General features: G+C 32.8%; 101 protein-coding genes, 1 tRNA gene, 1 pseudogene and 1 riboswitch. Of the genes and pseudogenes, 54 read left to right on the forward strand and 49 right to left on the reverse strand.

Annotated elements, in window-relative coordinates; translation table 11 throughout:
- On the forward strand, positions 1 to 326 hold a 326-nt coding region (locus P6733_RS09230; RefSeq protein WP_306352572.1), incomplete at its 5' end, for a T9SS type B sorting domain-containing protein.
- Positions 327 to 454: 128 nt separating this feature from the next.
- Here P6733_RS09230 and P6733_RS09235 read toward each other — a convergent pair.
- Positions 455 to 1,645, reverse strand: coding sequence for a pyridoxal phosphate-dependent aminotransferase (locus P6733_RS09235; RefSeq protein WP_306352573.1), 1,191 nt, complete (start codon positions 1,643 to 1,645; stop codon positions 455 to 457).
- A gap of 130 nt (positions 1,646 to 1,775) precedes the next feature.
- Between P6733_RS09235 and P6733_RS09240 the strand changes: the two genes are divergently transcribed.
- On the forward strand, positions 1,776 to 3,107 hold the full coding sequence (locus tag P6733_RS09240; protein WP_306352574.1) for a PDZ domain-containing protein: 1,332 nt from the start codon (positions 1,776 to 1,778) through the stop codon (positions 3,105 to 3,107).
- A gap of 48 nt (positions 3,108 to 3,155) precedes the next feature.
- On the opposite strand, the gene P6733_RS09245 is transcribed toward P6733_RS09240, so the two are convergent.
- Complete coding sequence (locus tag P6733_RS09245) at positions 3,156 to 3,584, reverse strand: DUF1573 domain-containing protein (RefSeq protein WP_306352575.1); 429 nt, start codon at positions 3,582 to 3,584, stop codon at positions 3,156 to 3,158.
- A 161-nt stretch (positions 3,585 to 3,745) separates the two neighbouring features.
- Here P6733_RS09245 and P6733_RS09250 point away from each other — a divergent pair, with 161 nt between their 5' ends.
- Positions 3,746 to 6,382 carry a valine--tRNA ligase gene (locus tag P6733_RS09250; RefSeq protein WP_306352576.1) on the forward strand — a complete coding sequence of 879 codons (2,637 nt, stop codon included), beginning with the start codon at positions 3,746 to 3,748 and terminating at the stop codon, positions 6,380 to 6,382.
- A gap of 111 nt (positions 6,383 to 6,493) precedes the next feature.
- Here the strand turns inward: P6733_RS09250 and P6733_RS09255 are convergent, their stop codons facing one another.
- From P6733_RS09255 to rsfS, 9 genes are all read right to left on the reverse strand, one after another.
- Positions 6,494 to 7,033, reverse strand: coding sequence for a GNAT family N-acetyltransferase (locus tag P6733_RS09255; protein ID WP_306352577.1), 540 nt, complete (start codon positions 7,031 to 7,033; stop codon positions 6,494 to 6,496).
- Positions 7,034 to 7,093: 60 nt separating this feature from the next.
- Complete coding sequence (locus P6733_RS09260) at positions 7,094 to 8,143, reverse strand: hypothetical protein (RefSeq protein WP_306352578.1); 1,050 nt, start codon at positions 8,141 to 8,143, stop codon at positions 7,094 to 7,096.
- A 111-nt stretch (positions 8,144 to 8,254) separates the two neighbouring features.
- Entirely contained in the window at positions 8,255 to 9,031 is a 777-nt protein-coding gene (locus tag P6733_RS09265; RefSeq protein ID WP_306352579.1) for a superoxide dismutase, read from the reverse strand.
- Positions 9,032 to 9,043: 12 nt separating this feature from the next.
- Positions 9,044 to 9,313 (reverse strand): acyl-CoA-binding protein, encoded by a 270-nt coding sequence (locus P6733_RS09270; RefSeq protein WP_306352580.1) that lies wholly within the window; start codon positions 9,311 to 9,313, stop codon positions 9,044 to 9,046.
- Complete coding sequence (locus tag P6733_RS09275) at positions 9,314 to 9,967, reverse strand: phosphatidylserine decarboxylase family protein (RefSeq protein WP_306352581.1); 654 nt, start codon at positions 9,965 to 9,967, stop codon at positions 9,314 to 9,316.
- On the reverse strand, positions 9,957 to 10,763 hold the full coding sequence (locus P6733_RS09280) for a phosphatidate cytidylyltransferase (protein WP_306352582.1): 807 nt from the start codon (positions 10,761 to 10,763) through the stop codon (positions 9,957 to 9,959). The genes P6733_RS09275 and P6733_RS09280 overlap by 11 nt, the downstream gene beginning before the upstream one ends.
- A 1-nt stretch (position 10,764) precedes the next feature.
- Positions 10,765 to 11,367: an LUD domain-containing protein gene (locus P6733_RS09285; protein WP_306352583.1), complete on the reverse strand. Its 603-nt coding sequence runs from the start codon at positions 11,365 to 11,367 to the stop codon at positions 10,765 to 10,767.
- A 110-nt stretch (positions 11,368 to 11,477) separates the two neighbouring features.
- Positions 11,478 to 13,412 carry an ATP-dependent zinc metalloprotease FtsH gene (ftsH, locus tag P6733_RS09290; protein ID WP_306352584.1) on the reverse strand — a complete coding sequence of 645 codons (1,935 nt, stop codon included), beginning with the start codon at positions 13,410 to 13,412 and terminating at the stop codon, positions 11,478 to 11,480.
- Positions 13,413 to 13,423: 11 nt separating this feature from the next.
- The gene (gene rsfS / locus P6733_RS09295) at positions 13,424 to 13,795 is read right to left on the reverse strand and encodes a ribosome silencing factor (RefSeq protein ID WP_306352585.1); all 372 of its coding nucleotides are present in this window, start codon (positions 13,793 to 13,795) and stop codon (positions 13,424 to 13,426) included.
- Between the two features lie 94 nt (positions 13,796 to 13,889).
- Here rsfS and P6733_RS09300 point away from each other — a divergent pair, with 94 nt between their 5' ends.
- Positions 13,890 to 14,621 (forward strand): biotin--[acetyl-CoA-carboxylase] ligase, encoded by a 732-nt coding sequence (locus P6733_RS09300; RefSeq protein WP_306352586.1) that lies wholly within the window; start codon positions 13,890 to 13,892, stop codon positions 14,619 to 14,621.
- On the opposite strand, the gene P6733_RS09305 is transcribed toward P6733_RS09300, so the two are convergent.
- From P6733_RS09305 to pyrE, 3 genes are all read right to left on the reverse strand, one after another.
- Complete coding sequence (locus P6733_RS09305) at positions 14,618 to 15,037, reverse strand: hypothetical protein (RefSeq protein ID WP_306352587.1); 420 nt, start codon at positions 15,035 to 15,037, stop codon at positions 14,618 to 14,620. The two genes, P6733_RS09300 and P6733_RS09305, sit on opposite strands and share 4 nt — an antisense overlap.
- A gap of 72 nt (positions 15,038 to 15,109) precedes the next feature.
- Positions 15,110 to 15,502 carry an STK_08120 family protein gene (locus P6733_RS09310; RefSeq protein ID WP_306352588.1) on the reverse strand — a complete coding sequence of 131 codons (393 nt, stop codon included), beginning with the start codon at positions 15,500 to 15,502 and terminating at the stop codon, positions 15,110 to 15,112.
- Positions 15,503 to 15,513: 11 nt separating this feature from the next.
- Positions 15,514 to 16,161 carry an orotate phosphoribosyltransferase gene (gene pyrE / locus P6733_RS09315; RefSeq protein ID WP_306352589.1) on the reverse strand — a complete coding sequence of 216 codons (648 nt, stop codon included), beginning with the start codon at positions 16,159 to 16,161 and terminating at the stop codon, positions 15,514 to 15,516.
- Positions 16,162 to 16,168: 7 nt separating this feature from the next.
- Here pyrE and P6733_RS09320 point away from each other — a divergent pair, with 7 nt between their 5' ends.
- Positions 16,169 to 16,753 carry an NUDIX hydrolase gene (locus P6733_RS09320; protein ID WP_306352590.1) on the forward strand — a complete coding sequence of 195 codons (585 nt, stop codon included), beginning with the start codon at positions 16,169 to 16,171 and terminating at the stop codon, positions 16,751 to 16,753.
- Between the two features lie 67 nt (positions 16,754 to 16,820).
- Here the strand turns inward: P6733_RS09320 and P6733_RS09325 are convergent, their stop codons facing one another.
- Entirely contained in the window at positions 16,821 to 17,060 is a 240-nt protein-coding gene (locus P6733_RS09325; protein ID WP_306352591.1) for a hypothetical protein, read from the reverse strand.
- A gap of 344 nt (positions 17,061 to 17,404) precedes the next feature.
- On the opposite strand from P6733_RS09325, the gene P6733_RS09330 reads away from it, so the two are divergent.
- From P6733_RS09330 to P6733_RS09350, 5 genes are all read left to right on the forward strand, one after another.
- A complete protein-coding gene (locus P6733_RS09330) occupies positions 17,405 to 19,591 on the forward strand; it encodes a glutamine synthetase III family protein (RefSeq protein ID WP_306352592.1) in 2,187 nt (728 codons plus the stop codon).
- An 83-nt stretch (positions 19,592 to 19,674) separates the two neighbouring features.
- Entirely contained in the window at positions 19,675 to 20,853 is a 1,179-nt protein-coding gene (locus tag P6733_RS09335) for an AIR synthase related protein (protein WP_306352593.1), read from the forward strand.
- A gap of 138 nt (positions 20,854 to 20,991) precedes the next feature.
- A complete protein-coding gene (locus tag P6733_RS09340; protein WP_306352594.1) occupies positions 20,992 to 22,983 on the forward strand; it encodes a S9 family peptidase in 1,992 nt (663 codons plus the stop codon).
- 84 nt (positions 22,984 to 23,067) lie between these two features.
- Positions 23,068 to 23,778 carry a YqjF family protein gene (locus tag P6733_RS09345; protein WP_306352595.1) on the forward strand — a complete coding sequence of 237 codons (711 nt, stop codon included), beginning with the start codon at positions 23,068 to 23,070 and terminating at the stop codon, positions 23,776 to 23,778.
- A 36-nt stretch (positions 23,779 to 23,814) separates the two neighbouring features.
- A complete protein-coding gene (locus P6733_RS09350) occupies positions 23,815 to 24,258 on the forward strand; it encodes a hypothetical protein (protein ID WP_306352596.1) in 444 nt (147 codons plus the stop codon).
- Positions 24,259 to 24,326: 68 nt separating this feature from the next.
- Here P6733_RS09350 and P6733_RS09355 read toward each other — a convergent pair whose 3' ends face one another.
- From P6733_RS09355 to P6733_RS09370, 4 genes are all read right to left on the reverse strand, one after another.
- On the reverse strand, positions 24,327 to 25,415 hold the full coding sequence (locus P6733_RS09355) for a peptidylprolyl isomerase (protein ID WP_306352597.1): 1,089 nt from the start codon (positions 25,413 to 25,415) through the stop codon (positions 24,327 to 24,329).
- Between the two features lie 29 nt (positions 25,416 to 25,444).
- Positions 25,445 to 26,011, reverse strand: coding sequence for a gliding motility-associated peptidyl-prolyl isomerase GldI (gene gldI / locus P6733_RS09360; RefSeq protein ID WP_306352598.1), 567 nt, complete (start codon positions 26,009 to 26,011; stop codon positions 25,445 to 25,447).
- 13 nt (positions 26,012 to 26,024) lie between these two features.
- Positions 26,025 to 27,026, reverse strand: coding sequence for a DHH family phosphoesterase (locus P6733_RS09365; protein WP_306352599.1), 1,002 nt, complete (start codon positions 27,024 to 27,026; stop codon positions 26,025 to 26,027).
- A 183-nt stretch (positions 27,027 to 27,209) separates the two neighbouring features.
- Positions 27,210 to 28,478, reverse strand: coding sequence for a voltage-gated chloride channel family protein (locus P6733_RS09370; protein WP_306352600.1), 1,269 nt, complete (start codon positions 28,476 to 28,478; stop codon positions 27,210 to 27,212).
- A gap of 50 nt (positions 28,479 to 28,528) precedes the next feature.
- Positions 28,529 to 28,599, reverse strand: a riboswitch (Fluoride riboswitch).
- Positions 28,600 to 28,848: 249 nt separating this feature from the next.
- Between P6733_RS09370 and P6733_RS09375 the strand changes: the two genes are divergently transcribed.
- The 15 genes from P6733_RS09375 to mnmA all read left to right on the forward strand — a co-directional run bounded on the left by P6733_RS09375 (position 28,849) and on the right by mnmA (position 50,300).
- Positions 28,849 to 30,441 (forward strand): T9SS type A sorting domain-containing protein, encoded by a 1,593-nt coding sequence (locus P6733_RS09375; protein WP_306352601.1) that lies wholly within the window; start codon positions 28,849 to 28,851, stop codon positions 30,439 to 30,441.
- 11 nt (positions 30,442 to 30,452) lie between these two features.
- Complete coding sequence (locus P6733_RS09380) at positions 30,453 to 33,548, forward strand: RHS repeat domain-containing protein (protein WP_306352602.1); 3,096 nt, start codon at positions 30,453 to 30,455, stop codon at positions 33,546 to 33,548.
- A gap of 13 nt (positions 33,549 to 33,561) precedes the next feature.
- Positions 33,562 to 37,113 (forward strand): DUF6443 domain-containing protein, encoded by a 3,552-nt coding sequence (locus tag P6733_RS09385; RefSeq protein WP_306352603.1) that lies wholly within the window; start codon positions 33,562 to 33,564, stop codon positions 37,111 to 37,113.
- 6 nt (positions 37,114 to 37,119) lie between these two features.
- Entirely contained in the window at positions 37,120 to 37,758 is a 639-nt protein-coding gene (locus tag P6733_RS09390) for a hypothetical protein (protein WP_306352604.1), read from the forward strand.
- 24 nt (positions 37,759 to 37,782) lie between these two features.
- Positions 37,783 to 38,418, forward strand: a complete 636-nt coding sequence (locus P6733_RS09395; protein ID WP_306352605.1) for a hypothetical protein — start codon at positions 37,783 to 37,785, stop codon at positions 38,416 to 38,418.
- 14 nt (positions 38,419 to 38,432) lie between these two features.
- The gene (locus P6733_RS09400) at positions 38,433 to 38,978 is read left to right on the forward strand and encodes a hypothetical protein (protein WP_306352607.1); all 546 of its coding nucleotides are present in this window, start codon (positions 38,433 to 38,435) and stop codon (positions 38,976 to 38,978) included.
- Between the two features lie 25 nt (positions 38,979 to 39,003).
- Complete coding sequence (locus P6733_RS09405) at positions 39,004 to 39,423, forward strand: hypothetical protein (protein ID WP_306352608.1); 420 nt, start codon at positions 39,004 to 39,006, stop codon at positions 39,421 to 39,423.
- Positions 39,424 to 40,034: 611 nt separating this feature from the next.
- Entirely contained in the window at positions 40,035 to 41,564 is a 1,530-nt protein-coding gene (guaA, locus tag P6733_RS09410; protein WP_306352609.1) for a glutamine-hydrolyzing GMP synthase, read from the forward strand.
- Positions 41,565 to 41,640: 76 nt separating this feature from the next.
- Positions 41,641 to 43,659, forward strand: a complete 2,019-nt coding sequence (locus P6733_RS09415; RefSeq protein WP_306352610.1) for a LysM peptidoglycan-binding domain-containing protein — start codon at positions 41,641 to 41,643, stop codon at positions 43,657 to 43,659.
- A gap of 55 nt (positions 43,660 to 43,714) precedes the next feature.
- Positions 43,715 to 44,116 (forward strand): OsmC family protein, encoded by a 402-nt coding sequence (locus P6733_RS09420; RefSeq protein ID WP_306352611.1) that lies wholly within the window; start codon positions 43,715 to 43,717, stop codon positions 44,114 to 44,116.
- A gap of 25 nt (positions 44,117 to 44,141) precedes the next feature.
- Entirely contained in the window at positions 44,142 to 44,372 is a 231-nt protein-coding gene (locus P6733_RS09425) for a DUF3820 family protein (protein WP_306352612.1), read from the forward strand.
- 198 nt (positions 44,373 to 44,570) lie between these two features.
- On the forward strand, positions 44,571 to 46,187 hold the full coding sequence (locus P6733_RS09430; RefSeq protein ID WP_306352613.1) for a CTP synthase: 1,617 nt from the start codon (positions 44,571 to 44,573) through the stop codon (positions 46,185 to 46,187).
- Positions 46,188 to 46,237: 50 nt separating this feature from the next.
- A complete protein-coding gene (gene yidC, locus P6733_RS09435) occupies positions 46,238 to 48,133 on the forward strand; it encodes a membrane protein insertase YidC (protein WP_306352614.1) in 1,896 nt (631 codons plus the stop codon).
- A 185-nt stretch (positions 48,134 to 48,318) separates the two neighbouring features.
- Complete coding sequence (locus P6733_RS09440; RefSeq protein WP_306352615.1) at positions 48,319 to 49,032, forward strand: toxin-antitoxin system YwqK family antitoxin; 714 nt, start codon at positions 48,319 to 48,321, stop codon at positions 49,030 to 49,032.
- A 77-nt stretch (positions 49,033 to 49,109) separates the two neighbouring features.
- Positions 49,110 to 50,300 carry a tRNA 2-thiouridine(34) synthase MnmA gene (gene mnmA / locus P6733_RS09445; RefSeq protein WP_306352616.1) on the forward strand — a complete coding sequence of 397 codons (1,191 nt, stop codon included), beginning with the start codon at positions 49,110 to 49,112 and terminating at the stop codon, positions 50,298 to 50,300.
- Positions 50,301 to 50,367: 67 nt separating this feature from the next.
- Here the strand turns inward: mnmA and P6733_RS09450 are convergent, their stop codons facing one another.
- Entirely contained in the window at positions 50,368 to 51,231 is an 864-nt protein-coding gene (locus P6733_RS09450) for a DMT family transporter (protein ID WP_306352617.1), read from the reverse strand.
- 214 nt (positions 51,232 to 51,445) lie between these two features.
- Between P6733_RS09450 and P6733_RS09455 the strand changes: the two genes are divergently transcribed.
- Together P6733_RS09455 and P6733_RS09460 are read left to right on the forward strand one after the other, a co-directional pair.
- Positions 51,446 to 53,065, forward strand: a complete 1,620-nt coding sequence (locus P6733_RS09455; RefSeq protein ID WP_306352618.1) for a S8 family serine peptidase — start codon at positions 51,446 to 51,448, stop codon at positions 53,063 to 53,065.
- Between the two features lie 34 nt (positions 53,066 to 53,099).
- Complete coding sequence (locus P6733_RS09460) at positions 53,100 to 54,038, forward strand: NAD(P)H-dependent flavin oxidoreductase (protein WP_306352619.1); 939 nt, start codon at positions 53,100 to 53,102, stop codon at positions 54,036 to 54,038.
- Positions 54,039 to 54,111: 73 nt separating this feature from the next.
- Here the strand turns inward: P6733_RS09460 and P6733_RS09465 are convergent, their stop codons facing one another.
- The 4 genes from P6733_RS09465 to P6733_RS09480 all read right to left on the reverse strand — a co-directional run bounded on the left by P6733_RS09465 (position 54,112) and on the right by P6733_RS09480 (position 57,975).
- The gene (locus tag P6733_RS09465; RefSeq protein WP_306352620.1) at positions 54,112 to 54,741 is read right to left on the reverse strand and encodes a carbonic anhydrase; all 630 of its coding nucleotides are present in this window, start codon (positions 54,739 to 54,741) and stop codon (positions 54,112 to 54,114) included.
- A 178-nt stretch (positions 54,742 to 54,919) separates the two neighbouring features.
- Positions 54,920 to 56,338: an alkaline phosphatase gene (locus P6733_RS09470; protein ID WP_306352621.1), complete on the reverse strand. Its 1,419-nt coding sequence runs from the start codon at positions 56,336 to 56,338 to the stop codon at positions 54,920 to 54,922.
- A gap of 49 nt (positions 56,339 to 56,387) precedes the next feature.
- Positions 56,388 to 57,632 (reverse strand): GTP-binding protein, encoded by a 1,245-nt coding sequence (locus tag P6733_RS09475; protein WP_306352622.1) that lies wholly within the window; start codon positions 57,630 to 57,632, stop codon positions 56,388 to 56,390.
- Positions 57,625 to 57,975 (reverse strand): MerC domain-containing protein, encoded by a 351-nt coding sequence (locus tag P6733_RS09480; RefSeq protein WP_306352623.1) that lies wholly within the window; start codon positions 57,973 to 57,975, stop codon positions 57,625 to 57,627. The genes P6733_RS09475 and P6733_RS09480 overlap by 8 nt, the downstream gene beginning before the upstream one ends.
- A 56-nt stretch (positions 57,976 to 58,031) precedes the next feature.
- Here P6733_RS09480 and P6733_RS09485 point away from each other — a divergent pair, with 56 nt between their 5' ends.
- Positions 58,032 to 58,433, forward strand: coding sequence for a Fur family transcriptional regulator (locus tag P6733_RS09485; RefSeq protein WP_306352624.1), 402 nt, complete (start codon positions 58,032 to 58,034; stop codon positions 58,431 to 58,433).
- Here the strand turns inward: P6733_RS09485 and lysA are convergent.
- A complete protein-coding gene (gene lysA / locus P6733_RS09490) occupies positions 58,423 to 59,643 on the reverse strand; it encodes a diaminopimelate decarboxylase (RefSeq protein WP_306352625.1) in 1,221 nt (406 codons plus the stop codon). The genes P6733_RS09485 and lysA overlap by 11 nt on opposite strands.
- Positions 59,644 to 60,112: 469 nt before the next feature.
- On the opposite strand from lysA, the gene P6733_RS09495 reads away from it, so the two are divergent.
- Both P6733_RS09495 and sucC read left to right on the forward strand, forming a co-directional pair.
- Complete coding sequence (locus tag P6733_RS09495; protein ID WP_306352626.1) at positions 60,113 to 60,538, forward strand: hypothetical protein; 426 nt, start codon at positions 60,113 to 60,115, stop codon at positions 60,536 to 60,538.
- A gap of 337 nt (positions 60,539 to 60,875) precedes the next feature.
- Positions 60,876 to 62,072 carry an ADP-forming succinate--CoA ligase subunit beta gene (gene sucC / locus P6733_RS09500; RefSeq protein ID WP_306352627.1) on the forward strand — a complete coding sequence of 399 codons (1,197 nt, stop codon included), beginning with the start codon at positions 60,876 to 60,878 and terminating at the stop codon, positions 62,070 to 62,072.
- 74 nt (positions 62,073 to 62,146) lie between these two features.
- On the opposite strand, the gene P6733_RS09505 is transcribed toward sucC, so the two are convergent.
- The 4 genes from P6733_RS09505 to P6733_RS09520 form a co-directional block, all read right to left on the reverse strand.
- Entirely contained in the window at positions 62,147 to 62,581 is a 435-nt protein-coding gene (locus P6733_RS09505) for a DUF1456 family protein (protein ID WP_306352628.1), read from the reverse strand.
- 85 nt (positions 62,582 to 62,666) lie between these two features.
- Positions 62,667 to 64,655, reverse strand: a complete 1,989-nt coding sequence (uvrB, locus tag P6733_RS09510) for an excinuclease ABC subunit UvrB (protein WP_306352629.1) — start codon at positions 64,653 to 64,655, stop codon at positions 62,667 to 62,669.
- 193 nt (positions 64,656 to 64,848) lie between these two features.
- A complete protein-coding gene (locus P6733_RS09515; protein ID WP_306352630.1) occupies positions 64,849 to 65,682 on the reverse strand; it encodes a DUF4249 domain-containing protein in 834 nt (277 codons plus the stop codon).
- Between the two features lie 51 nt (positions 65,683 to 65,733).
- A complete protein-coding gene (locus P6733_RS09520; protein ID WP_306352631.1) occupies positions 65,734 to 68,115 on the reverse strand; it encodes a TonB-dependent receptor in 2,382 nt (793 codons plus the stop codon).
- Between the two features lie 233 nt (positions 68,116 to 68,348).
- Between P6733_RS09520 and P6733_RS09525 the strand changes: the two genes are divergently transcribed.
- Both P6733_RS09525 and P6733_RS09530 read left to right on the forward strand, forming a co-directional pair.
- A complete protein-coding gene (locus P6733_RS09525) occupies positions 68,349 to 69,341 on the forward strand; it encodes a sensor histidine kinase (RefSeq protein ID WP_306352632.1) in 993 nt (330 codons plus the stop codon).
- Complete coding sequence (locus P6733_RS09530) at positions 69,317 to 70,036, forward strand: LytR/AlgR family response regulator transcription factor (protein ID WP_306352633.1); 720 nt, start codon at positions 69,317 to 69,319, stop codon at positions 70,034 to 70,036. Before P6733_RS09525 ends, P6733_RS09530 begins: the two co-directional genes overlap by 25 nt.
- A 104-nt stretch (positions 70,037 to 70,140) precedes the next feature.
- Here P6733_RS09530 and P6733_RS09535 read toward each other — a convergent pair whose 3' ends face one another.
- From P6733_RS09535 to P6733_RS09565, 6 genes and pseudogenes are all read right to left on the reverse strand, one after another.
- Positions 70,141 to 71,931: an acyl-CoA dehydrogenase family protein gene (locus P6733_RS09535; RefSeq protein ID WP_306352634.1), complete on the reverse strand. Its 1,791-nt coding sequence runs from the start codon at positions 71,929 to 71,931 to the stop codon at positions 70,141 to 70,143.
- Positions 71,932 to 71,969: 38 nt separating this feature from the next.
- Positions 71,970 to 72,327: pseudogene (locus tag P6733_RS17995) on the reverse strand (four helix bundle protein).
- A gap of 34 nt (positions 72,328 to 72,361) precedes the next feature.
- Positions 72,362 to 73,543 (reverse strand): acetyl-CoA C-acyltransferase, encoded by a 1,182-nt coding sequence (locus P6733_RS09550; protein ID WP_306352636.1) that lies wholly within the window; start codon positions 73,541 to 73,543, stop codon positions 72,362 to 72,364.
- Between the two features lie 137 nt (positions 73,544 to 73,680).
- Positions 73,681 to 76,071 (reverse strand): 3-hydroxyacyl-CoA dehydrogenase/enoyl-CoA hydratase family protein, encoded by a 2,391-nt coding sequence (locus tag P6733_RS09555; protein WP_306352637.1) that lies wholly within the window; start codon positions 76,069 to 76,071, stop codon positions 73,681 to 73,683.
- A gap of 67 nt (positions 76,072 to 76,138) precedes the next feature.
- Entirely contained in the window at positions 76,139 to 76,600 is a 462-nt protein-coding gene (locus P6733_RS09560) for a MarR family winged helix-turn-helix transcriptional regulator (RefSeq protein WP_306352638.1), read from the reverse strand.
- 106 nt (positions 76,601 to 76,706) lie between these two features.
- Positions 76,707 to 78,485, reverse strand: a complete 1,779-nt coding sequence (locus P6733_RS09565; protein WP_306352639.1) for an AMP-dependent synthetase/ligase — start codon at positions 78,483 to 78,485, stop codon at positions 76,707 to 76,709.
- Between the two features lie 581 nt (positions 78,486 to 79,066).
- Between P6733_RS09565 and P6733_RS09570 the strand changes: the two genes are divergently transcribed.
- The 4 genes from P6733_RS09570 to P6733_RS09585 are packed head-to-tail and all read left to right on the forward strand — an operon-like array spanning position 79,067 to position 81,457.
- A complete protein-coding gene (locus P6733_RS09570; protein ID WP_306352640.1) occupies positions 79,067 to 79,423 on the forward strand; it encodes a hypothetical protein in 357 nt (118 codons plus the stop codon).
- A gap of 25 nt (positions 79,424 to 79,448) precedes the next feature.
- Complete coding sequence (locus P6733_RS09575) at positions 79,449 to 80,297, forward strand: tetratricopeptide repeat protein (protein WP_306352641.1); 849 nt, start codon at positions 79,449 to 79,451, stop codon at positions 80,295 to 80,297.
- Between the two features lie 10 nt (positions 80,298 to 80,307).
- Entirely contained in the window at positions 80,308 to 80,793 is a 486-nt protein-coding gene (locus tag P6733_RS09580; RefSeq protein WP_306352642.1) for a hypothetical protein, read from the forward strand.
- Between the two features lie 22 nt (positions 80,794 to 80,815).
- Positions 80,816 to 81,457 carry a DUF6891 domain-containing protein gene (locus P6733_RS09585; RefSeq protein ID WP_306352643.1) on the forward strand — a complete coding sequence of 214 codons (642 nt, stop codon included), beginning with the start codon at positions 80,816 to 80,818 and terminating at the stop codon, positions 81,455 to 81,457.
- A gap of 31 nt (positions 81,458 to 81,488) precedes the next feature.
- Here P6733_RS09585 and P6733_RS09590 read toward each other — a convergent pair whose 3' ends face one another.
- Positions 81,489 to 82,721, reverse strand: a complete 1,233-nt coding sequence (locus tag P6733_RS09590; protein WP_306352644.1) for a serine hydrolase domain-containing protein — start codon at positions 82,719 to 82,721, stop codon at positions 81,489 to 81,491.
- Positions 82,722 to 83,241: 520 nt separating this feature from the next.
- Between P6733_RS09590 and P6733_RS09595 the strand changes: the two genes are divergently transcribed.
- The 10 genes from P6733_RS09595 (at position 83,242) to P6733_RS09640 (ending at position 91,379) form a co-directional block, all read left to right on the forward strand.
- Complete coding sequence (locus P6733_RS09595; RefSeq protein ID WP_306352645.1) at positions 83,242 to 83,580, forward strand: hypothetical protein; 339 nt, start codon at positions 83,242 to 83,244, stop codon at positions 83,578 to 83,580.
- A gap of 272 nt (positions 83,581 to 83,852) precedes the next feature.
- Complete coding sequence (locus P6733_RS09600; RefSeq protein ID WP_306352646.1) at positions 83,853 to 84,278, forward strand: hypothetical protein; 426 nt, start codon at positions 83,853 to 83,855, stop codon at positions 84,276 to 84,278.
- A gap of 118 nt (positions 84,279 to 84,396) precedes the next feature.
- Positions 84,397 to 84,813 carry a hypothetical protein gene (locus P6733_RS09605; RefSeq protein WP_306352647.1) on the forward strand — a complete coding sequence of 139 codons (417 nt, stop codon included), beginning with the start codon at positions 84,397 to 84,399 and terminating at the stop codon, positions 84,811 to 84,813.
- A 115-nt stretch (positions 84,814 to 84,928) separates the two neighbouring features.
- The gene (locus P6733_RS09610; protein ID WP_306352648.1) at positions 84,929 to 85,357 is read left to right on the forward strand and encodes a hypothetical protein; all 429 of its coding nucleotides are present in this window, start codon (positions 84,929 to 84,931) and stop codon (positions 85,355 to 85,357) included.
- A gap of 5 nt (positions 85,358 to 85,362) precedes the next feature.
- Positions 85,363 to 85,704: an immunity protein Imm33 domain-containing protein gene (locus P6733_RS09615; RefSeq protein ID WP_306352649.1), complete on the forward strand. Its 342-nt coding sequence runs from the start codon at positions 85,363 to 85,365 to the stop codon at positions 85,702 to 85,704.
- Positions 85,705 to 85,864: 160 nt separating this feature from the next.
- Positions 85,865 to 86,437: a fused DSP-PTPase phosphatase/NAD kinase-like protein gene (locus P6733_RS09620; RefSeq protein WP_306352650.1), complete on the forward strand. Its 573-nt coding sequence runs from the start codon at positions 85,865 to 85,867 to the stop codon at positions 86,435 to 86,437.
- Positions 86,438 to 86,548: 111 nt separating this feature from the next.
- Positions 86,549 to 88,474, forward strand: a complete 1,926-nt coding sequence (locus tag P6733_RS09625; RefSeq protein WP_306352651.1) for an LTA synthase family protein — start codon at positions 86,549 to 86,551, stop codon at positions 88,472 to 88,474.
- 159 nt (positions 88,475 to 88,633) lie between these two features.
- A complete protein-coding gene (locus tag P6733_RS09630) occupies positions 88,634 to 89,230 on the forward strand; it encodes a dual specificity protein phosphatase family protein (protein ID WP_306352652.1) in 597 nt (198 codons plus the stop codon).
- A 195-nt stretch (positions 89,231 to 89,425) separates the two neighbouring features.
- Entirely contained in the window at positions 89,426 to 90,931 is a 1,506-nt protein-coding gene (locus P6733_RS09635; protein ID WP_306352653.1) for an aldehyde dehydrogenase family protein, read from the forward strand.
- A gap of 73 nt (positions 90,932 to 91,004) precedes the next feature.
- Positions 91,005 to 91,379, forward strand: coding sequence for a DUF779 domain-containing protein (locus P6733_RS09640; protein ID WP_306352654.1), 375 nt, complete (start codon positions 91,005 to 91,007; stop codon positions 91,377 to 91,379).
- Here P6733_RS09640 and P6733_RS09645 read toward each other — a convergent pair.
- The 3 genes from P6733_RS09645 to P6733_RS09655 form a co-directional block, all read right to left on the reverse strand.
- Complete coding sequence (locus P6733_RS09645) at positions 91,376 to 92,299, reverse strand: AraC family transcriptional regulator (RefSeq protein WP_306352655.1); 924 nt, start codon at positions 92,297 to 92,299, stop codon at positions 91,376 to 91,378. The two genes, P6733_RS09640 and P6733_RS09645, sit on opposite strands and share 4 nt — an antisense overlap.
- Positions 92,300 to 92,564: 265 nt before the next feature.
- A complete protein-coding gene (gene purL / locus P6733_RS09650; RefSeq protein WP_372339298.1) occupies positions 92,565 to 96,224 on the reverse strand; it encodes a phosphoribosylformylglycinamidine synthase in 3,660 nt (1,219 codons plus the stop codon).
- Between the two features lie 109 nt (positions 96,225 to 96,333).
- A complete protein-coding gene (locus P6733_RS09655; protein WP_306352656.1) occupies positions 96,334 to 97,884 on the reverse strand; it encodes a hypothetical protein in 1,551 nt (516 codons plus the stop codon).
- A 273-nt stretch (positions 97,885 to 98,157) separates the two neighbouring features.
- On the opposite strand from P6733_RS09655, the gene P6733_RS09660 reads away from it, so the two are divergent.
- From P6733_RS09660 to P6733_RS09675, 4 genes are all read left to right on the forward strand, one after another.
- Positions 98,158 to 98,583: a PaaI family thioesterase gene (locus tag P6733_RS09660; protein ID WP_306352657.1), complete on the forward strand. Its 426-nt coding sequence runs from the start codon at positions 98,158 to 98,160 to the stop codon at positions 98,581 to 98,583.
- A gap of 6 nt (positions 98,584 to 98,589) precedes the next feature.
- A complete protein-coding gene (locus P6733_RS09665; protein WP_306352658.1) occupies positions 98,590 to 99,657 on the forward strand; it encodes an isochorismate synthase in 1,068 nt (355 codons plus the stop codon).
- 3 nt (positions 99,658 to 99,660) lie between these two features.
- Positions 99,661 to 100,377, forward strand: a complete 717-nt coding sequence (gene bshB1 / locus P6733_RS09670; RefSeq protein ID WP_306352814.1) for a bacillithiol biosynthesis deacetylase BshB1 — start codon at positions 99,661 to 99,663, stop codon at positions 100,375 to 100,377.
- 68 nt (positions 100,378 to 100,445) lie between these two features.
- Positions 100,446 to 100,519 (forward strand) — tRNA-His (locus P6733_RS09675).
- A 161-nt stretch (positions 100,520 to 100,680) separates the two neighbouring features.
- Here P6733_RS09675 and P6733_RS09680 read toward each other — a convergent pair.
- Positions 100,681 to 101,715 (reverse strand): M28 family metallopeptidase, encoded by a 1,035-nt coding sequence (locus tag P6733_RS09680; protein WP_306352659.1) that lies wholly within the window; start codon positions 101,713 to 101,715, stop codon positions 100,681 to 100,683.
- Positions 101,716 to 102,023: 308 nt separating this feature from the next.
- On the opposite strand from P6733_RS09680, the gene P6733_RS09685 reads away from it, so the two are divergent.
- Genes P6733_RS09685 through P6733_RS09695 form a run of 3 tightly spaced genes read left to right on the forward strand, consistent with a single transcriptional unit; the run spans position 102,024 to position 105,490 of the window.
- A complete protein-coding gene (locus P6733_RS09685) occupies positions 102,024 to 102,773 on the forward strand; it encodes an alpha/beta fold hydrolase (RefSeq protein ID WP_306352660.1) in 750 nt (249 codons plus the stop codon).
- Between the two features lie 2 nt (positions 102,774 to 102,775).
- Positions 102,776 to 104,005 carry a sterol desaturase family protein gene (locus tag P6733_RS09690; protein ID WP_306352661.1) on the forward strand — a complete coding sequence of 410 codons (1,230 nt, stop codon included), beginning with the start codon at positions 102,776 to 102,778 and terminating at the stop codon, positions 104,003 to 104,005.
- 33 nt (positions 104,006 to 104,038) lie between these two features.
- On the forward strand, positions 104,039 to 105,490 hold the full coding sequence (locus tag P6733_RS09695) for an amino acid permease (protein WP_306352662.1): 1,452 nt from the start codon (positions 104,039 to 104,041) through the stop codon (positions 105,488 to 105,490).
- Positions 105,491 to 105,524: 34 nt separating this feature from the next.
- Here P6733_RS09695 and P6733_RS09700 read toward each other — a convergent pair whose 3' ends face one another.
- Entirely contained in the window at positions 105,525 to 106,412 is an 888-nt protein-coding gene (locus P6733_RS09700) for a helix-turn-helix domain-containing protein (RefSeq protein WP_306352663.1), read from the reverse strand.
- 112 nt (positions 106,413 to 106,524) lie between these two features.
- On the opposite strand from P6733_RS09700, the gene P6733_RS09705 reads away from it, so the two are divergent.
- The gene (locus P6733_RS09705) at positions 106,525 to 106,908 is read left to right on the forward strand and encodes a DUF983 domain-containing protein (RefSeq protein ID WP_306352664.1); all 384 of its coding nucleotides are present in this window, start codon (positions 106,525 to 106,527) and stop codon (positions 106,906 to 106,908) included.
- A gap of 8 nt (positions 106,909 to 106,916) precedes the next feature.
- On the opposite strand, the gene P6733_RS09710 is transcribed toward P6733_RS09705, so the two are convergent.
- The 8 genes from P6733_RS09710 to rplS form a co-directional block, all read right to left on the reverse strand.
- A complete protein-coding gene (locus P6733_RS09710) occupies positions 106,917 to 107,690 on the reverse strand; it encodes a dienelactone hydrolase family protein (protein ID WP_372339299.1) in 774 nt (257 codons plus the stop codon).
- Between the two features lie 423 nt (positions 107,691 to 108,113).
- Entirely contained in the window at positions 108,114 to 109,139 is a 1,026-nt protein-coding gene (locus tag P6733_RS09715) for a cytochrome d ubiquinol oxidase subunit II (protein ID WP_306352666.1), read from the reverse strand.
- A 4-nt stretch (positions 109,140 to 109,143) separates the two neighbouring features.
- On the reverse strand, positions 109,144 to 110,445 hold the full coding sequence (locus P6733_RS09720) for a cytochrome ubiquinol oxidase subunit I (protein WP_306352667.1): 1,302 nt from the start codon (positions 110,443 to 110,445) through the stop codon (positions 109,144 to 109,146).
- 140 nt (positions 110,446 to 110,585) lie between these two features.
- Positions 110,586 to 110,963: a rhodanese-like domain-containing protein gene (locus tag P6733_RS09725; protein WP_306352668.1), complete on the reverse strand. Its 378-nt coding sequence runs from the start codon at positions 110,961 to 110,963 to the stop codon at positions 110,586 to 110,588.
- Positions 110,964 to 110,978: 15 nt separating this feature from the next.
- Positions 110,979 to 111,779 carry a sulfite exporter TauE/SafE family protein gene (locus P6733_RS09730; RefSeq protein WP_306352669.1) on the reverse strand — a complete coding sequence of 267 codons (801 nt, stop codon included), beginning with the start codon at positions 111,777 to 111,779 and terminating at the stop codon, positions 110,979 to 110,981.
- A 51-nt stretch (positions 111,780 to 111,830) separates the two neighbouring features.
- A complete protein-coding gene (locus P6733_RS09735) occupies positions 111,831 to 113,243 on the reverse strand; it encodes an MBL fold metallo-hydrolase (RefSeq protein WP_306352670.1) in 1,413 nt (470 codons plus the stop codon).
- 215 nt (positions 113,244 to 113,458) lie between these two features.
- A complete protein-coding gene (locus P6733_RS09740) occupies positions 113,459 to 114,682 on the reverse strand; it encodes an NADP-dependent isocitrate dehydrogenase (protein ID WP_306352671.1) in 1,224 nt (407 codons plus the stop codon).
- A gap of 224 nt (positions 114,683 to 114,906) precedes the next feature.
- The gene (gene rplS, locus P6733_RS09745) at positions 114,907 to 115,257 is read right to left on the reverse strand and encodes a 50S ribosomal protein L19 (protein WP_306352672.1); all 351 of its coding nucleotides are present in this window, start codon (positions 115,255 to 115,257) and stop codon (positions 114,907 to 114,909) included.
- Positions 115,258 to 115,343: the final 86 nt, after the last annotated feature.

The following is a 115,343-nucleotide window of genomic DNA, read 5'->3' on the forward strand; positions in this document are numbered from 1 at the left end:
ATACTATCACAATTATTGATGAGAATGGATGTCAGCCAACGATAATTAAAGCTATGGCAATCAATTATCCACATTATTTTACACCAAATGCAGACGGTTATCACGATACTTGGAATATTATAGGATTGGCTTCTCAACCGGGGGCTAAGATCTATATCTTCGATCGATATGGTAAATTAATAAAACAAATAAGTCCAGCAGGAATAGGATGGGACGGAACCTATAACGGACAACAACTAATGTCTACGGATTACTGGTTCACAGTGACCTATGAAGAAGATGGAGGAACAAAAGAGTTTAAAGCTCACTTCTCATTAAAACGTTAGTATTTAATAAAAGAAAAAAGGCTGTCATTTATGACAGCCTTTTTTTATGAATTCATTTATTTTAATAATAAAAAAAGCCGTGAAATTATTTTTTCACGGCTTTTCTATTTTATAATAAAGATTGAAATTTATTTATTATATACTTTCAATGCTTCTTTTAATATTTGTACAGAGCGAATTAAATCTTCTTTCTTTAATACATAAGCAATTCTAACTTCATTTAAACCAACACCTGGAGTGGAATAAAATCCTGCAGCTGGAGCTACCATAACAGTTTCTGAGTTATGATCAAAGGTCTCTAGAAGCCACTGTGCAAATTTATCAGCATTGTCAACTGGAAGTTGTGCAATACAATAGAAAGCACCCTTTGGTGTAGCAACTTTTACACCTTCGATTTTGTTTAGTTCAGCAATTAAAATATCTCTACGCTCTTTGTATTCGCTAATTACTTCATCAAAATATATTTGTGGAGTATCTAAAGCTGCTTCACTTGCAATTTGAGCAAATGTAGGAGGACTTAAACGGGCTTGTGCAAATTTCATTGCTGTCGCCATTAGGTCTTTGTTTTTTGAAACAATGCAACCAATTCTTGCTCCACACATACTATAACGTTTAGAGACAGAATCAATCATTATTGCATTTTCCTCTAAACCAGGAATATTCATAATTGAATAATGTTTGTCTCCATCATAAGTAAACTCGCGGTATACTTCATCAGCAATAAGGAAAAGATCGTGTTTCTTGACGATTTCAGCCAATTGCATGATTTCTTCTTTTGAATATAAATATCCTGTTGGATTACCAGGATTACAAATTAAAATAGCTTTTGTTTTTGGAGTAATTAATTTCTCGAAAGCATCAATTGGAGGTAGAGCAAAACCAGTATCGATTGTAGAGATAACAGGAACCACAGTCACACCAGAAGCTGTAGAGAAACCATTGTAATTTGCATAGAATGGCTCTGGTATAATAATTTCATCACCCTGATCCATTGTACTGCCCATAGCAAAAAGTAATGCTTCAGAACCACCAGTTGTAATGATAATATCTTCTGTATTGATCGGTAAACCTTGTTTTTTGTAAAATTGAGCTAATTTATTTCTATAGCTTTCAAAACCTGCGGAATGACTGTATTCCAAGATGGTAAGATTAGCATTTTTTACCGCATTTAATGCAACTTCAGGAGTCTTAATATCCGGTTGACCGATATTCAGATGATATACTTTATTCCCTTTCTTTTTAGCAATTTCTGCATAAGGTACCAATTTTCGAATTGGTGACTCAGGCATTTGTTTTCCTTTGTTTGAAATCGTAGGCATAGTTGAATTTTTTGAAACACAAATTTGCGATTTTTTTTTAAATAAATAGCCTATAAAATCATGCTTATTAATTATCAAAAAGTAAATTTTGTGAATGTATTTTTATTAACTTTATAATAAAGAGACCTATATGAAATACTGTTTTTGTTTTTTGCTGATATGTGGAATATTGGAAAATGCCACTTTCGCTCAACCCGCGTTTGAATGGGAAACAACGAAAAGCAAGGTGGTCATTCCTTTTCAATCGCTTAATAATTTAATTATTATTCCAGTGGTTATCAATGGGGTGAAATTGCAGTTTATTTTGGATACTGGGGTTGATAAAACAGTTGTGTTTAGTTTGAATGAAAATGAAACAGTAAATTTTCATAATCTACAAAAAATAAGATTGACGGGTCTTGGTGGAGGTGAGCCAATTGAAGCATTAAAATCAGGGAATAATAGAATGATTATTGATGGTTTGGTAGATTATAATCATATGCTGTATATTATTCCTGATGGTAGCATTGGTTTTTCCTCTCATTTAGGAATAGCGATTAATGGAATTATTGGACACAGTTTTTTTAAAAATGCAATAGTCGAGATTGATTATGCTCGAAAAAAAGTTATTGTATATAAATCTTTAGATAAAATTAAAAAGAAGATTTTGAGGAAGTACAGTACTATACCGATTTCAATAGAAGAACAAAAGCCTTACGTGAAGCTTGATATTGAGTTGAATTCAAATAAGATTCCTGTAAAGTTACTCATAGATACTGGAAGTTCTGATGCGATATGGTTATTCACGGAAGACGATAAAAATATTACAGTTCCACAAGAATATTTCGAAGATTTTCTAGGTATTGGTTTTAGTGGAGACATTCGCGGGAAGAGGGCAAGGATGCAAAAACTTTTCTTTGGAGAAGAAATATTAAACAATCCGACAGTTGCTTTTCCAGATTCAATTTCAATCAAAAATGTGAGTAGAGTAGAGGCTAGAAATGGTTCATTAGGAGGTGAAGTTCTTAAAAGATTTTCAGTTGTTTTTGATTATAATGAACATACTTTATATTATAGAAAAAATAGAAATTTTGATGCACCCTTTAGTTATAATATGAGTGGGATTGAATTACAGCACGCGGGAGTAGAGTGGATTAAAGAAGAAACACTGAAGGTGACAAGAGCTGAGGACAGAAATAAAAGCGATGTAGTTTTTGATGTAGCATTGGAAGAGTTTAAATATAAGTTTGCTTTAAAACCAGTATATGTAATTTCGAGCGTGAGAAAAGGCTCTCCAGGAGATCTTTCAGGATTAGTTGAAGGAGATCGACTGGTGAAAATTAATGGTAAAAGAGCTTATAAATATTCGTTACAAGATATTAATGCGCTATTACATTCCGAAGAAGGGAAGTCAATTTACGTTGAAATTGAAAGAAATGGGGTGATGATGAAATTTCAGTTTTATTTGAAAAATATACTATAAAAAAATGGCTTCCAATTGGAAGCCATTTTTACTTTATTTCTATTCAAGTTAAGAACTAGGCAAAGCTTTTTTCTTTTCAAGAACATTAGTTTCTTCTTTTGCTACAACATTTCCTTTAATTTTTAAAGGAACTCTACCACCTTCAAAATTTACTGCATTAGATTCTACAGTCAATGTTTTTCTGATAGGGCCTGGATTCATGTTATATTTTACTTCAATCTTCCCTGTTTTCCCTGGCATAATCGGATCTTTTGGTTTTGAAGGCACAGTACAACCACAAGATGATTGAACATTAGTAATAATCAATGGTGCATCACCAATGTTAGTGAATTCGAATACTCTTACGCCATTGTCATCTTCTTTAGTAACAGTTCCGTAATCTATAGTGTCTGCTTTAAATTCAATTTTAGCACCAGATTGTGCATAAGCCGATCCACTAATTATTACAGCTGCCAATAAACCTAATAATTTTTTCATTTTAATAGTTTTTTAATTGTTTCGTAAATTTACTTAGTTTTAATCAAAGTACAAATTTTTAATTCTCTTTTTTATTATCTACTTAATAAGTACTTTTGCTTTTCATTAAAAAACAAAAATCAGACCAAGATTATAATTGGTTATAAAATAACGAGTTCCTTATGATTATACCTTCACAATTTGACGCCAAATCTGTAGAAAAAAAATGGTACGATTACTGGATGAAAAATAACTATTTTCATTCAGAACCTGACCATAGAACACCGTATTCAATTGTTATCCCTCCACCAAACGTCACAGGAGTTTTGCATATGGGACATATGTTGAATAACACGATTCAGGATGTCTTGATTAGAAGAGCACGTTTAAAAGGATTCAATGCATGTTGGGTACCTGGAACGGATCATGCTTCGATTGCTACAGAAGCAAAAGTAGTAGCAAAACTTAAAGCAGAAGGAATTAATAAAAATGACATTACTCGTGAAGAATTCTTAGAGCATGCTTGGGAATGGACTCATAAGTACGGGGGGGTTATATTAGACCAATTGAAAAAATTAGGAGCTTCCTGTGATTGGGAGCGTACTAAATTTACAATGGATCCTGAAATGTCTGCTTCCGTAATTAAGGTATTTGTTGATTTGTATAAAAAAGGGATGATCTATAGAGGCCATAGAATGGTGAATTGGGATCCTGAAGCAAAAACAACTTTATCGGATGAAGAAGTAATTTATGAAGAACAACAAGGAAAACTATTTTATTTAAAATATAAAATAGAAGATAGTGAAGAGTTTGTCGTAATTGCAACAACAAGACCAGAATCAATTCTTGGGGATACAGCAATTTGTATAAATCCAAATGATGAACGTTATACACATCTGAAAGGAAAGAAAGCTATTGTACCTATTGCGGGTAGAGTAATTCCAATTATTGAAGATGAATATGTTGATATGGAATTTGGAACAGGATGTTTAAAAGTAACCCCTGCTCATGATGTAAATGATAAAGTTTTAGGAGAAAAACATAATTTAGAGATTATTGATATCTTCAATGATGATGCAACGTTGAATTCTTTCGGAATGCATTATCAAGGAAAAGACCGATTCGTTGTTCGTAAAGAAATTACAGAAGAATTAGAAAGTCTAGGAAATTTAGTTAAAACAGAAAATCATCCGCATAAAGTAGGGTTGTCTGAAAGAACAAAAGCTGTAATTGAGCCGCGTTTATCAGATCAATGGTTCCTGAAAATGGAAGAATTAGTTAAGCCAGCGATTAAAGCAGTATTGGAAGATGATGAAATTAAACTATATCCTAAGAAATTTGATAATACTTACCGTCATTGGTTAGAAAATATTAGAGATTGGAACATTTCTCGTCAATTATGGTGGGGACAACAAATTCCTGCATACTTCTATGGTGATGGAAATGAAGATTTTGTTGTAGCTGAAAGTAAAGAAGAGGCTCTAGCTTTAGTAAAGGAAAAAACAGGAAATCAGATTTTTACAATCAATGATTTAAGACAAGATTCAGATGCATTAGATACATGGTTCTCTGCTTGGTTATGGCCAATGAGTGTTTTTGGAGGAGTAATGGATCCAGAAAGTGAAGATTTTAAATACTATTATCCTACGAATGATTTAGTTACAGGTCCAGATATTTTGTTTTTCTGGGTAGCAAGAATGATTATTGCAGGATATGAATATACAGGTAAAAAACCGTTTACAAATGTTTATTTAACGGGGTTAGTTCGTGATAAACAACGTCGTAAAATGTCAAAATCATTAGGTAATTCACCAGATCCATTGGATTTGATTGATGATTTTGGTGCAGATGGTGTTCGTGTTGGATTATTGCTAAGTGCTTCTGCAGGAAATGATATCATGTTCGATGAGGAATTATGTAGTCAGGGAAAAGCATTTTCTAATAAAATATGGAATGCTTTTAGATTGATTAAAGGTTGGGAGGTAAGTGATACAATCCCACAACCAGAGTCTTCAAAAGTAGCAGTAGAATGGTTTGAATCGAAGTTGCAAAAGACTTTGATTGAAATTGAAGATCATTTTGAAAAATATAGAATTTCAGATGCATTAATGGCGATCTATAAGTTAGTTTGGGATGATTTCTGTTCTTGGTATCTAGAAATTATAAAACCAGCATATCAGGCGCCAATTGATCAGGTGACTTTTAATCAGACTATTGAATTATTAGAAAGTAATTTGAAGTTATTACACCCATTCATGCCATTCTTAACAGAAGAAATTTGGCACCATATTGCTGAACGTACGCCAGAAGAGGCTTTAATCATCTCAAAATGGCCTGTTTTGACTACGGTGAATGAAACTGTGATTTCAGATTTTGAGATGCTTACAGAGGTTGTTTCAGGGATTAGAACTATTCGTAAAGAAAAGAATATCCCATTCAAAGATACAATTGAGTTGAAAGTAATCAATAATGAAAATACAACGACTTATTTTGATTCAGTAATCACTAAATTGGGTAATATTACATCATTAGAATATATTAATGAAAAGGTAAATGAGGCTCTTTCATTTAGAATAAAATCAAATGAGTATTTTATTCCTATTACAGGTGCAATTGACATTGAAGAAGAAATAGCGAAACTTACGGAAGAGTTAAAGTATACAAAAGGCTTTTTGAAATCAGTCCAAGCGAAATTATCAAATGAGAAATTTGTAGGTAGTGCTCCTGAAAAAGTAGTAGGTATGGAAAGACAAAAAGAAGCAGATGCTTTAGCGAAAATTACAACGATAGAACAAAGTTTAGCAGGTTTGAAAGCGTAACTTGAATCACATATAAATAAAAAGGCTGTCCATTTGGATAGCCTTTTTTATATTAAAAACATTAATTTTTTGCAGTTTGTAAAAGTTGTAAACCTCAGGATTATATTGTTTTTAATCGGTTGATAATTTTGCATAACCATAATTATCAGACCATCCAGATTTTAGAGGTAAAAGTTCTCTTGTATGAGCTTCTCTAAGCATTCCAACCTTTTCTAGGACTTTCATTGAACCAATATTTCCTACAGCACAACCAGCTTCAATTCGATGAAGTTTTAAATTAGTAAAACCAAAGCTTAAAATTTCGTTTAATGCTTCAGTTGCGTAACCTTTATTCCAGAATTTAGGATCAAATTTAAACCAAACTTCTGCATTTTTATATTTTACCTTTCCAATACTGATTCCAATGATTCCAATAAATTGATTATCAGTTTTTAATTCTATTGCAAAAGTAAAATGTTGTGTGTTTTCCTTATTGTTTTCAGTAATCCAATTTTCAAGAATAGACTTGGTTTCTTCTACACTTTCAGGAATACCCAAAGTATTAAATTTATCTATTTCCTCCATAGAATGTAAGAGGTGTACTTGTTCAAGATCCGCTTCTATTATAGATCTTAAAATTAATCTTTCACTATTTATTTTTAGGTTATCCATTTTATGTTTATAACAGCTTTTTAAACAAGCCTTTAAATCTTGTTCAAAATAAGTTTATTATTAGAAATATTGAATTTTACGTTCTGTTGAAGAAATAGGAATGTTGTTTTCAAAAGCTACTTTTTTAGTCCAGTTTCCTTTTTTATCATAATTGTACTTATAAGTATACTCTTTTAAATTTTGTTCACTACCGTCATTGCGATTCATTGCTATGAGGTTATTGTTTTTATCATATTGATATGTATAGCGATCTGTAACAGTCCCGTTTAGGATATGAGTATACGATGTTTTTTGCTTTTCATCATTGTATTCATATAAATCAATAGTATTCTCCTTTAAAGCTAGATCCGAAGTCTCTACAGCAGTTAAATTCTTTTCATAGTATTTGTTGAGCTGTTTGTATTGTAGGAAGCCTTTACTGTCAAAATAATTGGTTTCCGTTAATTGATCATCAACATATTTATAACTGGCTTTATACGTGATTAGATTGTCTTTGTCTAGTCTAGTTTCGCCAATTTTATGATTACTTTCATCATACTGAAATAGAGTTTTATATTGAATCGCTTTCATATTCAAATAAAAATCTTCTTCAATTAAATTTCCTTTTTTATCATAAATATAACCAACCTTATCCTTTGCAAGATCGTCAAAATGATAGGTCTTTTTCTCCTTCATCATTTTTTTATTAAATGATTGAGCTACTTTATGAAGTTGTTTTCCCGTTTGGTCAACTTGTCGTGATTCAATATTGTTAGCTAATGAATCCCATTTGTAGGTAGTACTTAGCGTTGATGTTTCAGAGAAAAACTGTTGGTGGCGAATAACTTGATTTCTGTTGAAAAATGATTTTTCATCAACTAACTTTCCTGTATTCAACCATGTTCTTTCCAGAATTAAATTACTGTTTTTATCGAATGATTGTTCCAAGTTTGTTTCTATAGTCTTCTTAGTAGTATCATTCTGATTCAGAATGTATGTTTTTGTAGTAATAGATTTTACATCCCCATTAAGTTCATAAAATTTCCAATCCTCTCCTTTTTTTATATTTTCTTTTTTTGAACACGATATAATTAGGCATTGGATGAAAAGTATAAGTGTAATTTTCTTCATGAATATATTTTTGTTTTTTGGTTTCCAAATGTTGCATTAATTTTTGAAAGAAACAATGTATTCCAAAAAAAAATCCGCATGAAGCGGATTTTTAATATATTGAAGTGAAGACTATTTTTTTACTAAAGCAGCTTCGTATCTTTTTGCAACAGCATTCCAATTAATTACATTAAAGAAAGCATTGATGTAATCAGGTCTTTTGTTTTGATAATTTAAGTAATAAGCATGTTCCCAAACATCCAATGCTAAAATTGGAGCTCCAGAAATACCCATGTTTGGCATTAATGGGTTATCTTGATTTGCAGTACTTCCGACAACTAATTTCCCAGTTTTATCAACAACTAACCAAGCCCATCCAGAACCAAATTGTTTTGTTGCAGCTTCAGTTAATTGTGTTTTGAAATTAGCAAATGAACCGAAATCTTTAGTGATTGCTTCTGCTAATGCGCCTGTTGGTTCACCACCAGCTTTAGGACCCATGATTTCCCAGTATAGGTTATGGTTGTAATATCCACCAGCATTATTTCTAACCGCTTTATTCTCTAGATCTAATTTGGTTAAGATTTCATCAATTGTTTGTTTTTCCAAAGGAGTACCAACAATTGCTTTGTTCAAATTGTTTGTATAACCAACGTGATGTTTAGAATAATGAATTTCCATAGTTTTAGCATCTATCGATGGCTCTAATGCATCATATGCATAAGGTAAAGGAACCATTTGGAAAGGACCTTCATCCGCCTTAACGTCAGCAGGATTACCCATTGTAGGTTTTTCTTCCTTCGTTACTGGAACTTCAACAACTTCTTCTAATTTTTTATCTTTGTTATTACAAGACTGAATACTTACAACTAATAATAAGCTTGCAAGAATTAAAGCACTTTTTTTCATACAATTATATATTTAAGGTTTATTATTAAGCAATGAGTTTATCGTCTCTATATAAAGCCTTTTCGCTTCATCTGTTGACATATGACTAATTTGTATCCAGGCATTAATTTTAAAAGCATCTCTTAAATCAAAATTAGCAGGTTGCTTTGCCAATGTGCCATAGGTCGCCTGTTTATAATAAGCATAAATACGCAACATGACATCCTGAGGTAATTGTTCTGTCATATTAGAAGCTTTTTCATAGGCTTCTTGGAATTCAATATCTAAACTTTTTTCTGACATTTAAGATTTTAAAGCTATAATTGTTTTTGCGCCAATTACTTTGTCATTCAATTTTACGTTAACTTCTGTTCCTAAAGGTAAAAATAAATCTACTCTTGAACCAAATTTAATAAAACCAGCATCTGTACCTTGTTCAACCTGCATTCCTACTTGTGCATAGTTTACAATTCTTCGTGCTAAAGCACCAGCAATCTGACGGTATAATACTTCTCCAAAAACAGGGTTTTCGATTACAACAGTTGTTCTTTCATTCTCTTCACTTGCTTTAGGGTGCCATGCAACCAAATATTTACCAGCGTGGTATTTACTGAATCGTACTATACCGTTAAGGGCATATCGAGTTACGTGAACATTGATAGGCGACATGAATATTGAAACCTGAAGTCTTTTTTCTTTAAAATATTCTCCTTCGTATACTTCTTCAATTACCACAACTTTACCATCAACAGGAGCGACGATTTGGCTGTCAGTAGCATCAAGATGTCTTTTTGGATTTCTGAAAAATTGGAGAATTAAAATTAAAAACACTAAAGTAAGTATTTGAATTCCCTTTTTTAACCAAAAAAGATCAACGTATACATCTGTTAATAAAATTACAGCTACACTAATAGCTAATGCAATTAAAATAATCTTGGCTCCTTCTTTATGAAACATAATTTATAATTTGATAAAACAAAAATACGAATGGTGCTACAAATATAACACTATCTAATCGATCTAAAATACCTCCATGCCCAGGCATTATCTTTCCACTGTCTTTTATACCGGCAATTCTCTTGAATTTGGATTCAATTAAATCACCAATTGTTCCAAAAACACCAATAATTAAAGCAGAAATAATCCAGATATGAATGGGTTGATGTGTAATATATTTAGCAATTAAAATGCTGAAAATTAATGCAAAAATAACACCTCCAATAAAACCTTCAATCGTTTTTTTAGGCGATATTTTTTCTAATAGTTTAGTTTTTCCAATAGATTTCCCTACGATGTAAGCAAAAGTATCATTTGTCCAGATTAAAATAAAAATACCAATAATAATTTGTGGGTTATAGATACCCTGTTGCATTGGAATTTTTGTAATAATAATCATCGGCAATATGATGTAGCCTAGTAAAGTTACATATTTGGAAGTTACATCATATATCAATCGTTTTTCATTGAATAAAAAGATAATCAGGCGTATTGAGATGAAAAGCGTAACTAAAGCCAGTATAAGATCGTTATGGGGATAAGCAGAGGTAAAATAACCTAAAAGGAAATAGGCAATAGCAGCAATGATTAACGGAACAGTTTTGTTAAGTTGTATCATAGCGCAGAATTCATAAACGGCAATTAATAAAAAAGCACCGAAGAGCAGGAGGAATGTCTCTCTTGAATAGGATATAGCCGATAATAGTAAAAGGATATAAATAAGACCAGAAATTGATCTTGTAATTGTTTCGCGCATGTTACAAATCTTCTAAAAGCAACAAATATAGGTTTTTTGCAATACTTCCATAGTGCAAAAAGTCTTCATCTTTTGCTTTTTCAAAATATTTTATAGTCGTAATGTTCGTAGGGTAATTTTTGTCGTATCTCTTTTTAATTTCTCGAAGTCCATCACTCTTACTTCCAACAATTTGACTAGTCGTTGCGAATATAATTATATTCAACGGCAGTTCGTTTGGTTTGTTCTGTTTGATTTGATTAGAGGAAAAAAGTACTGCCCCTTCTTCTGCAATAAGATTTTCGCAAGAAGCAAAAAGAAATTTAGGATCTTTTGTGTTTATGTAAGTAAGTTTATTATCGTCTAAAAATGTATGTAATGAAGGCTCATAGCACATTGCTTCGCATTCAAACCAGTCATTTTCTTCTAAGATATTTAAAAATTGATCGTGAACTTCATTGATATTCTCGCAGTAAAGGAATTTACCACCATTTTTCTTGAAATTATAAGTGAATTGTTCGTCAATAGGTATGGTAGAATCTGGTAAAAATGGGTTAAAGTCATTGCCTTTATCCTCGTTTTCCGATTCATTACTATTGCCAAAAAGTTTTTTAAAAAGATTCATATGTTATAAAATCCTTATTTTTCGTGTTGGAAATAATCAAAGATAAAAAAATCTTAATTCAATACTACTATTGAATTAAGATTTTCTCTCAAAAAGTAAAAAAAAAGCTATTAAAGAGAAGTTTCCTCTTGTAAATTTTTGTCGAAAGGTCTTTTTCCGAAAATATTTTCCAAATCGTCTTTGAAAATAACTTCTCTTTCAATCAAAATGTTAGCCAATTGATTCAGTTTGTCTTTGTTTTCTTCGAGTATTTTAATTGCTCTCTGATATTGTGATTCGATTAAAATCGAGATCTCTTGATCGATTACCTTAGCTGTTTCTTCAGAATATGGTTTAGAGAAATTATATTCACTTTGCCCTGAAGAATCGTAATACGTTACGTTGCCTAGTTTTTCATTCAAACCGTAGATTGTAACCATTGCTCTAGCTTGTTTTGTTACTTTTTCAAGATCGCTTAAAGCTCCTGTGGAAATACGGTTGAATTCTACTTTTTCAGCAGCTCTACCACCCATAGTAGCACACATTTCGTCAAGCATTTGTTCTGGTCTAACGATTTGTCTTTCTTCAGGTAAATACCATGCAGCACCTAAGCTTTGACCTCTAGGAACGATTGTTACTTTTACAAGTGGAGCAGCATGCTCAAGCATCCAGCTTACAGTTGCATGTCCAGCTTCGTGAATAGCAATTGCTTTTTTCTCATCTGCTGTGATAATCTTGTTTTTCTTTTCTAGACCTCCTACGATACGATCTACTGCATCAAGGAAATCTTGTTTATCAACTGCTGTTTTATCTTTTCTAGCGGCAATTAAAGCAGCTTCGTTACATACATTTGCAATATCAGCTCCAGAAAAACCAGGAGTTTGTTTTGCTAAGAAATCAGTATCCAATGCTTCAGCTTTTTTCAATGGAGCTAAATGAACTTCAAAAATTTCTTTACGTTCACGGATGTCTGGAAGGTCTACATAGATTTGTCTGTCAAAACGACCAGCACGCATTAAAGCTTTATCTAATACATCTGCTCTGTTGGTTGCCGCAAGAACGATTACATTAGAATTAGTTCCAAAACCATCCATTTCGGTTAGTAATTGGTTTAATGTGTTTTCGCGCTCATCATTAGAACCTGACATATTGTTTTTTCCTCTTGCTCTACCTACGGCATCAATTTCATCGATGAAGATAATCGCTGGAGATTTTTCTTTAGCTTGTTTGAATAAATCACGAACACGTGAAGCACCAACACCTACAAACATTTCCACGAAATCTGAACCTGATAAAGAGAAAAATGGAACTTTAGCTTCACCAGCAACAGCTTTGGCTAGTAATGTCTTACCAGTACCTGGAGGGCCAACAAGTAAAGCTCCTTTAGGGATTTTACCACCTAAATTAGTATATTTTTCAGGGTTTTTTAAGAATTCAACAATCTCTTGCACTTCTTCTTTTGCCCCTTCTAATCCTGCTACATCTTTGAATGTGATCTTGATATCCGTTTTTTCATCAAATAATTTCGCTTTCGATTTTCCGATGTTGAATATTTGACCGCCACCGCCACCTGCGCCACCACCAGACATTCTTCTCATAAGGAAAATCCATACCCCAATGATTACAATAATCGGTAAGAAATTAAGGAATATATCTCCCCAATTACTAGAAGATTGAACCTCGTAGGAATTTAATTTTCCTTCTTTGTTTGCTTCGTCCAGTTTATTTTGGAAAATCTCATCATTACCAATTTCAAGTACATAATGAGGACCTTTGTTTTCTTTTCCTAAAAAATCTTTTTTAGGAACTTTTTCATGTGTTTTACTGTTTAAAGCACTCTCTTTTAGGAATACTTCAGCAGTAGATTTGTTGTTGACAATAACTTTATCAACTTGGCTACTATCTAAATACTGGTAGAATTTAGATAATGTGGTTTTATTCGGTTCTTGCCATCTAGATCCGCCAGTAAAAATATTGATGAGCAAAAAAAGTACAATTACTCCACCATAGATCCACCAAGGACTTATCTTTAGTTTGTTGGGAGTTGGATTTTTATCTTTAGCCATGAATTTTCTTTTTAGTATTTGTTTTCAATAGTAGTGATTTTTGCATCACCCCAAAGACTTTCAATATTGTAATATTCTCTAATGTGTTTTTGGAAAACGTGTACTACAATGTTTACATAGTCCATTAGAACCCATTCTGCATTATCGGTTCCTTCAACGTGCCATGGTTTGTCTTTAAGTTCTTTTGAAACAACTTTTTGGATGGAGTTAACAATAGCGTTAACTTGTGTATTTGAGTTACCGTTACAGATTACGAAATAATCACAAACAGTGTTGTCGATTGCTCTTAAATCAAGGATGTCAATATCATTACCTTTTACTTCTTCTATACCTTTTATGATGTTTGCTAATAAATCATCATTGTTTATGTTCTTTTTCGCCATTTACTATTTTATATATTTTCGCAAAGTTACCATTTTTTGTTTTTATTTTTGAGCCTTATATTAAGATTAAAGCAATATCACTATAAATTTATACATGGAATTAATCAAACTCGATGCCATAGATTCTACGAATGACTATCTGAAACGTTTAATAGGGCATCAAATCGTGGAAAATTATACAATTGTTTCAGCTGAAAACCAAACTAATGGTAAAGGTCAGATGGGCTCAAAATGGGCTGTTGAAGCGGGTAAAAACTTAACAATGAGTATCTTAGTTAGAGATTTGTTGTTGGATTTAAATGCTGTTTTTAACTTGAATATAGCAGTTGCTTTAGGGGTAATTGAGGCGTTGGAATTTTATAATATTCCTAAATTATCAATAAAATGGCCAAACGACATTCTGTCAGATACAAAAAAGCTAGGTGGCATACTGATAGAGAATTTAATGAAGAGTGACCGAGAAATTTATTCTATTATCGGAATTGGATTGAATGTAAATCAAGTGAATTTTCAAGATTTACCGAAGGCAACCTCTTTATCTGTTGTACAATCAAAGGAATTTGATAAAGAAGAGTTGTTGTATAAGATTGTTGTTTGTGTGAAAAACAATGTGACACAGCTTATGAATAATGATTGTGATACATTATGGCAGAAATACAATAACAAGCTTTTTCGAAAAGGAATTCCAATGCCTTTTCAATACAAAGATGGTATCCAATTTATGGGTATTATTCAAGGAGTACATAAAAACGGACGATTGGAGATTTTGATGGAGGATGATAGAATTCAACAATTTGAAATTAAAGAAATACAAATGTTGTATTAGTTATTTATTTCGTTGTAATAGGTTAAAAACCATTCGTTATTGAGGTATTCGTATTTCATTTCGCTAAAAAATCCGGAGTCCTGAATCCATACTTTTTCAGTAATGATTTGAGGAGTTATTTCCCTGCTAATTTTGTATTGAGTAGTGTCTACTTCTTCAAGGGAATGGATGAATAAACTCCAATTTTCTTTTTTCCACTCAACTTCTTCCCCATGATCATAAAGTTTACCTTGTAGCGGGAATTTGATACGAGACATTTGAAATAAACTGTCTTTGTGAAATTTGTTGTAAAAAGACTCAAATGTTTCTTGGGTAATTGCTGTCGATATTGGTGTTTGTGGGGTAGGGTCAACGGTATTCTTATTGCAAGAATATAGGCTGATGACTAAAAGTAAAGAGAGAAAATATTTTGTCATTTTTTTTTAAGATAAAAGCCTTTTAATCTGGGATTAAAAGGCTTTAAAGATTCTATAAATATGTAATTCGTTTTATAATTTGTGCATGTTATTAGCAAGCGTTTCTATAAACTTACTTATTGGTCCTTTAATCATCATGGCCATCATAGCATTGAACTCGCCTTCAAAATGAAGTTGTACTTCACTATTGTTCTCAGAGATAGAGGTAATATCACCAGTTAAAGTAAAAGGAAGTTTATCACTAGCGGCTCCAAGAATGATTTTGGAGTGTGGTGTTTTATCCTTCATTTTTAATTTAATTTCTGGCATTCCTTTCAATCCGAAAATAAATGATTCCTCACCAGTTACTTCAAATTTTGAAATATTCTCAGGCATTAATTTTTCAAAGTTTTTTACATCAGATAAAGCATTGAATAAATATTCAGCAGACTTTTCTACTTGTACTTTTGGGCTTTCTAAATTCATTTTTTATGTTTTTATACAACAACATCCCAAGTTGAAGGACTAAGGCTCCACTCTTGTAATGTTGTTTGTTCTTCTTCGGTGATATATTTTTTTACTACAGCTTGTTCTAAAAGCGTTTCATAATTACTTAAAGTGAATAAGTCAATGTTAGCTTTCTTGAAATTGTCTTTTGAAATGTCGAAGCCATAGGTGAATATAGCGGCCATTCCTTTAATGTTGGCACCAGCTTCTCTTAAAGCTTCAACAGCCATAAGGCTACTGTTTCCAGTACTGATTAAATCTTCAATTACGACAACACTTTGTCCTTTTTGTAAAAAACCTTCAATTTGATTCTGTCTACCATGCTTTTTAGGCTCTGGTCTAACATATACAAAAGGTAGTCCCATTGATTCTGCTACTAAAATTCCAATACCAATTGCACCTGTTGCTACACCTGCAATAACGTCTGGTTTTCCAAATTGTTTTTCAATGTTTTTGGAAAATTCGTCACGGATGTAATTTCTAATAGGTGGAAATGAGAGAGTTATCCTATTGTCGCAGTATATAGGAGATTTCCATCCAGAAGCCCATGTAAAAGGATTTTTTGGATTTAATTTAATTGCGTTTATTTGTAAAAGCAATTCGGCTGTTTTTTTGGCAGTATCTATATTAAAAATCATAGTACAAATGTATAAAGTTTTTGTGAACGACAAACCACTTTTTCTAACAAATGAAATATTTAAAGAGACAGATTTTCAATTGTTTCTGTTAGATAGTATTGATATTAAGCAAGTTATTATTAAAATGTTTCAAAATAAAATTGATAAAGCTTATTTATATCATCCAGATGAAAAAGAAATTTTAAAAACCCTAAAAGCTAAAATTCCAGTAAACAAAGCTGGTGGAGGATTAGTTTATAATCAAAAAGGAGAAGTATTATTCATTTTTAGAAATGGAAAATGGGATTTACCCAAAGGAGGGATTGAAAAAGGAGAAGAAATTGAAGAAACAGCGCTACGAGAAGTAGAAGAAGAAACAGGGGTGAATAAATTAAAAATCACCAAAAAGTTACAAAAGACTTACCATATATTTAAAAGGAATGGAAAGTATAAATTGAAGATCACACATTGGTTTGAGATGGAATCCCGATTTGAAGGAATCCCGATGGGGCAATTAGAAGAAGGAATTGAAAAAGTAGAATGGAAAAATCCGGAAGAAGTAAAAGAAGCCTTAAAAAATTCTTATGAAAATATAAAACTACTATTTGAATAATACTATAATAAAAAAGACCTTGGGAGTACCAAGGTCTTTTTTATAGCAATCTTTTTGATCGAGGATGTTAATTATTCTTTACTTTTTCAATAGCAGTTTCTCCCTCGCTTAATACATGTTTAAATTCTCTTTTGGCTTTTTTTTGTAAATCTCCCAATTTACTTTTGAATTTGTCGCTGAAATCGCCAGCTTTCTTAGCTAGTTTGTTACAATCCAATTTTCCGTTTTTTGAAGCAACAATTAATCCTACTACTGCTAAGGCTGCAACACCAGCTGCAATCCCTACTACTAATTTTTTATTTTTCATAAGTCAATGGTATTATTGGTTATTATATTTCTTTCTAGAATCAATAAAGAAAGTATTCTCGATTGATTACATTACAAAGTTCGTGATACAGATGGTTTTTTGTCTTACAACATCTAATCTATATGTTACACAATTTCCATCCTGCCGTATTTTGAAGGTTGTATTTTGTAATTAATTAAAAGATAATTGTTTAATGAAAGGCCTTTTTTATAATGGGTCTATGTTTTGTTTTTATAAAATATTATTTTTAACCCTAAAAAAATAGGGGGTATGATATTGTGAATTGATAAAATATGTATATTTGCCCTAAATTAATAAGGGTATAACTAAATCTATTTTATTTTATGGCAACATTACGCTTTGAAGCATTAAAAGCTGCGGCAGGTAGAAAACCTGTTAAAGTTGATGAATTGGAAAGACGTTCCTCAATTTTTGGAACCAATGTTTTTAACGATAGTTCTATGCGTCAGTTTTTGACACCAGAGGCCTATCAGGCAGTAAAAGATGCAGTACAACATGGTGCTAAAATAGATAGAAAGTTAGCCGACTATATTGCTATGGGGATGAAAGAGTGGGCCTTGTCAAAAGGAGTTACTCATTATACACACTGGTTTCAACCTTTAACTGGAACAACTGCAGAGAAGCATGATGCTTTCTTTGAAACTCAATTTGATGGAGATCCAGTAGAAAAGTTTGGAGGAGGGCAATTAGTACAACAAGAGCCTGATGCATCAAGTTTTCCGAATGGAGGAATCAGAAATACATTTGAAGCAAGAGGATATACAGCTTGGGATCCAACGTCTCCAGCATTTATCTTTGGTACAACTTTATGTATCCCAACTGTATTCGTATCGTATACAGGCGAAGCATTAGATTATAAAACCCCTTTATTAAGAGCCTTAACGGCAATCGATACTGCTGCAACAGCAGTAGCTAAATATTTTGATAAAAATGTAAAGAAAGTAACTGCTACCCTAGGATGGGAGCAAGAATACTTTTTGATCGATACAGCTCTTGCAGCATCAAGACCTGATATTTTAATAACAGGACGTACGTTATTAGGACATACTTCTGCAAAAGGACAACAATTAGACGATCATTATTTTGGATCTATCCCTACTCGTGTATTAAATTATATGAGAGATTTGGAAACAGAATGTATGTTATTGGGTATTCCAGTAAAAACACGTCATAATGAAGTAGCACCAAACCAATTTGAGTTAGCGCCAATCTTTGAAGAAACGAACTTAGCAGTAGACCATAACTCATTGTTAATGGATGTAATGCAAAAAGTAGGAGAACGTCATGATTTTAAAGTGTTATTCCATGAGAAACCATTCAAAGGAGTAAATGGATCAGGAAAACATAATAACTGGTCATTGGCTACAGATACAGGAGTTAATCTATTAAGTCCTGGGAAAACACCAATGAGTAATCTTCAGTTCTTAACATTTTTTATTAATTCAATCAAAGCAGTTAATGATAATGAAGCTTTATTAAGAGCAGCAATTGCAACAGCAAGTAATGATCACCGTTTAGGAGCAAATGAAGCGCCGCCAGCAATTATCTCTGTGTTCATTGGTCAACAATTAACAAGAGTATTAGAAGGGTTAGAAAGTGTTTCAGATGGAAAATTATCTCCAGAAGAAAAAACAGATCTAAAATTGAATGTAGTTGGTAAAATTCCAGATGTACTGTTGGATAATACAGATAGAAATAGAACTTCACCATTTGCTTTCACAGGAAATAAATTTGAATTTAGAGCAGTAGGATCTACAGCAAACTGTGCCAATGCAATGACAACTTTGAATACGATTGTTGCTAAGCAATTGAAAGATTTCAAAAATGAAGTTGATGCCTTGATTGAAGGACAAGACATGAAAAAAGACGATGCAATTTTTAATGTATTGAGAGAATATATTAAAAATTCTAAAAAAATCTTATTTGAAGGAGATGGTTATAGTGAGGCTTGGGAAAAAGAAGCTGAGAAGAGAGGTTTGAGTAACTTCAAAACAACTCCAAGAGCATTGAAAGCAAAAGTTTCTAAAGAAGCAATTGCATTATTCCAAGAAATGAATGTAATGAATCATGTGGAAGTAGAAGCGCGTTACGAAATTGAATTGGAAGAATACACTAAGAAAATTCAAATCGAAGGACGTGTATTAGGTGATATCGCTAGAAATCATGTAATTCCAACAGCAATTCGTTACCAAAATACATTGATTGAAAATGTAAAAGGATTGAAAGAAATTTTCGGAAAAGAATTTGAATCCATTGGAAAAGAACAAATCGTTCTAATTCGAGAAGTGTCAAATCACATTGCGATGATCAATTCGAAAGTCGAAGAAATGACGGAAGAACGTAAAAAAGCAAATGAGATTGAAAATGCAGAAGAAATGGCATTGGCTTATTGCGAAAAAGTAATTCCTTTCTTTGAAGTAATCCGTTACCACTGTGATAAATTAGAATTATTAGTGGATGATGAATTATGGACATTGACAAAATATAGAGAATTATTATTCACAAAATAATAAATCAAAAAGAGCCCCGATAATTATCGGGGATTTTTTTTTATGATTACATTTGCAAAACAACAACACATACTATACTATTCATGAGTTCTGATACCAGCAAACGTTATAATTTGAGAGGTGTTTCGGCATCCAAAGAGGACGTACACAACGCCATTAAAAATATAGATAAAGGTTTATTCCCTCAAGCTTTTTGTAAAATCATTCCTGATTATTTAACCCAAGATGAAGAATATTGTATCATTATGCATGCAGATGGTGCAGGTACAAAATCGTCATTGGCTTATATGTATTGGAAAGAAACAGGAGATCTTTCGGTATGGAAAGGAATTGCTCAAGATGCATTAATCATGAATATTGATGATTTACTGTGTGTCGGAGCGACAAATAATATTTTGTTATCCTCTACTATTGGAAGAAATAAAAATTTAATTCCATCAGAAGTCCTTTCGGCAATAATTAATGGAACAGAAGAACTTATTGAAGAATTAAAATCTTTTGGTGTGGTTATTCATTCTACGGGAGGAGAAACAGCAGATGTAGGAGATTTAGTTCGTACGATTATTGTTGACTCTACTGTAACGGCTCGCATGAAACGCAAAGATGTAGTTAATAATGCCAACATTAAAGCGGGTGATGTAATTGTAGGATTGGCTTCGTTTGGACAAGCTTCCTATGAAAAAGGATACAATGGAGGAATGGGGAGTAATGGATTAACCTCTGCACGACATGATGTTTTCGCACATGCATTAGCAAATAAATACCCGGAAAGTTTTGATTCAAGCGTACCAGAAGAATTAGTTTATTCTGGAAAAGTAGCATTAACAGATACAGTAGAAGGTAGCCCGATTGATGCGGGAAAATTGGTTTTATCACCAACAAGAACGTATGCACCAATTATTAAAAAAATACTAGAGAAATATACGCCAAACGAAATACATGGTATGGTACACTGTAGTGGTGGTGCTCAAACTAAAGTATTGCACTTTGTTGAAAACCTATATATAATTAAAGATAATTTATTTCCAGTTCCACCATTGTTTAAACTAATTCAAGAACAATCGGAGACAGATTGGAAAGAAATGTACCAAGTATTTAATTGTGGTCACCGTATGGAATTGTATGTTCCAGAAGCAATTGCACAAGATATTATTGAGATTTCAAAATCATTTAACGTAGAGGCTCAAATCGTTGGTAGAGTTGAAGCTTCAGATCATAAAAAACTGACAATTCAAAGTGAATATGGCACATTTGAATATTAAATAAAAATCATCCGCTTTCATAGCGGATTTTTTTTTGGAATAAAAAAAGCGAAATTTTTTTGTAACGAATTGAATAAATTGACTACTTATAGTAAAATGAATATTCTATAAATGTTTAATTCTTAATAATTTACTTCTATGAATAGGATCAATTTACTATTAATTGTAGTGTTAGCGAGTATTTCGGTAAAGGCACAAGAAACGAAAAAATTACCTGGAAATCCAGAATTAGTATCATCCAAAGAAACTTTAGCAAAATTAGCTGCTGCTGAAAAAGGACAATTTAAATACTCTGTAGAAAGTTATTTCAAAAAACCAAAAGTTACGGCCTTTGGATTTTCTCCAGATGGTAAATATTTTTCATATAGAGAAAAGGATGATAAAGGAAAAAGCCATGTCTATATTAAAAATATAGCAACCAATGAAATAAAAAAGGCTATTATTGAAACGGATGAATTAGTACGTAGTTACTGGTGGGCAAATAACGATCGTTTGATATACACGAAAGATAAAGGAGGTAATGAAAATTACATGATTTATGCCGTGAACATCGATGGGACGAATGAAAAAGCATTGACTCCTTTTGAGAACGTAAAAGTGGATGTAATAGAAGAGTTAAAAGAACAGAAAGATTACATCATTATTCAGATGAATAAAGATAATCCAGAAGTATTTGAACCATATAAGCTTAATATCGTTACAGGTGACTTGGTGAAATTATACGAGAATAAAGATAATTCATCACCGATCATGGGATATGACTTTGATAAAGATGGCAATTTAAAAGCAATCACAAGACAAGTGAATGGGAATGAATACCATTTGTTATACAGAACATCGAAAGACAGCCCATTTGAATTGGTAGAGAAAACAAATTGGAAAAATAGTTTTGGGATTGCAAACTTCAATTACAATTCAAAAAATCCAAATGAAGCCTATGTAGTTAGTAATTTGAATTCGGATAAAAAACAGATTCAACGTTATGACTTAAAAGAACATAAGGTTTTGGAAGTTCTATTTGAGGATAAAACCTATGATGTTTCAGGAATACGTTTAGCTCGAAAAAGAAATTATGAAATAGATAGCTATTCTTATGCAGGAGAAAAAGGAGTTATGGTTCCTATTAGTACATTGTATAAAAAGATTGATAAAAAATTAAAAGCTACGTTTGGTCAAAATTCTTATGCTATTTCAGATTATACTGAAAATGAAGATAAGTTCTTAATTTATGTATACAGCGATAAATTATATGGCGCATACTATGTATACGATATTAAATCAGATAAAGTAACAAAAATGCTAGACTTAATGCCAGATCTTAATGAGAAGGATATGGCAGAGATGAGACCGATTCAGTTCAAGAGCAGAGATGGATTGATTTTACATGGATACTTAACGATTCCGAATAACATCAAAAATAAAAAAGTGCCTTTGATTGTGAATCCACATGGAGGACCTTACGGGCCAAGAGATAATTGGGGCTTTAATCCAGAAACACAATTGTTTGCAAGTAGAGGATATGCAACACTACAAATTAACTACAGAGGTTCTGGAGGATATGGAAAAGAATTCTTTTTAGCAGGAGCGAAACAAATCGGTAGAAAAATGCTAAATGACTTAGAAGATGGAGTACAATATGTGGTTGATATGGGATTAGTAGATAAAGATAACGTAGCGATCTATGGTGGTAGTTATGGTGGATTAGCAACATTAGGAAGCTTAGTGAAAACGCCAGATTTATATAAATGTGGAGTTGACTATGTAGGAGTTTCTAATCTATTTACGTTTATGAATACGTTCCCACCATATTGGAAACCATTCGTGGCTCAGGTATATGAACAATGGTACGATCCAACGAATGCAGAAGAGAAAAAAATAATGGAACAAGTTTCTCCCGCTTTAAATATTGATAAGATTACAAAACCATTATTTATAGTACAAGGAGCAAATGATCCTCGTGTGAATATTGATGAATCAGATCAAATGGTATCAGGATTGAGAAAAAGAGGTGTTGATGTACCTTATATGGTAAAATACAATGAAGGACATGGTTTCCATCATGAAGATAACCGAATTGATTTGTATAAAACAATGATGGGATTCTTTAGTCAACATTTGAAAACAAAATAAATCAAACAAAAAATAAATAAAAAGAAATCCGCTTTATAGCGGATTTTTTTAATTGTAATTTTGTGAACTCTAATTCAAATAATAATGAAAAGAACTTTTTTAAAAGCAGAATGGCGAAAATTAGCGATGATCAATTATGTTGTTGATAAGAGTATTCTACAAAAATATGTTCCTGCAAATACCGAAATAGATGAATGGGAGGGAAAATGCTATGTGAGTTTAATAGGATTTATGTTTGTTGACACAAAAGTTTTAGGAATTCGAGTGCCATTTCATGTAAACTTTGAAGAAGTAAATTTGAGGTTTTATGTTCGTTATATTGAAGATGGGGTTGTAAAAAGAGGAGTGGTTTTTATCAAAGAAATAGTGCCAAAAGCCAGTTTAACTTTTGTAGCGAATACATTATATAAAGAGAATTATGAAACCATGCCGATGTACCATAATTGGGAAGTTGAATCCGATTCGATTGCGGTAACCTATGGATGGAAAAAAGGAGAATGGAATACTTTAAAAGTAGAAGCAGAAAATAAATTAGTAGACATTCATTCTGGAACCGAAGAAGAGTTTATTACGGAACACTATTGGGGCTATGCCCGCATCAGTGCCAATAAGACTTCTGAGTATGAAGTTGAGCACCCAAGATGGCAGATATATCCAGCAAAAAGTTCAGAAGTAAAAGTAGACTTTGCAAAAATATACGGAAAAGAATTTGAGTTTTTGAAAGATGAAAAGCCAAAATCAGTATTTTTAGTAGAAGGTTCTGAGATTGTGGTACGACAAGGAAGATCATTTTAAATATAAAAAAGAGAATAAGAATTAACATCTATACATATGAAAATAAATCCTAAACACGGAATTGACCAATTGATTTTTGGTATGAAACAGAATGATGTAACGGCAATTTATGGTAAACCAGATCGCGAATACAAAGATGAAGATGAGAATACTATTGTACAATACAACAAACTGAAACTAAGATTGACATTCTATAAAGAAGAAGGTTTTAAATTAGGATATTTAGTATGTTCAAATCCAGCATTAGAATTATTTGATAAGAAAATCATTGGAAGAAAAATCAATGAAGTAGAAGGAGAATTGAAAGCAAAAGGAATTGCAACGTGGGATAAAGAAGGATTTGATACATTCGAAAACTATTTCAACGAAAGTAACTGGATGATTCTACAAACTGAATTTGAAGAAGTAGTAAAATTTGAAATTGGAGCTACAATCAATGATAAAGATGAATTTGACTGGAAATTTAAAGCCAAAAAATAATTCAAAAAAACACAAATAAAAAAGGGTTTAACGCTAGTTAAACCCTTTTTTTATACCTCAAAAAGAGATTATTTTGTTGGCATACTTTCTAAAAGCTCCACCTCAAATATGATATTAGCATTTGGAGGAATAACACCACCAGCACCTCTTTCACCATAAGCTAAATGAGCAGGGATCAATAAGATTGCTTTGTCACCAATAGACATTTTTCCAATACCTTCAGAGAAACCTGGAATAGTTTTTCCTGCAACAGCATATTCTACTGAGATTGGAGCATAACCATTAGCCTGAGCTCTTTGAGCATCATATTTCCCGTAAGCTTTAGCAACACCTTCGTAGCTAGTGTCGAATAATTCACCATTTTCTAAATAACCTGCATAATGTACAAATACAGTAGTTCCAGTAGCTGGTTTTTTACCAGCACCTTTAGAAACGATTTTGTATTCTAAACCAGTATCAGATTTAGTCGCTGTTTTTTTAGTAGCCGCAAATAAAGCTACTTTTTCAGCTTTCACTTTAGAAGACTCTTGCTCTAATTTCTTTTGAGAAGTTAACTCAGTATTGAAATAATCCTTGAATATTTTTGGAGCATCAAATTTCTTTGCATCAGCACCTTTTCTAACGATTGTAATTTTTTCAATTACATCATCCTGTTCAATTTTATTAACAACATCCATTCCTTCAACAACATGACCAAAAATAGTATGTCTACCATCTAACCAAGGAGTTTCTTTATGAGTAATGAAAAACTGACTTCCATTAGTATTAGGACCCGCATTTGCCATAGACAAAATACCTGGTTTATCATGTTTTAAATCGTTTGGCTCATCTTTAAATTTGTAACCTGGTCCACCACTACCATTTCCTTGAGGATCTCCACCTTGAATCATGAAATCTTTGATTACACGGTGAAATTTTAAACCATCATATAATGGTTTTCCTTTTAAATCATCTTTTACGAAAGTATTTTTACCTTCAGCAAGAGCCACAAAGTTAGCTACGGTAACAGGTGCTTTTTTATATTCTAATTGTACAACGATTTTACCTTTATTCGTTGCGATTTCGGCATATAAACCATCTTCCAGATTACTGGTTTGTGCATTGCAGGCAAAAAACAGTGTCAATACACTTAATAATAGACTCGTCATTCGTTTCATTTTATAGTTAAATTGGGTTGATAAAATTATTATTGTTTTACTTCACTCTCTGCTTTAATGTCATTCAATGTAACAGTACATATAATAGGCTCGTTTGTACCAATTTTTTTATTATCCCCATGATAGCCATACGCCATATGAGAAGGGAATAAAAAGGTTACTTTCTCGCCCTCTTTCATTAATTTAATACCATCACGTAAACCCATCATTATGTTTTCTTTATCCACATAATAGGTTTGCGGTCTTAACTCAACATCAGAATAAATTAAATTACCTAATAAATCCTTTACCTCATAATCAAAATAAGCAACATCACCACGTACAGGAGTTTTAACTTCCAAGCTATCTGCCTTTACTTCATAATGGTACCAATATCCTTTTGACGATGCAAGATATTCAATTTTTGGATTGCTTTTAATAATCGAATCAATCAATGATTCCTCATTGGCAATTAATTCTTTATTTCTTTCAATAGATTCTTTCAAGAAACTACCTGAAGTTTGTGAAATTGGCTTTCTTGCTTGTTGTTGTTGCGAACAACTGGCAAAAGAGAATGCTCCGATCACAAATAGCAATAGTAAGCCGATGTTTTTCATAATTTTAAAAAATTTAATTTCTTTTTGATACTATAGCAACAAATTGATTTACCGTTTCTTCTAGTGATAAATTAGATTTTCCACCAGCAGCATTAATATGTCCACCACCACTAAAGTGATCTCTAGCAAATTGATTTACATCAAAATCACCTTGAGAACGGAATGAAATTTTTATAATTCCTTCCTCTTTATGCTCGATAAAGATAGCAGTAAAAATAATACCTTTTATAGTAAGGCCGTAATTTACAATTCCTTCCGTATCACCTTTTACATATTTGAAAGTATCCAATTCTTCTTGGCTCAAAGTAATGTAAGAAACCTGATGCTCAGGAAGCAATTTTAAGTTTTGTAAAGCCCTACCTAATAATTGTAATCGACTGTATGAATTATTATCAAAAAGCAAATTATGTACTTCACTATTCTTAACGCCAAGTTCCAATAAATGAGCTACAATTCGATGCGTGGTACTCGTTGTTGCTGGAAATCGGAAAGAACCAGAATCAGTTACAATTCCGGTGTAAATACAAGTAGCAATTGTTTTATCGATTAAGTCTTTGTGCCCTAAAAAAGAAATGAAATTGTACAACATCTCACAAGTAGAACCAAAAGCAGTGTCCGAATAAGTATAAGCAGCATAATCATCTGGTTTTTGATGATGATCAATCATGATGAATGGAGTAGCTAATTTGTTTAGTACAAATTCCATTTCGCCCACACGATGCAAAGCATTAAAATCCAAAGTGAAAATTAATTCCGCCTCCTGTAATATTTTAGTTGTTTCTGTTTTGTTTTTTTCAAAAATCTTCACGGTTTCAGAACCCGGTAACCATTCCAGAAAAGCAGGAAATTCATTTGGAGAAACAACAACCGGATGATGGTTGAGCTTTAATAATAAATGGTACAATCCTAAAGTTGAACCCATGGCATCCCCATCTGGACTGCGGTGTGGGATAATAGCTATCTTTTTTGGCACCTCCAATAAGGATAGGATACCTTTAATGTCTGTTATATTCATAAGTTGCGAATTTACAATTTTATAAAATAACTTGTCATAGGAACTTTATTATCTTGATAAAAAAAGAAATAATAGTTAAATTTTGAGGAGAAATAATAACGTATTTAGTTGAAACGTAGGTGTAAAGGAAAAGAAAACCATTCGCTATAAATGGTTACACAGAATATAAATAGTCCTTTACTATTACAGATTTCGCAATCGATTTAATAGGCGTTTTTTCGAACTGTTTTCCGTTAATTGCGCATGATAGATACTATTGGAACCCGAACAGAAATAAGCTACAAAACAAGCAATTCCAACATATAAACCACATTCATAACCAAATAATTCCATTCCCATAAGTGTACAAGCTAATGGAGTATTAGTAGCGCCAGAGAATACAGCTACAAATCCCATTCCGGCTAATAATGTGATAGGTAAAGGAATGAAAAAAGATAAAGCACTACCCAATGTAGCACCTATATAGAATAGAGGCGTTACTTCGCCACCTTTAAATCCAGCACCCAATGTGAAACTTGTGAAAAGTATTTTGAGCAAAAAATCCTGATGCTGATTTTGAAGAACAAAAGCTTTCTGGATTTCAGGGATACCCAATCCGATATATTGTGTGGTGCCTAAAGCGTAAACAGCGATTGCAATCACAATCCCTCCAATAAATGGACGGAGCGGAGCATATTTTATTTTAGTGAATAACTGTGTCCAGAAATGAGTTGTTTTGGCAAATAAAAGTGCTGCCAAACCAGATGAAATCCCAATAATGCTAATCCATCCTAAATTAGCAAGTGTAAATTCAGGGATGAAAGGTATGCTATAATGAGTATGATGAATTTGCCAAAAGCCAACGGTATAATGAGCAATATAAGCGACGAGAAAAGAAGGGAAAATACTTTTATAATCAATTTTACGAATCAACAGGATCTCAAGAGCAAAGATTGCAGCTGTAATTGGAGTTCCAAAGACAGCAGCGAAACCGGCACTAATTCCCACAACTAAAATTATTTTTCGATCCGTATTATTCAGTTTAAAAGGAGCGGTGAATTGATCTGCAATAGCACCGCCCATTTGCACTGCTGTACCTTCTCGACCAGCTGAACCTCCAAAAAGATGCGTTAGTAAAGTTCCGATAAGAACTAAAGGAGCCATTTTGAAAGGAATCTTCTGTTGTGGTTGGTAATACTCTTCTAACAGCTGATTATTTCCTTTGAGAACTTCTTTGCCGTAATAATAATAAAGCAAACCTATTGCTAAACCACCTATGGGTAGCAGAGCAATTATCCATTCATGATGAGTTCGGTATTGTGTTACCCATTCTAGGGCAGCGAGAAAAAAGGCAGAAAGTGAACCAGTACTAATGCCAACCAATAGACAAATTATTATCCATTTTGAAAAATAACGAATGCTATTGTTGAACGTAAAATGATTGAACTGCGAATTGAAATTTGTTGATTTCATGGTAATGATGCTTGGTTTATACAATTACAAAAGCCCTACAGCTAATGTCTGATTTTGTAGGCGCCATCATTCCCAAGCAATTAAGGGACAGTTCGAGGCAGACACCATTGCCTGATATGAATACAAATTTATAAATATTTTTTGAAATGAATAGAATTTCAGCAGAATTACTAAAAACGTGAAGTCAGACATTGAATTCAGTAAGTTTAAGTGTTTTTCAAAATATGCGTTTTTTGCATAATTCTCATTTTTTTTACGTTTATGGTGAAGTACTGTTTGTTAATTTATTTATTTACGATTGATTATAGTGAATTTTGTTTAGTTTTGGCATTTGTTTAACAAGGTTGTTTTTCATTTAAAATATTTTTTAATGCGCTATATAATTAATAATAAAATAAAATTTTTAGTAGTACTACTACATTTCTGTATTTATTCTGTTTCTGGCCAAGATATTCTTTGGGAAAAATCATATGGAGGAAAACATGCAGATTATTTGATGGATGCCCAACCTACGGCAGATTATGGTTTTATATTGGCAGGAAGTTCCTTGTCAAATAAATCAGGAAATAAATCGGATAATAATAAAGGTGATTTAGATTATTGGGTTTGGAAAATGAATGAAAAAGGAGAATTTGAATGGCAAAAAAGCTTTGGAGGTAGTGGAGCTGATTTTTTACAAAGCATTCATTTAACTCGTGATGGGGGATTTGTTTTAGGTGGAACGTCAGAATCGAACATTAGTTTTGATAAAATAGAAAATGCAAAAGGACAAGATGATTTTTGGATCATTAAACTTAATGCTAAAGGTGGAGAAGAATGGCAAAAAACAATAGGAGGTAAAGGACAGGAAAAATTAAAAAGTATATACCAAACCCGAGATGGTGGATACATTTTGGGAGGATCTTCAAATTCCAATAAATCGTTTGATAAAATGGAAGATAGTTTTGGAAACCTTGATTATTGGGTAGTAAAATTAGATGATAAAGGTCAAATTGAATGGCAAAAAACAATTGGAGGAGTATATGTAGATGAATTAAGGAGTATAGAACAAACAGTTGATGGAGGATATATTTTAGGGGGTTATTCAAACTCACCCATTTCGGGAAATAAGACAGAAGATAATATCGGTATCGGAGATTTTTGGGTAGTAAAGCTAAACGATAAGGGTGAAATTGAGTGGCAGAAGACAATTGGTGGAGATCAAGACGATCAATTACAAGTTATACATCAAACATATGATAGAGGATATATTGTAGGAGGGAATTCAAATTCGGGAAGCAATAATCATAAAAATAAAGGGAATCAAAAAGGAACCGATTTTTGGGTTTTTAAACTAAATGAAGTTGGAGAAATTGTATGGCAGGAGACATATAATTTTGGAGAGTTTGATGTATTGACATCATTAGTAGAAAATGAAGACCATAGTCTATTAATTGGAGGATATGCACAGAGTGAAGTAATGGGGACAAAAAAAACAGATAAAAAATCAATTAATGATTATATCGCTTTAAAGATTGATGCGAATGGAGAGGAATTATGGAGAAAAACAGTAGGAAGTGCTGGGGAGGATATTTTGAAGAAAACGGTAGAAACAAGAGATGGCGGATATTTATTAGCAGGAACTTCAAATAGTAAATCATCAAGGGATAAAGGTTCAATGATAGGGAGCCATGATTTTTGGGTAGTAAAAATAAAAGATGAAAAGAAACCTGAAAAAGAAAAGCTAAGAATTGAAGCTGCTCCAAATCCTACATCTTCCTATGCTAATGTTATTATTGGGTATGAATTTGAAAAAGGAACTGCGACATTGGTCGATTTGGTGGGGCACATATTACAACAGTTTGAAATTAAGAGTAGAACAATACCAATTGATTTGAGTCAATACCCAGAGGGTATTTATATTGTAAATATAACGACCAATGTGCAAAGTGATGGAGTTAAGATTATTAAAAAAGACAATTAAGAATTAAGATGATGAAGTATAAATTAATATTAGTATTGGCCATCCTAGGTTTTAGTAAAGGTTTTTCTCAACCACCAACTTCACCTATATTAAATTTTAGTCCAACAACAATAAGTAGTCCGAATATTTTACCACCTGAAGTAAGTAGTTTTCAGAAAGTGAATTTTTTACCCGTTTCAAATTATACAGGTAGAGTCAATATTGACATTCCATTCTATGAAATCGATTTAAATGGATTTAAAATTCCTATTGGGTTATCCTATAATACAGGCGGTGTAAAGTTAAATGAAGTAGCATCGTCAGTAGGACTAAATTGGTCTCTGAATGCTGGTGGGGCTATTTCTAAAATTGTCAAAGGAATTGAAGATTTTGAAATACCAGATTCTTATTATGATTATGAGATGCATCAATATACTTATACTGGACCAGTAGGTTGGTTATTTAATAAGCTACCCGTACCAAATCCCGCACAGTTAAACGTTTCTGGTGATCCATTACCAGATGAATTTATTGTAAGCGCACCGAATATTAATTGTACGTTTATACATGAGCCTTTGTTTAATACAAATGGTGTTAATAATAATGCAGGAAAGCCTTTTGTTTTGGATGGGGATGAAAGTTTTTTAATTCAAGAAACTTATGGTAAAGTGATATCTGGTATGTGGGGAAAGTATTATAGTTCTGTAGGATATGGAGAGCAAAGTAAATACTTCGGTGGAATTAGTTTTGATCCAAATTATGCTGTAAGAGGAATAGATAAAATTACAATAAAATCAATAGATGGATATGAGTACACGTTTGATAAACCTGACGTTTCCCAATATCTTTATAATAGAGATGTTACAAATAGTTTCTTACCCGTTAATCAATCACTATGGGCTAATGTTAATATAGTAGCCTATAGGCTAACTAAAATAAAGGATTTGAAGACTATGAAAACAGTCGATTTTGAATATGAAACCTATTCACTCGCTTTTTCAGAAATAATAGATAACCATCGAGCTGGGGCTGAACTTAGTTCAAATAAACAAGGAGTTTGGAATAGATACCCCAAACTAAATCGTATCAAGAAAATTACTTTTGATAAAGGAGCAATAATTTTTAATTATAATTTGGATCGAGAAGATATTACAGGAGAAAAAGCTTTAACGAGTATTACTTTATATAATCTTCGAGGTGAAAGAATTAAACAAGCTAATTTAAATTTTGATTATTTTATGGCTTATCAATTTGATTATTCCCCGTACTCAAAAAGATTAAAATTGAATGACGTAACTATTGAAGGGATTGATAATTCAAGTAATCAAAAATATAAATTAACATATAACGAAACACAATTGCCAACCCGATCTGTTACTGTTTCTGATTTTTTAGGATATTATAATGGGGAGTCAAAAAACTTCAATTATTATATTGATTTAACAGAAGATAATTTTTTTTCAATTAAATATCCAATGGGGAAGCCAATAGCAACAAGTTATTTCCATCAAAACAATAAACAAAATTCATTTTTACCATTAGCATTAAATGCAAATGCGATACCCGTTTTGGGTAATTATTCATTAATGCCAAATTTGAATTTTTGTAAAGCAGCAATATTAGAGCGTATAGAGTACCCAACGGGTGGTTATATAGAATTGGATTATGAATTAAATCGATTCTTATTAAATGATGTTGAAATTCAAGGGGGAGGATTGAGAGTTAGGCAACAAAATATATCTGATGGCAATACAGTTAGAACGTTAAAATATGAATATAAAACAGAAGAAAATAAATCATCTGGTTCAGTAGTTTCTATACCGCGATTTATTGATTTTCAATATAAAGGCCCAAAAATCTTGTTTCCTGAGAATTTCACTCCAGTTCAATTTAATGCTTGGTTTGATGTAGAAAAATTTAATTTAAGTAAATCAAATGTAGAATTGACAAATGGTGTTTATGTAGGTTATTCTAGAGTAAAAGTTTTTGAGGAAAATAAAGGATATACACTGTATAGTTATACTTCACCAGCACAATACCCGAATAGTTTACCAGTAGAATCTATTTATTATGATCCTACTTTTCCAAATTCTATTATATGGGATATATATATTAAAAATGGTAAAGCAGAATTAATATTTAATAATGATATTTTCCGAGGTAAGATAGTAAACACAAAAATTTTCACTCAAAATAATATTCTTTTAAAAGAGACACTTTATAATTATACCGCTAAAGTGTATGATAGTATACCTATTAGTTATAAGACTAACTTTATATTGGATGACAATTGCTATCTAGAGTTTAATAGCAATAATTGTTTTAGTTATGAGATAGGGAAATTTAAAAAGAGAAGATTTCTAATGACTGGGGTTACTGAAAAAGAGTATTTTAATGGATCTATGATGTCAAGGAATAAAAATATTGAATATGATGATAACTATGGCTTAATCAGAAAAGAGTTGATTAATGACGATACAGATAACTTTAGGAATGAATATTATTATCCATTTGATAATATTGTTCAGAATGAGTTTGGGATGTCAAATTTAGTACAGAATAATAGAAAGGCTGAACGAATTCTAACTTATAGCTTTAAAAATGGTGAAAAGTTATTAGAACAGAAAATGTTATATGGTGCTTATTATGTTGGTGTATTACCTAAACAAGAAAAAAAATATAAATTGATGACTTCTCAAGATGGTACAAACACAATGAATTCGCTGGAGGTAACCAAAAGAGATGAATATGGGAATATTTGGGAAACAGTAGATGAATTTGGAGTTAAATGTGCTTACATATGGGGGTACAATAAAACTGAACTATTGGCAAAAATCCAAAATATAGGCACAGCATCCATTAGTGTAGATATTTTAGTAGAATTGGAAGAAACATCTGCTTATGGACCAGAGTCAAATTTGTTAACGGCATTAAATAGTTTGCGGGTAAGTTTACCGAATGCAATGATTACCACTTATACCTATAAACCTTTAGTGGGTGTGAGCACTATCACCGATGAGAAAGGAAATCGAATTACGTATGAATATGATACTTTGGGTAGGCTAAAAGCTGTACGAGATAAAAATGGAAATATTTTATCAGAGAACGAATACCATTATAAATCTTAAAAAGAGAATCATGATGAGAAAAATTATATATTTATTCGTTTTGTTTCCAATAATTTGTATAGGACAAACTGCAACACAGAATTATATTAAAAAAACGACGTATAAGCAAGCTACAACAATGTCTATTCCTATGCCTAGCAGTATTCAGGCAAATCAAAGTATTACCTACTTTGATGCTTTAGGGAAACCGATACAAGAAATTTTAAGTAAACAATCGGGGAATGGAAAGAACTTAGTAACCCATATTGAATATGATATTTTTGGAAACCAATCAAAAGAATATCTTCCATATGTAAGTTCTAGTGAAGGGCTAGAATTTGAAGATAATGCACAAGGTAATATTCTTAATTATTATAATTTGTCGACGCTTGAAATTCCTTATAGTGAAAAAGTGTACGAAGCCTCTCCATTGGAACGATTAACAGCGCAGGGAGGAGTTGGTACAGGTTGGGAAATAGGATCTGGACATGAAGTGAAATTGGAATATCAAACGAATGGTGCAAATGAAGTAAAGCTTTATAAGGCAACGGCAAGTTGGAATGGAACATTAGGATTGTATGATGTTGCTTTATCTCAAAATGGAAGCACCAATTGGGAGGCAGTGAAATTATATAAAAAAATAACGAAGAATGAGCATTGGATAAATGGCAAAGACAATACGATAGAAGAATTTACTGACAAAAGTGGTCGAGTAATATTAAAACGATTGTATGAGAATAACATTGCTCACGATACCTATTATGTATATGATCAATATGGAAATTTAACCTATGTTATACCGCCTGCTGTTGTGGGTGTACCAGTTCAGATACGATTGAATAGTTTGTGTTATCAATATAAATACGATCATCATAATCGTATGGTAGAGAAAAAAATACCAGGAAAACAATGGGAATACATCATCTACGATAAGTTGAATAACGTTGTAGCAACTGGACCTGCTTTTTCACCGTTTAGCAACCTTGTATCGCCTAATAATATTGGCTGGTTGATTGTGAAGTATGATGCATTGAATAGACCTATATTGACAGGATGGATGCAATCTACAACTGTGACCAGTTCCGATAGAAAAACAATACAAGATGCTCGAAATCTTCAAACTAGTAATTTTTATGAAACAAAAATTGCTTCAGAATCGAATTCAACTGTTAATGGCGTTTCTTTTCGTTATACAACAGTGGCTTGGCCAGCAAGTAACTACCATGTGTTAACAGTGAATTATTATGATGACTATAATTTTCCAAATGCACCCGTCACTATCCCTACAACAATTGAAGGGCAAACGGTTTATTATAATTCAATTGTAAAACCTAAGGGATTACCCACAGGAAATTATGCAAGATTATTGGAAACTAGTATTCTGTATAAGGCGGAAACCAGTTATATGCTCTATGATGATAAAGCCAGACCAATCAGTAGTAAGATAATGAATTATTTGGGAGGATACACACACTCCGATATAAATCTTGATTTTTCGGGTAAAGTAAATTATACACTAACTAAACATAAAAGATCAGATAATGATGTTGAATTGTTGATTAAAGATGAGTTTACCTACACAGTACAAGATCGGTTGGAAACACATAGCCAACAAATTAATCAGTTGCCGAAACAATTAATTGCTAAAAATGAATACGATGTATTGGGTAGGTTGGCGAAGAAAAGTGTTGGTGGGACTGATATAACAGGAGCCTCATCACTACAAAAAGTAGATTATAGTTATAATATAAAAGGATGGTTAACGGCGATAAACAATATTAATAATCTAAATGCTGGGGGTATACCTGCAGATCTATTTGCTTTTAAAATTAATTATAATACGACAGAAGGAAATGTTTTTGGGGTAAAACCGCTGTACAATGGGAATATTGCTGAAACCTACTGGCGTTCCAGTAGTGATAATATAACACGAAAATATGGGTATCAATACGATAATTTAAATCGATTATTACAGTCGACTTACCAAAAACCGAATGATGCAATACCGATTAATAACAGTTATAATGAAAGTATCACGTACGATAAAAATGGAAATATTCTAAGCCTGTTACGAAATGGAGATTTTGATGATCCTTCTACAAATATACAGATTGATGCTTTGTACTATGATTATGCCCTTGATTCTAATAGATTAGAAACGGTTTCAGATGTATCTAATAACCCCAAAGGATTTAAGGATAATGATCCCAATGAAATGATATTGGGTGATTATGTTTATGATGTAAATGGAAATGTGATTTCAGATTTGAATAAAGGAATTACAAAAGTAGTTTATAACCACCTTAATTTGCCACTTGAAGTTACGTTTAAAACAGGAAATAAATTAAAATACGTATACAATGGACAAGGTGTTAAAATTCAAAAAAAGGTCTTATCTTCGAGTCTGTTAGAAAATACTACGGTGGATTACCTCAATGGATTTCAATACAGTAGTGGGACATTGCAATTTTTCCCACATTCAGAGGGTTATGTAAGATATACAAGTGGAAATTATAACTATGTATTTAATTATAAGGACCATTTGGGTAATGTGCGCTTGAGTTATGGACTAGATCCAAGCACGAATGTGTTAAAAATTATGGAAGAAAACCATTATTATGCATATGGGCTGAAGCATACCAATTATAATTCAGGATTGTTGAGCTTTAGAAAAATGGAACAAAAAATAACATTAGCCGATTTTGATTTTGAACCAATAGTGCCGCCCTTAACATTTCAATATAAGTACAATGGAAAAGAATTACAAGCTGAATTTGGATTGAATATGTACGATTTTGGAGCCCGTAATTATGATCCAGCCCTAGGAAGATGGATGAATATTGATCCATTAGCAGAGAAAAGTAGACGCTTTTCTACCTATACCTATGCCAATGATAATCCAGTTTATTTTATAGATCCCGATGGGATGTATAGTTTAAGTTTTGATAGTATGGATCCAGGTATTGGCCCACTTGACTTAAATCGGATTGCTAGTTTTGATAACCTCAAAGGCGATGATTGGTTTGTGAATAACAAAACGGGTGCTGTGATTTATGTGAAAGACCAGTCAATTTTAACACAGGAAATAGCTGATAAAATGGGAGCAGGTGATGCTCGAAATTATGATCGATTAGGGCCGGATAATATGTTTGGAAATAAAGTAGCACATGGGTCCAATACCAATATTTTGGATAAAGAAATTGCTAAAATAGAAAATCCAGTGTCTTTTATGAAAAACCAAGGCTATGAAAAAGCTGAAAAGGTTGAGGTTAGAGAGAAAGAAATTGTGTCTGGAGGTCATTTAGGTGAAGAGAAAATGTCTCATACGGTTAATACTTTAGAACAATTGGGTAATAGTAAAATTACATATGCTAAAGGTGGTCAATTAAATATGAAAACAAATATTGAGACAAATATTGATAATGGAGATTTTAGTAGTATATATACAAAAACATATTCTCTAACGAAACCTTATGGACAAAACAATAATGTTACTGCTATTTATGGAGCTAAGAGTACAAGTGAAAATATATTGAACTCTATAGGTGTCTTAGGGAATTTGTTAGAATTGTTTTTTACAAAATAAATAAATATGAGAATAATAATGGTTTTTTGTTTTAGTTTACTGTTTTATAGTTGTAATGGACAGTTTGGTAATCGACGATCGAATGCAGAGTATGTTGTTAGTAAAAAGGAATTTAATGATAAATTAGTTGATCATTTTCCTCGTAAATTAAGTTCTCCTCCTACTGAATTTATTAATAGTAAAAACTCGGCTAAAAACACTGTTGGATTCATGCTGTATGAATATGATGTTAGTATTGAAAAAATAGATTCGGTTGTAGCTGTTGTAGAAAAAATAAAAATAGCAAAATACAATTCTAAAGAAAATTGTTTGTTGATTGTAAATCGTTTTGAAACGGTTGATACTTATAAAAATAGAAAAGATATTATTATAGCAGATAGCACTAAAATAAATCAAAAATGTTATGAGTTGTTATACCCTATTCCCAATTTTATAAACTATAAAGTGCCCAATAATAATAGTGACTTAAAATTGGAAGGCAATTTTGATATTTATGTTTTAGAGGCAAAATCGGGAAATCATTTTAAAGAATTTGATTTACAGCCTAATCCACAAATGCCATCAGAGTGGAAAAATGGATATTCAAAAGGGATTGCAGTAAGTAAAGAAAAACACACGATAATATATTGGAGTATTATCTGGTAGTAAATGAGATAATGTTGGAATACAATGAAAAAAATAGTTTTAATTTTTAGTATAAGTTTTTTAACTTTTAGCTGTGTAAATCAAAATTTTGAGTTTAATGAAAAATATCTTAAAGACAGGAGTGAATTTGAAGCTAGTTTGATAAATTTTTTCCCAAAAAAAATAATGACTAATCCTGCGAAAGTTATTAGTTCTAAAGATTTATCTAAGAATGATGTAGCAATTATGGTCTATGAATATAATGCAGATCCAAAGGTTGTGGATTCTGTAATCAATTATATGGAAAAAAAGAAGGTAGTCAAATATAATTCAAGAAATTCATGCTTGTTAATTGTAAATGGTTTTGAAACGATTGAAACGTATGAAAATATAGAAAAAGCTATCATAAAAGATAGTACACAAATAAATAAAGAATGTTATAAAGGGTTATTACCTATTCCAAACTTTATAAATTATAATTACCCAAACAAAAAAAATGAATTGAAACTAGATGGTAATTTTGATATTTATGTTTTAGAGGCAAAATCGGGAAATCATTTTAAAGAATTTGATCTACAGCCTAATCCACAAATGCCATCAGAGTGGAAAAATGGATATTCAAAAGGAATTGCAGTAAGTAAAGAAAAACACACAATAATATATTGGAGTATTATCTGGTAGTAAATGAGATTATAATGTTTAAAAATCGAATGATGCGTTATTTTATTTTTTATATAGTACTGTTTTTAAGTGTTTTATCTTCCTGTAAGAAGAACGAAGTGAATCATTCTAATCTTGAGAAAAATTTAGAAGAATTATTTTTTACTACTCCAAGTATTAAAGAAAGCCTATTTAAGACTTTTAACTTAAATGATTCTCAAAAATCAAAAGTGTTTAAGGTAATAATTTCAAGACGCAATCAATTTGTAAGAATAACGATTCATCAAATTTTTTATACTTCTGAATTGGAAGAACTTCCATTAGGAGTAATTAAACATGAAAATAATCTGTTTCTTTATTATAATGGACTTGAAATAATCGCTCATGATGCAATAAGCCGTAATAAATTAAATAAAATACTGAAACAAGTAAATAGCGAACTTGAAGTTTCAAATTCAAAGATTTATGATAGTCGTGTTGTTCAATTTGATCTTGATGTAAATAATAGAATAAAAATAAATTTTCCAGCAATTTTACCTTTTGATGAAGTGATAAATAAAGAATTACTTTGGGAGAAATAATTGAAATGTATAAAATTATATATTCATGAAATATATTAGCTCAATTATTATAATCTATTTGTTTACTTCATGCCATTCATCTTCTAAGAAAGAGATATTTTGTGTTAAAGATGTGTCATATGATTCTCGTGAAATGACACTTACTCCAGCCTTAATTAAAGTTGTAATTAAGGATTATAATGGTATTATTTCTAAAGAGATAAAAGCAAATTTAGTAAAAGATATCATTTTTTACTCAATTGAAAAACAGGATAGATTCTATTTTAAAAAAGGAGATTATTATGAAGAGAAAGATGGAGATATTACCATTGGGGTAAGTACTAATTTTTTTGATGCAGAAAAAGATAATAAACGTACAGCAGAACAAATCGAAGACTTTTTAATTCAAAAGGGTATTGGTCTGGTAATTGGGACAGATACAATTAAGGCACAGGAATGTAATTAATTTCCATTGAAATTTTAGCAGATATAATATTATAATCTTTAATGAATTATATGAAATATGTATTATTAATATTTGTAATTATATCTACAATTTCTTGTACTAAGAAGTTTACTGATACAGCTTTATGTTTTACTAAATTAACAGGTAATGTTAATGAAAATTCATTAGAATCCACTGTGATTAGAATTATATGATGCCGGAAATGCTCGATCAATTAATAATATAAAAGAATTTTATTTACAACCCAATCCACAAATGCCATCAGAGTGGCAAAATGGAAATCAAAAGAGGTTGAAGATTATTTAACGCAAAAAGGAATAGGATTGGTAATAGGAAAAGATACAATTAGGGTAAAGGAATGTAACTTTTAAAAATAATAAAAAGTAAAATCCGTTTGCAAATGGGTTTTAGATGAATATTTAGAATGGAAGTTGATCAAACCTAATACTAGATAGATTATAGTACTAGGTTTTTTTTAATTAAAACAGAAGTGAAACCTTTTCTACTTCAATACAAAGCGATTAGCCATTCTATTTTGCATGAAAAAAGAAGGAATTAAAAAAATTCAATTTTTCAATTTTTCATTCTAAAATTAATAGTTATTTTTGCACATGCAACACAACGTACTAATTTTAGATTTCGGATCGCAATACACACAACTTATTGCACGAAGAGTTCGCGAGTTAAATATTTTCTGCGAAATCTTTCCTTACAATCATTTTCCGAGTGATTTATCGAGTTATAAAGCGGTTATCCTTTCTGGTAGCCCATTTTCTGTAAGAGCTGACGATGCTCCTCATCCTGATTTATCCCAAATTAGAGGTAAATTGCCTTTGTTGGCAGTTTGTTATGGTGCTCAATATTTGGCCCATTTTCATGGTGGTGAGGTAGCTCCATCCAATACGAGAGAATACGGTAGAGCCAATTTGAGCTTTATTAAAGAAGGAGAAGTATTCTTAGAAGGAGTTTCACCAAACAGTCAAGTTTGGATGAGCCATAGTGATACAATCAAAACATTGCCAACAAATGGTGTTCGTTTAGCGAGTACTGCAGATGTTGAAAATGCAGCGTATAAAATAGAAGGAGAAACAACCTATGCAATTCAGTTTCACCCAGAAGTATACCATTCAATAGATGGTAAACAAATGTTGGAGAACTTCTTAGTTAAAATTGCTGAGGTCCCACAAACGTGGACTTCAAGTTCTTTTGTAGAAGAAAATGTAGCAGAGCTAAAAGCAAAACTACAAAATGATAAAGTAGTTCTAGGACTTTCTGGAGGAGTAGATTCTACGGTAGCGGCAGTGTTATTACACCAAGCAATTGGAGAAAATCTATACTGTATTTTTGTAAACAACGGACTATTGCGTAAAAACGAATTCGAAAACGTATTGGATCAATACAAGGGAATGGGTTTAAATGTAAAAGGAGTAGATGCTTCGGCACGTTTTTTGACTGAATTAGCAGGTATAGAAGACCCAGAATTAAAGAGAAAAACGATAGGAAGAGTATTCATTGAAGTTTTTGATGATGAAGCTCACTTGATAGAAGATGTAAAATGGTTAGCCCAAGGAACTATTTACCCAGATGTAATTGAATCTGTTTCAGTAAAAGGACCATCAGCGACAATCAAATCACACCACAATGTAGGAGGTTTACCAGATTACATGAAATTACAAATTGTTGAACCACTTCGTATGTTGTTTAAAGACGAAGTAAGAAGAGTAGGGGCAACATTAGGTATTGATGCAGCGTTATTAGGAAGACACCCATTCCCAGGACCAGGATTATCAATCCGTATCCTAGGAGATATTACACCAGAGAAAGTAAGAATACTACAAGAAGTAGATGCCGTATTTATTGACGGATTGAAATCTTGGGGATTATATGATAAAGTTTGGCAAGCAGGAGCAATCCTATTGCCAGTGAATAGTGTGGGAGTTATGGGTGACGAACGTACTTACGAAAAAGTAGTAGCGTTAAGAGCCGTAGAATCTACAGACGGTATGACAGCGGATTGGGTACATTTACCATATGATTTCCTAATGAAAGTGTCAAACGATATTATCAATAAGGTCAAAGGAGTGAATAGAGTCGTATACGATATTAGTTCAAAACCACCTGCAACCATTGAATGGGAATAAGAATTGTAATATAACCATAAGTCGTTACTTTTAAATATTAAAGTAACGACTTATGACCTTAATAAATAAAACGATAATGAAGCATTTTTTTGTATTAATTGTGTCCGTATTTGTTATTTCTTGTAGTGCTTTTGCAAAACAAGAGAAGTATGTTAAGCACAAAGTAGAGAAAGGACAAACGGTTACTCAGATTGCTAAAATCTATAAAGTGACACCGTTCGATATCTACAAGCTGAATCCAGATGCTCAAAATGGTTTGCAAGAAAACACGATCATTTTGGTACCCGGTCAATCCAGTAATACAAATAGTGTAATCAAAAACAGTAATAATGCTACTCCTGTCACTTCTAACAGTAGCAAAAAAACGCATGAAGTAGCTCCAAAAGAGACTTTATTTGGCATTGCCAAAAAATATGAAGTATCTGTAACAGATCTTGAAAAAGAAAACAAAGAAGCTTTAAAAGAAGGACTTAAAACAGGTCAGGTAATCCTGATTCCTGAAAAAAGAGAACTATCTAACGCAGAGAAAAGAGCGGAAAGAAGAGAAGAACGTCGTGAAGAACGAAAAGAAAAGAAAGAACAGGCAAAAGCAGCAGATGACTTTGTGATTCACGAAGTACAATCTAAAGAAACAAAATATGCAATTGCAAAAAAATACGGAATTACAGTTCAGGAATTAGAAAAACAAAACCCTGAAGTGAAGGACGGACTACCTTTAGGATTCAGATTGAAGATTAAAGGAGGAAATGGTATTGCAAAAGCAGAAGAAAAACCAGTCCATGAAGTTCCTGCCAAAAATGCTGATTTCAAGGAATACGAAGTTAAACCAAAAGAAACACTATACAGTTTATCGAGAAGCTTCGGATTAAAAGAAGACGAATTGGTTGCTTTGAATCCTGATTTAAAGAATGGAGTAAAAGTAGGAATGATGCTAAAGGTTCCTGCAAAAGCAAGTACAGCGATTGTTGAAGAAGTAAAAGACTCTAAAGAAAAAGAATACAGAGATTTAACAAATAAGATCAACAATAAAGACCGAAAAGAATTGGTGATGCTATTGCCATTCAATCTTTCTAAAATAGCAAGCGACACAGTGAATTCTCAAAGTGCTCGTTTGAAGAAAGATAAGTTTTTAAACATGACCCTAGATTTCTATTCAGGAGCATTAATGGCAATTGACTCTGCAAAAAGATTAGGATTGAATGTAAACATCAAGATTTTTGATTCACAAGAAACAAAGAACTCTTCGAATGTAGCCAAAATCATTAATGCAAATAATAACTTTGCGAATGTTGATGCAGTGATCGGACCATTCTATCAATCTAATATCGAAGCTACAGCAGAATTATTAAAAAATACAGATGTACCGTTAATATCTCCATTGTCAAAAGAACCGGGAAAATTGTATAGTAACTTATTCCAATCAATGCCTTCTTCTGACTATGTAAAACAAGCTATGTTAGATTATTTACGTTCAAAAAATGGTAATGTAATTGCAATTGTTGACGCTAAAAAAGGAAGCTCTAAAAAGTTTATTACAGATCATTATGCAGGAGTGCGTTTTGTACAATTAGACGATAAAGGAGCAATTCTACCAGAAAGCTTAAAAGGATTATTATCAAAAGATAAAGCCAATTATGTAATTCTTGAAACCGAACGTGCCAATATGATTCTGAATGCAACTAATTTGTTATTAGCGGAAATTCCAAACTATGATATTAAATTAGTAACATTGGATAAAAACGAAACATTTGATTATGATGAGATATCTTCAAGCCGTTTAACGAAGTTGAATTTACATTATCCATCAATGTCACGTGATAATGATGCACCAGGAGTAGTGAGTTTCTTTGAGAACTACAAGAAAAAGAATAATATTTTCCCAAATCAATTTGCAGTACGTGGGTTTGATGTTACATTTGATGTATTGTTGAGATTATCACAAAGAAGAAGTTTTACAGATACCGTTGAAGATATTGCAACAGAGCAAATGGAAAGTAAATTCGTTTACGAGAAAAAAACATCTGGAGGATACTTCAATAAAGGGGTTTACATTCTGTATTACGATACCGATTTAACGGTAAAAGAAGCAAAATAAATTATAAAGTATAGCGGGAACTATAATACGCTATCTTTAGAAAAAAAATAAAGTCATGACATCTAAAATCACTTATTTAGGTTCGTTGAGAACCTCTTCGATACATTTGAAATCAGGCAGTGAAATTATTTCAGATGCACCAGTAGATAATAAAGGGAAAGGCGAAGCTTTTTCTCCTACAGATACCGTTGCAAATGCTTTGGGAAGCTGTATGATGACCATTATGGCAATTAAAGCTGGAGAAATGGGAGTAGATTTAACAGGATCTACAGCTGGAGTTACAAAAACAATGCGTGCAGAACCACGTATGATTTCTAAAATAGAAGTCGTATTTGATATGACTGCGACAGTAGATGCACGAACAAAATTAATCTTAGAACGCGTGGCACATACTTGTCCGGTGCATTTAAGCCTGCACCCAGATATTGTAAAAGAAATCACGTTTAACTGGAAATAAACGCCCTGAATTTCAGGGTTTTTTTATGGATAAAAATCAAGAACAATTAGTCAAATTAGCACACACAAGAATGCCCTTCGGTAAATATGAAGGACGCTATTTGATTGAACTTCCCGAACACTATATCGTTTGGTATCAGAATAAAGGATTTCCAAAAGGACAATTAGGAGAACAATTGCAATTGATTTATGAACTAAAACTAAATGGATTAGAAGAATTGATTCGTAATATTCAACGAAAATATCCGAAACCATAAAAAATAATAATATAGGTAAAGAAGCACTATAGAAGTAAATGCCTACAGATTACCGATTAAAACCGAGAATACATTTGGAATATTTCAACATTGTTTCATTTTCAAATTGATCAATGGATTAATTCTCAAATTATAATCGTATTTTTGCCAAGTTTTTGAACTAACTACAACAAATACACAACAACTAACAATATTAAAATGAATCAGACTAAATATATTTTTGTTACCGGTGGTGTGACTTCTTCTTTAGGAAAAGGGATCATTGCAGCTTCGCTAGCAAAATTATTACAAGCCCGCGGTTATCGAACGACAATTCAGAAATTTGACCCATATATTAATGTGGATCCAGGGACATTAAATCCTTATGAACATGGAGAATGTTTTGTTACAGACGATGGTGCGGAGACCGATTTAGATTTAGGACATTACGAACGTTTTTTAAATGTTCCTACATCACAAGACAACAACGTTACTACAGGAAGAGTTTACCTTTCTGTAATTGAAAAAGAAAGAAGAGGAGAATTTTTAGGAAAAACCGTTCAGGTTGTTCCTCATATTACAAATGAGATTAAGGAACGCATGCAACTTTTAGGGAAAACCGGAAAGTTTGATATTGTAATTACTGAAATTGGAGGTACAGTTGGAGATATTGAATCTTTACCATACATCGAGTCGGTACGTCAATTAGTGTGGGAATTAGGAGAAGGAAATGGAATTGTTATTCACTTGACATTAGTACCTTATTTGGCTGCTGCAGGAGAGTTAAAAACAAAACCAACACAACATTCTGTGAAAACATTGATGGAAAGCGGTATAAAAGCCGACATCTTAGTATGTAGAACAGAACATGAACTTTCAGACGAGTTAAGACAAAAATTAGCATTATTCTGTAATGTGAAAAGAGAAGCAGTAATTCAATCTATTGATGCTTCAACAATATACGATGTTCCAAACCTGATGTTTGAAGAAGGATTAGACAAAGTAGCATTAAAGAAATTAGAATTACCTGAAAAAGCAACGCCAGATTTAAAACAATGGAATGCCTTTTTACACCGATTAAAAAATCCTAAGCATACCGTTAATATCGGTTTAGTAGGGAAATATGTTGAATTACAAGATTCATACAAATCAATTTTAGAAGCTTTTATTCATGCCGGAGCTGCAAACGAAGCAAAAGTTAATGTTGTAAGTATTCATTCAGAATACATTGATATTAATAATGTAGCGGAGAAAATGAAAGGCTTGGATGGTATTTTAGTAGCACCAGGTTTTGGAGAAAGAGGAATAGAAGGGAAAATTGAAACTGTAAAATATGCGCGTGAACACAATATCCCATTTTTTGGAATTTGTTTAGGAATGCAGATGGCAGTAATTGAATATTCTAGAAATGTTTTAGGACTGAAAGATGCAAATTCTACAGAGATGAATGAAGGTACTGCAAATCCAGTAATTAATATTATGGAAGAGCAAAAGACAATCACAGATAAAGGTGGAACAATGCGTTTAGGAGCTTGGAAATGTGATATCAAAGAAGGAACATTAGCATCAAAAATATATGGAGGAGCGACTTCTATTTTAGAAAGACACCGTCACCGTTATGAATTAAACGGAGCCTATATTGAAGAATTAGAAAAAGCAGGATTAAAAGCATCAGGGGTAAACCCAGATACTGGATTGGTTGAAATCGTTGAAATCGAAAAACACCCATTCTTTATTGGAGTACAATACCACCCAGAATACAAAAGTACTGTGGCAAACCCACACCCACTTTTTGTAAGTTTTGTTGCCGCTACGGTGAAAGCAAAAAAGAATTAGTTAAATAAATTTAATATCGATTGTAGCATCAGCTGCATTAAAGTAAAACAATGGAACAAAAAAAGTTAGACATCAATTCAATTATTGGTTTTGTTTTGATCTTTGGAATTCTTATTTGGATAATGTACAACAATAGCCAAGATAAGCCAGTTCAAAAAGATAAAAAAGCACAACAAGAGCAAGTAATTTCTAACGAAGATTCTAAAAAAGAAGATTCGTCAACTGCTGTAGCAACAACTACTGATTCGATCGGACAAGATGTGGCACAGTTAGAAAAATTGAAAAAATCTTTAGGAGAATTTGCTTATTCTGCTACACTTCCAGCTCCAAAAGAAAGTTTTACAATTTTAGAGAATGATTTATTAAAACTTAAAATTGCAAATAAAGGTGGATATATTACTGAAGCAACAGTAAAAAAATTCGAGCAATTTTATAAAGGTTCAGGCAAGCTAGTTGAAATCATAAAAGATAACAATGCACATTTGAATCTTGCACTTCAAACACAAGAAAATCGTACATTAAATACGAAAGATATGTCGTTTGAACCTACTTTAACAAAAGAAGGAGATAACCAAGTATTGACTTTGCGTTTAAAAGCATCAGCAAATCAGTTTTTAGAATACCGTTATGTATTGAAACCAAATGAATACATGATGGACTTTGCAATCCGTTCTCAAGGTTTAAATAAAGTTTTAAACACGGCAAAACCAATTGCTTTAGAATGGGATATGAAAGCGTACAGAAACGAAAAAAGTGTTTCTTACGATAATAGATATACAGAGTTAATCTACGAGCACGAAGGTGGTAAAGATAATTACCTAGGGCAAGGTCAAGATAAGACAGAAAGTGCAGTAGACGTAACGTACATTGCGTTTAAACAACACTTCTTTACGTCAATTTTATTGACAGACAAACCATTTAAAAAAGCTGAATTATTATCTCATAACCTAGTTAAGGATGAGAAAATTGATACTGTTTTCACAAAAAGCTTTAAAGCAGAAATACCTTTAGCTATTGAGAATGGAGAAGTAAACTATAATATGAACTGGTACTATGGTCCAACAGACTATAAAATCTTAAACGAATACAAACGTAATTTAGATGAAATCGTACCATTAGGTTGGGGGATTTTTGGATGGATTAACCGTTTTATCTTTATTCCAGTTTACGGATTCCTAAGTGGATTTATTCCTCATGGTATTGCCATTATCGTATTTACAATTCTGGTGCGTTTAGTAATGTCACCAGTGACGTATAAATCATATTTGTCACAAGCAAAAATGAAAGTAATACGTCCTGAGGTAAACGAATTGAATGAGAAATTCAAGGATAACCCAATGAAGAAGCAACAAGAAACAATGAAGCTGTATTCTAAGGCAGGAGTCAGTCCGATGGCTGGATGTTTGCCCGCCGTCATGCAGATTCCCGTCTTCTATGCCTTATTCCAGTTTTTCCCTTCGGCAATAGAATTGAGACAAAAAGGGTTTTTATGGGCAACGGATTTATCATCCTATGATGCAGTAATCAATTTACCATTCTATATCCCTTTTTACGGAAATCACGTGAGTTTATTCCCAATCTTAGCTTCATTAGCAATTTTCTTTTACATGAAAATGACAACAGGAGATCAAGCAATGAGTCAACCACAACAAGAAGGTATGCCAGATATGGGCAAAATCATGAAAATGATGATTTATGTTTCTCCATTCATGATGTTGATTTTCTTTAATAACTATGCATCAGGATTGAGTTTGTATTACTTCGTATCAAACACGATTACAATTGGAATTATGTTTGTAATTAAAAATTACATCGTGAACGAGAAGAAAATTCACGCTCAGATTCAAGAAAATAAAGCGAAACCAAAAACGCAAAATCGTTTCCAACGCAAAATGCAAGAGATGATGGAGCAAGCGGAAGAGCAGAAAAAAAATAACAAGAAATAAATTGAAAAGTCCCGATAATTATCGGGACTTTTTTTTGTTTAATATGTAGTACTTTTGGAACTCTTTTTGAAGGTAAAAAGAGAAGAATTTATCTTATATTAATCCACGCTAAGAACAAGTTTGGACAATACAGTAAGTGCTTGTTATTTAGAGGTTATTATCACTAATTAGTCAATTTTATAAACATGAAAACAATACAGAATACACTATTAGCACTGATTTTGTTAATCTCATCAAAAGGAATGTTTGCGCAGGAATTGAACCAAAAAGATGCAGAAGGAAAGCGCAACGGACAATGGACAGGTATATATGATGATACAAAACTGCCACGCTACGAAGGGACATTCAATCATGGGAAAGAAGTAGGGGTTTTTAAGTATTATGAAAATACGGCGAAGAAAACACTAATGGCTACTCGTGAATTTAATGACAAAGACAATACGGCCTATACTATATTTTATGATCCTAAAATGAATAAGGTTAGTGAAGGAAAAGTAAAAGGTAAGGATTATGAAGGAGTTTGGACCTATTATCATAATGTATCGCCTAAAGTAATGACTACAGAAAACTATGTAGAGGGTAAATTGGATGGAGTTCGAAAAGTATATTATCCAAATGGAAAAATTGCTGAGGAAAGAGGCTATGTAAAAGGAGTGAAAGAAGGAGTTTATAAAAAATATGCTGAAAGCGGATTCTTAATTGAAGAAGCGAATTTCAAGGCAGGACAATACGATGGTAAAACGACCTACTATGATAGTAAAGGTAAAGTAACGATCAAAGGTCAGTTTAAAAATGGAAAGAAAAATGGCGTTTGGACCTATTATGAGAATAATAAAGTAGTGAAAGAAGAAAATATGAGCCAGGTTAAGAAATCCATAAAAGCAAAAGGAACTAAATAATAAGTAGTACTTTTGTAGTCTGATTTTTTTAAGAAAATCAAAAAAAAGAATTTGTAAATCTATCAATTATATAAAGAATGAAACGTGTTGTCGTTGGACTATCAGGTGGAGTTGATTCTAGTGTTGCTGCCTATTTGCTAAAAGAGCAAGGGTATGAAGTGATTGGTCTTTTCATGAAGAACTGGCATGATGACACTGTAACTATTTCAAATGAATGTCCGTGGTTAGAAGATAGTAATGATGCTCTTTTAGTAGCAGAAAAATTAGGGATTCCTTTTCAAACAGTAGATTTAAGTGAACAATACAAAGAGCGTATTGTAGACTATATGTTTAATGAATATGAAAGAGGGAGAACACCCAATCCAGATGTATTATGTAATCGCGAAATCAAGTTTGATGTCTTCATGAAGATTGCATTGAGCTTAGGGGCAGATTATGTCGCTACAGGTCATTATTGTAGAAAAGGAACGCTTGAAAATGCAGATGGAACGGAAACGTACCAATTGTTAGCGGGTGTAGATGGAAATAAAGATCAGTCGTATTTTTTATGTCAGTTATCGCAAGAACAATTGGCAAAATCATTATTTCCAATTGGAGAGTTGACAAAACCACAAGTACGTGAGATTGCAGCACAAATGGAATTGGTTACCGCAGAGAAGAAAGATTCACAAGGATTATGTTTTATTGGTAAAGTAAGACTACCGGAATTTTTACAACAAAAATTACAACCGAAAGAAGGACTTATTGTAGAAGTAGCAGCAAAAGATGCTATTTATGCCATAACAGAACCGGAATTTAATAGTGAAGAAGAAGCCTTGGCTTATGAAGCACGAAACAAAGACTATACAACCACGATGGGTAAAGTAGTAGGAAAACACCAAGGTGCGCACTACTTTACTAATGGCCAACGTAAAGGCTTGGGTGTAGGAGGTACAGTAGAACCGTTATTTATCATTGCAACAGATGTTGTAACGAATACAATCTATACAGGACAAGGACATACGCATCCAGGATTGTTTAAAAAAGCATTATTTGTAGAAACTTCCGAGATTCATTGGATTCGTGAAGATTTAGCATTAAAAGCGGGAGAAACAATGGAAGTAATGGCTAGAATCCGTTACCGTCAAGCGTTGGAAAAAGCAACATTACACCAATTTGAAAGTGGGATGTATGTAGCTTTTGAAAATCCACAATCTGCTATTACCGAAGGACAATTTGTAGCTTGGTACAAAGGAGATGAATTATTGGGCTCAGGCGTTATTTCTTAAAGGAAACAAGTTAATGATATATAAAAAAGCTATTCTGTACAGAATAGCTTTTTTTTAAACCAATGTATTACTGTAATTGAGATAAAGTAATCAATGTAATTGCAATGAGCGCAAGGCCAATTCCAATATAATTTTTAGTATTCATTTTCTCTTTGAAAAATACAATACCAACCAAACTAGCCAATATAATTACGCCCAAGTTCATCGCGGCAAATACGGTAGAAGGATTTTCGGCAAAAGCTTTATGAGCTTTTAAGTAAAATAAGATATTACCAAAATTAAAAAGTCCTAAGATTCCTCCATATAGAAAATTTTTACTTTCAAGTTTTGATTTGTGCATAACAAGTTGATACAATACAATTCCTAACGCTATAATTAAAGAGCAACAGAAAACGGCAAACAAAGAAGTCGTATAAGGAACAGCAGTATAGGTTGCGATTTGCTTAAATAAAACATCAATAATACCAAAGCCAACAAATACTATAATTGGGTAAATCCATTTATTAGAAGAAATATCTCCTTGTTTTTTTTTCGACAAAGTAAAAAAGATTGCCACAAATCCCACAATTAATCCTGCAAGTTTTAATGCTGTAAAATCTTCCTTGAAAATAAAATAGGCAGCCAGTAACGGGATAAATAAGGATAATCGCTGCGATATATCAGTTTTGACAATCCCTATGTGTTTAATAGAAATGGCAAGAATCAAAAATATTGTAGGCAATAAAATACCCAATGCACTATAAATAGACCAAGGAGCATCCCAATTCATTACTGCGGTAACATCTGGATTGAAAACAAAATAACAGAGCAGTATAGCAAATAAATAATTATAGGCAATAATTTGAAGAATATCTATGTTTCTGCGTTTCGCTAGTTTTAAGAGTATTCCAACGGTAATATTGCACAGAATACTAAGAATAAGATATAACATTATATAGTGTCGTTAATGTGGATGAATTGGAGTGAAAATTAGTCTACAAATTTAAGCGGTTTCGAGTTTAAAAAGAGGAAAAAGAACAATTTCATTATCATATTAAAAAGAAATGGAAACAAAAGAGGTAATAATTTTGTAGATTTGATAACCAATAACATACTGTTTTAAAAATGTAATTAGTTTAAAATAGGCACATTAAATGAATTTATAGATGAAGAAAATACTACTAGTTTTTCTAATTTTTATATCAATTGCAGGGAGGACGCAAGAACAAGATGCATGGGTATATTTTAAAACAAAAGAAAATACCCAATTATACCTTGATAATCCATTAATGATGCTTTCACAAAGAGCTTTGGATCGACGAGTAGCACAGAATATTGGATTGGATAGTAAAGATATTCCCATCAGTCAAAATTTTGTAAATCAAATAGATGCCGCAGTTGGTATAACCGTTAAAGCTCAATCGAAATGGCTTAATGCAGTTCATGTTAGAGGTTCAGTAACCGCTATCAACTCAGTAAGTACCCTTGCTTTTGTAGACCGAATTGATTTTGCAGATCGGACCTTAAATACCCAAAATAGAAAAGAAACTAAATCTTTGGCGAATCAACAAGATCAGAAAGTAATGGATGTTGAAGCTAATTTTAGTTATGGAACAAGTGCGAATCAAATTCAGATGTTGAAAGGGAATTTATTACACCAACAAGATTATACGGGAACGGGGAAGATTATAGCAGTTTTAGATGGAGGATTTCCAGGAGTTAATACAACAGCACCATTTCAACGGTTAATAAATAACAATTTGATTTTGGGTGGATATAATTTTGTTGATCGAAACGAGAATTTTTATACCCGTAACAATCATGGAACAGCAGTACTATCAACCATGGGCGGGTATGTTGAGAATCAATTAGTAGGGACAGCACCCGATGCATCCTATTACCTTTTTATTACAGAAGATACCAATGGAGAAAATCCATTAGAAGAATCACTGTGGGTAGAAGCTGCTGAAAGAGCCGATAGTTTAGGAGTAGATATCATAAATTCGTCTTTAGGATATGATACATTTGATAATTCAGCTTACAATTATTCATATGAAGACATGAATGGCACGGTAGCTTTTATTACACGAGGAGCAGATATTGCTTTTTCTCGCGGAATGATATGCGTGATTTCAGCAGGAAATGAAGGCAATAAACCGTGGCATTATATAACAGCACCTGCCGATGGTTTTAATGTACTAACCATTGGAGCTGTTACAGCAACTCGAAATTACGCTTCATTTAGTTCTGTAGGGCCATCTGCTGATGGAAGAGTGAAACCTGATGTAATGGCACAAGGAGAAAGTGCAGTAGTCGCTAACTTAACTGGGAATGTAAGCGTTTCAAATGGAACCTCTTTTTCAAGCCCAATTATGGCAGGAATGGTAGCCTGTTTATGGCAAGCTTTACCGAACAAAACGAATACAGAAATTATACAACTAATCAAAGAATCGGCACACCTCTATCAAAATCCAACCGACTTAATGGGCTATGGAATTCCAGATTTTAGTGTAGCTTTGGGAAATGCTTTAGGAGTTCAGGAATCAATACAAGAAAAATTTACCTTATATCCAAATCCTGTAGTAGACTATGTTACAGTTGCGTTGCCTAAAACGATAAACAATGCGAAAATTAGAGTGTTTTCGATATACGGACAACAAATTTTGGAACAAGATGTAACATTTCAAAATTCTATGATCTCATTAGGAAGAATAGAATCTGGGTTGTATGGTTACACTATTGAATCCGATGGGAAAACGCAAAGAGGAATGCTAATAAAGAAATAAACAATATATAATATCAATATTTTTTAAGAATAGAATGAATAAAATCACCCAACTTTTTAAAATACAATACCCTATTATTCAAGGAGGAATGATCTGGAATAGTGGTTATAAATTAGCAAGTGCAGTAAGTAACGCTGGTGGACTTGGATTAATTGGAGCAGGTTCTATGTATCCTGAAATTTTAAGAGAACACATTCAGAAATGTAAAAAAGCAACAGATAAACCTTTTGGGGTAAACGTACCCATGCTTTATCCAAATATTGAGGAAATTATCAATATTATAGTTGAAGAAGGAGTGAAAATTGTTTTCACATCTGCGGGAAACCCAAAAACATGGACAGAATTTTTGAAATCAAAAGGGATTACAGTAGTTCATGTGGTAAGTAGTTCGAAGTTTGCATTAAAAGCCCAAGAAGCAGGAGTAGATGCAGTTGTTGCAGAAGGTTTTGAAGCAGGAGGACACAATGGAAGAGAAGAGACGACGACACTAACTTTAATTCCGATGGTTAAAGAACATTTGAATATTCCATTAATTGCTGCAGGAGGAATTGCAACAGGAAAAGGAATGTTGGCCGCAATGATATTAGGCGCAGATGGAGTACAAATGGGAAGTCGTTTTGCAGCTTCAATTGAATCCTCATCACATGATAATTTTAAGCAAACCATTCTAGATATAAAAGAAGGAGATACTCATGTAACCTTAAAAGAGTTGGCACCCGTTCGAATGATTAAAAATAAATTCTATCAAGATGTTCAGGATTTATATACAAAATGTCCAACACCGGAAGAGCTAAAGACATTATTGGGTAGAGCAAGAGCTAAACGCGGAATGTTTGAAGGAGATTTAGTTGAAGGGGAATTAGAAATTGGACAAATCGCAGGATTGATACATGAAATTTTGCCTGTTGAAACAATTGTTGAAACAGTAATGGCAGAATTTGAACAAGCAAAAATAGCAGTTACACACTTATAAGAATAAAAAAAAGAAACCCCTGACCAAATGATACAGGGGTTTCTTTTTTATTTATAAAAACAATGAATATTCATTAATCATCCAAATGGTAGATTTCTCTAATTCCTTTGAGTACTTCATCAAAATCAATATTCAAATCAATTAATTTTCCGCTAATGATATCAAAAACCCATGCGTGAACCTGTAGGTTTCTTTCGCGGTATGCTCTTTGAATATCAGCTGTTTTCATCAGATTAAAACATTGTTCTTGGACATTGAGTTCAACTAAACGATTGTATTTTTGATTCTCATCTGTTATTGCATTCAATTCTACTTTGTGTAAACGGTACACATCACGAATGTTACGCAACCAAGGATTTAATATTCCCAAATCTGCTGATTCCATTGCTGCTTTTACACCACCACAAAGGTAATGGCCACAAACCACAACGTGATTCACTTTTAAATGGTTCACAGCATAATTTACCACCGACATGGCGTTAAGATCAATACTAATGACCATATTGGCAATATTACGGTGTACAAAGACTTCTCCAGGTTCTACACCCATCAAATCTTCAGCTGTAACACGACTATCCGAGCATCCTATATACAGAACGTCTGGGTTTTGCCCTTTGGAAAGATTTTGGAAATAATCAGGATTGACAGCTAATTTCTGTTCAATCCATTTGGCATTATTTTCGAATACTTTTTCTAAATTCATCTTAATAGCATTAAAGGTTATTAATAAAGTTCTGGACCGTATTTTTTGTACATGCCTAATTGTGAACCCTTGCAATGAGGTGATACAGTGGAGAAATACTCCCTGTAAACTGTATCAAAGTTATGATTTCATTTATAAAAAAAGAGACTGTTGAAAGAACAGTCCCTTTTTAGATGTATTAAAATTTGTTTTCTACTTCTGCTGCTTGTAGCATTAAGTAGTGTAAGTCTGTATTTTTTACGAAAGGTTTCAATAATTCACTTCCAGGGCCATACATTGCTAATTCAACATAATCTGCTGAGTGATTCATACTGATCCATCCTACAGAATTTGTTTTTTGTTGTATATCAGCCAAGGCTTTAAATGGTAAATGTTTTAAATTATATAAACCTTCTTCTTTATTTAAATTATCGTAATAGCTTAGAATTATTTTTGCTTCAGCATCAGTAATAGTCAAGCCACCATTTGCAAATTCAATACGCTCACGAATTTGAGAAGTTGTAGATGATTTTGAAATGCCACTTAAAATCCAATCATTAGTATGTTTGTATTTTTGAATGCTGTCAAAATTATCGTTTGCTTCTTTACCATAGATTACGCCAGGGTTTGCATTACCATGATCAGTAGTGATAATAACTAAAGTGTTTTTGTCTTTTTCAGCAAAATCAATAGCTACTTTTACTGCTTCATCAAATGATACTTGGTCATTAATCAAGGCTCCGATGTCATTTCCGTGTGCAGCCCAATCTACTTTTCCTGCTTCAATTTGAAGAACAAAACCATTTTTGTGATCTTTCATTCGGTCAATAGCTTTTTGAGCCATCTCCGCAAGAGTAGGGATATTATACGTTAAATCCTGATCATTATTTCTATCCAAAGAATAAGGAAGACCATCGTTATAGAAAACACCAAGAATTGGTTTGTTGTTTGCTGTATCAAATAATTCTTTACGTGTTTTTGCTACTTGATATCCTGCATTTTTATAGGCAGCATACATGTCTTTTTTGTCTTTACGCTCATCTGCACTGAAATATTCATTTCCACCTCCTAGCATAACATCCATGCCCAGTTCTAAATAGGTTTCAGCAATGTTATCCTGTGCATTTCTACTTTTACTATTTACGCAAAATCCAGCTGGAGTTGCATGTGTTATAGGCACTGTTGTTACACAACCGGCCATTTTTCCTGCTTTCTTGAATTTTTGCCAGATTGGTAAATGTACTTCTCCTTTTGGGCCAACATTCAAAGAACCATTGTTTACACGGAATCCACCACCCCATGAAGAACTACCAGCAGATGAATCGGTAACGATTGAATTAGCAGAAGCAGTATCCATTAATGCACGGCTAATTTTACTATCCTTATATAACTGAAGCCAATTACTTCCTTTTCCAGTTTTCCTGTTCAGATATAAATCAGCCATATTCAATGTTCCGGTACTCATACCATCACTTACGAGAAAAATGATATTTTTGGCTTTTTTGCCTTTATTTGAAGATGTTAAATCTATATCCTGCGCTACGCCTTGTAAAGGTGTAATGATTGCTGACCCTAAGGCAAACAAAGATCCATTACGGAAAAACTTCCTTCTATCCATTGTAATTTAGTATTGTGTTGTTGTTAAACAATGCACAAAGATAAAAAAACTATAAGTCATGGAATGTTACGTTAGTATTATTTTCAGAAAATTGTCGAGGAATAGGAAAGGAGTCTTTGCTAGGAAAGAAGCCATCCTGTAAATCCATGAGATCATCTGGTGTACAAAGACAGGCAATAAGGTCTTTTTTGATGACCTCTTCGTCAATGTCTTGACCTATAAATACAAGTTCATTCATGCGATCACCAAATTCTAATGTCCATTTGGATTCAATAGCTTTTTGATTCTCAATAAAACTGGAATATTGAATACGCTCACCAAATGGCATACTAGCCCACCATACACCAGCACCTTCTGCTCGTAGTGAACCGCCTGCTTGACTCCAGTTAAGTGCTTGTTTGGGTCTTGAAGCAAGCCAAAATAATCCTTTACTTCGAATAATTGAGGTTGGGAATTCCTGATCTAAATAGTTCCAAAAACGCTGCGGATGAAAAGGTCTGGGATCACGAAATACAAAAGAACTGATTCCATACTCTTCTGTTTCAGGAGTATGCTCATTTTCCAATTCTCTAATCCATCCCGCAGATGATTCGGCTTTTTCATAATCAAATAAACCTGTATTGATTACTTCTTTTAAATCAATTCTTCCAAATTGAGAAGCAATAATCTTAGCAACAGGATTCAGTTTTTTTAGGGTTGCATACAGAACATCAAGATGATCTTTCTGTATTAAATCAGTTTTGTTGAGGATTATGACGTTGGCAAATTCGATTTGATCCACCAATAAATTTACAATAGTGCGAGTATCTCCTTCAATATCACTTGCATTTCGGTCCATCAAGGTTTCTGCTGTGCTGAGGTCTTTGAAGAAATTAAAACCATCGATAACGGTCACCATAGTATCAATATAGCTAAACTGTGATAAATCAACATTTTCATCCTCATTGACAAAGGTAAATGTTTGTGCAACAGGGATCGGTTCACTGATCCCGGTACTTTCGATTAATAAGTAATCAAATCGGTTTTCACGAGCGAGTTTTTCTACTTCAACCATCAGATCTTCCCGCAAAGTACAGCATATACATCCATTGGTCATTTCAACCAGTTTTTCTTCCGTACGAGACAATGTATTTCCATTTTCAACCAATCGAGCATCAAAATTAATTTCACTCATATCATTGACAATAACAGCTACTTTTAAGCCTTCTTTATTGTGTAATATATGATTTAATAAGGTGGTTTTTCCGGCTCCTAAAAATCCACTCAAGACAGTAACTGGCAATTTCTTATTCATGTCTGTGATTTTTGAAGTTAATGATGTGACCAATAATTAGTCCTGCACCTCCTAGATAAATTAAATTGCTGTGGTGATGCAATATTATTTCTAATATAACGCTACAGTATATAAGTGCTATAGAAAGCCATAAAACGCCTATAGTCCATTTTGAATCTGTTTTTTTTGTTATTTTTACAACAGCAAATAACCCAATGGTTGCAAAAGTAAAATCAATCCATGGATTGTGGCTTATTCCCAAGGGAATAATAGTTAAAAGAGGGAAAGCTAAACAATGAATTAGACATAATGTAGCACTAGATATACCGAGTATATCGTACGAAGAGGAATTGTTTTTTTTCATAATTATATTTTATTAAACGCAACAGTGTTGCAAATATAAATTAATTTTGCATTACAATGGAGAAAAAAATAAAAAGAGAAAGAAATTCTGTTACTAAAACAGAAATTATCAGAATCTTGGAAGAACATAAATCAGCACTGGCACATAAAGATTTCCAACATGCATTTGGAGATAAATGTGATCGAGTAACTATTTATAGAGCTTTAGATCGTTTAGTAGAGGAAGGAAAACTACATAAAGTAGTCAATGTGGATGGAGTAGTGCAGTATGCAATTTGTCATAACTGTAAAGACCATCATCATCATGATCACGTACATTTTAATTGCACTTCTTGTGGAAAAGTTTCCTGTATAGAAAACATAAAGCCGCAGTTTGTATTACCTGCGGCTTATAAAATTGAAGAAATTCAATGTGTCGTATCAGGTACTTGCCCTGAATGTAATGCTATTACAAAATAGCGTAGTCTAATTGAAGTTCTACTTGGTTTTTAAGAAGGTCTTCAAAAGTTTCTCTTTGTCTAATCAAGTGACCTTTTCCTTCCAACCAAAGAACTTCTGCTGGTTTGTAACGTGAATTATAGTTGGATGCCATTGAGAAACAATAAGCACCCGCATTTCTAAAACATAAAATATCACCTTCAGTAATTTCTGAAATTCGTCTGTTATTTGCAAAAGTATCTGTTTCACAGATGTATCCAACGACAGAATAGAATCGCTCTTTCCCTTTTGGATTGGATATATTTTCAATAAAATGTTGAGATCCATAAAGCATTGGTCGTATCAAATGATTGAACCCTGAATCTATTCCTGCAAATACCGTTGAGGTAGTTTGTTTTACTACATTTACTTTGGCTAAGAAATAACCCGCTTCACTTACCAAGAATTTACCAGGCTCAAAAGCTAAAGTCAGTTCACGGCCATATTCTTTGCAGAAAGTATTGAATCTTTTAGTCAGTTTACGACCAAATTCTTCCACATTTGTTTCAATATCCCCTTTACTATAGGGAACTTTAAAGCCACTACCAAAATCAATAAAATCTAATGTTTTGAAGTGTTTTGCAGCTTCAAATAGGATTTCGGCAGCATATAAAAATACTTCTATATCCAGAATATCAGAACCAGTATGCATATGGATTCCATTGATATGCATATTTGTGTTTTCCACGATACGTAATAAATGTGGCATCTGATGGATAGAAATTCCAAATTTTGAATCAATATGTCCTACAGAAATATTAGTATTACCACCTGCCATAACATGTGGGTTGATGCGAATACATACCGGAACTTCTGGATGTTTTGTTCCAAATTGTTCTAGAATGGATAGATTGTCGATATTGATTTGCACACCCAATTGAGCAACAGCTTCAATTTCTTCAAAAGAAACACCATTAGGTGTGTATATAATTTTCTCAGGTTCAAATCCTGCATGCAAACCTAATTGAACTTCCTGAATAGAGACAGTATCAAGACCAGAACCCATTTGCTTCAGTAATTGAAGTATTGCAACATTGGACAATGCTTTGACAGCATAATTGATTCTTACGTGATCTACTTTGGCAAATGCATCAACTAATCTTTTATACTGAGATTGAATTTTTGAGGCATCATAAACATATAATGGACTTCCAAATTCTTGTGCGAGTTGTAATAATTCTTTCGGTTGCATAGATTGTATTAATTTTTAACAAATGTATTACGTGCATTTCGAGTAAACAAAAAAATAACAATTAATAACAAAATACAACATTTTGTTATTAATGAAACTTCAAAATCTATTTTTGTTATAAAAAAAATATTTTTAACTAAAGTAGAGATTTTAGAACCACATCTGGTTATCAACCCAAGAACAATTAATTCGTATTTGTATGAATATTTTTATTTAAATCAAAAATTGTCTTATTCGACTATAAAAATGAATTATTCCTTCCCTTATTCTTATGTAAAAGAAAGAAATTGTACACAGCTTTTAAAATTTTCAAGCTAAAAAAATCTGTTTATTAATAGAGATTAAATATGAACTATTAAAAATTGAGTATTTCATTAAGTCTAAATCACAATGGCTTGATGTAAAATTAGTATTAGTTAGCCTGTGAAGGATTGGATATACAATTATGTAATCAAAGAAATTAAACATCATGAAAAAAAAAATTACTCTTTTTAGCTTAATAATAGCTTTAAGTTCTTGTTCAACAGATAGTTTTGAAAACTCAGTACCAATTACTAGAGATAATAAGTATTTGCCTCGAGTTGATAAAAAATATATTTTACCTCCTAAATGGTTACATGGAACCTTCCAAAGTAATTACTATTATACATTAACAATCGTAGATGGTCCAAATATTTCAATAGACGTGAATAAGCCGCAATATTATACTTTTGATATGTTTACGATTAACACATTAACAGCGAGTTTAATAAAGCTAGATGATTGGACATTTATTATAAAAAAGGATAATGTTACATTCGCATTTTATAAGATTACTGGACAAAATTTTATTTTAAAAATAACTAAAGCTGATGGAATAGAACTAAATTATGCTCATTGGTTTAGAGTAGATTAAGGATAAAAAACTTTTACAAATACTAAATTATTTGAGTCTACTATAGAGTAATTTATACTCATAGAAAATGATTGAGAATTCAGCAATTTATTTCTTTTTGATATTATTATTTAGTACCAATTGGTATATTTTTTAATTGAAAAAAGAAGTAGACTAAATCATAGATACTATAAAAAAAGAGATGAGAATAGATTGTTGTTATATTATCGTAAAATTATAGTTGTGAAAGGGTACAATTAAAAATCATATGAAAGTCTTATCAAAAAAGATTAGGCATTATCAATGTAGTTTGTTATTTTTGTGGCACTTTTTTAATAAAGATAAACTCATCACAATTATGAATTTACACGAATATCAAGGGAAAGAAATATTAGCCAGTCATGGTGTAAGAGTGCAACGTGGTATTGTTGCAGATAGTCCAGCTGAAGCGGTTGAAGCAGCTAAGAAATTAACAGAAGAAACTGGAACACAGTGGTATGTTATCAAAGCACAAGTTCACGCTGGTGGACGTGGTAAAGGTGGTGGAGTAAAACTTGCCAAAAACTTACAACAAGTTGAAGAAATTTCAGGCCAAATCATTGGAATGGATTTAGTTACGCCACAAACATCTGCTGCTGGTAAAAGAGTACACACGGTATTAGTTGCTGAAGATGTTTACTATCCAGGAGAAAGTGAAACTTCTGAGTTTTATGTTTCTGTATTATTAAACAGAGCAAAAGGACGTAACATGATTATGTATTCTACTGAAGGTGGAATGGATATTGAAGAAGTTGCTGAACATACACCTCATTTAATTTTCACAGAAGAAATCGATCCTGCTGTAGGTTTAATGCCTTTCCAAGCAAGAAGAGTTGCTTTTAACTTAGGTTTATCTGGAAATGCATTCAAAGAAATGACGCAATTCATTGCTTCATTATATGCTGCATATATCCAAAGTGATGCTTCAATGTTCGAAATCAACCCAGTATTAAAAACATCTGACAATAAAATTTTAGCAGTTGATGCGAAAGTTGCATTGGATGATAATGCTTTATACAGACAAAAGACTTACGAAGCAATGCGTGATATCCGTGAGGAGAATGCAATTGAAGTAGAAGCAAAAGAAGCAGGTCTTAACTATGTAGATCTTGACGGTACAGTTGGATGTATGGTAAACGGAGCTGGTTTAGCAATGGCTACTATGGATTTAATTAAATATGCAGGTTTTGAACCAGCTAACTTCCTTGACGTAGGTGGTACTGCTGATGCAAAACGTGTAGAATTAGCATTCCGTATTATCTTAAAAGATCCAAACGTAGAAGCTATTTTGATTAACATTTTTGGAGGAATCGTTCGTTGTGACCGTGTTGCTCAAGGTGTTGTTGATGCTTACAAAAACATGGGTGATGCTATTAAAGTGCCAATCATTGTACGTTTACAAGGAACAAATGCTGAAATTGCAAAAGAATTAATTGATAATTCTGGTATGCCAATTTTATCTGCAGTTGAATTCCAAGAAGCAGCAGATCAAGTTCAAGCAGCTTTAAAGAAATAATACATATTGTTTAGTATCCCAATTTCGATTGGGATATTAAAATTATTTTATAAAAAAAATACTGAATCTTAGATTCAGTATTTTTTGTTTTTACCATTATTGAATTTTACTTTTTCAACAACTTGTATTTTTGGTTCAACCTTTTTCTTTGGGTTCGCTTTAAAGGTTGGTTTGAATCCCTTTGATTTTGCTTTATCCTCTGTTTGTTTCGGTTTAAATTCTGTTTTGGAATCAGAAGGTCTTGCTGTAGCTTTATGCCCTTTAATCACTTCCATTGGATTTTTAGGTTCTTCTTTAGTACCACGTAAGTGAATAACTAATCCATTTAGAAAATTACGCAATACCTGATCACCACACTCTACATAATTAGGATGATCATCACTGCGGAAAAAAGCACCCAGTTCTGTTTTAGAAATTCTAAAATCTACTAATTCTAAAATTTCTACAATTTGATCATCACGCAACATCAAAGCGACACGTAATTTTTTAAAAATATCATTATTATTCATGCTGTTCTGTTTTTTAGGATACAAAGGTAGTTAATATCGGACATTAAATGTCATGTCACGCTAACTTACCCTTGAATTGGTTTAATTATAATTTGTCCTGTAGGAGTTTAATCTCATCACGTAATTTAGCTGCTTGCATAAAGTCTAGTTCTTTTGCTGCTTTCTCCATGGCTTTACGAGCTTCCCTTATTTTTTTCTCAATTTCTGATTTACTCAAGTATAAGCTTTCAGGCTCTGCTGCTTTTTGAGCTTGTTTTTCAAAATAATTGGTTGAAACAGAATTGCGATTCAGCACATTAGCTAAGCTTTTGTTTAATGCTTTTGGTACCAGATTATGTTTGGTGTTATAATCCGATTGCTTGGCTCTACGATAGTTGGTTTCATCAATTGTCTTTTGCATACTGGCTGTGATTTTGTCTGCATACATAATTGCTTTACCATTAATATTACGAGCTGCACGTCCTACCGTTTGTGTCAGTGAACGATGACTGCGTAAAAAACCTTCCTTATCGGCATCCAAAATAGCGACTAATGATACTTCAGGTAAATCTAATCCTTCTCGAAGTAAGTTAACCCCAATCAGTACATCAAAGATTCCTTTACGTAAATCTTGCATGATTTCTACACGTTCTAATGTGTCCACATCAGAGTGAATATAGCGGCAACGAATAGCAACTTTCGTTAAATATTTCGCCAATTCTTCTGCCATTCTTTTTGTAAGTGTCGTAACCAACACTCTTTCGTCTGCTTCCACACGCAATTGTATTTCTTCAATTAAATCATCAATCTGATTTAAACTCGGGCGTACTTCAATAATGGGATCTAATAAACCCGTTGGGCGGATTACCTGTTCCACATACACACCATCGGATTTCTGTAATTCATAATCGGCAGGAGTAGCACTCACATAGAGTACCTGATTTTGCATGGCTTCAAATTCTTCAAATTTCAAAGGTCTGTTGTCCATTGCAGCGGGTAATCGGAAACCATATTCCACTAAATTTTCTTTACGGGAACGGTCCCCACCATACATTGCATGTACCTGAGATAGAGTAACGTGACTCTCATCAACAACCATTAAGAAATCGCTAGGGAAATAATCCAACAGGCAGAACGGCCTTGTGCCTGGTAAACGTCCATCTAAGTAACGAGAATAATTCTCAATACCAGAACAATATCCAAGTTCACGAATCATTTCTAAGTCAAAATTAGTACGTTCTTCAAGTCGTTTGGCTTCGAGGTGTTTTCCTATTTCTTTAAAATAATCGACTTGTTTAACTAAATCTTGTTGAATTTCCCATATTGCATTTTGTAATACATCGGGTGATGTGACAAACATGTTTGCAGGGTAAATATTTAATCTTTCATATTTTTCAATAACTTGTCCAGTACGAGAATCAAAGGATTCTATTTCTTCAATTTCATCACCAAAGAAGTGAATACGAAAGGCATCGTCGGCATAACTAGGGAATACTTCTACTGTATCTCCTTTAATACGGAAGGTTCCTGCTGTAAATTCTGCTTCTGTTCTGGAATATAGACTTTGTACCAAACGGTGTAATAGTTTAGTACGGGAGATGACTTGATTTTTTTCTACTTCAATAACATTTTTTTGAAACTCAACAGGATTACCAATACCATACAGGCAGGATACTGAGGCAACAACAAGAATGTCACGACGACCCGAAAGTAGGGAAGAAGTAGTGCTTAAACGCATTTTCTCAAGCTCATCATTAATCGAGAGATCCTTTTCAATATATGTTCCTGTAACAGGTATAAAAGCTTCCGGTTGGTAATAGTCATAGTAAGAAACAAAATATTCGACAGCATTATTGGGGAAGAATTGTTTGAATTCTGAATAAAGCTGGGCGGCAAGTGTTTTATTATGGGCTAATACAAGTGTGGGTCTTTGTACTTCTTGAACGACGTTTGCAACAGTAAATGTTTTTCCAGATCCAGTAACACCAAGAAGAGTTTGAAAACGTTCGCCATCTTCAAGGCCTTTACTTAGTTTTTCAATAGCTTGTGGTTGATCGCCGGTAGGTTTGTATTCTGATACAACTTGGAATTTCATGTTGAGGTCGTTTATTTGTGGTGAGATGTAGGTTTACGTTTCGTATAAATCACATTTTTTCAAGACATACAAATATACGGAATATACTTTTTGATTTATGCATGATACGCTATGCGTTCTGAAAAGTTTGAAAAACAAAAAGCCCTATTCATTTCAGAATAGGGCCTTTAAAAATTGATTGATGATATTTTTATTATTGTACTGTATAGTTAATGCCTGTAGTTTCAGAAAGCCTGAAAAAACCTAAAGCATAGTTGTCAATATTTGAAGCATTAATCAAGTTACCACGTATTGTTGCAGGGGGTGGGCTAAACATACCTCCACCGCCTTCCGTCCCAGCGATAGCTAATAATTTGTTTAAGTAATTATAATATGATTTTGAGATACCGTCAATTCTAAATTTTACGATATGACCAGGTGCTAAATCCTCATCTGTGTAGTTTGAGAAAATAGTATTTCCATCATAGAATTGATCTTCTGAAGCGGAATATTGATTTCTGTTGTCTACGTTCGATTGCGCAGTTAATAAATAGTTATTCTGGATATTTGCTGGGTCTGTGTAATACGCACGGATTTCAATATCATCACCTAAGAATCCACCATCATTGTTTTGTTCTATATTAGAATTAAAGGATACAACAGATTTTAAGGTTTCAGTAGCTGTATAAGTCTGGTTGGCATAGGTTACGGTCAAGTCGTATTTCCCATCGATTATAGGAATGAAGTTTGTACAGTAATATTTTCCAGTATTTGGAGTAGTTTCAATAAAATTAAAGGTATGTCCATTCGTGTCTGTAACAAAAACGATTGCATTGGATACCGATGGAATAACATTATTAAAATAATCTGTAGTGGTAGTCAGCTTAATCATTTGCTCATTTCCTGCAGTTCCTTTTTCCCATAATATGGAAGCTTCAACAACTAATCGAGGAGCAGCTGTATCTAGTTTTACATCAATAACCTCTTCACAACTTGTAAAGAATAGACTAGTTATTAATAATAGGGTTATGTATTTTATATTTTTCATTTTTTGAATATTCATGATGTTCAATATTTAGGTTCTTTATGAGTCTACTACTTAGAATTTAAAATTATAAGTTACAGAAGGTACCATTCCGAAAATAGATAATTTTACAGCTTCATTGACATATGTATCTTCGTTTTGTCTAAAATTAATTGAAGCGGCATTTTTGCGGTTGTACAGGTTGTAAATACCAAATACCCATTCTCCTTGCCATTTTCTATCTTTGTTTGCTCTTGGAATATAGGTTGCAGAAATATCCAAATGGTGATAGGCAGGTAGGCGTTCTTTATTACGGTAACCATAGCTTGGAACTGTAATGCCTAAGTACTCATACTGTCCATTCGGGAAAGTAACCGGTTGTCCAGATTGTAATGAGAAGTTTGCAGAAAAGGACCATCTTTCACTATAGTTATAATTTCCAGTAACTGTTAGGTTATGTAATTTGTCATATCCTGATTTGTACCATTCTCCATTATTGATTCCAGTTTCTCCTGGTGCACGACCTGGTGTTTTTTGTTCTGCACGAGATAAAGTATATGAAATCCATCCGTTAAGCTTTCCTGTATTTTTACGTAATAAAAACTCTAGCCCATAAGAACGTGCTTTTCCGTTTAATACAATTTGTTCAATATTATTATTTGCAATTAAATCCGCTCCATCGATATAATCAATTTTGTTTTTGATCTTCTTGTAGTAAGTTTCAATTTCCAGAGAGTATTTATTGTTCTCTCCAAAGTTTCTAAAATAACCTAAAGCTACCTGATCTAATAATTGAGGTTTAATGAAATTATCACTTGGTGCCCAAATATCTAGTGGAGTAGGAGAAGCGGTATTTGTAATCAAATGTAAATACTGACTCATACGATTGTAACTTGCCTTAATTGATTGCTTATCATTCATCTGAAAGGAAACTGCTAAACGAGGTTCTAAGTTGTCAAAACTAGCAATAGTTTCTCCGCTTCCGTACGTTTTTGAACCTGTTGGAGTTCCTTTTTCGTAAATTTTCAAGTCGTTGTTAAATACTACAGCTTGGTCATTGGCATAAGTATTTATAGTTTGACCACCTAAGCGATAGAATGCACTATAGCGTAAACCATATAAAAGAGATATTTTTTCAGTAATTTGTTGTTCTGCTTCTACATATATAGCGGGTTCAAAGGCTTGTTTCTGATCTAATTTTCTGTAGTTAATTCCAGAATTTGAATCTGTAGGCTTAATAATACCAGGGTTGAATTTGTAGTAGATTGCATTTACACCATAACTTAGTTTGAATTTATCAGAGATATAATTTTTGAAATCATACTTAATGTTGTAATTTTTAATTCCTGAGTCCCAGTTGAATCCAACATAATTTAATTTTAATCCATAATAGTAATCACTATAGATTAACGATAGGTTAGAGAATAATTTATCTGAATATAAATGATTCCATCTTAGGTTAAGAATTGTATTTCCGTAAGTGTTCACAAAATTTCCATTGAAATCAAAAACATCTCTTCCGAAATAACCTGAAAGATAGAAGTTGTTGTTTTCATTCATTTTATAACTCAATTTAGTATTTAAATCATAGAAATAAGCCGAGTTATTATTGTCTGCCAATTTCATGAATAAATGGGCATAAGAACTACGACCTCCAATAAGGAAAGAAGCTTTGTCTTTTACAATTGGACCTTCAGCCAAAATACGGCTTGAGATAACGCCAATACCACCATTCATATGAAATTCTTTGCTATTCCCTTCTTTTTGATAAATATCGAGTACTGAAGAAATACGACCACCAAAACGAGGCGGGATTCCTCCTTTGTACAGTTTTAATTCTTTAATTGCATCCGGATTGAATACGGAGAAGAAACCAAATAAATGGGAAGAGTTGTATATGGTCGCTTCGTCTAGTAGAATTAAGTTTTGATCTGCAGATCCACCACGAACGTTGAATCCAGAGGAACCTTCACCAGCATTTGTTACCCCGGGTAATTGTAAAAGTGATTTGATTACATCGACTTCTCCTAATACTGCGGGTACTTTTTTAATGTCTGCCATACTTAGCTTATGGACACTCATTTCTGGTTTGCGAAGATTAATAGCTTTTGTTTCGCTACTAATCACTACTTCTTCCAGTTGGTTGTTTGATTCTAAAGAATAATTCTTTTTTGAGTTTTGCTGAACACTGATTTTTTCCTCACGAGTTCCGAAACCGATGTAGCTAATTTGTAATGTGTATTCTCCTTTCGGAATCGAAATAGAATAAAAACCGTATTCGTTAGTAACAGTTCCTGTGTTAAGTTCTTTGATGAATACATTCACACCAATTAAGGTCTCATTACTTCCAATGTCAGCAATGGTTCCGCTTAACGTGTATTTTTCTTGTGCTACCACAGAAAAAGTAAAAAGGTAAAACAGGACGAGTAATAAATGATACTTTAATGAAATTTTCATGTTGATTTGATTACTAGATTTTGATGATTTTTGATTTATATTATAAAAGAATAAATTTTGTGGAATAAATAGGCTTTGGAATGTCTAAGGAAAAATCCTCATAAATACTAGACAAATATAGAGGCAAATTGTTACAGTTATGTGAAAAACTATATTAATGGATTATTATTTATACTAATGGCGTTTGTGTAATTTTTAGTGGTTAAAATATTATTTACTATAATTTTGCGTTTATGAAATTGAAATTATCCTATGAAAATATTTATCTAAGAAACTTTGTCTTTCTTGGGATTTTGTTTATTCTAGCTCTTTTTGGAGAAGATCAAGAAGGAGATTATATTCCGACTCCATTAGCATTCATTTCAATATTTTTGGGAGTATATTTTTCGGTGTTTTTTAATAATATAGTTTTAATTAAACAGCTTTTATTAAAAGAAAAATATAAAGAATTTTTTAGAGGTTTTTTTCTGTTTTGGACTTTCTATACTATTGTTAGCCTAGTAATCAATAAGAATCAGGGCATTCATTTTACCATTCTGAATGAAATTATAAGTACTTTTTCCATATCCTTGATTGGGTCTGGAGTTTATTTTATTCATTTATGGATTATGCAAAATGTCATTCAAACGAGAAAAAAGTTATTGAATACGGAAACTGAACTTTCTTTTTTGAAACAACAGTTGAATCCGCACTTCCTACTGAATGCCATGAATAATTTGTATGGAGAAGCCTTGACTGCACCTGAAACAATTCCAGAACGCATTTTGATTTTGTCGGAATTACTTCGTTATCAGATCGAAGCTACAAAAAAAGAACATGTGACAATAATGGAGGAGATGGATTTTATTGCCAAGTATATTGATTATCATCAGTATAAGAGTAATAATTTATCTTATCTAAGTCATACTATTGGAGATTATGAAAGTTTGATTATTCCACCTTTATTTTTTGTTCCTTTAGTAGAGAATGCAGCAAAATTCTCCTCGGAAGCAGAAAATCCATATATTGATATCATTTGGAATTTTCATAATAATGACCTTATTTTTACGATCAAAAATAACTACCTAGAAGGTGAATCTCGATTAAAGGGAACAGCAGTTGGACTGGAGAATTTAAGACGAAGATTGGAAGTATCACTAATTAAGCATAAATTGACAATATCAAAAGCCGAGAAAGGAGTTTTTAACCTAGAACTTAGATTATGGGATCTACCTACAAATGTTTAATTGTTGATGACGAGAAACCGGCACACAAAGTAATTCAATCGCATATTCTGAATAGTGATGGATTAGAGTTTGTAGCCAGTGCCTACAATGGGAAAGAAGCCATAAGTTTATTGCGTGAGCAAAATATAGATATACTGTTTTTAGATATCAATATGCCTTTGATTAATGGGGTAGAATTGATGGAAATATTACCGCAACGACCGGTTACAATTGTGACTACTGCTTACTCTGATTTTGCCTTGAAATCCTACCAACATGATGTGGTTGATTATTTGATGAAGCCTGTTTCATTGCCTTTATTTTTAAAAGCTGTAGAAAAGGCAAAGGTCTTTTGTAATATCAAAGAAAGTAAGGTGGTCAAAAAAACGACTGTGTCTTTACGACAAAATGGAATTTTACAAGAAGTTTTGCTTAATGATATTATTTATATCCAGAGTATAGGGAACTACTTGAAAGTATATCTTAAAAACACTTTTTCTCCCATGATTATTTATGGGACATTAATGAGTTTGAAAGAAAGCTTAACAATGGATTCCTTCATTCAAATCCATCGATCGTATATTATTAATGCAAATTATGCGAACCGAATTTCGAAGCAGAATTTGATATTGGATAATGGAGAAGAAATTCCTATTGGACGAAAGTACCAGATTCTATTGGATGAAAATATGATTAAAAATAGAAGAAGATATTAATTTGTTGGAATACCGTTATAATGAAAAAGCCGCTTAATCTTTCGATTAAAGCGGCTTTTTTGACTAAAACTAAACTATACTAAAAACTATACTACAATTTTGGTTTAAAAAGAATAAGCATTGTCAGCGATCATTTTCTCTGCAATAATTTCTCTTAATGCAACAACATTTGGCATTGTAGCATATTTAGTGAAACGTTTAAGACCCATCAACATCATACGTTGTTCATCGCCTTCTGCAAAAGAAACAATACCTTCTTTTCCTTTTAATGTAACAATATCAACCGCTTTGTATAAATACAATTGAGCCATTGCGATTTGTTCTTTTACTTTATCTTGACCTTGTTTCTTAGCTAATTTTTCTGTTCTTAAAATAACAGACTCAGCCATATAGATTTCGATTAACATATCTGAAGCTGCCATTAGTAATTGTTGGTGACTGTCTAAGTCTGGGCCGTATTTTTGTACTGCACTACCAGCAACCATTAAGAAAGCTTTTTTCAATTTACCAACCATTTCTTTCTCTTCAGAGAACAATTCAGAGTAGTCTGGTGTATCGAATGATGGAATACCCATTAATTCTTCAGCTACTTTCATTGCAGGGCCTAATAAATCAACATGTCCTTTCATTGCTTTTTTTACAAGCATACCTACAGATAACATTCTGTTGATTTCGTTTGTTCCTTCGTAAATTCTAGCAATACGAGCATCTCTCCAAGCACTCTCCATTGGAGTATCTTCTGAGAATCCCATTCCACCAAAAATTTGGATACCTTCATCTGAACAGTTTTGAACATCCTCAGATACGGCAACTTTTAAAATTGAACATTCAATTGCAAATTCTTCAACTCCTTTTAATTCTGCTTCTTGGTGAGTAGAACCTTCTGCCACACGTGCATTAATTCTATCCTCAATACTTTTTGCAGCTCTATAAGAAGCGGACTCACCTGCGTAACAATTGGTTGCCATTTCAGCAAGTTTAGAACGGATTGCACCAAAGCTTGAGATTGGCACATTGAACTGAACTCTTTCGTTAGCATACTTAGTTGCTCCAGAAGTAACTCTACGTTGTGCATCCAAACAAGCTGCGGCTAATTTAATACGTCCAACATTTAGTGCATTCATTGCAATTTTGAATCCATTACCTCTTTCAGAAAGCATATTTTCAACAGGAACTTTAGTATCGCTAAAGAAAACCTGACGAGTAGAAGAAGCTCTAATACCTAATTTGTGTTCTTCTTCATTCATTGAAATTCCATTGCTTGGATCATTTTCTACAATAAATCCAGTAATGTTTTTATCATCACCAATACGAGCAAAAACGATGAATACGCTACAGAAACCTGCATTCGAAATCCACATTTTTTGTCCAGTGATTTTATAATGTGTTCCATCTTCTGATAATACAGCTTTAGTTTTTCCACTGTTTGCATCAGATCCAGCACCTGGTTCAGTTAAGCAGTAAGCACCAAACCATTCTCCAGAAGCTAATTTAGGAACGTATTTTTTCTTTTGTTCTTCAGTACCATATAGTGTGATTGGCATAGTACCAATACCTGTATGTGCTCCAAATGCAGTAGAAAATGAACCTGTTGCACCAGAAATATAATCACATACCAACATCGTAGATACGAATCCCATACCTAATCCACCGTATTCTTCTGGAACAGCCACACCTAAGAATCCTAATTCACCAGCTTTACGCATCGTTTCTTCAGTAAAAGCATAGTCTTTTTTCTCAAAACGGTCTTTGTTAGGCCATACTTCACGGTCAATAAATTCTTTTACCGTGTCACGCATCATTAATTGCTCTTCAGAAAAATCTTCTGGCGTGAAGATATCTTCACATTTTGTTTCTTTAACGAGGAATTGACCACCTCTTGTTACTTCGCTCATCTCTTAGTTATTTTAAATGTTGAGTTTTAAATTTTAAATTATTTTATAAGCGCTTCTTGTGAAGTCTTAATGATCTTTGTTGTAATATTAATAATGTGCTCTATTTCTATTAAATAGTTGTCAATAGGAATAGTAGTTAATTCTGATTTATCTAATAAACGTAACCAATATTTAGTTTCACGAGCTTTTTAGAATGCAATAGACATTTTATGTATAAAATCTTTTCTTGATTGAGCTGCAATGGCTTCCTCAATATTTGCTCCTAATACTAGTTCCACTTCGTACTAATTGTTTAGAAATGATGAATTCATTTTCTTTTTTAAGTGCGATATAAAGTTTAACAGTTTCTAGTGTGAAGTCAAATGATTTTACAGCCATCAAATTGTCATTTTTTATAATTCAGCATTTAAAATTCAACATTTATAACAATCTATAATAGTTCATAGACTCCTGCAGATCCTTGACCAGTACCTACACACATCGTTACGATTCCGTATTTATTTCCTCTGCGTTTCATTTCGTCAAATAACTGAACAGATAGTTTTGCTCCAGTACATCCAAGAGGGTGTCCTAAAGCGATTGCACCACCGTTTACGTTCACGATATCTGGATTTAAACCTAATTCACGAATTACAGCTAAGGATTGAGAAGCGAATGCTTCATTCAATTCAAATAATTCAATATCTTTTAATTGTAATCCTGATTGTTTTAAAACTTTAGGAATAGCTTTTACGGGACCGATACCCATAATACGTGGTTCAACACCGGCAGAAGCAAAATTGACTAATCTCGCAATTGGCTCAAGATTTAATTCTTTTACCATTTCTTCTGACATGATTAGTACAAATGCAGCACCATCGCTCATTTGAGATGAGTTTCCTGCAGTAACACTACCATCAGCAGCAAATACAGGTCTTAATTTCGCTAAAAGTTCTTTAGAGGTATCTGCTCTAGGTCCTTCATCTTTACTTACAACATAAGACTTAGTCGCTTTTTTGCCATTTTCATCTACATATACTTGTTCTACAGTGATTGGAACAATTTGTTTATCAAATTTTCCTTCAGCCTGTGCTTTTAATGCTTTTTGATGTGAATTGAATGCAAATTCATCCTGATCTTCACGAGATACATTGAATTGTTTTGCTACGGCTTCTGCCGTTAATCCCATTCCCCAGTAGTAGCTTTCGTGTCCTTCTGCTGCAACTTTGTAATCAGGAGTTGGTTTATATCCACCCATTGGGATATAACTCATACTCTCTGCACCGCCTGCAATAATACAATCGGCCATACCGGCTTGGATTTTTGCAGTTGCCATTCCAATGGTTTCTAATCCAGAAGCGCAATAACGGTTTACGGTTACACCTGGAACATCTTCAATTTTTAATCCCATTAAAGAGATTAAACGAGCAACGTTCAAACCTTGTTCTGCTTCTGGCATTGCATTTCCAACCATTACGTCATCGATGCGTTTCTTGTCAAAGTCTGGTAATTCAGCCATAATATGCTGAATGGTTTCAGCAGCTAATTCATCAGGTCTTTTAAATCGAAAAACTCCTTTGGGAGCTTTTCCAACTGCCGTTCTATATGCTTTTACTATATATGCTGTTTTCATTTTAAATTTTTTTAAATTTTAGGTTTTAGTATTGAGTATTTAGTATTGAGATTTAAATCATCAACTTTATGCATTCTAATAATGATTTATACTGTTTAATACTTCATTTCTAACGTCTCAATTCTAGCATCTCATCACTAATTACGCAATGGTTTTCCTTTTGTTAACATGAATTGAATTCTCTCAAGCGTTTTTCTTTCTGAACATAATGATAAGAAAGCTTCACGTTCTAGGTCTAATAAATATTGTTCTGTTACTAAAGTAGCTTCAGACAAATCTCCACCAGCCATTACATAGGCTAATTTATTTGCGATTTTTTTATCGTGCTCAGAGATATAATGACCTGCCTCCATAGAGTCTGTTCCAACTAAGAACATTCCTAAAGCTTGTTTTCCTAATACTTTGATATCTTTTCTGTGTACTGGTTGTGTATATCCTGCTTCGGCTAATAATAAAGCATGTTTTTTAGCTTCTGCAATTTGACGATCTTTGTTTACAACAACAACATCTTTCCCGTGTTGTAAGATACCTAAGTCATAAGCTTCATAGGCTGAAGTTGCTACTTTTGCAGTACCTATAGTCAAGAAATATTCCTGTAGTACGTTTAATTCAACATCATTTTTACGGAAAGTATCAGCAGCTCTTACAGTCATCTCTTTCGATCCACCACCACCTGGGATAAGACCTACACCAAATTCAACTAATCCAATATAAGTTTCCGCTGCAGCAACTACTTTATCAGCATGCATACTCATTTCGCATCCACCACCTAAAGCCATTCCATGTGGAGCGACTATTACAGGAATTCCAGAATAACGTACACGCATCATAGTGTCTTGGAACATTTTGATAGCCATGTTTAATTCATCATATTCTTGTTCGGCGGCCATCATAAAGATCATACCTAAATTAGCTCCTACAGAGAAATTAGCGGCTTGGTTTCCAATAACTAATCCACTGTACTCTTTTTCTGCTAAATCGATAGCTTTGTTGATTCCTTGTAAAACACCACCACCAATGGTATTCATTTTAGATTGGAACTCTAAGTTTAAGATTCCATCTCCTAAGTCTTGGATAATAGCTTCGCTATTACTCCATACTTTTTTGCTTTCGCGTATATTGTTCAGAATGATAAATGCATCCTGTCCTGGTACTTTTTGTTGTGCTTTAGATGGAATTGCATAGTAATGCGTTGTACCTTCTTTTATTGTGTAGAAACTATTGTTTCCTGAAGCAAGCATTTCGTTTACCCATGCAGCAGGAGTATAGCCTTCTGCCTTCATCATTTCGATACCTTTTTCAACACCGATAGCATCCCATATTTCGAAAGGACCATTTTCCCATCCAAAACCAGCTTTCATGGCATCATCGATTTTGTATAAATCATCTGAAATTTCAGGAATACGATTCGATACATAAGCGAACATTGCAGAGAAGCTTTTACGGTAAAAATCACCAGCTTTATCTTTTCCTTTTACTAATACTTTAAAACGATCAATAGGTTTATCAATAGTTTTTGTGAGTTCTAAGGTAGCAAAAGAAGCCTTTTTTGCAGCACGGTATTCTAAAGTGTCTAAATCAAGAGATAAAATATCTTTATCTACTTTTTTGTAGAAACCTTGACCTGATTTACTTCCTAACCAATTGTTAGTCATCATAGTGTTGATGAAATCAGGTAGTTTAAATAAGTCATGTGCTTCATCATTTGGACAGTTTTCATACAATCCATTTGCAACATGTACTAATGTATCTAAACCTACTACATCAACAGTTCTGAATGTAGCTGATTTTGGGCGACCAATAACTGGTCCCGTTAGTTTATCAACTTCCTCAATTGTCATTCCAAGTTCTTTTACAAGGTGGAATAAACTCATAATTCCGAAGATACCAATACGGTTTCCAATGAATGCAGGAGTATCTTTGGCAACTACTGAGGTTTTACCTAAGAATTTCTCTCCATATATAGCCAAGAAGTCTAGAACTTCAGGAGAAGTTTTTGGTCCTGGGATAATTTCAAATAATTTTAAATAACGTGCGGGATTAAAGAAGTGTGTTCCGCAGAAGTGTTTTTGGAAATCTTCGCTACGTCCTTCACTCATAAAGTGAATAGGAATACCTGAAGTATTAGAAGTAATAAGGGTTCCAGGCTTTCTGAATTTTTCAATTTGTTCAAAAACTTTTTGTTTAATATCAAGTCTTTCAACTACTACTTCAATAATCCAATCAACTGTTGCAATTTTTGCCAAATCATCATCAAGATTTCCTGTAGTAATGCGGTTAGCAAATTTTGGGTCGTAAATTGGTGAAGGCTTAGATTTCAAAGCATTTGCTAAATGGTCATTTACCATTCTGTTGCGTACAACTTTACTTTCTAATGTCAGTCCTTTTTTCTGCTCTGCTTCAGTCAATTCTCTTGGGACAATGTCTAGGAGTAATACTTCCACGCCAATATTGGCAAAGTGAGCAGCAATACCGGATCCCATAATTCCTGAACCGATTACAGCAATCTTTTTAATAATTCGTTTCATTTTATAATTTGTTTGTTGTTTAACATTGAGTTTTTATGCTTCCTTTCTAATAGCAAAAAGAAAGTTATTATACCTCTTGTTCTTTATTCTCTGATTTATTGAAAATATTCTTTTCAGTAATTAATTCGTTTATAATCTCAGATACTTCAATAAAGTGTTGCATCTTTTCTTCTGATATATGGTGTTTAACGGTTTCATTAAACTTCAATACCGTTGCCTTTGATAATTCTCTTTTTTCCTTTCCTAATTTGGTTAGATAAATCAATACACCTCGTCCATCAATTGGATTCTTTTTTCTAACGATTAGTCCTTTTTCTTCCATTGATTTTAGGGTACGGGTAAGACTTGTTGCTTCCATTCCCATCTTAGGACCTAATGCTGTAGAAGGAGTTCCATTTTCTCTATCAATACTCAAAAGAGCAAATCCTGTGGCCATTGTAGCGCCATATTTTGAAGCTTCTTCATTATACATTCTGGCAACTGCTTGCCATGTAGCTCTCAGGATGTAGTCTATTGTTTTGTCTTTCATGAATCTTAATATAATTTCAAATATAATAAAAAATTTATTATGCATGCATAATAAATGGGTTAAATTTTTGTAAAAAAAAGCCCCTCAGTGCGAGGAGCATTTTTGCTTATTGTATATCGTATATTTTATTGTATAATTTTTGATACATCTCTTTAATAATTTTTCTTTTCAGTTTTAAAGTAGGGGTCAGTTGCCCGGCATCAATAGACCAGACATCTGGAGTAAGTTCAAATCGTTTTACTTGTTCCCAATGTCCGAATTTTGTATTGGTAGCATCTACATCTTCTTTGATTCTTTTTATTACATCGGCATTAGCAACAATTTCTTCATTCGTAGAACCAATATTGATGTGTTTACGAGTAGCCCAATCTTTAACAAATTCGAAGTTGGGTTGAATAAATGCTGCTGGCATTTTTTCACCTTCACCTACCACCATGATTTGTTCAATGAAACGAGATTGTTTCATTTCATTTTCGATCAATTGTGGAGCGACATATTTACCACCCGATGTTTTAAACATTTCTTTTTTACGATCGGTAATTTTTAAGAAACCTTCACTATCGATTTCTCCAATATCACCAGTGTGGAAATATCCATCAATAATTGCTTCATCCGTTTTTTCTTTGTCATTAAGATAGCCCATCATAACGTTAGGTCCTTTGCAAAGAATTTCTCCATCTTCGGCAATTTTCACTTCAACTCCTTCTAATACTTTACCTACGGTTCCGATTTTGAAACCTCTGTTACGTTGATCATTTACTGCAATAACAGGAGAAGTTTCAGTTAAACCATATCCTTCCATTACTGGAATGTTTGCTGCGGCAAAAACACGTGCTAAACGAGGTTGTAAACCAGCACTTCCTGAAACCATTAAATCAAGATTACCACCTAGGCCTTCTTGCCATTTGCTGAAAATTAATTTTCGAGCAATAGACAGTTGGAATTCATACCACCATCCATTAGCACCATAAGGTTCAAATTTTAAACCTAATTCAATAGCCCAAAAGAAAAGTTTCTTTTTGATGCCAGTAAGTTCGCTTCCTTTAGCGTATATTTTATCGTATACTTTTTCTAGTAAACGAGGAACTGCAGTTATTACATTAGGTTTAACTTCTTTCAGGTTATCACTCATTTTTTCAATAGATTCTGCAAAATAGATTGATACACCATAATATTGGTATAGATACAAAATCATTCTTTCAAAAATATGACAAACAGGAAGGAAGCTTAGTCCTCTATATTTTCCAGGTTCAAAAGGAACTCTTTTAGAACTGGCTAATACATCTGAAACAATATTTTTATGGGATAACATTACACCTTTAGGACGACCAGTTGTTCCTGAGGTATAAATGATAGTGGCTAAATCTTCTGTGGTGATAACATCTTTTCGTGCTTCCACTTCATTCTGATTGCTTTCGTCTGCACCTAAATCTAATATCTCCTGCCAGTTTTTGCAACCGTCAATAGCATCAAAAGAATATACCTCTTTTAAATTGGTTAGATTTTTTCGGATTGATTGTATTTTCTCTAATACAGAAGTATCCGATACAAAACAATAAGTAGCTTGAGAATGGTTTAATATATATTCGTAGTCTTCTTCTGAAATAGTAGGATAGATAGGAACGTTTTGAGCACCAATTTGAAGAATTCCAATATCGATGATGTTCCATTCCGTTCTGTTATTTGTAGAAATAACAGCAATTTTTTCGTCTTTTTGAATGCCTAATCTCAAAAGCCCACGACTAATTGCATTCGCTTTTTTGATATATTCCTCTGTAGAGGTTTTTACCCATTTTCCGTCATATTTTGTGACCAAAGAATCAGATAAATTATGATTTTTTAGTTGATAGTATGGGAAATCGAATAATCGGGTGACTTCATTCATTTTTGAGGTAGATTTAATTTTAATGCAAATTAGGAAAATAAAAATGAAAAGGCAATATTTTTTTCTTTCTATAACATATCAACTATATTTTTATATAATTCTCATTTTTATAACATTTTTCGAATTTCCGGAGGTGGTATTAATGTGTTTTTTTGTGAAATGAATAATTAAATCTTTTTTTTAACAGCCATTTTTATACGAATTTCATATTAAAACGCAGCTAAATATTGACAATTCATAACCTGAAAATGACATTGGTACTATGCGCGCCTACTATTTGGGTGTGAGTGGCATTTTTTAGTGGTTCTTAATGTAATTGCTGATGATGATTATTGTTTCTTATTTGAAAGTAAATTTTGATAAAAATTGATTACTAAATTCAAAAAAGACATGGTAAGAATAATCGAATCATTTTCTTCCTTTGGAATTAATATAAACCGTGAAAATGGGATAAAATAATAAATCGATTTTATTTATCTTCGTTCATTGGACATCTTAAAAAGATGAATAAAGCAATCTTGTATAACAAAGATTAAAGCATTTGTAAATCAAGCAGAATCTAATTTTTTACAATTATAAACATGTCAGATAAAGAAGTTTTAGAAGCCTTTGGTACAGTGCTAATTACAGCTGTTCGAGATCGTGCACTAGATCGATTTAATACTATTGAATCGGGAACATTAAAATCAGAACAAGCTATAGAATTACATCAATCTTTGAAAGTCTTTACTGCGGAACAGTTGCAGGTCATTAAAACCATAGTGAATGCTACTGTTGATACAACATTATTCAATGTCTTATCTATGTTGGAACAGCACGAAGATGAAATGCAGTTGCTAATGGAAGGAAAGAATATTTGTGAAATAAGTGATGGGCTAGCTGGAGAGTTAGTAAGTAGTGATGGATGGATTGAAAAGTTCAGTAAGCATAAAGTTTAATAGAATAAAAAATGATTTTGATTGTATGGCCAAGTATTTACAGGTTGTCGAAATGAATTATAAATTGGAAGATATTCTAGGTCTTCAAGACACAATAATAGTAAACGCAATACGGGAAGCAGCAACACTTTATGCTTATTATTTAGCGAAAGCTAAAATAACTACACAGGGTATTAGTAAAGTCATTCTGAATGGCGGTATCGATAGTAAGGAAATAACAGTGATGGGTGACACGGTATTGATTTACAATCATCCTTATCAATATTTGAAAGAACTAGATATAAACTCAACTCCAAAGGACATTCAACAGGCATTGATTCAGGAAGTGACAAGTGCACTTTTAGAAGTAGGAAAGGAGCATGGATGGGATCTCGGAGCGATTTTGGAATTACAAAAAACAGTTGATAGCAAAGAATACAAATTTGAAGGAGTTTGGGTAAAACCAAAATTGAATGAAGAAAAAACAAAAGCAGTTGGTATTGTTTGGAAAACGAATGATAAGTTGGAGATTGGATTTGTACTGAAAGCAAAGAAATCAGCCGAAGAAGTCGAATATCCGATTATAAGAATTAATATCGGTTTAGGTTTATTTGAAAGTATTTTAGGGAAATTGATTTGGGAGAATAATCATATAGTACGATTCTATCATACAAATAAACGGGAGTATTGGGAATTGAATACGGAACAAAGGCAAGTTACTTTTCATTATCCGAGAGCTGAGAGTGGAGATGCACACGGGCAGTATGATTTGGCTAAAATGTACTTAGAAGGAGATTTGGTTGAAATAGATGAATCCAAAGCGATTGAATGGTTGCAAAAATCAGCAAATCAGGGTTTTGGTCGTGCGAAAAAATTATTGGAAGAATTAGCCTAATAAATAGAATATGCCAATAAGAATAAAAAAACTAGAAGACATACTATATAAATATCGATTACAAGGTAAGATAGAACTTGAATTACCTGCTTACGCCCATGAAATCATGATGAGGCTAAGAGGAATTGAACTAGCAGCAGATTTTGTAGTGTGTAATGATGTTGATTTAAAAGAGTATAATGCATTCTTGCATTCAGAGTCTATAGAGATAAAAGATAAGTGGACTATTTTTGCGACTAGTGGCCAAGGGGATTTTTGGTTATTAGAGAAGCATCAAAATAATATGGGATTTTATGATCATGAAGCCGAAAATATATATTTAACAAGTATTCAAAGCTTGGATTTTAATCTCGAAAAATGGGTTGTATTGGCCAATCTTGTATATCAATTAGAAGAAGAAACAGATGAGGTTTCTGAACAAGAAGAAAACGACTTTAGAGAAGAATTGATAAAACTTGAGATAGCCATTGAAAATTTACCATTTGCATTTCTTTAATAATAAATAAAAGATAATGATTATGACCGAAAACGAAACATTTATATACGAGTCCATTTTTGACCAAGTTAGAATGGGTTTTTTACCGATAGAGGAAATCAAGGAAATTGTTATGGAGCAGGTTGAGGACAATAAATTTGAAGATGAAATTTCAGAAGAATGGGTGAATAATCTTATCGATGAGGAATATCAGAAATTGATTCATGAAAGCGAAAAGTGGGATAGGCCAACTGATACAGAAAGACTGATTAAAGCATTTGATGAATTAGCAAAAATAAATATTACAGCCTTACACAATGCAGGATTTACTACAAGTGATGGGGAATATGAGGTTGTTGATGTTGAGAATGAATTAATTGAAAAAGGAGTTAGGTCGAATGGGTATTGTTTTTACCACGAACAAGACTTAGCTCGAGCAATCCAACCAGAAGACTCAAGTTTGTACCTTGCTTTTCAAAAAATTGATAATTCAGAAGATGAGGTTACTATTGGAGTTGGGAGACAAATTGTAAAAGTGCTACAGGAGAATGGTTTCACAGTAGAGTGGGGAGAAATTCCAAACGTCAAAATTTTAATTCCAGATTTTAAATGGAGAAAAACATTTGATAAATCAGAAAGAAACTTGTTGGATTATAGAGAAGTAATTAGATTGATGACGATCTAATAAATCACAATAAATGACATTTTTTTGATCGTTATTTATTAATTAGATTTTCGGAATCTGATAATGATTTCCATATTTCTTTTATTTCAGGCCATACATCATCTGTAAAATCTGTATCTGTGTTAACTAGTAATACTTTCCCTATTTTAGTTTTAGGATTAAAATACATGGCTGTAAATACCCCTGGATCAGAACCATTATGACCAACCATATCATTTTTAATATTTAAAAATTCATCGCGAAATTCAATAAAAACACCAAAACCTTCGCTGTTTTCTTTATTTAAAAATTTTTGTTTTTCAAAGAGTTTTTTATAACTCTCTTGGTTTAACAATATTCCTTTTCCTTCATAACCTTTTATTAATTCTGATAAAAATAATCCTAAATCATGACTTGATGTTAGAAATCCACCGTCAGCATAAGTTATGAGTGAATATTCGGCTATCATTTTCTCTTTATTTGCAAACAATCTGGAACGCATTTTAAGATCGATGTCTGTTGATGACCAACCAGAGGTATTTATTTGCAATGGTTTTAAGATGTTCTCTCTAGTAAAAGTGCGGTAATCTTCTCCAGTTGCAGATTGTATTACTAATGCACAAAGAGCTGCAGCAATATTCGAATAATCACGTTTTTCTCCCGGTTTTGCTTTTGAAAATGTATTTTTTGTATACCATTTCCCATTTTGAGTAAGACTGTTTTGAATGAAATTTAGTAAAGGAATATTAGTTTCAGGTTTATTGAAATAATCATAAGTACCTTCATTATCGGCATGTTCATTTCGTGTTAAAACATATGATTTTTTATAAATTTCATCAAGATCAATAATTGAAGAAGTATGATAAGCCAAATGTTTGATTAAGATTGGAATTTCAGGATGATTTGGATTGACAATCTTAAAAGGCAAATATTTATTGATAGGATCATTTATATTTAATTTTCCTAATTCTTGTGCCTTAAACAAGGATATTCCTATTAGTGTTTTGGATATTGAAGCTATGTTTTGAATTGTATTAGAAGTGTATGGTTTATTTTGCTCAATATCTGAAAACCCAAACCCTTTATCGTAAATTAACCCTTTTTCATTCACTACTGAAACAGAAAAACCATGAATTGCACCTTTTTCATAAGCCAATTTTAAGTTTTCAGTTAGTGTGTCATTTATTATGGTATACTTTTTTTTATTTGCCCTGTTAGGTTCATTTTTTTGTTTACACGAAAATAGTAGCATGGGAAGAATGAGGATTAAAAATAGATATTTCATTATTTTTTATTTTATTTAAAAACGGTAACTTTTTAATTTTGTTATAGTTATTGTTCTTCAGTTTGATGTATATACTTAAATGACTTCCATTCCATGTCAAAGCATTTATTCTTCCATTTGTAAAATGCCTTCTGATTAATCATGTACTCAAGGCAAATATTTGAAACGGATTTTTGTGATTACTGACATGATAAAATCGTGGTGATTTACAGTTCTTTAAAATTACTTTTTTTATTACTCTAAATCTAGTAAATAAATTTTAAGAAAAATTTAGAAAAATGAATGTTGAGAATACTATTCCTAAAATTGTTATTGATTAAGATTTTTTTATATCGTAAGCAATCCTTCATAAGCAATATTTGACTTTATGATATTTTTTATTTAAAAATACTGTTCTCCCCTTTTTGAGAAAGAAATATTTGGTCTTATTTTGGTGTTTTTCAAACTTATTTTGTCGGGTATTTTATATAAGAAGATAGATTTTTACATCGAAAAAAAAATATAACTTTTTCAAGAATCTATGAAAAGAAATAATCTCTACAAGTTTATGATGAGAGTTTTAGAGAATGACACTATAATAATGCCAGATGATTTGAAAAATACTTACGTAGTTTGTTATTCGGCAGCATCAAATCACAAAGCGGCAGTAGAAAAAGGAGTAGAATCTATTCAGGCAAAAGGATATGCATTTGATGAGGTTCGTGAAGGAGTAAAAAAAGTATCCATTGAATCATGGGAACTCTATCTTGACCGGATTTGGCCAGAATATATCGATCAGATGCCCACTCAGGTCGAGTTGGTGGAAATAATTAATAACGGACAAGTTTTCTTTAGCCCTTTCTTATTGTTTTCTAGTTAACGAATCATCTAAATTATTTTCTTGTACTACTCAAAGCTACACAGTTAAAAAAATAAGCTTTTATGAAGAATATTGATTTTAAGTGTTTTTGTATTTATGAGTAGAATTGTGAATGCTATTTTTAGGTGATATAAATATTTTATTTGATTTTTGAACAGTAATTAAGGATAATATTTAGTGATAGTTATATGATATTCTGTTTGAAAGAGGATGTTTTTTTGAGACAATTTCGATTTAAAACAGCAATTGTAAATACTAAAAATTGATAGAATATGGAGTTTGAAATTAACAAAGAATATATTGATGGTTTAATCAAAAAACATGGTGTAAAAGAAAATGAAATGTTTGGATGCAGTGCGATAAGAGGAAGTTTATTTCGGCTCTTAACACTATCCCTTCCGAAAAAAGTAGTAGTATTGGCTGATGATCGTAGTTTCACCCTAGTATCATTTGGATTTACATCCAAGGAACCTTTAAAAACAGTAAAGTATAATTATTCTGAGATCAGAAAAATTTGTATTGCAAAACTTTTCTGTGGTACAAGAATTAGTATTCATTTTAAATACGATAAGAAGATTATACTTAAGTTTATTACAATTAATTCTAAATCACAAGAAGATAAATATGATGTAATTATGAGATTTAAAAGAATCTATGAAAAGTTACAAATGACAAAATATAGAAGTCAGTATAGTTAGCAGATACTTCTTCAAATTTGGCCTCATTATTTTGTTTATATACCTTATTATAATAGATTAAGTTAATATCATGCTAGATATTTGATTTCATTTTAAATAGGAATTGAAACAAATTAATATGAAACAAATTATAGCGGCCAAACGTATTGATAATCTAATAAAATTACATGAAGATGGGAATCATGAAATGATAGGAGCTTATGTAAAAGAACAAAGATTAATAACACACTTTTTTATTCCAAAAACAGCCATTCTATTACTAGATAAAAAGAAACTTGTGCTAATTCGATTAGGGATTTTTACTAATTCACCCATACAAACCAAAAAATACAGATGTTCTGAAATTAAAGAGATTAAAATGGAAGAAAATCTATTAAATACCAAGGTGGATATCCTGTTAGATAATACAAAAAGAATACGATTGAAGATTTATAGATTTCTGGAATTCAGCTATTATCAAAAAAATATTATTGAAAAATTACGAAAGAAAAACTATAAAACCTCGTTTTTAGAATCAATGATTAGTAGTGCATAATTCTGAAAATATAAAAAAATAAGACTTATACTGTTGGTAATATGCCTTATTTTGATATTATAAATACAATATAATAATGAGGTTTGTAATTTGTGAAAAGTAATATGATTTTGATATGAAATTTAAAATTACAAATGAATATATCCATGCTTTTGTAAAGCAAAATGAAGTAGAAGAATGTGAAATGAATGGATGTTTGGCAATCAAAGGCAATTTGTGGAGTAGACTATTTCTTATACCACCAAAACCGTTAATAGTTCTTACAGATGATAAAAGTACTACAGTAATAGAATTAGACTCTCAAACAAAAGAGCCTGTTAAAACTGTAAAATACTGGTTTTCTGAAATAAAAGATTTAACAATAACAAAAAGGTTGACCAGTACGCTCATTAAAATACAATTTAAATATGATGAGAAAATTACTTTTAGAATTTTACGAGATATAGAGGGCATAAACTATCGGAAAAATAGTGTAATACAACAGTTTAAAAATTTAAAAAATAAGTTTTTAAATGATAAATTGCAAAGTAAATACTATCGATAATAATAATGTCAAAATTAGACTCAAATAATAATCTTGAGAAACAACAGGCAATTTGTTTAAAATATAGATTAGCTGAAACTGAACCCGATGAAATGATTGCTGTTGCGCTACAAACAATTGGTAAAACACCAATCTATGGAACTCGAATTGAAATGCCAGAAGGAGGAAACATTAGTTGGTTTATTCATTGTGGAGAACATTCCGATGCGATTGATTTTTACCAACCTATACATACCGAACATTTGAATGAATTATTGCCATTAGTCATTAATTATCTCCGATTGCCAGCCTGTGTAAAATTTATAATTGATGATCAAGGGTATGAAGATGTATGGTTACAGGAATAAGAAATAACATTGAATAAGAATGATGTTAAATTATAAAAAAGACCTATAGTGCTTTTTATATAGCGTATCATGGTAGAGGATTACTGAGGCAAAATCGAATTTTGTATCGAAATAATTTCTGGCCTTTTTTAAGGAAGAAATATAAAAAGATACATAGATTATGCGTAAAAAAAGAATCATTATAGCAATAGCTGTATTAGTAGTGTTAGGGAATTATATTTACCAAGTTCATTATAATTATAGATTTACAGAAATAAACAAAAATAAATTCTATAAATCAGGGACAATACCACCCGATAAAATTGTTGAATACGTTGACCGTTATAAGATTAAAACTATTATTGATTTAAGAGAATCAGGTTCAAAAGATTCGGTCAATAATCCTGAAGAAGCCAAAGATATTAAAGCAGAAAGAATGGCAGTCAATGCAATAAAAGGAGTCAATTACTTTAGAGTACCATCAGAACAAATTCCAAATCAACAAAATCTAGATGCCTATTTCACTATTCTAGATAATGAGGAGAACTACCCAATATTAGTACATTGTCATCATGGAATAGGAAGAGCAGGGCTATATGCAGCATTATATGAAATTGAATATGAAGGACATTCCAATGAAGAAGCTCGAAAAAACACCAGAACATTAGTGAAATTCAGCTCTTTTGATAATAATACGCCCAAAGGAGAATACATCAAATCCTACATAAAAAGAAATGAATCTTTCGTGAAGTAACATAAAAGAATCATTAATATAACCTTTTGTTTAAATTGCTTTTGCAGTTGAAAAACAGGTGAATCGTACTTTTACCTGTTTTTTTATATCAATTATTATACAGTAAGTTACATGCATAAACTTTTTCGTTTTCAGGAATTCAAAGCATTATTTTATAGACTACTCTTAGTATACTTCTTTTACTTTATTGCGAGAATATTATTCTTCTTTTACAATTACAAATTATTAAAAGTAGATTCCTTTTCAGAATTTGTGGCTCTATGCTATCATGGAATAGTATTCGATACTACAGCCATACTGTATGTAAATGCTTTATTTGTATTTTTCTCCATTATACCGATGGTCATTAATACAAAACCTGGATATCAGAAATTTCTATTCTATATCTATTTTCTATTTAATCTACTGGCCTATGCCACAAATTTTATAGATTTTATTTACTATAAATTTACCTATACCAGATCTACAATTGCTTTTTTAGAAGTGGTGAAACATGAAACCAATAAAACAGTTTTATTCTTCCAATTTTTAAAGAACTATTGGCATGTATTCTTAATCTTCTTTTTAGTAGCAGCACTCTGGATTTATTTATATAAAAAGGTGAAAGTAAATGAAGAAATATATCCTAGTAAATTACGATACTTTGGATTATCAATTTTAAGTTTTTTATTAATCGCTACCTTAATGGTAGGAGGAATTCGAGGCGATTTCAAAAAAAGTACCCGTCCCATTAATTTACTAGATGCAAACCGTTATGTGAATAAAACAATACATGCAGATATCGTTTTAAATACACCTTTTGCAATGATTAGAACATTGGGAACCAATGATTTTAAGAAAGTACATCTAGTAGATGAAGCTGTGGTAGAACGTAATTTTCATCCAATAAAAAGCTATAATAACAACCCAACTACAAAACCAAATATAGTTTTGTTCATTACCGAGAGTTATGGACGAGAATACAGTGGAGCTTTCAATAAAGGCACAACGATTCCAGATTATGTAAGTTATACACCATTCCTGGACTCCCTAGCAGAACATAGCATGATTTATACCAATGCTTATGCAAATGGAAGTAAATCGATACATGGAATGTCATCCGTTTTAGCCGGAATACCATCCTTTAAAACAGCATTTACATCATCGCCCTATCCAAAACAAAAAATACAATCCTTAGTGTCAACGTTGAAAGAAGAAGGATATGATACCTCTTTTTTCCATGGAGCTCCAAATGGATCCATGGGATTCTTAGGATTTGGAAATATTCTAGGATTTGACCATTACTATGGTAAGACCGAATTTAATGATGACAGTCAGTTTGATGGCGTATGGGGAATTTGGGATGAGCCATTTTTTCAATTCATGAAAAAAACCTTCGATCAAAAGAAAGAACCATTCTTTGGAACCATTTTTACTGTCTCGTCACATGAACCTTATAAGATACCAGAAAAATATAATGGCAAATTCCCTGTAGGACATTTGGATATTCATAAATGTGTAGGATACACCGATTATGCAATGAAACGATTCTTTGAAGCTGCTTCAAAAGAACCATGGTTTAAGAATACAATATTTATTATTACTGCGGATCATTGTAATCAAACCTATTATAGTGAATACCAAAAAGTAATTAACCACTATGCTGTTCCAATCTTAATCTACAAACCTGGAGATACAAGTTTTAAAGGAGCAAGCGATGAAATTGCACAACAAATAGATATTTATCCAACGATATTGGATATGATAGGCTATAAAAGACCAATACGAAGCTGGGGAAGAAGTTTAGTAGGAGATACCATTGTAAAACCTTACGCCATGAATTATTCGGGTAATGAATACCAATTTATGAGAGGAAATTACATCTGTGCATTTGATGGTAAAAAAGCAACAGGATTCTATGATCGCAATGATAAAGGCTTGGAAAAGAACTTAATCGCTCATCGAAACAAAGAAATGAATGACATGGAAGAAGCCTGTAAAGCTTTCATTCAAGATTATTTTGAGAGAATTATTGATCAAAAATTATATGCAAAATAATAAAATGGAGGGGTAATGAGATGAATTGATCTTTAGGAAACAATTTCATAACCTTAACACTGTTAGATGTTTACTTTATTTATGTAACAACAACCATTAGTTAAAAGTAACATGACCATATTTAGTTTTAAATAGTCTTTTTTTGGTGAAAACGAAAAAATGAAAAAAATAAAACTATTTACATTAATAGGTATAAGTTTGATTGTACTTATTTCTGTAGGAATGTATGTTTACCAGATGCATTTCAACCACAATTTTGTAGAAATATCAAAAGATAAAGTATACAAATCGGCAGTGATACCACCTGATGAAATTCAGGATTATGTAACGAAATATAAAATCAAAACCATTATTGATTTAAGACAACCTGGTACAAACGATACGATTTTAAATCCTGAACAAATAGGAGACATACAAGCAGAGAAAAATGCAGTAGCAAAAATTGAGGGATTAAATTATTATAATATTCCTTCAGAGCAAATTCCAAATCAAGATAATTTAAATAAGTTTTTCAAGGTATTAGATGATAAAACCAATTATCCAGTTTTAATACACTGTTACCACGGAACAGGTAGAGCACCATTATATTCTGCATTATATAGAATTGAATATGAAAACTATACAAATGACGAAGCTCGTAAAAAAACTCGTTTTGCTGTAGCTTTTAGCTCTTTTGACAATAAAACACCGAAAGGAGAATATCTAAAGAGTTATATTAAAAGAAAAAGTCAAGAAAATGATGTAGCTAAAGAGTAGTATATACAATAGAACAACAGGAAAAATAAGCCCAATGAATTTTCATTGGGCTTATTTTTTTGGATAAGAATGTCAATTCGTTAATTAATGTTAAATGTAGCAATGATGTTTTATTTGTGCTACTTTTTGATTTTATAGTGCTATTCATCTGGTTTTAGTATGGTTAAATTTGAGTAAATCAAAAATATATAAGGTATGAGTACTATTGCCAAAAAACCAGAATTCAAAAAACAATACGATAATTTTATAGGAGGAAAATTTGTTCCACCTGTAAAAGGAGCCTATTTCGATAATATTTCTCCAATTAATGGTAAGGTATTTACCAAAGCAGCCCGTTCCTCGAAAGAAGACGTAGAGCTTGCTCTAGATGCAGCACACGAAGCGTTCAAAACATGGAGTGTTTCATCACCGACCTATAGAAGCAATATATTATTGAAAGTAGCACAAGCTATTGAAGACAACTTAGAATACTTAGCCACAGTAGAAACAATAGACAACGGTAAAGCAATCCGTGAAACACTAGCAGCAGATTTACCCTTGTGTGTAGATCATTTTAGATACTTTGCTGGAGTTATTCGTGGAGATGAAGGAACAATTGCAGAACATGACCAAAACACGGTTAGTATTGCGCTACACGAGCCAATAGGTGTAGTAGGGCAAATTATCCCATGGAATTTCCCTTTATTGATGGCCACATGGAAAATAGCCCCTGCATTAGCCGCAGGTTGCTGTACAGTAGTGAAACCAGCAGAACAAACCCCAATTTCAATTATGTGTTTGATGGAAATCATTGGTGATATTCTTCCTCCGGGAGTATTGAATATCGTAAATGGATTCGGTATTGAAGTTGGTAAACCGTTAGCTACATCTCCACGCATTTCAAAAGTAGCCTTTACAGGAAGTACTACTTCAGGGCGATTAATCATGCAATATGCAGCAGAGAATATTATTCCATCCACAATGGAATTAGGAGGAAAATCACCAAATATATTTTTCCCATCCGTAGCCGATGCCGACGATGATTTCTTTGATAAAGCTATTGAAGGAGCCGTATTATTTGCTTTAAATCAAGGAGAAGTATGTACATGCCCTTCCCGTTTACTAGTTCATGAAAGTATTTATGATAAATTCATGAAACGGGTGATTGAACGTACAAAAGCAATTAAAACATTAAATCCGTTAGATAAAGACTCCATGATGGGGGCGCAAACTTCAAATGAACAATACCAAAAAATCTTATCCTATATAAAAATAGGAAAAGAAGAAGGAGCAGAAGTACTTACTGGAGGAGAAGTGAATCGACTAGAAGGAGATTTAGAATCAGGATACTACATTGAACCTACAATTTTGAAAGGACATAACAAGATGCGCGTCTTCCAAGAAGAAATTTTTGGACCCGTAGTTTGTGTAACGACTTTCAAAACGGTTGAAGAAGCTATAGAAATCGCCAATGATACGTTATATGGTCTTGGAGCAGGTGTATGGACACGTGATGCCCATGAGTTATATCAAGTACCTCGTGCTATAAAAGCAGGACGTGTTTGGGTAAACCAATACCACTCTTATCCTGCACATGCTCCCTTTGGTGGTTATAAAAAATCAGGTTTTGGTAGAGAAAACCACAAAATGATGTTAGATCATTACCGTAGTACAAAGAATATGCTAATTTCTTATGATAAAAAGAAGTTAGGTTTCTTTTAGTCTGTTCTGTAAACCAAATCCCTCAACAGTGTAATGTCTCGTTGGGGGATTATTATTTCTAAAGATAATTCCCATGATAGTAAAAAGAGTAGTGGCAACAGAAGCCGCAATAACCATAATAGAGCAATTGAAAAAAGAATACGGTACTTTGATGTTCCATCAGAGTGGTGGATGCTGTGAAGGATCCTATCCGATGTGTTTTGAAGAAGGCGGTTTTTTGGTAGGCGATAATGATGTTTGTTTAGGCGAAATTGAGGGATGTAAATTCTACATGGCTTCAGATCAATTTGAATATTGGAAACATACCCAACTCACAGTAGATGTTACCCACGGACGCGGTGCTAGTTTTTCTTTAGAAAGTACCTTAGATGTTGGATTCTTTATACATTCAAGACTATACACAGAAGAAGAAGCTAAAAACTTAACTCCTACTGAATTCGGGGCTTAATTTACAATACACAATTTTTGATACTGCTTTGGAGTAATGCCTTCGTGTTTTTTAAACATGCGGATGAAATAGTTACAATCATCAAAACCAGACTCATAACTTACCTGATTAATCTGAATATTAGGTTCCGTAAGAAGTTGTTTGGCATATTTTATTTTTTCTTGCAATACAAATTCTACAGGGCTGATTCCAAGCTCTTTTTTAAAGAAACGATAAAAAGAAGCCTTACTCATACTGGTAATATCCATGAGTTTTTTCATGCTCAAATTGCTCGTAAGATTAGCTCTGATGAAGGAGATAACGGGATAAATTAAGTTATTCGAATTAGAAGCTGGATTCTTATGAATTGCATTGACACTCTGAATTTGAATAATCTGAATCAGCAACTCCTGTAAGGTTAAATCAGCAATCGCATCTTTGGTAATAGAAGTACTCATACAAACCGAAATCAACTTATTGATTGTAGTGGCAAGTTCTCTATTATTATAAAAAAAATAATTATCAGAAGTCAATTGCCAAAAGTTAGAATGCCCTTCCTTCGGATATTTTTCATTCAAAAAATTCAAAATTTCATTAATCTTAGTATGATCAATAGTGAGCGCTAAACATTGAGTAGGGTTTTGAAAAGTTGCTTCTGGAAAATCAATTCTCATTTCAGTATGAGCAGGAATAATAACAGTTTGACCAGGTAAATAATCAAATTCATCTTCATAAATATGCATTCTTTTTTTTCCACGAAGCATACTAGTAACGACCAAATCATTGAATTTTAAAGGAACCAAAGAAGCCTTTTTATAGGTTTCAAAAAGATTGAGCTCACAATGATTTAAAGAATGTATCGTACGATTCTCAACTAAAGTCTTTAACGACTTTTCAGCCGATAATTTGGGAGTGTCTAGAATAATTCCATGTGTAGCCATACCTATAACAATGATGAAAATTAGATTGAATGAACAATAAAAAATAGAGTGCCATTTTGAATTGAAATCTAAAAATACAATTTATTTTTTTTGGAAAATAGGATTTTAACAAGATGGATTTTAATAAATCAAGCTTACCATTTGCGGAGTAGTAATAAGAAACAAGATACTTTAGGTTTTTAGGCTCTTAAATGGTATAAAAAAATCCTCTTGAAAAAATCAAGAGGATTATATAAGGGAACTGATGTTCTGTGTACTATTTATTTTATTTGGTTTCCAACCATTTTCTAGCATTTACGAAACCTTCAATCCAAGGAGACACTTCATCATTACGATCGGATTTATAATGTGCCCAGTTCCATTGGAATGCAGAGCGCTCAATATGTGGCATCATTACTAAATGGCGACCATCTTTACTAGTCATCATTGCTGTATTGTAATCTGATCCATTTGGATTAGCAGGATAACCTTCGTAAGCATATTTTGCTACTATTTGATATTGATCCTCACTATATGGTAATTTGAATTTACCCTCACCATGTGATACCCAAACCCCTAGAGTACTTCCTGCTAAAGAAGACAACATTACAGAGTTGTTTTCCTGTACAGTAACTGAAGTAAAGATACTTTCATGTTTTTGAGAATCATTATGTAACATTTTAGGTTTGTTAGTATGATCAGGATTAATTAAACCTAGCTCCACAAATAACTGACATCCATTACAAATACCTACTGATAATGTATCTTCTCTTTTAAAGAAATTGTCCAAAGCAGCTTTTGCTTTCTCATTGTATAAGAATGCTCCCGCCCATCCTTTAGCAGAACCCAATACATCTGAGTTAGAGAAACCTCCAACAGCACCGATAAATTGAATATCTTCTAAAGTTTCACGACCAGAGATTAAATCTGTCATGTGAACATCTTTAACATCAAATCCTGCCAAGTACATAGCGTTTGCCATTTCTCTTTCAGAATTACTTCCTTTCTCTCTTAAGATAGCTGCTTTTGGTCTTGGTTTAGAGCCATCAATTACTGGCTTTTTACCATCAAAATGAGCTGGGAAAGTATAGTTTAAAGGCTGATTTTTGTAATTATCAAAACGCTCTTGCGCTTTTACTTTTCCACTTTGTTTTTGATCCAATAAGAATGAAGTTTTGAACCAAGTATCTCTTGTTTTTGTAACATCAAAAGAAAGGTTTTGAGTTCCATTTGCAATCGTTACTGTATTACCAGCAACTACCTTACCGATAGTGTGGAAAGTAATATTATGTTGTGATAAAATACTTTCTACAGAAGCATCCGCTTGGAATACAATACCAATGTTTTCTGAGAATAATACTTTAACCGTATCGTTTTCATTCAATGAACTTAAGTCATAAGCAGCACCTAAGTTTACATCTGCAAAACACATCTCTAATAAGGTTGTGATTAAACCACCACTACCAATATCATGACCCGCTTGAATTTTATTTTGTTGGATTAAATCCTGAATTACATTGAATGTATTTTTGAATTGCGCTGCATTTTTTATCGTTGGAACTTCATTTCCAATTTTATTCAAAACTTGCGCAAAAGAAGATCCACCTAATTTAAATCCATCTTCAGAAAGATTAATGTAGTAAATTTTACCGCCGTTCTTTTGTAAAACAGGCTCAACTACTTTTCGGATATCATTACAATTACCACCTGCAGAAATAATAACAGTTCCTGGAGCAATAACTTCTTCATTAGGGTATTTCTGTTTCATGGAAAGAGAATCTTTTCCGGTTGGAATATTGATCCCTAATTCAATTGCAAAATCAGAACAACCTTGTACAGCTTCGTATAAACGAGCATCTTCGCCCTCATTTTTACACGCCCACATCCAGTTTGCAGAAAGTGAAATTCCTTTCAAACCATCCTTTATCGGAGCCCAAATGATATTAGTTAATGCCTCACCAATAGAGTTTCTACTACCAGCAACAGGATCAACTAATGCGGAAACAGGAGAATGACCTATAGAAGTTGCAATACCTTCTTTACCTACATAATCTAAAGCCATTACACCACAATTATTCAAAGGCAATTGCAATGGACCTGCGCATTGTTGTTTGGCAACTTTCCCACCTACACAACGATCAACTTTATTCGTTAACCAGTCTTTTGAAGCAACAGCTTCCAATTGTAATACCTGATCCAAATAAGCAGGAATATTATCTTGACTGTATTCTAATGCCTTATAATTGCGATCAATAGTTTTATCGTTCATCACCACTTTTGGAGAACTTCCAAACATATCTTCCAAAGCGAAATCCATAGGTTTTGCCCCAGTAGTTTTTGATTCAAAAGTGAAACGATGATCACCCGTTACATCACCTACTTGGTACATTGGAGAACGTTCACGCTCAGCAATACGCTGTAAAGTATCAATATCTTTTTGACCGATAACCAATCCCATTCTTTCCTGCGATTCGTTACCAATAATTTCTTTTGCCGATAGAGTAGGGTCACCTACAGGAAGTTTATCAAGATCAATTTTCCCTCCAGTTTCTTCCACTAATTCAGACAAACAATTTAAATGTCCACCTGCACCATGATCATGGATTGATACAATTGGATTATGATCGCTCTCTACTAAACCACGAATAGCATTAGCAGCACGTTTTTGCATTTCTGGATTCGAACGCTGTATCGCATTCAACTCGATTCCTGAACTGAAAGCTCCTGTATCAGCAGAGGAAACTGCTGCACCACCCATTCCAATTCTATAATTTTCACCCCCTAGAATAACAATTTTGTCACCTACTTGTGGTTTTTGTTTTATCGATTGCTCTTCCTTACCATATCCAATACCACCAGCAAGCATAATTACTTTATCAAAACCAAGTTTTCTGGCGTCCTCTTCATGTTCAAATGTTAGAACAGAACCCGTAATTAAAGGTTGACCAAATTTATTACCAAAATCAGAAGCCCCATTTGAAGCTTTGATTAGGATATCCATTGGCGTTTGATAAAGCCATTTTCTTTCATGCATTCCTTTTTCCCATGGACGATTTTCTTCCAAGCGAGAATAAGAAGTCATATAAACAGCAGTACCCGCAAGTGGTAAAGAACCTTGTCCACCTGCAAGACGATCTCTAATTTCTCCACCAGATCCAGTTGCAGCACCATTAAAAGGTTCAACTGTAGTAGGGAAGTTGTGTGTTTCTGCTTTTAAAGAGATCACAGAATCAAAATCTTTAATAGTATAAAAATCAGGCTTATCAGCACTTTTAGGTGCAAATTGTTGTACACGTGGTCCTTTAACAAACGCAACGTTATCTTTATAAGCCGAAACAATAGTATTTGGATTTTCAGAAGATGTTTTTCGGATTAATTTGAATAGGGAAGAAGGTTTCTCTTCTCCGTTAATCACGAAAGTACCATTGAAAATCTTATGACGACAGTGTTCTGAATTTACTTGTGAAAATCCAAAAACCTCTGAATCCGTTAACTTACGGTTTAATTTTGTAGAAAGATTGTTTAAATAATCAACTTCTTCCTGACTTAATGCTAAACCTTCTTTTTCATTATAGGCCTTAATATCTTCGATCTCAAGAATTGCTTCGGGCTGAATATCGATTGTAAAAAGTTCCTGATCCAATGCTTTGAATTTTTGAGAAAGCATAGGGTCGAAATCAGTAAAGTCAGTTGCTACTTTTTGAAATTCCTCAATACGAACAATTCCTTCGATGCCCATATTTTGAGTAATCTCCACAGCATTCGTACTCCAAGGAGTAATCATTGCGGCACGTGGTCCAACAAAAAAATCCGCTAAGACGGATTTTTCTATTTTATGTGTGTCGCCAAAAAGCCAGTTTAATTTTGAAACGTCTTGAGCCGAAAGCTCTTTTTGCATTTGAACTGCAAAGACGGTGTTGCTTTGGTTTCCAAAGAAATGAATCATTGTAATGTGTAGTTTGTGTTGTTTTGTGTATGCAAATTTAGTTTAAAAAAATCTAATTTGATAATCTCTCAAATTGATAATTTAAAAATAAATAAAATATTCTTTTCGATTAAAAAGTAACATGTTGATACGCTCCTAAATCTGGAGGGGATGTACGGGTAACTCCTCTGATATCCAAAGGTACACCTATACCATTTGCTCCTTTTCCATTTGCCGCTGAATTATTACCAATAATTAACTTGTTTTTTGCTGCATTTAAGAAATTAGGATCCAATACATTCCCTGTTTTACTGATTAAACAGTTGTTGTAATGTGCAGGATCAGTATCGAATTTATACAATAGATTAGTAGCAAATTGACCACTAAAGTCATTAAATCGAATCAAACAATTATTGAATTGATAATTGAATAGTGCTGTTGAGTTGTCTTTTCTCAGTACCAATTCAAGATTATTGTTACCATAAATAATACAGTTGTCAAATTGAGCTTGTTCTAAGGGAAAAGAAACGATTTGATTATTTAAAGTATAGAAATTATCTATTAATACAGTAGGTGTCTGGCGGAAACTTGTAGACCAATAATTTGCGAAAGTCGATTGTTTAAAATGATATTTTCCACCCAAAGAACAAACTAAAGCACTTTGTCCTGCTTTATTAATCACTACATTTTCACCAACAACATGCCCTGTTTTTGCATAAAGACCAATATTTGAACTGTTGTAAATTTGAGTATTTCTAATCGTTAAGGTTGGATTTGAAGTACCATCATTAGCATCCATTAAGATTCCCACTGTTGCATTTTTGATAGTAGCATAATCAAAAACATTAGCGGTACTTCCTTGCGTAAGCCAAATAGTTCCCCATTGTCCCGGAGTTTCTGAAAAAGAAGGTTCTAAACGATCTCCTTCAAAAATCACTTCGTTTTTCAAAGGTTGATTTGGATCCTCTGGAGAAAGTGATCCATTTACTTTTAAAGAAGCATTGTTAGCTACGATAATACCTGAATTAGCATGAAAATGGATACGTGATCCTGCACCAATGTTTAAGGTTTTGCCAGATTTTACACCCGCATAACCATATATCACATAAGGTTTCTGACGATTCCAGTCCAATTCGTCATCATCTAAATAAAAACCTTGAATTTGTGTTGAACCATCTCCTATCGGTAAAGTTTCAATTGTACCATCAGGGTATTTTTGTGGATATAGAAAAATAGCATCTTGTACCAAGGTAACCAAGTCAACTTTCTGGTAATTGCTGCCACTATCAAATTCTATTTTATCAGTATATAAATAATTACTCTGTGGATTTGTATATTCACTATAATTAATGGTTGTTTCAATAAAAATAAACAAACTGTCTTTTGCCAGTAATTCAACATTATTAAAAACTTTACCTGGCATACCATCTACCATTAAACGGTATTTTGAGTTTTCACCTTCGCCCAAACGCAATGATGGAATATTGATGTCTTTGTTGCTGTGGTTATATACTTTTAAAGTGTAAGTACTAGATCCAATATTAGTGAAGACCGTATCAAGATATACAGTGTCTTTTGAAAATTCTAATTGCCCCGAGCTTGGTTCAAATTTAAAATCATCTCTACAAGAAGTGAAACATACTAGTATTCCGATACAAACTATAAAAAGTAAATGACGCATGTGTGATTGATATTTTTGTAAATGTAATAAAATTCTAATTTCAATATAGCCAATTATAAAAATGTAAAAATAGAATTATTGAATGATTTACAATAGAATTGATGATGAATTCAGAAAACTAATGTCTTTTTTATATTTTTAAAGGAAGTTGACAGAACGTTAAGAATAGGTTAAACTCTCTCGTTTTGGACCTTTTTTGATGTTTTATACGGGTCACTTTTCGGTACTTATCAATCCAATTTTGTAAATTTACGATCTTAAAATGTGAATTATATGTCATTCGATAAAGAAAAAGTTTTAGCCTATTGCAACCAGTATTCTAAGAATACATTAATGGAAACTTTAGAAATAGAATATATAGATGCAGGAGTTGATTTTTTAGTGGCAAAAATGCCAGTAAATTCAAGAGTGCATCAGCCATTAGGTTTATTACATGGAGGTGCTACAGTAGCATTGGCAGAAAGTGTAGGTAGTGCTGCTTCCATCATGTTTATTAATCAACAGGAAGAAGAAGTTAGAGGAATTGAAATTTCGGCTAACCATTTAAAAAGCATTAGAGAAGGTATAGTTTACGGAACTGCTCGAATTATTCATAAAGGGAAATCAATCCATTTGTGGGAAATAAGAGTTACGGATGAAAGTGATAATTTAATATCACTATGCAAACTGACTAATATGGTCTTACCACGAAAAAAATAAAAGAATATGATTGATTTATATTCCAAAGTAATCACACAATATGAGCAAAATTTGCCCTTTGTGATTTATAATAAGCCGAATAATAAAAAGATTATTGGGATTTTTCAGGAAAATGACCATCTGTATTATGCAAAAAGTTTTAATGAAGCCGGATTTATTATGGCAGCATTTGACAGCAATACAAGTCCGATACTGATACCAGCTGATAAATCTGAAGTTATTATTGAAAAGTTCAAAAAGAACAATTCAAAGCTCGATAAGAGTTCGGTTGAAAAGACACAAAATGAAGGCGCTAAAAATGCTTTTGAAGCTTTGGTCAGTAAAGCGATAAAAGATATTGAAGGTGGTTTTTTCAATAAAGTAGTATTATCACGTAAAGAATTAGTTGATATTCCAGACTTTGATCTAATTCAGCTTTTCGAAAAATTACTAAATTCCTATGCGTCCGCATTTACCTACTGTTGGTTTCATCCTAAAGTTGGATTGTGGATGGGAGCAACACCAGAACAATTACTCAAAGCAAAAGGAGATCACTTTAAAACAGTTGCTTTAGCAGGGACACAGAAGTACCGTGATACAGAGGAAGTCCTCTGGGAAAATAAAGAAAAAGAAGAACAACAATTTGTAACCGATTTTATTTTAGATAATTTAAAGGGAGTTACAACCGAAATATTAGTCTCTAGCCCTTATACCACCAGAGCGGGTAGTTTATTACACCTAAAAACAGATATACGAGGCACTTTAAACCCTAGTTTTTCATTGAAGCAAGTTTTAGATATTTTACATCCTACACCAGCAGTATGTGGATTGCCTAAAATTATTGCTAAAGATTTTATACTAGAGCATGAAGGTTATGATAGAACTTTTTATACTGGATTTTTAGGAGAGCTTAATAAATGTTTTGGGAATGGAAAAAACAATACAGATTTATACGTGAATCTACGATGCATGAGTATTAAAGATAGTCAGGCAACTTTATTTATTGGAGGCGGAATTAATAAAGGAAGTGTGCCAGAGAAAGAGTGGATTGAGACGGTTAATAAATCAATGATAATGAAAAAAATTATAAACTAAATGATGAAATTAGACATATTAGCTTTTGGAGCCCATCCGGATGATATCGAATTAGGTTGTGGTGCAACATTAGCCAAAGAAGTTTCTTTAGGGAAAAAAATAGGGATAGTAGATTTAACACGAGGTGAATTAGGAACTCGAGGATCAGCAGAAATTAGAGACCAAGAAGCTGCTGCTGCTGCAAAAATATTAGGGATTTTAATACGTGAAAATCTACGCTTTAGAGATGGTTTTTTTGTTAATGATGAAAAACACCAACTGGAAGTAATGAAGATGATTCGTAAATACCGTCCAGAAATTGTAATCTGTAATGCAATCGATGATCGACATATTGACCATGGAAAAGGAAGTAAGCTAGTCTCGGATGCTTGTTTTTTGTCCGGTTTAATTAAGATCGAAACTACCCTTGATGGAGTGGTGCAAGAAGCTTGGAGACCAAAGGTAGTTTACCATTATATTCAATGGAAAAACATAGAGCCAGACTTCGTTGTGGACGTAACAGGTTTTGTAGATAAAAAAGTAGAAGCAATTATGGCATATAGTTCACAGTTTTATAATCCAAATACGAATGAACCAGTCACTCCAATTGCTACAAAAAACTTCTTAGATAGTATAAATTACAGGTCTCAAGACCTCGGAAGACTCATTGGAACCGATTATGGAGAAGGTTTTACAACCGAAAGATATTTGGCAGTCAATAGTTTAGAAAATTTGATGTAAATTTTTTAATTTTTTATTTGGAAAAGAAAAGTTTTGCCTTATATTTGCAACCGCTAAGCAGATAAATGGTGGTTGTAGCTCAGCTGGTTAGAGCATCGGTTTGTGGTACCGAGGGTCGCCGGTTCGAACCCGGTCATCCACCCAGATTAAAAAGCCTTGAAGAAATTCAAGGCTTTTTTTGTTTATAATTTTTAGAAATGTATTTCCCATGCTAAAAAAATACAATTCCTGTGATGATATAAAATCTTGAGCCCCTAGTATTCTAGAATACTAGGGGCTCAATGATTAACGAGAATGTAGAAATTACTCGCCTGACTTGTCTACAACAGGTCTTTCTGCTCTATTGGCAAGTTCCCATGCTGTAACAAATACTAATTGGGCACGTTTCTTTAAAACATCATATTCAATTTTGTCTGGTGTATCGCCAGGTAAGTGGTAATCCTCATGTACTCCATTAAAATAGAATAAAGATGGAATTCCTTTACTCGCGAAATTGTAATGATCAGAACGGAAGTATATTCTTTCGGGATCATTTTTATCGTTGTATTTATAGTCTAGTTCTAGATTCACATATTTTTTGTTTGCGTCCTCAGAAATTGTATGTAAATCGCTACTCAAACGATCTGAACCAATTAAATAAATATAATTAGGATCATCTTTGTGCTTTGGATCACGACGACCAATCATATCGATATTTAAATCTGTAATTGTATTTGCGATTGGGAAAAGCGGATGTTCAGAATAGTAGCGTGAACCATGTAAGCCATGTTCTTCACCAGTTACATGTAAGAATAATATGGAACGTTTAGGTCCATAACCATCTTTCTTAGCTTGCATGAAAGCATTTGCGATTTCTAATAAAGCAACTGTACCCGATCCATCATCATCAGCACCATTATATACTTGTCCATTTTTCATTCCCACATGATCATAATGTGCCGAAATTACAAGTATTTCATCTGGTTTTTCAGAACCTTCAATGAAGGCCCATATATTTTCAGAATCATTTAGTTTTGGGCTAAAGGCTCTAGCCATATATTCGGCAGGTACTTTTTGATAAAAACTATCCGCTCCTTTTGGGAAAGACATGCCTATTTTTTTGTATTCATTAATCAAGTATTCTCCCGCTTTCTTTTGTCCTGGAGTTCCGGTATCCCGGCCTTCCATTTCATCCGATGCAACGATGTAAAGATGTTTACTTAATTCTGGAGCCGTAATAGTTTCCATGTATTTTTTAACATCTGCTTTGGCATAATCTTTATGATGCGGTGTTGAAGTTTTAATTCCACCACAAGAAAGAAGAGTAATACTAACAGCTAGAATGAATGCTTTTTTCATTTAAAATTTGTTTTTATAATCACCGTACTAAAATAGGTATTATTACTATATGAATAGTTTTATGCTATAAAATTATTCTTTGTGAATTAATAATGGTGTTTTACTGATATTTCAATAATATAGATAATCTTTTTTGAGGTATTCTAAGAATGATTTAATAAATAGATTTCTGTTATTAATATATATAGTCTATCGAATTTATAGAGTATTGATTTTTATTTATTATTTTTGTTTCATACAGTAAGAAAATAGACTGTAATTATAGAGAGCAGGAGGTTAGACTAGTAATACCATAAAAATAATAATATATGCCTACATCAACAATAAAAGAGCAAAAATCGATGCCTCCAAACACGGAGTTCAAAGACGTGATACTTTTACATGGTCTCTTTGGGAGCTTGAGTAATTGGAAAGCTGTACAGCAAGAATTTTCGGAAGAATACAGGTTGTTTACGCCAGAATTGCCTTTGTTTAAACCCTTTGTTGGGACAAGTCGTTTAGATCGATTAGTTACCTTTTTAGAAGCCTATATTGAGGAGCATAAAATTTTCAAACCTGTTTTGATTGGAAATTCATTGGGAGGTCATGTGGCATTACTGTATGCTTTAAAACATCCTAATAAAGTAGGGAAATTAGTATTGGCAGGAAGTTCAGGTTTATATGAAAATTCTTTTGGAGGATCATTTCCACGCATAAAAGACTATAGCTATATCCGTCAAAAAGTTGAAGATGTATTTGATCGAAAAGAAGTTGTCAGTGATGAGGTTGTGGAATCTGTTTATAGTATAGTACAAAGTAGTGTAAAAGCTATAGCGGTAATCGGATTAGCAAAAGATGCACAACGTCAGAATTTAAAAAAGCATTTGCATAAAATAACCATTCCAGTGCTATTAATTTGGGGATTACAAGACATTGTAACTCCTCCTGATGTGGCGCATGAGTTTTATTTTTTATTACCGCATGCTAAGTTACATCTGTTGAATCAATGTGGGCATGTGCCAATGATGGAACAACCAGAACTTTTTAATGAATATGTATCCGACTTTCTAAAGCAATAATTATGAATACAGCACATTACATTGCTTTTGCAATGCCTGCATTCTTCTTGTTTTTATACCTGGAGTTTTTGTGGGCAACTCGTAAAAAGAAAACCTCAGTATTTAAATATGAAAGCTCGATTTCAAATATTACGATTGGAATAGCGGAGCGATTATTGAATTTGTTTATTGCAGCCAGTTTTTATGAATTGTATTGTTGGATCTATGATAATTATGCACTGTTTACAATTCCAAATACGTGGATAATCTGGGTGTTTTCATTATTGGTTACCGATTTTGTATGGTATTGGTACCATCGTTTGGGGCATGAAGTGAATTTTTTCTGGGCAGCACATATTGTTCACCATCAAAGTGAAGAGTTTAATTTAACGGTTTCGGCACGAATTACCACCTTTCAAGCTTTAATTCGGAATGTATTTTGGTGTGTACTTCCATTTTTAGGATTTAATCCGACGATGGTAATTACCATATTAGTAGTACATGGAGCTTATTCCTTTTTTACCCATACACAACTAGTTAAACGAATAGGCTGGTTGGAATATGTATTGATTACTCCTTCTTTGCATGGCATTCATCATGCTTCGGATGAAAAATATTTAGACAAGAATTATGGAGATGTTTTTGTCTTTTGGGATAAAATGTTTGGAACATTTCAGAAAGAAGAAGAAGCTCCGCATTATGGATTGACTCATCCATTAAAAAGTCATAGCTTTTTATGGCAACATTTTCATTATTATCTTGAAATTATTGAGGCATGTAGGCAAACGAAAGGCTTTGAAAATAAATTGAAAATTATTTTTGGGAGTCCTGCTGTACTCGATCAAGAGATTAGACCCATTCTAGAGAAACGTTTTTTGCAAGACAAGTCAAAATTACCACAAGGATTACATTTTAAAAACTATCTGAATATTCAAATAGCGGTAAGCATTATTATTTTGACACTGTTTACACTTTATTTTGTACACTTTACAATGGTAGAAAAAGCTTGTATTGTTGCAGTATTAATGCTAACGCTTATTAATTGTGGCGCTTTGTTAGAACAACGAAAATGGATATATTACTTAGAATATTCTAGACTATTGTTGATTATTGCTTACGGATTATACTTTTATAATGCCTTGGAGTTTATTTTTATTCCAGTAATAGTAATTATTATTTTGGAAGATACTTTTTCTTTAAGCAAAAGATATATTCAATATATTTATACAACAATACCAGCAAATAATTCTTAATAGTTTGAACCCCAATTACTATTTATTCTTTTTATGCTAAAGAAAACCATCGCTCAAATTACCGAAGAGGCTTCCGAGCAGAACGAAAGTTCCTTAAAAAGGACATTAGGTCCTGTTAATTTAATTTTGATTGGAGTAGGATTAACACTCGGAGCAGGGTTATTCTCTATTACAGGTTTAGCCGCAGCAAATTATGCCGGACCAGCCGTAACGATTTCGTTTATTATTGCTGCTTTGGGATGTGGTTTTGCGGCATTGTGTTATGCAGAATTTGCTTCGATGATACCCGTTGCAGGAAGTGCCTATACCTATTCGTATGCTACAATGGGAGAGTTTTTTGCTTGGATCATAGGTTGGGATTTAGTGTTAGAATACTCAGTAGGCTGTGCAACAGTTGCGATTAGTTGGTCACAGTATTTAACGCGATTTCTTGCTTCATATCATATTTATTTACCACCACAATTAACTCTTTCTCCTTTTGAAAAAGCAACATTAAGTGATGGAACTATTGTTCATGGAATAGTAAATATTCCAGCTGCATTGATTGTTATATTAATGACAGCCATTATTATGCGTGGAATGAGAGGCTCCGCTATTGTAAATGGGGTAATTGTATTCTTGAAAGTAGGAGTAGTTTTAGTCTTTATCGCTTTAGGATGGCAATACATTGATCCATCAAATTATCAACCTTATATTCCTGTGAATACAGGTGAATTTGGACATTTTGGATGGAGTGGAATATTGCGCGGTGCAGGACTCGTCTTTTTTGTCTTTATCGGATTTGATGCTGTTGCGGCGTCGGCTCAGGAAACTAAAAAACCAGGAAGAGATTTACCAATAGGGATATTAGGCTCTTTAATTGTCTGTACAATATTATTTGGGCTTTTTGCACACGTAATGACAGGGTTGGCAAATTATACTGAATTTGAAGGTAGTGGAGCGCCAGTTGCAATTGCGATTGAGAAAACACCTTTTGCATGGCTGAGTCAAGCTATTATTTTAGCTATTTTGATCGGTTATACTTCGGTTATCTTGATTGATTTAATGGCACAATCGCGTATGTTTTATTCGATAAGTAAAGATGGATTATTACCTAAAATATTCTCAGATGTACATCTAAAATATAAAACGCCATGGAAATCCAATGTAATATTGGGTGCGTTTATTGCTTTGTTTGCAGCATTTGTACCGATTAATGTTGTGGGTGAAATGACTAGTATTGGAACGCTTTTGGCTTTTTTAATGGTATGTGTAGGGATATTGATTTTAAGAAAAACAGATCCAGATGCACCAAGACCTTTCAGAGTTCCATTGGTTCCATTAATTCCAATTTTAGGAATTGTAACCTGTTTAGGAATCATGGTTTTTATGCCATGGGAAACGTGGTTACGTCTTGTAGTCTGGTTAGTAATCGGTTTGATTATCTATTTGACTTACAGTAAGAAAAACAGTTTATTGCGACAGAAAGTGAGCAAAAAAGAATAAAATAAAAAGGCCCAGTTTATATCGCTGGGCTTTTTTATGTGGTATGCGATAAGTATTTTTTGCTAAATTCTGAGGGAGTTTCATTACACTTATTTTTAAAGAGTTTAGAAAAATAAGAATAGTCATCGTAACCTAGCGTCAGGGCAATATTAGTAAACGAATTTTTAGAATGAATGAGTAGCCTTTTAGCTTCTAGTAAAACACGTTCTGTAATTAATTCCGATGTGGTCTTTCCTAATAAAGTTTTGGTAATACGATTTAGGTGTTTGGGGCTCATATTCATCCAGTCGGCATATTGACTAGGTGATTTTTCGGTAATAAAATGCTCTTCTATAAGTTCTTCCAATTTTTGTAACTTATCTGAATAATTATTGAATTTTACTAATTTAGGCAATTGCTCATCCAAATATAACCGGGTTAATTCGATGTAGGTAATATCCGTTAAGCTGCATAACTTTTGATTTTTTAAAACCTGATCTGAATTAAATTCTGCTAAAATATTTTGAAATAGGATTGTTGTTTTTTCAATTTCATGATCTTTTAAGTAGAGGCAAGGCGGGTTTTGTGTAGAATAAAAAAACGGGAAATTATGGATAGATTGGTGCGAAAAATACAAATCATAAAAGGATTGCGAATGCAAAAATATATAACCATCTGTATCTGCCGAAAATTCCCAATGATGAGTTTGTCCAGGATTTAACATAAAGACACTTCCCGGTTGAATTGGATACGCATTAAAATCTATTTCATGTACGCCACTGCCTTTTGTGAAAAGAACTGTAACAAAAAAATTATGTTTATGAGGAACCGATATTGATTTGTGATAATGCTCTAAATGGTCAATAAAAGTATTCGCATAGAAATCATGATTCTGATCTTCTTGCCTAAATTGCTCAATATCTAGCACTTTTATTATGTTCATTTTTGTAAAATAGAGATGGTGAAATAATGTCCTAAAAGTACAAATTTTAGTGTATTTTATCTATGGTGTGATGTGTTAAAATAACGGAACTTTGTATCAAAATAAGAACATTATGTCACGTCTAGTTAGTATTGCCAAAGGAAAGTGTCCACATTGTGAAAAAGGAGATATATTTATTAGCAATGGGAACCCATTTTTATTTAGAATGCCAAAGATGAAAAGTAACTGTGAAGTTTGCGGGCATTCATTTCATAAAGAACCTGGTTACTTCTTCGGAGCCATGTATGTAAGTTATGCACTTGCAGTGGCCGAGATGATTGGATTATTTATTATTGCACAATTCTTTGTGTCCAGTTATATCACAATTTTGATGATGATTATGGCTGTAGCGTTGATTCTTTCTACGATTAACTTTAAGTATGCCCGAATTATTTGGATGTATATTTTTGAGAAGAAAGCAGAGAGTCCCCAATCAACGACTATACACCCAAAATAATTAAAGGTTTATTTTGTCATAGTCTCATTTAGAAAGAGAAGCAAGTGTTGCCAAGATCTTTTTGCAGCTACCTCATTGTAGGCAGCTCCTTTAGAATTGTCATTCCCAGCTTCTTTTTCTGTAAAAGCATGTACAGCATTTGCATAATAAATCATTTGCCAATCGGCTTTATTATCTCTCATTTCTTGTTGGAAAGCAAGTATTTCTTTTTCTGATACAAACGGATCATCTGCACCATGACATATCAGAACTTTAGGGTTGATCATTTCTATTGCCCGGGTTGCCTCTTTACCAAGTCCACCATGAAACGAAACAATACCTTTGAAAGGGAAATTTGCGCGAGCTGCTTCTATGGCTCCTGTCCCTCCAAAGCAGTAACCAATCACTACAAGATTATCTGCATTAGCTCCCATCTTAATTAATTCTTTACGTGCTAAGTCGATACGGTTCAAATATGATTTATAATCTTTTTTGTATTTCCCTGCTATTGCGCCAGCTTCTGTAGCGTCTTTCGGGTAATTTCCTTCTCCGTAGATGTCAGCAATAAATGCATGATATCCTAATTTAGATAAAGCTTCAGCAGCCTCTTTGGTATTATTATCAATTCCTTTCCATGCAGGTAAAATTAAAATTCCTGGATTTTTGGAATTAGCATTTTTAGGAGTGACAGAGATACCATTTAGTTTGGTAGTTCCATCGTTGTAACGAATTGGCTTAAGTTGTGCATTCATAAGTTGTGGTATGAAAAAGCAAGTTAACAGTAGGAGTGTATATCTTTTCATCAGATTCCATTTAATGGTTGATATACAAATATAAAAAGATGAAAACGTTAAAAATCATTTTTTAAGAACTATTTCATACAATAGAGTCTTGATACATAACGTTCTATAAATAGGTGTTTAGAACTAAAGCATCCCATTAATATTAATAAACGTGATATAAAAGAATATTCTTGTAATCGATGAGATTAACTCATAAATTTGAAATTCTTATTTATATAGATTCTTTTAAAAAGTATGATCAAGCAAGTTATTTACTATCTAGTTATTGTGTTCGCCTTTATCAGTGTTGGGCAGATTATTTACATACTGATGTTACCCAAAAATAAATTTCTACAGGGTTATATTATTGGTGAATTGATTGTACTGGTATGTTGTATTATCGCAATATACTTTTTGAGAAAAGATATTAAAAAGACCAAATAGTTATTCTCGATCTTCTAAAATTTTAATCATTTTAAATGATTTTAATAAATGAAATAATCCAGGAAGAATAACAAATCCACCAATCAATAAGGAAATTCCAAGTACATTAATAACTGACTCGGGTGCGATGCCATCAAAAATATTCAGTTTTTCATTTTCTGTAATAATAATGTTAGGGAAATGAGCCCCAATCGCAGCTACGATAATTAAGATTACCTGAATTCCTGCCAAAGCTCTACACCAAATCATTCTTCCTTTAAGTATTGATTGTCTCAAAGGAATCAATAATACTCCAGATAGGATTACGGATATAATAGCATATTTATTGACTATGAAATCTTGTACAAAACGATTACCGCTGTAGTATCCGATGGCAAGTGTGATGAATCCAATAATTACAACTACAATAATTGCAATGGCTGCTTTACGCATATAGAACTTCTTATTTTCTTCTGCGGCTTCACCAATCAATAAAGTTGCAGCAAGGAAGGCACACAATGCAGCATAAAAGAATCCTACAAAAATAGGAAAAGGCTGTAGCCAAGAATCGATAAATATTTCTTTGAATCCCGAATGGGTATAATCATCTGTGATTGTAATATTTCCACCAATTAAAGCACCAAAAGTCATTCCAAGAAATACAGGTGTTACTAAACTGGCCAGTTCAAACATCTTATCGTATAGTACCTGAGATTTATCTTTTACAGCATCGTAATGTCTAAATACAAAAGCAACTCCACGAAGTGTAATGCCTAATAATATCAGGGTAAGTGGTATATGTAAATAAATAACAAGAACATTGTAGTAGGCGGGAAATGCAATCCAAAGGATTACAACAAGAATGATAATCCAAATATGATTGGCTTCCCAAATAGGGCCAATAGCACCATAAGTTGTTTTCTTGGCAATTATTCTATTTTGTTTGGATGAAAATAATTCAATGATACCTGCACCGAAATCTGCTCCACCTAATATAACATAAAGGAAGAATGAAAAAGCAGCGAAAAATAAAACGACATACAACATAGTTTTAGTTTTTAGGGTTATTAAGTGCTTTAATTTGTCGACTCATTAACCATGTTACAGCTATAGTGAGAATAGTATATAATACAATATAAAGGTACAAACTGTATTCAATTCCTGGCATAGGGGTAACGGCATCTTTTGTACGCATTACTTTATGGATAATCCAAGGCTGTCGTCCCACTTCGGTTACAATCCATCCTGCTTCTAATGCGATGAATCCCATAGGAGCTAATAGGGTATAGAATAACCAATATTTACGATTGTTAAACCAACTTTTCTTTTTAAGACTAATGAAATAAATAAGTCCGGCAAACATCAATAATGTTCCAATACCAACCATGATTTGGAAGGCATAATGTACAATTGCTACAGGAGGTCTTTCATCTTCTGGGAAATCATTCAATCCTTTTACTTCGGCATTAAAGTCACCAAAGGCTAAGAAAGATAATGCATTGGGTATTTCAACTTTATAACTAATTTCTTGTGTTTTTTCATTGACAATACCACCAATAAATAATGGGGCTCCTTTTTCAGTATTGTAGTGGGCTTCTAGTGCAGCAAGTTTTACAGGTTGACGAACCGCAATATCTTTTGCCGAAAGGTCACCACTTATGGGTTGTAATATCGCTGCAATAGCACCAAAAGCAATAGCGATTTTGAAAGCTTTAGTATGAAGGATTACATTTCTTTTTTTATAGATTTGATAAGCATGAATTCCTGCTACTGCAAAACTGGTAGCGACGAAGGCTGCTAATGCCATATGAAGTGCCTGTGTGAACCAAGCTGGATTTAGAAAGGCTTTGACGGGATCAATATTTGTAAACTGTCCGTTAATGTAATCAAACCCAGAAGGAGCATTCATCCAACTATTGGCCGCAACTACTAATATTCCAGAAGCTACTCCAGAAACACCAATGATAACACCAGTGAACCAATGGAACCGTTCGGGTAATTTATTCCATCCATACAAATAAAATCCGATGGCTATGGCTTCAACAAAAAATGCAGCACCTTCTAAAGAGAACGGCATTCCTATAATTGGACCGGCATGTTTCATGAATTCTGGCCAAAGTAATCCCAGTTCGAAGGATAGGGCAGTACCTGATACAGCACCAGTTACAAAGAAAATTGCAACTCCTTTTTGCCATGATTTAGTAAGGGTGAGATAAACCGGATTTCTGGTTTTTAGCCATTTATAATGTGAAATAACCATGAAAAAGGGCATTACCATACCGATGCAAGCAAATACGATATGAAAAATAAGTGTAAAGGCCATTTGTAGTCTTGCAGCATCTAAATTTTCCATTGTAGTGGGTTTAAAATTAACCAGTACAAAGATAACTTATATACTTGACTTAGCCCTGTAATAGTGGGGACTTATTTTAAAAACGACACGTTTTTTTGTAAGAAAATAAACGGAATACCCATAGATTGAGTACAGGGAAACTATTTGTTTTTTTTACTTTCCCAGGCTTGGTATCCACCTTTTATATTGTAAACCTTTTTGAAGCCTAAGCTGGTCATTACTTTGGCTGCTTTACCTCCTCGTACACCACTTTTGCAAAACACATAAACAGGTTTGTTTTTGTCTAAAGCAACAATGTTTTTATTGAAATCTTCGGATAAGTAATCAATGTTTTGAGCATTGTTTATGGTTCCTTCCTGGTATTCTTCTGGAGTGCGAACATCAACCAGTTGTAGAGATTCTTTCTGTGCTTTTCGCTCTAATTTTTTTGGAGATATATTTTTTACAATTCCTTTTTCTTGTGCTGCACAGGTAAATAGTGATCCAAAGACAATTAGGAAATAAAGTATATTTTTCATGAATGTTAGATTTTGTTATTTTGTAAGTTCAATAAATAAGATGTAAAGTCCCATTAATAGGACAAACCATCCGAATCCCTTTTTTAGTTTCTTACCATCAATAAAATTGCATAAGTACATCCCAATAAAGATTCCAATTATGGCAATTCCAGTGAAGGTGATTAGAAATTTCCAATCGATGATTAATGTTTGTAAATCTCCTGAAAAACCAACTAACGAATTTATAGCAATGATTAAAAGGGAAGTAGCCATTGCTTTTTTGACGGGTAATTTAGCGAGTAAGATTAATGCTGGAATGATTAGAAAACCACCGCCAGCGCCAACTAATCCTGAAATTAGACCAACAAAAACACCTTGACCAATTAATAGTGTATAGTTTTGTTCCACTATTGAATCTTCCAGAACTTCTTCTGTCTTATTTCGAATCATTGCCATGGCTGAAAAAAACATTATAAATGCAAAAAAGATCATGATTCCCATATCTTTTGATACATGGATGTTGCCTATAGAAAAAAGTTCTTCTGGAATCAAGTGAATTAAATAACGACGGGTAATATAAACCGTTGTCACGGCCGGAATGGCAAATATTAAGGCCGTTTTATAGTCAATCCTTTTTTTCTGAATATTTCGAAGCGCTCCTATTAAAGACGAAGAGCCTACCACAAAAAGTGAATAGGCGCTTGCTATAACGGGTGTAATATTGAACATGTAAACTAAAATGGGAACCGTTAAAATTGATCCACCGCTGCCTACAAGTCCCAAAACAATTCCAACTACTAAAGCTAAACTATATCCAAATATGTGAATCAAACTCATAATATTATTTAGCTATGCGATTTAGTTGAAAATTTTGTGATTACGTTGTTTTTATAATGTAGATGGACAAACGAATTTAGTAAGTTCAATATTTGTATTTCGAATTCCGCTAATTCCTTTTTCTACATTGATTAGGTTGTGATATCCTCTGGCTTTTAATATTGAAGCCATAATTATAGAGCGATATCCACCAGCACAATGCAAGTAAAAATCATCTTCTGTAGGCACATCTTTTAGTCGATCGTTTACAAAGTCAAGTGGAATATTCAAGGCATTTTCTACATGTTCGGCATTAAATTCACCTGGTTTTCTAGCATCAACTACGATACCTTCTTTTTGACTCATTTCGGCAGCAAATTGCTCTGGAGAAATAGATTGTATACTATCAATTTCAAAACCTGCATTTTCCCATGCTTCCATTCCATCTTTTAAGTAACCCAATGTTTGATCAAAACCTACTCTTGATAAACGAGTAATAGTTTCTTCTTCTTTGCCTGCTGGAATTACAAGTAATAGAGGTTGTTTTACATCCATAATTAAAGCACCTACCCATGGAGCAAAATTTCCATTGATTCCAATGAAAATAGAGCCTGGAATATGACTTTTTATAAAATCACTTTCTGCACGTACATCTAATATAATAGCTTCACTATCTTTTGCAATTGCTTTAAATTCGGCTGGATTTAAAGGTGTTTTTCCTTTCGACATAATGGTATCTAGGCTTTCGTATCCTTCGATATTCATCATTACATTTTGAGGGAAATAGGCCGGGGGAGCCCCTAATCCATCCAGTAATTCTGAGATGAATTCTTCACGCGTCATATCCGCACGAAGAGCATAATTTGTTTTCTTTTGATTTCCTAAAGTATCTGTAGTTTCCTTACTCATGTTTTTACCACAAGCACTTCCTGCACCATGACTAGGATATACAATCAATTCATCTTGCAATGGCATTATTTTATTACGCAATGAATCGAATAAATAAGAAGCTAGTTTTTCTTGTGTTAAGTCAGATACTAGTTTTTGTGCTAAATCAGGACGACCTACGTCGCCTATGAATAATGTATCTCCAGTAATGATTCCTTGTTGTTTTCCATTCTCATCAATAAGAAGGTAACAAGTGCTCTCTAGTGTATGTCCTGGGGTATGAATTGCTTTAATAGTGTAGTTTCCAACTTTGAATTCTTGGTTGTCTTCTGCAATAAGGGCTTCAAAACTTGGCTTAGCTGTAGGGCCATATATAATGGTACTTCCAGTTTTTTTCGCTAAATCAAGATGACCGGAAACAAAATCGGCATGAAAATGAGTCTCAAAAATATATTTGATTTTAGCATTGTCTTTTTGTGCTCTATTAATGTAAGGTTGTACTTCTCTTAACGGATCAAAGATTGCTGCTTCACCATTGCTTTCTAAATAATAGGCTGCTTGTGCGATACAACCAGTATAAATTTGTTCTATTTTCATTGTTCAAAAGATTAATATTACAAAAATACGAAGAATTTATTTTTATTACCGATTGAATGATGATTAATAAGACCTGAATTTTTTATTATGTACGTTAAAAAAAAGTGAAACGATACTTTAAGGGAGGATAATAGAGATAAAAAAAAGCCTTCAAATTTAAATTTGAAGGCTTTAAAATTTTTTGCTTTTGAATTAAATCAAAGGCTTAGTTTTATTTATGATAATTTCTTGTCTAAGTTCTCTTGGATTGCATTTAAGAAACCTTGAGTAGTCAAGTAATCGTCTTTTGTTAATTTATCACCGTGGATCAAAATAGCTAAATCTTTAGTCATTTTTCCGCTTTCTACAGTGTCAATACAAACTTGCTCTAATTTCTCACAGAAATCGATCAAAGGTTGATTGTTGTCCAATTTACCTCTGTGCATTAAACCTCTTGTCCAAGCAAAGATAGATGCAATTGGGTTTGTAGAAGTTTCTCTACCTTTTTGGTGCTCTCTGAAGTGACGTGTTACAGTACCGTGTGCAGCCTCAGCTTCAACAGTTTTTCCGTCTGGTGTTACTAATACAGAAGTCATTAATCCTAAAGAACCAAATCCTTGTGCAACAGTATCTGATTGAACATCACCATCATAGTTTTTACAAGCCCAAACGAATCCACCGCTCCATTTCATAGCCGAAGCTACCATGTCGTCAATTAATCTGTGTTCGTAAGTAATTCCAGCTGCTTCAAAATCAGCTTTGAATTCTTTTTGGTATACTTCTTCGAAAATATCTTTGAAACGACCATCGTAAGCTTTTAAGATAGTGTTTTTTGTAGATAAGTATAAAGGCCATTTTTTAGTTAAAGCCATTTGGAAAGAAGAACGAGCAAAACCGAAGATAGATTCGTCAGTATTGTACATGCTCATTGCTACACCGTCACCTTTGAAGTCATATACTTCCCAAGATTGAGTTTCGCCAGCTTCGTTTGTGAAGCTCATTGTTAAAGTTCCTTTACCTTTGATTACTGTATCAGTAGCTTTGTACTGATCTCCAAAAGCGTGACGTCCAATAACGATTGGTTTAGTCCAACCTTGTACGTAACGTGGTACATTACTCATGATAATAGGTTCACGGAAAACAGTTCCTCCTACAATGTTACGGATTGTACCATTTGGAGATTTCCACATTTTTTTCAAATCAAACTCTGTTACACGCTCTTCATCAGGTGTAATAGTAGCACATTTGATTCCTACATTATATTTTTTGATTGCTTCTGCAGCGTCGATAGTAACTTGATCACTAGTTTCATCTCTGTGTTCGATACCTAAGTCGTAGTATTTGATATCTAATTCGAGGTAAGGAAGAATTAATTTGTCTTTGATAAATTTCCAAATAATTCGCGTCATTTCATCACCATCCAATTCTACTACTGGATTGGCTACTTTAATTTTTGCCATAATATTGAAATATTTTTATAAGTAAGTTAAAATATATTTACGCAAAGATAAGAAAATCAATGCGGAATAATATTACTCTCTTTCATACTTTTATCGTTAAAATTAAATTATGAAATTAACAAAATATGGTGTTAAAAATAAGAATATGATAATATGAAGGGTTAGTTTTTGTCAAAAAAAAAGTCCCGAAATATTTCGGGACTTTCTTATAAGAAGAAAATAGATTATCTTCTGCTTTCTTTAATCTTAGCTTTTTTACCTGTAAGTTCTCTGAAGTAAAATATACGAGCTCTACGTACTTTACCTTTTTTGTTGATTTCAACTTTTTGCAAAGCTGGTAAATTAACAGGAAAGATACGCTCAACACCTACAGTACCAGACATTTTACGGATAGTAAAAGTTTCTGTGTTACCAGAACCTCTTTTTTGAATAACTACACCTTTAAAGAACTGAGTACGTGTTTTTTCACCCTCTTTAATTTCATAGTACACAGTGATTGTATCACCTGCACTGAAATTAGGAAAATCTTTTCTTGTAACAAACTCGTCTTGAACGAATTTCATTAAATCTGCCATGATTTTTTATTTAAAATGGTTGTTTTTTAGAGCAACATGTACGTTTTTCGCTAGAGGTTGGTCTAAATTTGGGTGCAAATATAATT

The organism is Flavobacterium aerium (genome assembly GCF_030766725.1).
In the GTDB taxonomy this organism is placed as follows: domain Bacteria; phylum Bacteroidota; class Bacteroidia; order Flavobacteriales; family Flavobacteriaceae; genus Flavobacterium; species Flavobacterium aerium.

Coding starts and splice junctions, on each gene's coding strand:
- P6733_RS09235 (WP_306352573.1), bottom strand. CDS start 1,645: ATGCCTACGATTTCAAACAAAGGAAAACAAATGCCTGAGTCACCAATT.
- P6733_RS09240 (WP_306352574.1), top strand. CDS start 1,776: ATGAAATACTGTTTTTGTTTTTTGCTGATATGTGGAATATTGGAAAAT.
- P6733_RS09245 (WP_306352575.1), bottom strand. CDS start 3,584: ATGAAAAAATTATTAGGTTTATTGGCAGCTGTAATAATTAGTGGATCG.
- P6733_RS09250 (WP_306352576.1), top strand. CDS start 3,746: ATGATTATACCTTCACAATTTGACGCCAAATCTGTAGAAAAAAAATGG.
- P6733_RS09255 (WP_306352577.1), bottom strand. CDS start 7,033: ATGGATAACCTAAAAATAAATAGTGAAAGATTAATTTTAAGATCTATA.
- P6733_RS09260 (WP_306352578.1), bottom strand. CDS start 8,143: ATGAAGAAAATTACACTTATACTTTTCATCCAATGCCTAATTATATCG.
- P6733_RS09265 (WP_306352579.1), bottom strand. CDS start 9,031: ATGAAAAAAAGTGCTTTAATTCTTGCAAGCTTATTATTAGTTGTAAGT.
- P6733_RS09270 (WP_306352580.1), bottom strand. CDS start 9,313: ATGTCAGAAAAAAGTTTAGATATTGAATTCCAAGAAGCCTATGAAAAA.
- P6733_RS09275 (WP_306352581.1), bottom strand. CDS start 9,967: ATGTTTCATAAAGAAGGAGCCAAGATTATTTTAATTGCATTAGCTATT.
- P6733_RS09280 (WP_306352582.1), bottom strand. CDS start 10,763: ATGCGCGAAACAATTACAAGATCAATTTCTGGTCTTATTTATATCCTT.
- P6733_RS09285 (WP_306352583.1), bottom strand. CDS start 11,367: ATGAATCTTTTTAAAAAACTTTTTGGCAATAGTAATGAATCGGAAAAC.
- ftsH (WP_306352584.1), bottom strand. CDS start 13,412: ATGGCTAAAGATAAAAATCCAACTCCCAACAAACTAAAGATAAGTCCT.
- rsfS (WP_306352585.1), bottom strand. CDS start 13,795: ATGGCGAAAAAGAACATAAACAATGATGATTTATTAGCAAACATCATA.
- P6733_RS09300 (WP_306352586.1), top strand. CDS start 13,890: ATGGAATTAATCAAACTCGATGCCATAGATTCTACGAATGACTATCTG.
- P6733_RS09305 (WP_306352587.1), bottom strand. CDS start 15,037: ATGACAAAATATTTTCTCTCTTTACTTTTAGTCATCAGCCTATATTCT.
- P6733_RS09310 (WP_306352588.1), bottom strand. CDS start 15,502: ATGAATTTAGAAAGCCCAAAAGTACAAGTAGAAAAGTCTGCTGAATAT.
- pyrE (WP_306352589.1), bottom strand. CDS start 16,161: ATGATTTTTAATATAGATACTGCCAAAAAAACAGCCGAATTGCTTTTA.
- P6733_RS09320 (WP_306352590.1), top strand. CDS start 16,169: ATGTATAAAGTTTTTGTGAACGACAAACCACTTTTTCTAACAAATGAA.
- P6733_RS09325 (WP_306352591.1), bottom strand. CDS start 17,060: ATGAAAAATAAAAAATTAGTAGTAGGGATTGCAGCTGGTGTTGCAGCC.
- P6733_RS09330 (WP_306352592.1), top strand. CDS start 17,405: ATGGCAACATTACGCTTTGAAGCATTAAAAGCTGCGGCAGGTAGAAAA.
- P6733_RS09335 (WP_306352593.1), top strand. CDS start 19,675: ATGAGTTCTGATACCAGCAAACGTTATAATTTGAGAGGTGTTTCGGCA.
- P6733_RS09340 (WP_306352594.1), top strand. CDS start 20,992: ATGAATAGGATCAATTTACTATTAATTGTAGTGTTAGCGAGTATTTCG.
- P6733_RS09345 (WP_306352595.1), top strand. CDS start 23,068: ATGAAAAGAACTTTTTTAAAAGCAGAATGGCGAAAATTAGCGATGATC.
- P6733_RS09350 (WP_306352596.1), top strand. CDS start 23,815: ATGAAAATAAATCCTAAACACGGAATTGACCAATTGATTTTTGGTATG.
- P6733_RS09355 (WP_306352597.1), bottom strand. CDS start 25,415: ATGAAACGAATGACGAGTCTATTATTAAGTGTATTGACACTGTTTTTT.
- gldI (WP_306352598.1), bottom strand. CDS start 26,011: ATGAAAAACATCGGCTTACTATTGCTATTTGTGATCGGAGCATTCTCT.
- P6733_RS09365 (WP_306352599.1), bottom strand. CDS start 27,026: ATGAATATAACAGACATTAAAGGTATCCTATCCTTATTGGAGGTGCCA.
- P6733_RS09370 (WP_306352600.1), bottom strand. CDS start 28,478: ATGAAATCAACAAATTTCAATTCGCAGTTCAATCATTTTACGTTCAAC.
- P6733_RS09375 (WP_306352601.1), top strand. CDS start 28,849: ATGCGCTATATAATTAATAATAAAATAAAATTTTTAGTAGTACTACTA.
- P6733_RS09380 (WP_306352602.1), top strand. CDS start 30,453: ATGAAGTATAAATTAATATTAGTATTGGCCATCCTAGGTTTTAGTAAA.
- P6733_RS09385 (WP_306352603.1), top strand. CDS start 33,562: ATGAGAAAAATTATATATTTATTCGTTTTGTTTCCAATAATTTGTATA.
- P6733_RS09390 (WP_306352604.1), top strand. CDS start 37,120: ATGAGAATAATAATGGTTTTTTGTTTTAGTTTACTGTTTTATAGTTGT.
- P6733_RS09395 (WP_306352605.1), top strand. CDS start 37,783: ATGAAAAAAATAGTTTTAATTTTTAGTATAAGTTTTTTAACTTTTAGC.
- P6733_RS09400 (WP_306352607.1), top strand. CDS start 38,433: ATGTTTAAAAATCGAATGATGCGTTATTTTATTTTTTATATAGTACTG.
- P6733_RS09405 (WP_306352608.1), top strand. CDS start 39,004: ATGAAATATATTAGCTCAATTATTATAATCTATTTGTTTACTTCATGC.
- guaA (WP_306352609.1), top strand. CDS start 40,035: ATGCAACACAACGTACTAATTTTAGATTTCGGATCGCAATACACACAA.
- P6733_RS09415 (WP_306352610.1), top strand. CDS start 41,641: ATGAAGCATTTTTTTGTATTAATTGTGTCCGTATTTGTTATTTCTTGT.
- P6733_RS09420 (WP_306352611.1), top strand. CDS start 43,715: ATGACATCTAAAATCACTTATTTAGGTTCGTTGAGAACCTCTTCGATA.
- P6733_RS09425 (WP_306352612.1), top strand. CDS start 44,142: ATGGATAAAAATCAAGAACAATTAGTCAAATTAGCACACACAAGAATG.
- P6733_RS09430 (WP_306352613.1), top strand. CDS start 44,571: ATGAATCAGACTAAATATATTTTTGTTACCGGTGGTGTGACTTCTTCT.
- yidC (WP_306352614.1), top strand. CDS start 46,238: ATGGAACAAAAAAAGTTAGACATCAATTCAATTATTGGTTTTGTTTTG.
- P6733_RS09440 (WP_306352615.1), top strand. CDS start 48,319: ATGAAAACAATACAGAATACACTATTAGCACTGATTTTGTTAATCTCA.
- mnmA (WP_306352616.1), top strand. CDS start 49,110: ATGAAACGTGTTGTCGTTGGACTATCAGGTGGAGTTGATTCTAGTGTT.
- P6733_RS09450 (WP_306352617.1), bottom strand. CDS start 51,231: ATGTTATATCTTATTCTTAGTATTCTGTGCAATATTACCGTTGGAATA.
- P6733_RS09455 (WP_306352618.1), top strand. CDS start 51,446: ATGAAGAAAATACTACTAGTTTTTCTAATTTTTATATCAATTGCAGGG.
- P6733_RS09460 (WP_306352619.1), top strand. CDS start 53,100: ATGAATAAAATCACCCAACTTTTTAAAATACAATACCCTATTATTCAA.
- P6733_RS09465 (WP_306352620.1), bottom strand. CDS start 54,741: ATGAATTTAGAAAAAGTATTCGAAAATAATGCCAAATGGATTGAACAG.
- P6733_RS09470 (WP_306352621.1), bottom strand. CDS start 56,338: ATGGATAGAAGGAAGTTTTTCCGTAATGGATCTTTGTTTGCCTTAGGG.
- P6733_RS09475 (WP_306352622.1), bottom strand. CDS start 57,632: ATGAATAAGAAATTGCCAGTTACTGTCTTGAGTGGATTTTTAGGAGCC.
- P6733_RS09480 (WP_306352623.1), bottom strand. CDS start 57,975: ATGAAAAAAAACAATTCCTCTTCGTACGATATACTCGGTATATCTAGT.
- P6733_RS09485 (WP_306352624.1), top strand. CDS start 58,032: ATGGAGAAAAAAATAAAAAGAGAAAGAAATTCTGTTACTAAAACAGAA.
- lysA (WP_306352625.1), bottom strand. CDS start 59,643: ATGCAACCGAAAGAATTATTACAACTCGCACAAGAATTTGGAAGTCCA.
- P6733_RS09495 (WP_306352626.1), top strand. CDS start 60,113: ATGAAAAAAAAAATTACTCTTTTTAGCTTAATAATAGCTTTAAGTTCT.
- sucC (WP_306352627.1), top strand. CDS start 60,876: ATGAATTTACACGAATATCAAGGGAAAGAAATATTAGCCAGTCATGGT.
- P6733_RS09505 (WP_306352628.1), bottom strand. CDS start 62,581: ATGAATAATAATGATATTTTTAAAAAATTACGTGTCGCTTTGATGTTG.
- uvrB (WP_306352629.1), bottom strand. CDS start 64,655: ATGAAATTCCAAGTTGTATCAGAATACAAACCTACCGGCGATCAACCA.
- P6733_RS09515 (WP_306352630.1), bottom strand. CDS start 65,682: ATGAAAAATATAAAATACATAACCCTATTATTAATAACTAGTCTATTC.
- P6733_RS09520 (WP_306352631.1), bottom strand. CDS start 68,115: ATGAAAATTTCATTAAAGTATCATTTATTACTCGTCCTGTTTTACCTT.
- P6733_RS09525 (WP_306352632.1), top strand. CDS start 68,349: ATGAAATTGAAATTATCCTATGAAAATATTTATCTAAGAAACTTTGTC.
- P6733_RS09530 (WP_306352633.1), top strand. CDS start 69,317: ATGGGATCTACCTACAAATGTTTAATTGTTGATGACGAGAAACCGGCA.
- P6733_RS09535 (WP_306352634.1), bottom strand. CDS start 71,931: ATGAGCGAAGTAACAAGAGGTGGTCAATTCCTCGTTAAAGAAACAAAA.
- P6733_RS09550 (WP_306352636.1), bottom strand. CDS start 73,543: ATGAAAACAGCATATATAGTAAAAGCATATAGAACGGCAGTTGGAAAA.
- P6733_RS09555 (WP_306352637.1), bottom strand. CDS start 76,071: ATGAAACGAATTATTAAAAAGATTGCTGTAATCGGTTCAGGAATTATG.
- P6733_RS09560 (WP_306352638.1), bottom strand. CDS start 76,600: ATGAAAGACAAAACAATAGACTACATCCTGAGAGCTACATGGCAAGCA.
- P6733_RS09565 (WP_306352639.1), bottom strand. CDS start 78,485: ATGAATGAAGTCACCCGATTATTCGATTTCCCATACTATCAACTAAAA.
- P6733_RS09570 (WP_306352640.1), top strand. CDS start 79,067: ATGTCAGATAAAGAAGTTTTAGAAGCCTTTGGTACAGTGCTAATTACA.
- P6733_RS09575 (WP_306352641.1), top strand. CDS start 79,449: ATGGCCAAGTATTTACAGGTTGTCGAAATGAATTATAAATTGGAAGAT.
- P6733_RS09580 (WP_306352642.1), top strand. CDS start 80,308: ATGCCAATAAGAATAAAAAAACTAGAAGACATACTATATAAATATCGA.
- P6733_RS09585 (WP_306352643.1), top strand. CDS start 80,816: ATGACCGAAAACGAAACATTTATATACGAGTCCATTTTTGACCAAGTT.
- P6733_RS09590 (WP_306352644.1), bottom strand. CDS start 82,721: ATGAAATATCTATTTTTAATCCTCATTCTTCCCATGCTACTATTTTCG.
- P6733_RS09595 (WP_306352645.1), top strand. CDS start 83,242: ATGAAAAGAAATAATCTCTACAAGTTTATGATGAGAGTTTTAGAGAAT.
- P6733_RS09600 (WP_306352646.1), top strand. CDS start 83,853: ATGGAGTTTGAAATTAACAAAGAATATATTGATGGTTTAATCAAAAAA.
- P6733_RS09605 (WP_306352647.1), top strand. CDS start 84,397: ATGAAACAAATTATAGCGGCCAAACGTATTGATAATCTAATAAAATTA.
- P6733_RS09610 (WP_306352648.1), top strand. CDS start 84,929: ATGAAATTTAAAATTACAAATGAATATATCCATGCTTTTGTAAAGCAA.
- P6733_RS09615 (WP_306352649.1), top strand. CDS start 85,363: ATGTCAAAATTAGACTCAAATAATAATCTTGAGAAACAACAGGCAATT.
- P6733_RS09620 (WP_306352650.1), top strand. CDS start 85,865: ATGCGTAAAAAAAGAATCATTATAGCAATAGCTGTATTAGTAGTGTTA.
- P6733_RS09625 (WP_306352651.1), top strand. CDS start 86,549: ATGCATAAACTTTTTCGTTTTCAGGAATTCAAAGCATTATTTTATAGA.
- P6733_RS09630 (WP_306352652.1), top strand. CDS start 88,634: ATGAAAAAAATAAAACTATTTACATTAATAGGTATAAGTTTGATTGTA.
- P6733_RS09635 (WP_306352653.1), top strand. CDS start 89,426: ATGAGTACTATTGCCAAAAAACCAGAATTCAAAAAACAATACGATAAT.
- P6733_RS09640 (WP_306352654.1), top strand. CDS start 91,005: ATGATAGTAAAAAGAGTAGTGGCAACAGAAGCCGCAATAACCATAATA.
- P6733_RS09645 (WP_306352655.1), bottom strand. CDS start 92,299: ATGGCTACACATGGAATTATTCTAGACACTCCCAAATTATCGGCTGAA.
- purL (WP_372339298.1), bottom strand. CDS start 96,224: ATGATTCATTTCTTTGGAAACCAAAGCAACACCGTCTTTGCAGTTCAA.
- P6733_RS09655 (WP_306352656.1), bottom strand. CDS start 97,884: ATGCGTCATTTACTTTTTATAGTTTGTATCGGAATACTAGTATGTTTC.
- P6733_RS09660 (WP_306352657.1), top strand. CDS start 98,158: ATGTCATTCGATAAAGAAAAAGTTTTAGCCTATTGCAACCAGTATTCT.
- P6733_RS09665 (WP_306352658.1), top strand. CDS start 98,590: ATGATTGATTTATATTCCAAAGTAATCACACAATATGAGCAAAATTTG.
- bshB1 (WP_306352814.1), top strand. CDS start 99,661: ATGAAATTAGACATATTAGCTTTTGGAGCCCATCCGGATGATATCGAA.
- P6733_RS09680 (WP_306352659.1), bottom strand. CDS start 101,715: ATGAAAAAAGCATTCATTCTAGCTGTTAGTATTACTCTTCTTTCTTGT.
- P6733_RS09685 (WP_306352660.1), top strand. CDS start 102,024: ATGCCTACATCAACAATAAAAGAGCAAAAATCGATGCCTCCAAACACG.
- P6733_RS09690 (WP_306352661.1), top strand. CDS start 102,776: ATGAATACAGCACATTACATTGCTTTTGCAATGCCTGCATTCTTCTTG.
- P6733_RS09695 (WP_306352662.1), top strand. CDS start 104,039: ATGCTAAAGAAAACCATCGCTCAAATTACCGAAGAGGCTTCCGAGCAG.
- P6733_RS09700 (WP_306352663.1), bottom strand. CDS start 106,412: ATGAACATAATAAAAGTGCTAGATATTGAGCAATTTAGGCAAGAAGAT.
- P6733_RS09705 (WP_306352664.1), top strand. CDS start 106,525: ATGTCACGTCTAGTTAGTATTGCCAAAGGAAAGTGTCCACATTGTGAA.
- P6733_RS09710 (WP_372339299.1), bottom strand. CDS start 107,690: ATGAAAAGATATACACTCCTACTGTTAACTTGCTTTTTCATACCACAA.
- P6733_RS09715 (WP_306352666.1), bottom strand. CDS start 109,139: ATGTTGTATGTCGTTTTATTTTTCGCTGCTTTTTCATTCTTCCTTTAT.
- P6733_RS09720 (WP_306352667.1), bottom strand. CDS start 110,445: ATGGAAAATTTAGATGCTGCAAGACTACAAATGGCCTTTACACTTATT.
- P6733_RS09725 (WP_306352668.1), bottom strand. CDS start 110,963: ATGAAAAATATACTTTATTTCCTAATTGTCTTTGGATCACTATTTACC.
- P6733_RS09730 (WP_306352669.1), bottom strand. CDS start 111,779: ATGAGTTTGATTCACATATTTGGATATAGTTTAGCTTTAGTAGTTGGA.
- P6733_RS09735 (WP_306352670.1), bottom strand. CDS start 113,243: ATGAAAATAGAACAAATTTATACTGGTTGTATCGCACAAGCAGCCTAT.
- P6733_RS09740 (WP_306352671.1), bottom strand. CDS start 114,682: ATGGCAAAAATTAAAGTAGCCAATCCAGTAGTAGAATTGGATGGTGAT.
- rplS (WP_306352672.1), bottom strand. CDS start 115,257: ATGGCAGATTTAATGAAATTCGTTCAAGACGAGTTTGTTACAAGAAAA.